The organism is Kiloniella majae (assembly GCF_002118315.1).
GTDB classification, from domain to species: Bacteria; Pseudomonadota; Alphaproteobacteria; order Kiloniellales; family Kiloniellaceae; genus Kiloniella; species Kiloniella majae.
Genome location: NZ_MTSZ01000007.1, coordinates 57,672 through 173,014, shown reverse-complemented (window position 1 = coordinate 173,014; position 115,343 = coordinate 57,672). Strand labels below are relative to the sequence as shown.

Sequence of the window (115,343 nt, the reverse complement as noted above, 5' to 3'; positions counted from 1 at the left end):
AAAACAAGTTTATACAAAAGATCTGACACAGAATAATAACGAACGAAACACTTTGTTTTTAAATGAAGAATTATAAATCTACTTAAATTTTGTCGAAAACATGACGCCTGCTCTCAAATTACTTTTCCAGGTGACTCTTTACCGCAGCTCATAGTTCGTTTAATATCGAAGCATGAAAGAAGGTCCAGATATCACTCTTATTGGCTCCCTTATTGGAGACCCCGCCCGTGCAAACATGCTCTCTGCCTTGATCAGCGGAAAAGCACTCACGGCGAGTGAGCTTGCCAACGAAGCAGGCATCACCCTACAGACAACCAGCGCTCATTTGAAAAAGCTTGAACTTGGCGGTCTGATACGCCAGCGCAAGCAGGGGCGTCATCGATATTTCAACCTCGCCGATGAAGACGTGGCTACGCTACTTGAAACCATGATGGGCCTTGCTGCAAAAAAAGGACATATCCGAACACGCACAGGCCCTAAGGCCCCTGAGATGAGGAAAGCCAGAGTCTGTTATAATCATCTCGCTGGTGAATTTGGTGTTCAGATGTACGACAGTCTGGTGGGGAGAGGATTTCTACAGGAAGATCAGGATGAAATCGCAATTACAGATTCAGGTCGTGATTTCATAAAAGGTCTGGGCATAGATCTTGATCCACTACAAAAAGCCAAACGCCCCCTGTGCAAGTCATGCCTGGACTGGAGTGCGCGCAGAAGTCATCTGGCAGGATCACTTGGTACGGCCCTTTTGAATCACATCTATGAAAAAGGCTGGGCCAAACGCCTTGAAGATGTAAGAATTGTTGAGTTTTCACGTCGAGGCGAAGCAGCTTTCCATGATCAATTTCCACTGCTCGCAGACTAAAAACAGCCACCTCTACAAAACTTTCATAGCCTAATCTAGATCGCCATTACAGGACAACAATCCCTTGAGCATTTCACGTTTTCAAGTTCTTTTTTATCTTTCAAATCAAGACATAAGTGTTGTTGAAATCAAACGCCTGGATCTTCCAGAGACGGTTGAAAAATCAGATCGTTTTCACTGGCTCCTTGTCGATAAAAATCACTCAATTCAAAAGCTTACCTTTGTTTCCATGAACCAAGAAAGCGGATTTCAAGTACGAGAATTCAAAGAAGGGAAGCTTCGCTTCAATAAAGATCTCGGCTTCTACGGCACAGAGGCCTCTTGCCCCCTGAAATGTCATCAGCCTGACGATTTACCCGATACCTTGGCATCACTGCTGGATGACTACCTAACCTAGCATTGGGTTATACAATCGCCACAACAAACAAGGAGCTGCAATAAATACAGCCCCTTGATTTACAGGTATTTTCAAAGACCCTAAGCTGATTTAAGTTCAGCAGAGTCTGTGACAGGATGCTCAAGCAAAGAAAGCATTTCTTTTGGAACAACTTGCCAAAAATCGCTCTTGATCTGCGCCCAGTCGTTTAACAGGCGCTCGGTATAAACCGATTTTGTCTCCGCATGATGTTCCTTCACCAGATCCAGTAATACCTGCTCCCAATAGTCAGTTTCAATCTGTTGATATATGACACTTTCATCATTGATACGGCTTGGCAGAATACGGCTAGGGTCATAAACAAATGCCATACCGCCTGACATCCCGGCCGCAAAGTTCATTCCAATGTCGCCAAGAATAACTGCCGTACCACCCGTCATATATTCACAGCCGTTTGAGCCACAGCCTTCGACCACAACCTGAGCGCCGGAATTTCGTACAGCAAAACGTTCACCAGCTTGCCCCGCAGCAAACAACTTACCTGCTGTTGCACCGTAGAGAACCGTATTTCCGATAATGGTGTTGTGCTGGGTCGCCAGTTTGCTCGAAGCCAAAGGCCGCACAACGATCTCACCACCGGAAAGACCCTTGCCAACATAGTCATTGGCATCACCAAAGACTTCCAGCTTCATACCCTGAACAGCAAAAGCCCCCAACGATTGCCCGGCAGATCCACGCAACCGAACAGTAATATGTCCCGGTTGCAGTTCTTTCATACCAAAGCGCGTTGTAATTTTTGATGCCAGACGCGTACCAACGGCACGGTGCGTATTGCGTACATTGTATTGTAGCTGCATTTTTTCCCCGACTTCAAAGAAGGGGTTAGCGTCTTTGATAATCTGCGCATCAAGCGTATCAGGAACAGAATTACGCCCCTCAAGCGTGCAATAGCGTTCTGAAGTTCCGCTATCAGCCAAAGCGAGCAAGGGGTTGAGATCCAGATCATCAAGGTGTGGTGCCCCGCGGCTAACCTGTTTTAGCAAATCAGTACGACCAATAATTTCATTCAGTGTTTTGTAGCCGAGAGAGGCAAGGATCTCGCGCACTTCTTCTGCGATGAAGCTAAAGAGGTTCACGACCTTTTCCGGTGTGCCATCAAACTTTGCCCGTAAATCATCATCTTGAGTACAAACCCCGACAGGGCAGGTATTGGAATGGCACTGACGCACCATAATACAGCCCATCGCAACCAGAGATGCTGTTCCAACACCATATTCTTCGGCCCCCAAGAGAGCCGCAATAACGATATCTCGCCCGGTTTTCAAACCACCATCTGTTCGAAGCGTCACATTATTCCGCAAGCCATTAAGGGTGAGAACCTGCTGAACTTCACTAAGGCCAATTTCCCAAGGCACGCCAGCAAACTTAACAGACGTTTGCGGCGATGCACCCGTTCCGCCAACATTGCCGGAAATCAAAATAATATCGGCTTTCGCCTTGGCCACACCCGCAGCAACCGTTCCGATACCAGATCGGGCAACAAGCTTCACACAAACTTTGGCCTTTGGATTGATTTGCTTCAGATCATAAATAAGCTGCGCCAAATCCTCGATAGAGTAAATATCGTGATGCGGCGGCGGAGAAATCAATGTCACCCCAGGTGTAGAATGACGCAAACGCGCAATCAGCTTTGTCACCTTAAAGCCCGGAAGTTGACCACCTTCACCCGGTTTCGCCCCTTGGGCAACCTTGATTTCGATTTCACGGCATTTGTTCAGGTATTCTGCTGTTACCCCAAAGCGGCCCGATGCAACCTGCTTAATTGCAGAGTTCTCGTTGTCACCATTAGGATGTGGCACATAGCGTTCAGGCACTTCACCGCCTTCTCCCGAATCAGACTTTGCACCGATCCGGTTCATGGCGATATTAAGAGTTCCGTGCGCTTCCGGGCTCAACGCCCCCAAAGACATGGCAGGCGTAATAAAACGCTTCCGTAGAGAAGTAATCGATTCTGTGTCTTCAACATCAAGACCACCATCTGTCGCCCGCTTGAAATCCAGAAGATCTCTCAAGTTAATAGGTCGACGGCTTTCCAGCCCTTTGGTGTATTTCTTAAAGAGCGAATAAGACCCTTTGGTGACAGCCGTTTGCATAGTATGGATCAACTGACCTTCCCATGCATGCTCTTCACCCCCAGCGCGATAGCGATAAAAGCCACCAATTGGCAGGGCCGTAGAATCAGATTCCCATGCCTTTTCATGAAGTTCGAGAGCCTTTTCTTCCAGCCCTGTCATTCCTATCCCGGAAATACGGCTTGGCATACCCGGAAAGAACTCATCAACCAATGTACGAGACAGCCCTAGCGCTTCAAAGTTATAACCGCCACGATAAGAGGAGATAACAGAAATACCCATCTTGCCCATGATTTTGAGCAAGCCATCATCCACAGCTTTTGTATAGCGCTCCATACAGTCATCGAACGACAAGTCGCCAAACAAACCACGGCGATGCCGATCGGCAATAGCTTCTTCCGTTAGATAGGCGTTCACCGTTGTGGCACCAACACCGATCAGAACCGCAAAATAATGAACATCCAGGCATTCAGCACTACGTACGTTGATAGAACAGAATGACCGGAGCTTATGCTCAACCAGATGCGTATGAACGGCACCTGTCGCCAGGATCATTGGAATGGAAACCCGTTCAGCAGACTGCGCCTCATCTGTCAGCACAACATGCTCGAAACCTTCGCGAACCAACTCTTCAGCTTCACGGCGGATACGATGCAAAGCATGACGGAGCGCACCGGGCTTACCGTTGGCTTCAAAAGTACAGTCAACGACACCAACTGTGCGGCCCATATGCTTGGAAAGAGCAACAAATTCTGAATTTGTCAGAACAGGCGAATCAAGTTGAAGGATTGTAACCTGACCTTCTTCTTCATCGAGAACATTACCCAGATTACCAATACGGGTGATCAAGGACATAACTTGCTTTTCGCGCAGACTATCAATCGGCGGGTTGGTCACCTGGCTAAAATTCTGGCGGAAGAAGTGGTGCATTGGGCGCACGTTATCGGACAAAACAGCCAGGGGCGTATCATCCCCCATTGACCCCATAGCCTCTTTAGCTGTCTCGACCATTGGGTGCAGGATCAGTTCCATATCCTCAATGGTCAATCCAAAGTCCAACTGGCGACGACGCAAATCATCTTTAGAGAGAGGCTTGCGGCTATATTTATGTTTCTTAACCAGATCATCGATCACAAGGATATTTTTCAACCAATCCCCGTAAGGCTGTTGCGCAGCCAGACGATCTTTAATTTCTTTGTCTTTATAGATCTTGCCTTCTTCAAAATTGACAGCAATCATCTGACCGGGGCCAAGTCGCCCTTTCTCAATGACACGCTCAACATCGATATGAACCATACCGGTTTCTGACCCGGCAAAAAGCAGGCCGTCACGGGTGATGGCATAACGCATCGGACGCAAACCATTCCGGTCAGTTCCCGCCAATGCCCACGGCCCTGAAAATCCGCACACTGCAGCAGGTCCATCCCAAGGCTCCATCACCGCGTTACAATAGGCATAAAGCTCTTTGTGATGCTGTGGAACAGCGTCGTTTTTACTCCAGGATTCAGGCACAAGAAGCGTCTTCGCCATAGGAAGACTTCGATCAGATCTGATCATCAACTCAAAGACAGCATCCAACGCCGCAGAATCAGAGCTTCCCGGCAAAATAACTGGCTTCAGATCTTCAACATGGGATCCAAATTTCGGGTGATCAATGCGACACTCGTGGGATTTCATCCAATTGACATTCCCCCTAAGCGTGTTGATTTCACCATTGTGTGCAATAACGCGGAAAGGCTGGGCCAAATGCCACGTTGGGAAGGTGTTTGTTGAGAACCGCTGATGGAAAATTGCAAAACTTGAGACAAAACGCTCGTCCAGCAGATCCGGATAAAAATCAGCCAAATTTTCAGCCAGAACCATTCCCTTATAAATTATAGAACGACAACTCAGAGAACAGATATAGAAGTCCTTGATTGAATCCCGCTCTACCGCGGCTTCGATCCGACGACGGATAATATAAAGGTCTGTCTCAAAGCGCTCAGCATCAACCCCTTTGCTGTTTGCAATCATGATCTGTTCGATTTCAGGGCGATTGAGGCTCGCTTTCTCACCGCAAATCGCCGTATTAACCGGAACCTGTCTCCAGCCATAAATTGAATAGCCAAAGTTCAGAATTTCACGTTCAACAATAACACGACAGCGCTCTTGAGACCCAAAGTCTGTCCGGGGCAAGAAGACCATACCAATGGCAAGGTCATCATTCTTCAGAGTATGCCCAAGGTGTTCGATCTGCTCCTGAAAGAAGCCCTTTGGAATCTCGACGTGGATACCACAACCATCACCCGTCTTACCATCTGCATCGACAGCACCGCGGTGCCACACAGCCTTGAGCGCCTCGATACCTGCCTCTACAACGGAACGGCGTGGTTTTCCGTCGATAGCAGCAACCAAGCCAACACCACAGGACGAATGTTCGTCTTCAGGATTGTACAGGCCATATTTTTGAAAATGCGCCGCCTTTTGCTCCCATTGAGCAATCGGGTCCAGAGTTATCTTTTTATGTTCCATATGCCCTCTCCTCAGGCGGCTGCAGTTTTTCTGCGCTCAATATATGTATGTATTTGATCAGCGGCATCACGAGCATCCTTGATCGCCCAAACCACCAAGGACGCACCACGAACAATATCACCAGCGGCAAAGACGCCATCCAATGCTGTCATCATCGTCGTGTTATCGACCCTTAGTGTGCCGTAACTACTGACCTCTAACCCTTGTTCATTAAACAACTTAGGCAAGTTCTCTGGCGAGAACCCAAGAGCCTTGATAACCAGATCAGCAGGGATAGCTTCGCGAGAGTCAGGCACAATCTGCGGAACCTGTCGGCCAGAGGAATCTGGCATCCCGAGATGCACTTTAGATACGAGCACTTCACGAACGTTTTCTTCTCCGACAAAAGCATCCGGCGATGATAACCATACAAATTCGACGCCTTCTTCTTCGGCATTTTTCACTTCACGCTCTGAACCCGGCATATTTTCTTTGTCGCGCCGATAAAGACATTTAACTGATTTTGCTCCCTGGCGAACAGCTGTCCGAACACAATCCATCGCCGTATCACCGCCACCAATAACAACAACATCTTTGTCCTTGGCATTCAGACCATCACTCATATGATCAGACTTCATGCCTAGATCGTTGCGGTTTGCTTCTGTGAGATAATAAAGTGCCGGTAGAATGTTCCCAAGTTCGCTACCGGGGAGGCGAAGATCCCGGGCTTGATAAACCCCCGTGGCGATCAAAAGGGCATCATACTGCTCTCTTATTTCGGCAAAGGTCGTTGTTCCACCGATATCAACACCAAGATGAAATACGATCCCTGCGTCTTCCAGTAGCTTTATGCGACGATCGACAACGTATTTTTCCAGCTTAAATCCGGGTATACCATAAGATAAAAGTCCACCGGCACGATCATAGCGATCATAGACATGGACATCATATCCTTTGCGTCGCAACTGTTCCGCAGCAGCTAACCCACCAGGGCCAGCGCCGATGATACCAACGCTTTCGGCACGTTCTCCCACAGGTACAACAGGCTGAACCCAGCCGTTATCCCAAGCCGTATCTGTTATGTATTTCTCTACAGCACCAATCGTAACGGTTTCATGCCCCGACTGTTGAATAACGCAAGAACCTTCACACAACCTGTCCTGAGGGCAAATACGCCCGCAGATTTCCGGAAAATTATTTGTCGCCTGAGAAACTTCATAGGCTTCTTCCAAACGACCATTGGCTGTGAGCATCAGCCAATCTGGAATATTATTAGAGACAGGACAATGTATCTGGCAAAAGGGAACACCGCACTGGGAACAGCGGCTTGCCTGAATTTGCGCAGCAGCATCTGAAAAAGAATCGTATATCTCGCGAAAATCCTCATTCCGCTGATCTGCAGATCTTTTTTCAGGCATCTCTCTGCCTTGCTGAACAAATTTCAGCATCTTTTCGGACATTATCTCTCTCCTAATCGGGCAACTATTTTCTTTTTATTTACAGAAGCTTGCTGGCTACTTCATTGGACTTTGGGCCGCACCCGTAAATCATAACAATGATCAATAGACAATATAGGTAACTATATTTGACCTATTTGTCAAATTTCACAACAAAACACTACCAAAAACACAACGAAAACTTCATCAAAAGAAAAATATAGTTCCGATTTGGGACTAAATAACAATCACCTCTCTGAATACGCCCTTAAATAGGTCGGCAATACAATTTCCACATCAACCGGAGAGATCCTCAACTCACCAAAACCAAGAGCAGAGTCAGCAACCACATTGTCCTTTTTGAGCATCTTCAATTGATCTCGCGTCAAAGGCGGTTGGGGCATGAGTTCCATAAAAATAGCCTGTAAATAAGCGACAGGAAACGGCAAGGTAAGGTAAGGGCGAGAACGCCCGGTATATTCTTGCAAAAGATCCAAACAATCCCGGAAAGACAGAACCCGAGGACCTCCAAGCTCATATACTTTTCCCCCATATTCATCAGGTCGCTGGACGCACTTCAAGACAGCCTCAGCCACATCCCCAACATAAACGGGCTGAAACCTTGCTTGACCACCACCCACCAAAGGCAAAAAGGGACTAACAGCGGACATCCGGGCAAAACGATTAAAAAAATCATCCTCCGGCCCAAAGACAATGCTCGGCCTCAAAAGACTCGCAGTCGGAAACGCCTCCCAAACCGAGGCCTCTCCCTCCCCTTTACTGCGCCCATAAGCAGAAGGAGATGAAACATCTGCACCGATAGCAGAAACCTGAACAAATGCAGAGACATCATTCGATTGCGCAACATCAGCAATCATGCCCGGCAATTTACTATGCAAATAATCGAAACGCTGCTTCCCGCCCTCAAATAAAATGCCTATCAAATTAACAACCGCGGAAGAACCACAAATTACGCGCTCAACCGAAGCCCTATCCCCCACATTGACAAGAACAGGCGTCACACTTCCCACATCACCGCAGCACGTCAGGAACGATGATTGCACACGATCACGCACGGCGATCCGCACATGCCAACCGGCTTTCGCAAACCTGGAAACGACATAACGCCCCAAAAAACCGGAACCACCAAAAATAGTCACCACCTTTGAAGCATTCATTTTCGCCACCTCTCTTCGCACTTGATTATTAGATTGCCAAACAACACGATGCCTGAATAAACAACATCAACCAACCACAGAAATTATCAATCGTCCTTGACAGAAACAGCTTTGCGGCGAGAATGCCGAGATTAACACAAAGTCGACGTTTTATTATTAGACTATCCGTCTTACTGTCAGACTATTCATCTTATTACCAAACCACCCGCCAGAGGTTTCAGGTTTGGAGAGCACAGATAAATCAGGAGCCACATTGTGAGCGACGTAAAAATTCACCTTCACCAGACAGACTTGCCAGACGGTATCGATTTCGGCACGTCCGTGGCTGTTGATTCAGAAACCATGGGCCTTAATCTTTTCAGGGATCGCCTATGCCTCATCCAGCTTTCTGCAGGCGATGGCGTTTGCCATTTAGTTCAGTTTAAAGACGGTAACTTTGATGCTCCAAACCTGAGAGCACTGTTCACAAATCAAGATGTAACTAAAATTTTCCACTTTGCCCGTTTTGACCTTGCAGCGATCGAACGCTATCTCGGCGTGACTTGTAATCCTGTGTACTGCACAAAGATCGCATCGAAACTAATCCGAACCTACACTGATCGTCACGGCCTCAAAGAATTGTGCAGAGAGCTTTTGAGCGTTGATATCTCAAAACAGCAGCAGTCCTCAGATTGGGGATCCCCGGATCTAAGCGAAGATCAACTTCGTTACGCTGCTTCCGATGTGCTCTACCTGCATCGCATGGTAAAGATTTTGGATGAACGACTTGCTAGAGAAGGTCGCAGCGAAATGGCAAAGGCCTGCTTTGACTTCCTCCCCTGGAGAGCAAAGCTGGATATCGCCGGATGGGATGAAACGGACATTTTCGCGCATTCATAAACACGCGCCATCTTCACGCCATTTTTAAACTACATTTTCATTATGAGTTTTGCTGTAAATTTTACGGCACTTTTTTTAAAGTGCCGGTTTTACTTCCTAGCAAATAACGTGTACCAATTGAGTATGACATGCACCATTAGTGCCAGTTTGTATTTTACCCGGAACATAGATCCGGGAAATGGGATAAAAATCTAAAAAATGGCGAACGCAGTTCATAATTCTGAGCCGGAAATGACAACAACACCAGCCAATGCGACACAAGCAATAGAAACAGCTCGACGAGTTCTTGATTTAGAAGCAAAAGGCCTTCAACAACTAAGTGCTGAACTGAACGGTAGCTTTGTCGATGCTCTAAACATCCTGACATGTGTAACTGGTCGCGTCATTATATCTGGCATGGGAAAAAGCGGTCATATCGCCAAAAAGATCGCAGCTAGCATGGCGTCCACAGGAACGCCAGCCTATTGCGTTCACCCGGGAGAAGCCAGTCACGGCGACCTCGGTATGATCACTCGTAGCGACGCCGTCTTGGCCATGTCGAATTCCGGGAATACTTCAGAACTCAGCGACCTTATTACCTACACAAGACGCTTTGGCATCCCTCTCATCGCCATGACCAGCAAGAAAAATTCCGCTCTGGCTGAAGCTGCAGATGTCGCGCTTATCCTACCATCGCTTCCGGAAGCCTGCCCTCATGGCCTGGCCCCGACAACATCAACAACAATGTCTCTCGCACTAGGTGATGCTCTCGCAGTTGCACTAATGGAACAAAAAAATTTCCAGCCACATGATTTTAAAGTATTTCACCCTGGCGGCGCACTTGGTAACCAGCTCTTAAAAGTATCCGACATCATGCACAATGAAGAGCTCCCTTTGTGTGCCGGAAGTACGTCTATGACAGAAACCATTCTAATCATGACACAGCGTTCATTTGGATGCATTGGCGTTACAAATAAGAATGGCAAACTCGCAGGCATTGTTACAGATGGCGATCTGAGACGGCACATGGACACGGACCTGTTATCCATGAGCGCAGAGAGCGTTATGACTCCAGCCCCCCGCACCATCCGCCCCTCGGCTCTCGCTGCGGAAGCATTGGGGCAGATGAACGAACGCTCCATCACTAGTTTATTTGTCACCGAAGACGATGTGCCCGTTGGCATCATCCACATTCACGACTGCCTCCGCGCAGGGATAGCCTGAGGCTGCGAAACAGCATGAACTCCCCCGCCAGATCCGACAAAGAGAACAGCGCAGCCCCCCAAAGCCAACCCGAGTTGGCAACACCAGTAAAACCACCTCGGTTTTCTGGCGGTAACGCTTACAGTGTTTTTGTCAGCATCGCGAAAGTAACACTTCCCTTTTTTGCCGTCGTCTTGATCCTGCTGGTTATTGTCTGGCCTCAACTTGAAGAGCAAGTGATTACCGAAGGTACTGCCATTGGTAACAGCATCTTGGAATCAAGCACTCCTGATAAATTAAGCGCCCTGAATCCCAAGTACCTGGGTCTTGACGAGAAAAATCAGCCCTACACTATTATTGCTGATCTCGCAGAACAGTCCAGTGAACGTGAAAACGAAATATTTCTAACACTCCCCAAAGCAGATATCACACTGGAAGATGGCACCTGGCTTGCCCTTTCTGCAAAATCAGGTGTGTATGACAGAGATGCGAAATACCTCAATCTAAATGGCAACGTGAATATTTTTCAGGATCAAGGTTTTGAAATCGTGACAGAAGAAGCCATGTTTGACGCTAGGGCCGGGTCTGCTTACGGACAAATGTCTGTACAGGGCCATGGACCAGCCGGAACAATAAATTCAGAAGGCTTTGTCATTACAGATCGCGGAAAACGTATAACCTTTACCGGTAAAAGTAAGCTGATCATCCTTCCTGGGGCTCAGGAGGCCCTGAAACAATGAACCGTCTAGTAGCAACGTTGGTCTTGATCTTCAGCATGGCAATGGCACAGGGCAAACTCGCTTTAAGCCAAGGCGTGACAGAAGGTTTAGGTGACAGCAATGTCCCCCTCGAAATTAATGCCGACGAAGGCATTGAATGGCGAAGGGATCTGAAACAATACGTTGCGAGTGGTAATGCCCGCGCCGCACAAGGCGAGCTGGAAGTCTTTGGCGATCAACTCATTGCTCACTACCGAGAAGGTGTTGAAGGCGGCACAGAGATTTACCGTGTTGACGCAGTTGGTAATGTCAAAATTGTCTCACCCGGTGAAACAGCCTATGGCGACAACGGTGTCTACGATATCGACAAACAAGTTATGGTCCTAACAGGTCAGAACCTTCGGATGGTTAGTGGCGCAGATACAATTACCGCCCGCGATAGCCTTGAATACTGGGAAACCAAGCAACTCGCTGTAGCGCGGGGAAATGCAATCGCCATTCGTGAAGACAAGCGCGTACATGGTAACGTTTTGACGGCCCATTTTGTTCGTGATGCAGAGAACAAATTGGAAATAGAGCGCATTGACGCGCATGGTGATGTTCGGGTTGCCACAAAAACAGAGTATGCTACCGGAGACAAAGGTATCTATTTTGTTAAACGAGAGTTAGCCAATCTTATTGGGAACGTAAAAATAACTCAGGGTGAAAACCAAATGAATGGGGACGAAGCACAGTTCAATCTGGCAACTGGCGTTAGTAAACTGGTCAGCAAAAGCGGCAAACCTGTTCAAGGTCTCATCCTGCCATCAAGCAAAAAGAAAAAACCATGACCGACAAGCAACAATCTGCGAACCAGGAAAGCAGCACAAAACCATCACTTGTTGCCGACAATCAGGGTCTAATGGCAACAAACATCGGGAAAAGCTTTAAAAAGCGCCCCGTTCTGCGCGCCGTTACAATGCGCGTTCAACGTGGGGAAGTTGTTGGATTGCTCGGCCCCAATGGCGCGGGGAAAACGACCAGTTTTTATATTATTACAGGCCTGCTCTCTCCTGATTCCGGTTGGGTTACTCTGGATAATCAAGATATTACAGATCTTCCCATGTATCGCAGATCGCGTATGGGTATTGGTTACCTCCCACAGGAAGCCTCTATCTTCAGAGGCTTAACGGTTGAACAAAACATTCGCGGTGTTCTGGAAGTTGTTGAATCAGTTCGCAGCAAAAGAGAAGCAAAGCTGGATAGCCTGCTTGCGGAATTCTCAATCACGCATCTACGAAACACCCCCGCCATTGCCTTGTCAGGCGGAGAAAGAAGACGTGTAGAGATTGCTCGCGCACTTGCATCTGATCCAAGTTTTATTTTATTGGATGAACCCTTAGCTGGCATCGACCCTATCGCCGTTGGTGATATTCGCGACCTCGTCATGCACCTGAAAGACCGTGGGATTGGCGTACTGATTACCGACCACAACGTTCGTGAAACACTTGATATCGTTGATAGAGCATACATTATTCACGATGGCATGGTGCTTATGGAAGGTACACCTGGCGAAATCGTAAACAATGATGATGTTCGTCGCGTTTACTTAGGAGAAAGGTTTAGCCTTTAAGGGTTATACCTATGGCAATTTCGCAAAGACTAGAGCTGAGGCAGAGTCAAAGCCTCGTTATGACCCCGCAATTGCAACAGGCAATCAAACTGCTGCAATTGTCAAACTTAGAGCTCGCAGACTACGTCCAGCAAGAGGTCGAACAGAACCCTCTTCTAGATAAGGATGACGGCACCCAAAATACAGCTCTCGCCGACACCGATTCCAGTGACATCCATTCCGCCGCAGCATCCCCCTCTGATAACGAAAACCAGCAACCAGACTCTCTGGAATTATCTAACGCCGACACTCTACCTGATAATAACCAGGCCCCACTGGACAATGATTTTGATAACTATTATGACAGCAGCCCGGATAACCAGTGGAATGATCAGGACACAGCATTTTCCAGCTGGGGTGCAGGTGGGAATACGCGCTTTGACGACGCAGAATATTCACTGGAAAATAGATTACGAGACACAATTACACTTCGCGATCATCTTCGCGAACAGTTGCAAATGGAAGTCGATGAGCCAACTGAACGATTAATCGGTGTTCACCTTATTGATCACGTTGATGAAGCTGGCTATATGAAAGCTCCGCTTGATGAACTTGCGGATCAACTAGGGTGTCCCTTGGACCTAGTTGAGGCTGTCCTAAAAACACTGCAATCCTTTGACCCCGTCGGCATCTGTGCTCGCGATCTAGGCGAATGCCTTGCAATACAACTCGCTGAACAGAACCGTCTGGATCCGGCGATACAAGCGCTCCTTGATAATCTTGAACTTCTTGCCAAGCGTGACTTGAAAAGCTTGAAACAAGTTTGCGGAGTCGATGAAGAAGACATAACGGACATGATCGCGGAAATTCGCGCTCTTAATCCGCGCCCTGCAGCGACCTTTGACACCAGTGATGTCGAAACCGTAATCCCAGAGGTCATTATTAAATCGGACAATGCTGGGGGATGGCGCATAGAACTCAACAACGATGCCCTTCCCAAAGTTCTGATTAACAACAAGTATCATGGAACCGTTTCAGATCTGGCCCGCACAAAAGAGGATAAATCCTATATATCCGAACAACTACAATCGGCAAACTGGCTGATCAAGGCTCTTCATCAACGGGCAACGACAGTCCTCAAGGTCGCAACAGAAATTGTACGTCAACAAGATGGTTTTCTGCAAAAGGGTGTACAGGCTTTGAAACCTCTGACACTCAAGGACATTGCCGAAGTCATTGAAATGCATGAGTCAACGGTCAGTCGTGTTACCTCTAACAAGTATATGGTCACTCCACGCGGCACCTTTGAAATGAAATACTTTTTCACCTCTTCCATTAGCGGAGGAGATGGGGACGCGCATTCATCTGAAGCTGTAAGAGACCGTATTAAAAACCTTATTGATCAGGAAGATCCCAAGAAAATCCTGTCTGACGATGCCTTGGTCACCAAACTTAAAGCCGAAGGAATCGATATTGCGCGACGTACTGTCGCAAAATATCGTGAAGCCTTGGGAATCCCTTCTTCGGTGCAAAGAAGACGTGAAAAAAAGTTCTCTTTTTAATTTTTTTCACGTAACAAAATCGACTTATTCCAAAAGACTATGTATACTGCTTATGTCGTGTATCACTACGGGAGGAAAACATGGTTCGACCTACTATCCTTGACTCCGATAAACGACGTCACTATGGTGCCGCCCCAGATAGCGGGGCTTGACTGGCACATATGGCCATTACGCTAACCCCCTTAACAATTCAGAGAATTTGTTCACATGCAGCTTTCCGTTAAAGGCAAGCAGCTCGACGTTGGCGACGCGCTGCGCACTCATATAGAAAATAACCTTTCCGCTACTTTGGATAAATATTTTGGTGACGCCATTGATGTAAATGTCACTATGTCCAAAAACGCCTACCTTTACCGCGCCACTGTGGTTGCACATGTCGGTAAAAACATTCGCCTGGAAGCAAATGGCGAGGCAGGAGAACCTTATCCTGCATTTGATCTGGCTGCTGAACGTTTATCAAAACGTCTGCGCCGCCATAAACGCAAACTTCGTGATGATCACGCTGAAGGTGGCAAAGAAGCCACTCATGCTCAGCATTACATCCTGTCAGGCGAAGAAGAAAAAGATGATCATAAAGAGGAAGTCGAAGACAGCCCCTTGATTGTCGCTGAGATGGCAACTGAAATTCCAACATTAACAGCCGGTTTGGCTGTGATGCGTATGGATCTGGAAGACCTTCCAGCCATGATGTTCCGTAACAGCAAACACGGTGGTCTGAATATGATCTACCGTCGAGCGGATGGAAACATCGGGTGGGTTGACCCATCAAAGAGCTAAGACGTAAATAACCAAAGACTACATGTAATGGAATTAACCGACCTTATCGGCCCAGATGCCGTTGCTGCTGATATGAAAGTCAACAGTAAAAAGCAATTCCTTCAGGAAGTTGCAAAACGTGCATCTGAGATCACCGGAACAGAAGAACGAGATATTTTCGAAGTTCTCATCGAAAGAGAGAAACTCGGCACAACAGGTATTGGTCAGGGCATTGCTATCCCGCATGGCAAGCTCCCAAACCTAGATAGACTCTACGGATTCTTCGTTAAACTGGAGCGTCCAATCGATTTCGATTCGATTGACGAGCAGCCCGTAGATCTTATCTGCCTTCTTCTGGCTCCGGAAACTGCTGGTGCTGACCACCTCAAAGCCCTTGCACGCGTATCGCGCTTTCTACGGAATGCCTCTACCTGTGAAAAGCTTCGGGGAACAGAAAGCAATGATGGCATATACGCACTCTTAAGTGCGACAGCCACGAGTCATGCGGCCTGAAAGGGATAAACGTTCCAACCAAAATAAAAAAGGCTCCGAAATTCGGAGCCTTTTTTGCGTCATTGTGTCTGGTTAATCAGTGAACGCTTAACGGCTCAAGATCCTGTTGGCGTACTGCAGCAAAAGCTACATCACGGTCACTGACAACTGTTATTTCTGTTCCGTCTGCTGCGTAAATACCAAAGCAAGCATCACCATCTACGTCCACAGGCTTCACATAGGCCACAATTTCCAAGCCTAATGCGGTCATGTCCTGATCTGTCATCAATTCTGATATAACTTGCTTAATCATCATCACTCTTTTCCAGCTTCAACAGCTACAGTCCATTTAGGTGAACTGTAAAATTTATAGTTAGTATAGTTCCCTATTCTTAAGGAACCATCAATCAGTAATATTTCTTACGGCCTTATTATTTTCTGGAATCAGCTTTGTTTGTCTTCAATCACAGTTGCCGAAGACTTTTCATTACTTGTTTGAATCTCAATACTACGAATAGCTATATTTTGCAGCGGCTGTTCCAAATCCACATGCAAAAGGCCGTTTTCAAGCTTTGCATCTAAAACTTCGATCCCTTCGGCCAGAACAAACGCGCGCCTGAACTGTCGGGCAGCGATACCACGGTGAAGGTATTCTTTATCATCATCTGACTTAGCCTTACCCTTGATAACAAGCTGATTGTTTTCGATCTGAACCTGCATGTCTTCTTGCGAAAAACCTGCCACAGCGAGCGTAATACGTATTTTGTTCTCGCTCACTTTTTCAACATTGTACGGGGGATAGCCATCTGACGCTGTTTTAGAAATCATATCAACAGCTTGCTCAAATTGTTCGAAGCCAAGCATAAGCGGGCTATTAAATAAAGATAATCTCGACAATTATACCTCCTCGAAAAAGCAAGGCTCATTCATAAGTTTGGTCCCAAATGGCGACCGATAAGTTAACCACGTGACCCACCTCAAGCAGCACCACAGTGACACATATTTGGGGGCTATACCCGCACAGGTCAAGGTCAACGCCCCCTAATCCAGATATTTTATACTCACCGCACGTACAATAACATCCACAGATTTTTATTCACAACCGTTCAGCTACCCAAGATTTAATTTCTTTCCAAATCACTGTAAATTGTGTATAGCTATACATGCTCAACACCACATCTTGTGGAAAACTCTGTGGATAACATGATGAAAAGCTCGTTGTCAGTTGCCTCAAGTCCCTATTTAGCCAAGCCTTTACGTTCGATTGCTCAAGCTAAAGCTGAGCAAAATGAAAAAAGAAGGTTGGAAGAAGCAAAACGCCACAAACGGCAAAGCAAAATGTCTCGTAGACAAGACACAAAAGAACATTAAGGCTAGCTGTTATTCTTCACAACCAAGTCAGACGGAAATCTGAGAGTTATCGCTGTTCCTAACCCGGGCTCACTAGTAATTGAGAAGTCCCCGCCCAAGGCTTCAATTGAGCGCTTGGAAACGGGCAGTCCAAGCCCTGTCCCTCTAATGTGCGTATGTGTTTGAGCATCCAGAACCTGCCCATAAGGCGATAAAGCCAAAGCAAGCTCTTCTGATGACATACCGATGCCATTGTCCCGTATTACCATCAAAACAGCGCCGTTTTCTGTATCGTACTGCCCCTCGACACTGACACGCCCCCCTCTGCGGGTAAACTTGAGCGCATTTGAGACCAGATTGGTCAACACTTGCTTAAAGCGACGCTCGTCTGTTTTGAGATCAGGAAACTCATCAGGAATATTTGCCGAGAGCTCAATCCCGGATTCCTCCGCGAGCAAAGCCATCAAACGCAATGTTTCATTCACTGCATCACGTGCAGACACTTCTGTTATGACCAAGTTCTCTTCGCTTGATTCAGTTTTGGCCAGATCCAGAACATCATTCACAATACCCAATAAATGCCTGCTGGCGTTATGAATATCATCAGCATAACCAAGATACTTTTCATGTCCAAGAGACCCAAATCGTTCCTGCTTCATGATTTCAGAAAAACCTAGAATTGCATTCAACGGCGTACGTAACTCATGGCTCATATCAGCGATAATATTGTTATTCTCTTTTGTCTCGTCTGGAAGCTCTGGATTTTGTTGTAAGATTTTTCGCTCAGCCTGCTTCAACAAAACAAGCGCAAGATCAGCCTTCTGCGTCTTTTTCGCAAGCTCAGCTTCCAGCCTTGCCCTGTCTTTAGAAATACTTAGTAATGTTTTACAGGTCAGTCCGAGACGATCAATATCCCGCGGAAACACAATAAAGTCATCAAATAACGAAATTGTCTCTTGCTCAAAAGCCACTTGATCATCACTGGCAATACACATAAACGGGCATCGCTGTGCCCAAGACAAAGCCTTAAACTGATCAAGCTTTTGAGCCAGGGCTTGATTCAATACCTTTGATGAGAATAGCAAAAGATCTGGTTTGTTTTTGGCCTCAAGATCAAATATTTCAGTCACGACAACCTTCGAGAAACCAGCATCGTTAAGCGCAATGCTAACATCTTTGCAAAAAGCTTCGTCATCACCAACGATGACAATTCGCGACTGTTTAATATCTTGATGTAACAACAAGGTCTTCCTGAACCACAAAACGACTTGTTATCCGAATCCTACGGACAACAAGCTAATTAACCTAGGAAAACAACAATAGGGACTTAGAGTTATAAAACCATTAAAAATCAGTGCTTTTTTTAAAAACATACAATTTTGCTGTTCACGCTAGAATTTAAAACGTCTCAAACAACTATCTATAGGCAATTGTTGTTTCAAAATTATTTTAAAGAGAAATACCAAGTCCACACATTGGCAACACTATTCACAGATTTTGGATAATTGCCAAAGAGTTTACAAGATAGACAAAGCACTACCCATACGAACAAAACTCCCTATCTTATAAAAGAAAGTGTATCCTTTCTAAAAAATGGAGATCGGCATGACAGTAAAAATTGAAGCTTTCTTTCACGACGCAAGCAATACAATTTCCTATCTTGTCTGGGATATAAAAACCAAGAAATGTGCCGTGATAGATTCTGCTCTTGATTTTGATGCCAGCTCAGGACGAACCTCTACAGAAAGCGCGCAGAAGATCATTGATCTCCTCAGTGAACAAGACCTTACTTGCCAGTGGATTCTTGAAACCCATGTACACGCTGATCACTTAAGCGCCGCCCCGTTTATTAAAAAAAGTGTGGGCGGGAAAACAGCTGTAGGTAATCACATCCCTGAAATTCAAAAAACATTTAAAACAATCTATAACGCCGAATCAAATTTCAATACCGACGGCCAACAGTTTGACCACCTATTTGAAGATAGTGAAGAATTTTTGCTTGGCGAAACGGTTTGTAAAGTCATTCACACCCCCGGACACACGCCGGCCTGTGTTACCTACCTGATAGATGGGAATGCCTTTGTAGGGGATACACTTTTCATGCCTGACTTTGGCACCGCCCGAACGGATTTTCCGGGGGGAGACGCTGGACAGCTATATGATTCAATCGAAAAGATTTTATCTCTCGACGAAAATACAAAACTTTATACCTGTCACGATTATGCCCCCAATGGCCGTCAAATTGCCTGGGAGAGCACCGTCAAAGAACAACGTGATAACAACCTGCATGCGCACAAAGGTGTCACGAGAGACGACTTTATCAAGATGCGTACCGATCGGGACAAACAGCTCGCCATGCCAGCGCTTTTAATCCCTTCGATCCAAGTAAACATGCGTGCTGGTGATCTCCCTCCAAAAGAAGAAGACGGAGACAGGTATTTAAAAATTCCCCTAAACAAACTTTAACCGGCATGAATTCTGCTCAGCTCAAACGTAAGATCAGATCCGTAATAAAAAAGCAGCCATTTGGCTGCTTTTTTATTACCAGTTTAAAATCAAAATTATTAAATTGGATCAGGCTTTTCATGCTGTCCAACCGTTGCGATGCGAAGATTATTTGTTGCACCTGGCGTACCAAAAGGAACCCCCGCAGTTACGACAACTTTGTCACCGTTTTCGCAGAAACCTTCTCTGCGAGCGATACGAGTTGATTTACCAACCATCTCACCAAAACTGCTCACATCACGTGTATTCACAGAATGGACACCCCAGACCAAGGCCATCTTTCTTGCTACCCGCAAATCAGGTGTCAAACCAAGCAACGGTGTATTAGGGCGTCCACGCGCAGCCCGGAACGCTGTACTACCAGTTGTCGTAAAGGTGACAATTGCTTTTGCGTCAACCAAATCTGCCACATGGCGCGCTGCATCACTAATCGCGTCAGCTTCTGTTGGTTTAGGTAAAACTTCATCCGCATGCACCAGCTTGAGGTAGAGCGGATCCTGTTCGATGGTTTCGATAATACGGTTCATCATCGTCACAGCTTCAAAAGGATAGGCACCACTAGCTGATTCAGCAGACAACATCACAGCATCAGCACCGTCATAAACAGCTGTGGCAACATCAGATGCTTCTGCTCGCGTCGGCGTTGGAGCGGAAACCATTGTTTCCAGCATCTGTGTCGCCACAATCACAGGCTTCCCATGCTCGCGGCAGGTTCCAATAATGCGTTTTTGTAAAACAGGCACGTTTTCCGGTGGTAATTCTACACCCAGATCACCACGCGCAACCATAACCGCATCTGTCAGTTCGACAATAGCTTCAAGCTGCTCAATAGCCGATGGCTTCTCCAATTTGGCCATAACACCAGCACGCCCGTTAACAAGCTTTCGCGCTTCCATCACGTCTTCAGGACGCTGAACAAATGACAAAGCACACCAGTCACAGCCGAGTTCGAGACCGAACTCCATATCCAACAAATCTTTTTCCGTAAGCGCTGACAGTGGCAGAACAACACCAGGGACATTTACGCCCTTGTTGTTTGACAACACACCACCAACCACAACTTCAGTTGTGGCTTCTGTTCCGCTTATACCCGTCACACGTAGTCGTATCCGCCCGTCATCCAGCAATAGATCAGTTCCGACCTCAAGCGCATCAAAAATTTCTTTGTGTGGTAGAGTTGCCCGGGTTGCATCCCCAAGCTCATCTTTCATATCCAGCTTGAATGTAGTTCCATTTACCAATTCAGCAGAATCATTAACAAAGCGTCCCACACGTAATTTTGGTCCTTGCAGATCCATCAAAACCGCAATTGGACGCCCTGCTTCTTTTTCAACTTCACGGATCAGGTCATAACGCTCTTTATGATCTTCGTGGGTTCCATGGCTGAAATTAAGACGGAAAGTATCAACACCAGCTTCGAACAGCGCCGTAATAGTCTCCTTATCCGAACTGGCCGGGCCAAGTGTCGCTACAATCTTACAAAGACGCTTACGTTTCATTTCAGGAACCTTTTCAGTATGTTTATTTCAGGATTATATCCTGTTTTATCTGTCTTATCAGTTTTCTATTACAAAAGCTTGGCTCAACGACGACAGTTTTGTCTCGATCAACGAAACTATTGCACTGTACCCTCAAATCCGAGCTCAGGACCAGAATACAGAAAACGGCACGTGAATTCGTGCCGACTTTTTTCTTTTTATGTTTCTCTACAAAACACTGGTTTTATTGCCACCAACAAAATCAGGACAAAAAAAGATCAGGAGAGAGCCCTCTACTCTCTCCTGATCAAGTAGACCTAGAGGCTAAGCCCCAGGGCGACAGCAGTGTCAACCATACGGTTGGAGAACCCCCACTCGTTATCATACCAGCTCAAGACACGAACCAGACGATCACCAACAAGTTGGGTTTGCGTCAGATCAAAGGTCGAGCTGGCAGGAGAGTGGTTAAAATCTATTGAAACGAGAGGCTCATCATTTGTGTCCAAAACACCTTTGAGAGCACCTTCGGAAGCAGCGATCATTGCTGCATTAATTTCTTCGGCAGTTGTCTTTCTGCCCGCCGTGAACACGAGGTCGATCATGGAAACATTGGCTGTTGGGACACGAACAGCCGTTCCATCTAACTTGCCATCAAGTTCTGGCAGAACAAGACCAACAGCACGGGCCGCACCCGTAGATGTAGGGATCATGGAAAGAGCAGCAGCTCTGGCACGACGGAGGTCAGAGTGCATTGTATCAACAGTGTTCTGGTCACCGGTATAGGCGTGGACCGTAGTTACAAAGCCTTCTTCCAAGCCAACCAACTGATTGAGAACATGAGCAACAGGTGCCAGACAATTTGTCGTACAGGATGCATTGGAAACAATGGTATGTTCAGGCGCAATCTTATCGTGGTTCACACCATAAACTACCGTTAGATCAGCGTTTTTGCCCGGCGCAGAAATCAATACTTTCTTTGCGCCAGCTTCCAAATGAAGAGAGGCCTTTTCGCGATCAGTAAAGAGTCCGGTACACTCAAGAGCAACATCAACACCCAGCTCGCCCCAAGGCAAATCAGCAGGATTACGTTCTGACAAAGCAGCAATCCGCTTGCCTTCAATGATCAGAGCCTTATCGTCAGCTTTAATATCTTTACGAAGCGTACCATGAACCGAATCATATTTGAGAAGATGCGCATTGGCCTGAGCTGATGCCAAATCGTTGATTGCAACAACTTCAATATCATCACGACCAGATTCAATAATGGCCCTCATCACAAGCCGGCCAATACGACCAAAACCATTAATTGCTACGCGAACCGCCATAATCTGCTCCTCAGGGACTTAGTTATTTATAACTCTTGATGACAAAATGTTCATTTTTGAACATAAACACAAGTTATATTTTTCTAAAGTGAATATTTTATGACATGGTTTTTGGGCGCAAAGAATAGCGAGTTTAATTAAACCGAAACAAAACAACAAAAATAATCATTTAAAATCAATATATTAATAGAAAATTCAAGCAACATCAGAGTCGATTTTTTCAGCGCAAAACGAAATGATCACCGCAAACTCACCAGTGATTATGAATGTTCAGTTACAAAAGCTCTACAGAATCCAGTTTTAGCAGAGAACTTCGAGATCCAGTGACTTGATAATGGAAGACAAGGGTTCAGTCGGCATACTATCCGTAACCAATGTATTGATCTGAGACAGATGCCCCAAACGAACCAAAGCGTTTCGTCCGTATTTACTACTATCAGCAACCAGTAGTGTGTGCCGCGCGTTTTCTATAATCGTTTGAGAAACCCGGACACCGCCATAGTCATAATCCAAAAGACTACCGTCTTCATCAATACCTCCAACGGCGATCACACCATAGTCGGCACGGAACTGACGAAAGAAATCAATCGTCGCCTCACCAATAATGCTTCGATCAACATTCCGGACAACACCGCCTGCAACAATGATTTCAAAGCTGGGGTTGGGGCTCATAATATGCGCGACACTCAGGCTATTTGTAATGACACGCAAACCTGTATGCCCCATCAAAGCCTGGGCAACGCTTTCATTCGTTGTTCCCATGTTGATAAACAACGACGCATTATTCGGAATTTCACGCGCCACAAACTGAGCAATACCTTCTTTTTCCTGCGCGTTAATACCTTGGCGTTGTGTATAGTCGAGATTGAGAACAGAGGAACTGAAACTTGCCCCACCATGAAAGCGGTTGAGCAACTTGGCATCGCAGAGTTCATTTATATCCCGACGAATTGTTTGTGTGGTAACAGAGAAGTCCTGTGCCATTGAATCAATAGATACGAAGCCATTATCCTTCGCCAACTCAAGAATCTGCCTTTGACGACGACTAAGTTTTTCCAGATTCATCTGCATTCCTCACTAACAAATTCGCGCTTTTTATCAGCACTTGGCCCCTTTTACTCAATTTCCAACAAAAAAGGAACCGATGTTCACTTTACTTTCATAAACGAACATACGAAAGTAAAGATCAAAATCCAAGGGGAGTCAAAAGGGAAGCCGGAATGAGCGAAAACCAACACATTCTTTCAATTGATCAGGGCACAACAAGCAGCCGGGCAATTATCTTTGATGTCAAAGGCAACAACCTTGCAACATCGCAACAGGAGTTTCCTCAACTATTCCCTAACGACGGATGGGTCGAGCATGATCCTGAAGCCATCTGGTCTTCGACACTTGAAGTTTCTCGTAAGGCCCTGAAAGCAGCACAAGCCAAAGGCGCAAACGTCGTCACCATCGGCATTACCAATCAGCGGGAAACAACCGTTATCTGGGACAGGTCAACCGGACTACCGATCTACAATGCAATTGTCTGGCAGGATCGACGTACAGCGGAACTATGTTCAAAACTGAAAGAGCAAAATCATGAAGACAAAGTAACCGCCAAAACGGGCCTGTTACTTGATCCTTATTTTTCAGCAACAAAAGTTGCCTGGATTTTGGATAATGTCAAAGGTGCACGTGAAAAAGCAAACCGTGGTGAACTCGCCTTTGGTACCATTGACAGCTTCCTGCTTTGGCGCTTAACCGACGGTAAAGTACACGCCACAGATGTTACCAATGCGTCCAGAACGATGCTCTATAACATTCACGATCTCAAATGGGATAATGACCTTCTGGAGCTGTTTAATATTCCAGCCTCTCTTTTACCTGAAGTAAAAGACTCTGCCGCTGACTTTGGCACCACAAGTGCAGATATATTTGGGTCTCCCATTCCGGTTCAGGGTATTGCAGGTGACCAACAGGCAGCAAGCTTTGGGCAGACTTGCTATGACGCAGGCGACATCAAAAGTACCTATGGCACAGGCTGTTTTGTCCTATTGAATACAGGTGAAAAACCTCTGGCATCAAAAAATCGACTGCTCACCACTATTGGCTATCGGATTAATGGCAAGACATCCTACGCGCTGGAAGGTGCAATTTTTATGTCCGGCGCAGCAGTTCAATGGCTTCGCGACGGCCTTAAGATAATCAAATCAGCAACAGAGACCGAAGCGATAGCCAAAAGCCTTCCGGATAATAAAGGCGTTTACCTTGTCCCCGCCTTCACTGGCTTGGGGGCACCTTACTGGGATCCCCATGCACGCGGCTCGATCTATGGACTGACGAGAGACAGCGGACCAGAAGAAATCGTCCGCGCAACACTGGAAGCGGTTTGTTACCAGACCAGAGATCTTTTTGAAGCGATGGCAGATGATGGTATTGAGCCAAAAGCTTTGAAGGTTGACGGCGGAATGGTGGCCAATAACTGGGTCATGCAATTCCTTTCCGATACGCTAAATCTGGAAGTAGACAGACCTGCTGTCGCAGAGACTACCGCACTGGGAGCAGCCTATCTCGCGGGCCTTCAGCACGGGATTTATAAATCACTCGACGACATTAAAGAAAACTGGAAGCTGGATCGCAGCTTCACGCCAGAAATGAATGACGCAACCAGAAAACAGAACCTTGAAGGTTGGGATCTCGCGATCAAGAAAACCAGATATCAATAATTAAACGTGCTGTTTGGATACGAACCACAGCTCATCTCAGCATACGGCAACTATTTACGAAACCACAAAAGCCGGAACGATTTACGTTCCGGCTTTTGCTGCGACTTATTTAATGCAGGTCTAGCATTCATAAAAAAACTAACCGCCCCAAAGGCATTATTTCTTACGACGCTTTTTACCTATACTCTTTTTGAGGGCCTTCCCCCGCCCGGATAAGCTGGGATTCGTCATAAAGAAATTGTGTGCACTAAAGCCTACGCCAACAGGTTCTATGCGTTTAAAGGTCGTATCTTCTTGCATAATCCAACTCTGTGCTTCGTCCTGTAGATTAGCAAACATCACCTGATCCAACACCTGTCGCTTTACCGTATCATTTTCAATCGGCACCATTACTTCAACCCGACGGTCAAGATTCCGTGGCATTAAATCCGCTGATGAAATGTACACCTTTGCATCTGGGGACGGCAGCTCATGGCCATTACCGAAACAGAAAATACGGCTATGTTCCAAAAAGCGCCCGACAACACTCCGCACTTGTATGTTTTCCGACAAGCCAGCTATGCCCGCTTTCAGACAACAAATCCCCCGCGCCACAATTTCAATCTGCACTCCGGCATTACTGGCCTCATATAGCGCATCAATAATATCAGCATCAACCAGACTATTGACCTTAATCCAAATCGCGGCTGGCTTCCCTGCATTCGCATGTTTGATCTCAGATTCAATCTCTTTTTTGATCCGCTGGCGCAAGGTATTTGGTGCATATTCCAGCTTCTCCATCCCCTTTGGCGCCGCTGACCCTGTCGTAAAGTTAAACAGACAGGCCGCATCCCGCGCCAACTCTTCATTACAGGTAAAGAAGCTAAGATCGGTATAGATCTTTGCATTAATCGGGTGGTAATTACCTGTTCCGAAATGAACATAGGTTTTCATTCCATCACCATCGCGTCGTACCACCATCGACAACTTGGAATGAGTTTTCAGATCAACAAAACCATAAACAACCTGAACACCCGCGCGCTCCAGATCACGTGCCCAACGAATATTCGCCGCCTCGTCAAACCTCGCTTTCAACTCAACCAGCGCCGTCACCGACTTTCCCGCTTCAGCAGCATCAATCAAGGCCCGTACAATAGGTGACTGGTTTGATGTGCGATAAAGAGTCTGTTTAATGGCAACAACTTTCGGGTCGCGAGCCGCCTGCTTCACAAACTGAACAACAACATCAAAGCTTTCATAGGGATGATGAACAATAAAGTCCTTCGCCCGAATAGCAGCAAAACAATCCCCGCCAAAGTCCTTGATCCGTTCGGGGAAACGGGGCGTATAGCTTTCAAACAGAAGTTCGTGCCGCGAAGACACAATCATCTGGGACACATCTGAAATACCCAACATGCCAGCCAAGACAAAAACATCGTTCTCATTGACCAGATGGTGTTTTGTAACAAATGCACGCAGACTTTCCGGCATAGAAGCATCAATCTGAAGCCTGATAACGGAGCCACGACGCCGACGACGTAACATGGTTTCAAACGTTCGAACCAGGTCTTCCGCTTCTTCATCGACCTCTACATCCGAATCTCGCAGAATACGGAAAAGGCCATCACCCAAGAGCTCAAACCCCGGGAACAATGTATCCATAAACATACGAATAACATTCTCCAAGGCGATAAAGCGGTCTTGATTGCCCGGTAATTTCACAAAACGTTTGATATTATGAGGAATAGGAACAAGGCCATTAATTTGACGATTATCCTGATTTCGAGAAAGTTCCAGCGCCAGAACCAATCCTTTATTCGGAATAAAAGGGAATGGGTGAGCAGGATCAACCGCCAGCGGTGTCAGCGCCGGAAAAACCTGTGTCTGAAACCATGACGTTAGCCATTCTTTTTCGTCTGGATTAAGTTCATCCGGGCTTAAAAGGAAAACGTTTTTGGCCCGAAGTTTGGCAAACACATCCTGTAGAGCAACCTGCTGCTGTTGCATCAGGCGACCAGCTTGTATTGAAATTTCCTGTAGCTGTTCTGCTGGTGTTAAACCATCCTGACTGAGCTTCGTCACACCTGCGGCAACCTGCCCCATCAAGCCCGCCACACGAACCATATAAAATTCATCGAGATTACTCGCAGAGATCGATGCAAAGCGCAGACGCTCTAACAAGGGGTGCTGTGGATTACTGGCCTCTTCCAACACCCTGAAATTAAACGCTAACCAGGACAGTTCCCGATTAATGAAGCGCTTGGGCGATTTGATAGCCAGCCAATCACAATCAGGATGATCCGTTTTCTTTTCATAATCGTCAGTCCCTTCATCCGGAAGGTCAACAGCCAGATCATCCATCGTAAATTCCTAACCTCATACACAATCAGATTGATTGCATTAACAAGGTCAGGTTTCACTTTCATGTCAGATTAACCAAAGGAATTTGACAATTAGCGCGCAAAGAAAAAGCCCCGTCATTTAACGGGGCTTTTAAACTTAACTTTAAACCTTAGATTAGCTTTCTAATAAGATTAGTTTTATTTCTGAACCCAAGAACCATCCTCGGCCTGGAACCAGGTGCCGCTTGGTGCTTTACTCATAATCTGTTTGGCGTAAACCATACCAACCTGTTTAACACTTACGCCCTCTTTATTGGCCCGCTCCTGATAAATTTGTGTACGTTGCGCATTTGTCGAAGATACAAAATCAGATGCGGAGCTATCACGTGCAACGGCAAGGCCGTCGTAGCGTTCTCCAACGACACCAGAGCTACGCAAGCTATCAAGATCAGCTGCCCAGGCGGTTGGAATGACGGATGCAAACGCAAAAGCCAAGAACAGAACTCTCAACATTTTCATGTTTTTAAAAATCATTGTTTCAGTTTCCTCCACCAACAATCTAGAAGAGATCTGGGTTGTTATTGATGTCATTTTTCGCCTGATCTTCCAGACGAACACGTACTTCAGCATCCAACTTGATATTAAGGTTAATTGTAATTGGCTCTTTCGGGGCCTCAACCTTAACCGTTGGTGTACAAGCCTGAAGCCCCATAACAACCGCGGTAACAAGAACAAGCTGCTTGTTTATATTTTCATTCAGAAGGCCACCCAAGGCGTTATCCTCTGCCATTAATCATTAAATCCTCTGAAGAATAGTCATCGAAATAAGGCAAGGGAAAGGCATTTTTCCCCTACAGACGATTTCGATACCATTTCAAACATTGTCATTGTTTATTTATTCAACAGCCCGGAGACCAGTCCTCTTGAAATTTTTTGTCCCTGTAAAAGAACCTCAAGCAAAGGCTCTACCTTAGTTTCAAGATTAATGTTCAAGCGGAAAGGGTGCCCGTCGAGAACATCTTTATTAGCCCCGCTAATCCCCAAACTTACCTGAGCTGCAGAATTGATGGGCTTATCAATATCCAGTGTAAGTTCCGTATATTCAAAATTGTGCAAAGCTTTTACCAAGAGCTCAACCTGCTCACCGCCCGCCGCCAAAGCATCCGCGATCAGTTGCGAACGAATTTGTAAAACACCCGGCCCTTCTGTTGCCAAGGCTCCCTTTTCGATAATAATTTGTTCGCCTTCAAACCTAATCGGAATTTCACCTGTTAACTGCCCTGTACCACTTAGATCTTCACGCCCAATCAACGTGAAAAGTTCTTTGAGATCCAATTTATCAACTCTCAACCGTACCGATTTTTGATCCGCTAGAACGGGAATTTTTTGAGGCACAAAACCAAGATTTCCCCCGGCGATCATCAACTCGGCAGTACGCAAATCAACAATAAAATCATCCGCTTCCGGCACAACACCAAAAACCAGTTGAATATCCGAAATCGGAACGCCCGAGTCAAAAAAAGCAATCTCAAGCTTCTGTCCCGGCGGCAAAACGGGTTCTGTTATGCCCTGAAAGAAAAAACGTCCAACCAGCCCTTTAAAAGGAAGTTCATTAATCTCTGCATCGGATATATCCACATTCAGATACCCATGCCCGTCAGGAATGCCCTTATCCAGTTTCATCTCAGCGCGCCCGGAAACCGAGCCATCGAGAATTTTCAGATCAGATAGGTGAGGAGTAAGTATCTTCGGCTGCATGCCGTTTTCGTTAAACGAAACCGGAGGGATAATCGCCTCAATATCTCCGTTAAGAGAGATTAAATTCATATCCCCTTCAAGATTTAATAACTGCGTTCCTTCGAAGAGCTCGATATCAGCAGACAAAGCCGTCTTTTCCAGGGAGCCTGATGTCTCGTTCTTAAAAATAAATGTGGGCAATCCAAGTTCAGGATCTTCTTGTTTGATGTTTGCTTCCGATCGGCTATCAAGAATAAGTGCCTTAACATCAAAGTCATTCGCAGGTTGGAAAAAAGGCGTAGAGATATCATTACGAACAGAGCTGATCTTTAGCTTTTGATCCGGCAATTCGATTTCAGATACTGTTGTCCCGATATGCCACTTGTCTCCCTCGCGTCCCCGAAGATTACTCAGAAGATCTGAAACGATGATATCTTTGTTTTCTTTGATCAAATTGAGCTTCATCGCTTTAACATGGAAGTCACCGGAAACACTTCTGAGTTCAACAGCATTATCTGCCGCATCCGGAAGACGTTCAAATTCACTCTCAATATTTTTAAAGGAAAGAAGCCCTTTGGCCTGAGTTCGAATAACGTCCGGAACTTCGAATTTATCAAGCTCTACTTGCCCCTCACCCCTTGAAAAGATCAACTTATCCTTATCTAGGGAAAAGCTTCCTCCTGCAGTGCCTTGTGTAACCTTTAGCAGATAATCGGCCTGTTCTTTTGACTGAGTATTATCAACACCCTCTGCTTCGATTTTCCAGTCACCGCGCCAACTCTCTGACGCACCTTTTGATACAGTGGCGGTTAATGCTCCGTCAGATATTTTATACCCCGCAAGCTCCAGTGCTTTTCCTCTAATATCAAGAGCCGCATTTTCCAGTTCTACTTGATCATACCCTTGACTGACGCTTCCCGTTACCTGCGACAGAGACGTGATCTCAACAGGTGTTTCTCCGCGAATTTTAACACCAATCTTACCTGCAACAGGGCGCTCATCATTCAAAGTAAAAGCGGCCGTAGTTTCGGCAGGATCGATTTGTCCCGATAGGGAGGCACCGAACATTTGATTTATGACAGGGGGAATAACTTCATCGGCAGACAAATTCGTTACATTAAACTGCCCGACATCTCCAAGACTGACTTTCGTCTCCGGGCCTTTTTGTGCAAGCTTTAAGGGTACCTGCCCATCAAAGCGAGTCCCTGAAGCCAACTGACCTTCAGCCTCAAGATTTGCCGTCAAATTCACTGTCGCTTGCCCCAAATGAAGCATTAGGGGATTAACTGCTTCACGCCACTTCGACGGCTGACTTTCTCCGACATCAATCTGTCCGACACCATCCAGATTTACCTTCATTCGGGTACGTTCTATATCGAGCGGCAAGAAGGCCTTTGGTATGTTCCCCGTTATATCACCAAAAATATTCCAATTCAGACCGGGATCATCCAGAAAAAACGATGCCGCACCTTCGCCAGAAAGGCCAATTTTCTGCCACTTGATATCCCAGTCAATTTGCAGATCAGAACTCGAAAAAATTGCGCCGAGATAAAATTCTTCCGGCTCATAGTCAGCTAAGTGCCCACCTTCAAAACTTACCCATCCCTGTACATCATCTTCCGAATGCCCCCGAACCTCGACAGCAAAAGGCAACTCTGCTGCCCCCAGGTCGGTCTTGATTTGAAGGCTACTATCATTGATTTTAAGCGCGGGTCTAAAGGGGAGTATAGGTAAGGATGATTGTGTTTCTGTTTGCCCGTCAGATACAAACAAACGGTCTAAAGACCCTAGAACAGGCCCCTGTCCAGTCACATCAAGCCACAGTGACAAACGGTCCAGATCAACGGCCAGCTCACCACCTTGCCACAAATTCATCAGATCGTAGGATAAAACAAGACGATCAAGGGTAACCTCGCTCTCAATCCCGACAACTACCTTCTGAATAACTATTTCACGATGAGAGACTTCAGAAACCTCGGCAGAGAAGCCGGGTAATGCCAGATTGTCTGCAACCTGATCCAAGAGATACTGGGCAAGAGGGAGACGATAATAGATTGCGGAACCAATGATCAAAAGCATCACCGCCCCAAACCACAAGAGCCTGCGCCCCCACTTTCTCAAGCTATTTTTCCCTGCAATCATATTTTCAGATTAACACAGGAGACGTGGGAAGAAAGTGTCTATTGATTTGATACTCAAGAATAATGAGATGGAAATTGAATAGAGAAACAAACACTTAATCGAGAACACTTTGTGGTCAAGCAATATCACATATTGTAGTTTGTTACATAAAAGCACACCTATAAAAGCAAATAGACAATATTTCAGGAGCAAATGAGGCCATGGCAGAGAGGATCAAGGTTCTTATTCATGCAATCAAGGATCAAGCCCTCAATATCAAGACCTATGAACTCGTCAGCCCTGATGGCGAGCCTCTTCCTCTCTTTACTCCCGGCGCACATATTGATTTTTTCCTGCCCGACAATTTGATCAGGCAATACTCCTTATCGAACTCAGCCGATGAGAGAAATCGATACGTCGTTGGTATTCAAAAAGAAGAACAAGGGCGTGGTGGGTCTTGTCTCATCCACGATCAATTCAAGATCGGCGATGAAATCGAAATTTCTGCTCCTAGAAACAACTTCAAGCTGGATGAGACAGCCCAACGCTATAAGCTTATTGCTGGTGGAATTGGCATTACCCCGATCATGTCCATGGCCCGCCGATTGAAATCCATCGGCAAACCTTTTCAGCTATATTACGCATGCCGCAATGAACAACGTGCAGCTTTTATCGAAGAGTTGAGATCCACAGAACTATCGAAACATGTGGTACTTTCCTACGATGATGTTCACGGCCCTCTCAACACATTGGCTTTGTTCGGGCGACCAGAACCAAATGTGCAAATATATTGCTGCGGCCCAACCGGCCTGATGGATGCCGTAAAATCGGCGACCAACCCCTGGTCTGAGGGCAGTGTTAGATTTGAACATTTCTCCGTGAGTGAAGACATTGGCCCAAAAGACGATGATGGCAGCTTCGAAGTCATTATCCAAAGCACAGGGCGGGTGTTAAAAATTCCCAAGGACAAAAGCATTCTGAGTGTTCTGGAAGAGAACGGAATATTTATAGATCATGCCTGTTGCGAAGGTATCTGCGGCACTTGCGAAACAGGTCTTATTGATGGCGAAGCAGATCATCGTGACATGATACTAACCGAAGCAGAGAAACAGGAAAATAAGCAAATCATGGTGTGCTGTTCCAGGGCAAAGACATCAACCCTGACACTCGATCTCTAATCGCCCCTCGCCAATACAATGCTGTAAAAGAAGATGTTTTCCTCTTAAGTAAAATCACGAGGTAGCATCAAACGTTTTTCTGACCTATCATGCTTGCAGTTTAATCCTTTAACCACTTTTACCTATTCCGGGGGAATTTATGTCCTATTTTAAACTTGTCCTTGCTGCTCTTTTCATTACAGGCCTGAGCGCCTGCTCACCTGAAGTTGGCAGCACAGAATGGTGTGATGCGTTGAAAGAAAAGCCAAAAGGCGATTGGTCTGCGAATGAAGCCGCTGATTTCGCAAAACACTGTATTCTGTAATACACATTAATTCTACAAAGGTGCGCCTATGGGTGAGGGGTTGGATAAAGAACTTCAGGAATTTGTCTCTGTATCAGAAAGCTTTTCCACACCAGGAACAAGTGACCTGAAAGATATCAGGGCCAGTTACAATCTGATGTGTCAGCACTACAATACCCCTCACCCTGAGGGCCTTAAGGTTCTCGAAGGCGCAGTCGAGGGCCCGGAAGGCGACATTCCTATCCGGGTTTATCGCCCCACCGAAACAATACCCGCCAAAACGATTGGTGAGACGGCCCCAAATGCGGCTAAAAAACATCCAACTCTCTTATATTTTCATGGGGGTGGTTGGGTTCTTGGCGATCTGGATAGTCACGATGCCATTACGGCTGATCTTGCCAACCAGGCTAGGGTACAGGTTATCGCCGTCGATTACCGTCTGGCCCCTGAGCATGTTTATCCAGCCGCTTTAGATGATTGCTGGGCCGTCTATCAGGCCATAACAGAAAGCCCGGAAATCTTCGGAGCAGATAGTGACCGCTTAATCATCGGCGGTGATTCAGCTGGTGCATCGCTGGCTGCAAGCGTTGCACTTATCGCAAGGGACATAAACCTCCTCGGTTTTAATGCACCGTCTCTCAAAGGTCAGCTGCTGATATATCCAGCTCTGACAAGCGAAAATCTTCCTTCACGCACCACACAGGCACAAGCACCGCTGTTCAGTACGCCCGACTTGGATAACTTCATTGACTATTATCTCGGGCACAAAGCCACCGAAGAAGATAAACAGGATTTCAAAATTTTCCCGGCACAAGCTGGCGACTTTTCAAAACTTCCAACTGCCTTCATCAGTGCAGCAGAGCTTGACCCCTTGGCCGACGATGGCCCTGATTATGCAGACAAGTTAAAAGCCACTGGCGTTCAGGTAAAATCCCTTGTCGAACCGGGCCTGATGCATGGTTGGCTGCGGGCCCGCCACAGTAGCCCAAGGGCTGCCAAGGCCTTTGCCAGAATTGTGCAGGCCCTTAGAAACCTATCCGCATAAAACGTCCACTCCTGATTTCTGCATATAGCCTGACGTTTTTTCTCAGCGCTTGGTGTCTTTTTTACGCACAAGTGTCATGCCATCCGAAAAGGGAAGTGTCACCATTTCTACCCGTTCGTCTTTGACAACAATTTCATTCAACTGGCGAATAGCGTCTGTAATCGGCTCTTTCACAGCAGTCTTGGCGACGTTTCCATACCAAAGCACATTATCAATCACCAGCAAGCCATCCGGCTTCAAAATCTTGAGACAAGCCTCGTAATATTCAGGATATCGCTCTTTATCCGCATCAAGAAAAATCAAATCGAATTCAAGCCCTTTATCCTGCAGTCTCGCAACTTCTGCCAAAGCATCACACAAACGGAGTTCAATCTTGTCTTCGACACCGGCTTCGAGCCAAAAAGCCTCGGCAATGTCAGTGAACTTCTTTTGATTATCCAGCCCAAGCAATACACCATCATCGGGTAATGCCTTGGCCATGCACAAACTGCTGTAGCCGGTGAAAACACCAATTTCCAAAACAGATCGGGCTTTTAACATCCTCACAAGAAAGAACAGGAACTGCCCTTGTTCCGGACACACCTGCATATGGCCGAATCTCATTTGCAATGTTTCAGCTCTCAAGCGGGCGAGTAACGCATCTTCGCGCCCCCCAAAGCTTATGAGATACTCCTGCAACTCATCCGTAATAGAAACATGGCGAGAATTCATAAAAAAATTCCATTGTTTTCAAACATTCACGACACCTTTTACCATAGCAACGACCTATTTCGACAAGCATAAATTACAGTGTCGCAAACGTCGATCTGCCTGTCGTTTTTCAAGGCGACCACGAGACATGGTTTCATAAAATCAGCTTTAGTAATGAATTTAAAAATGACAACTCCTCCAGGTGTTTCATGAGATTAAAATCTTGATTTCATGAAAATAATTGGGAAGTCGGTCCGCGCAACTTTACGTCCCACAGCGCAAATCCGACGCTGCCCCCGCAACGGTAGGAGAGGAATAGAGACCACAGGATATCCACTGGATCAAACTCTGGGAAGGATGTGATCTCCGCCATAAAGTATGGCCCTCTCGAGCCCGGAAACCAGCCTGAGGCAAGTCTAGAAGTCGCGGTGGGCGATTGGAACGACCTGTTGATCTCTAAGCAGCATAAAAGCGTGCCAGAGACAACGCTGTTCCCTTCCCCGTCGCTCGTCAGAATTTACTGCTCAAAAATGATATTTGAGTGGTGCGCTTGTTGCTGGATAGGACCGAGAGATGACTGTATCAGCCCACGACATGATGTTTGATCTGCTTCGCAGTAAAAAACAGAACTATAGCCTACCGCGAGAGTTCTATAACGATCCGGATTTTTTCAAACTTGATATGGAACACGTATTCGGTAAGTCATGGATTTTTGCTGGTCTGGTTTGCGACATCCCCAAACCCGGAAACTTCTTTACCCTATCAATCGGTGACAATCCTCTGGTTATTGTCAGAGACGATAACAGCGAAATCCATGCGATCTATAACACCTGTCGCCACCGTGGATCCAAAGTCTGTCTGGAAGAAAAAGGCCACACCGCAAAACTGGTTTGCCCCTATCATCAATGGACATATAATCTTGACGGTAATTTACTATTTGCCGGGAACATGGGCGAAGGCTTTAACCCCGCAGATTTCCCCTTACGGAAAGCCAATATCGGCATTGCAGGCGGCATGATCTTTGTCTGCCTTGACGAAAATCCCCCCGCATTTGATCATTTTAAAGAAGCTGTGGAACCATTTTTGAAGCCGCACGCGCTGGACAAAGCCAAAGTCGCCCGCGAAATCACCATCAGCGAAAAAGCAAACTGGAAGCTGGTAATCGAGAACAATCGCGAATGTTATCATTGCAATGGCTCACACCCGGAACTTCTGAATTCACTTCTCGAATTTGACAATACCGACGATCCCCGCGCAACCCCTGAATTCAAGGCACTGGTCGCCAAAAAATCCAGTGACTGGGATGCTTTGGGCATCGCTCATGAAAGCACCCCGCACAATCTGGAATACCGTGCTGTCCGTATGCCATTGGCAGAGGGCATTCACTCCATGACCATGGATGGTTCAGTCGCCTGTCAGAAGCTCATGGGGGATTTAACCGATCCGGATATGGGCTCGATGCGCCTGCTGCACTTGCCAAATACCTGGAACCACTTCATGGGTGATCATTCCATTGTCTTCCGCGTGATGCCTGTTGGGCCACAAGAAACATTGGTAACCACCAAATGGATTGTCCACGAAGATGCCGAAGAAGGTGTGGATTACGATCTGGAGAAAATGGTCAAAGTCTGGAATGCGACCAACCATCAGGACAGAGAATTGGCCGAAAACAATCAACTCGGCATCAATTCCAAAGCTTACCAACCCGGTCCCTATGCTGAAGGTGCCGAGTTTGGGGTTATCAACTTCATCAACTGGTATAGCGCGCACATGCTCGGCAAGTTGTTTGATCCTGCCAAACTCCAACTCGCTGCCAGCGAATAAACACAATATCTAAAACTGTATCGGTACGAGGGCGCAAGGACTGCGCCCTCTAGAATCAATAAAGTCCATAAGGGCAACTATAATTGGGGAATCTAAAATGGCTGACATGGCTGTTAAGCAGGCTATCAGAGATTTAAACACAACAACGCCGTGGGATAGCCACTCTCAAATGCTAGAGTGCGTGATGATTCTTCAGGACACACATGATGTTAAAACTTTTTGCTTTCAAACCACGGATAACAGTTGGTTTCGTTACCTGCCCGGGCAGTTCATCACCATTGAACTTGAAATTGATGGCAAACCCGTTCTCCGCACTTACACCCTGTCTTCCAGCCCATCACGTCCCTTGTCAATTTCCATTACGGTCAAAGCAAACAAAGACGGTTTTGCATCTCGCTGGCTGCATGAGAACCTGAAGGAAGGCGATAAGATCAAAGCCCATGGCCCAGCTGGTCTCTTTACTTTGCATAACCATTTAGCTGATAGATATCTGTTTATTTCCGGCGGTGCTGGCATTACCCCAACGCTATCCATGACACGTTGGCTTTTTGATCAGGGCACCCATACAGACGTGCATTTCATTCACTGTGCTCGAACGCCTTCGGATATCATTGCACGTCGTGAGCTGGAAAGTATGAGCGCACGCGTCAGCGACATCAAAGTCGCCTATGCTTGTGAAGAGCCTGATCCCTACGGTGCCTGGACCGGATATACAGGACGCCTCAATCAATTGATGCTAGAGCTGATTTCTCCGGATTATCAGGAGCGGGAGATTTTTTGCTGCGGACCAGCTCCTTTTATGCAGGCCGTTCGTGATATTCTCAATGCAGCAGGCTTCAACATGGACCAATACCATGAAGAAAGTTTTGATGCGCCGATCATCGAAGAAGAAGACCGTCCTGATCATGATGACGTTATCATTGACGATGATGCAAAATCATCCGTTAGCTTCATAAAGTCCAAAAAAGATACGCGGGTTCAAGAGTCCGATACCATCCTGAGCGCGGCCAAGAAAACCGGCCTTCATATTCCGAGTGCCTGTCAGTTTGGTGTTTGCGGAACCTGTAAGGTTAAGAAGGTCTCCGGCGAAGTTCACATGGTTCACAACGGCGGAATTACCCAGGAACAGATTGATGACGGCTATGTTCTTGCCTGTTGTTCCAACCCGCTAGGGGACGTTGTTATCGACTTCTAAGCTCTCGTTTGTAACAGAGATGGCCTCGGGTGAGGTCACCTCTGTTACAACAGCAAATGCCCTCGTGCAAATATCCAGGCCTCTTTCGTGACCGACAGTCACAGGTGTTTTCCTATCCCTTTGAGAATTTTCTATCGTCTCTTCAATTTTCTGACGCTATTGTACTCGTAAAGGCATAAAACAGGGAATTGAGACCATGAAATTACTGCGTTACGGCTCCGTTGATCAGGAAAAACCCGGATTATTGGACCAGCAGGGAAAAATCCGTGATCTTTCCGGGATCATTGATGATCTAGATGGTAGAAACCTGAGCTCTCAAACCCTTTCAAAAATACAAAAACTGGATAGCAACTCCCTGCCCTTGGTAGAGGGCACGCCAAGAATAGGCCCTTGTGTTGCCAACGTGGGCAAAGTCATTTGCATTGGCCTGAACTATCATGACCATGCCAAGGAAGTCGGCGCGAAACCAACGCCGGAACCACGCATTTTCATGAAAGCGACGTCCTCAATTTCCGGTCCCTATGACAATGTTGAAATACCGAGGGGCGCAGAAAAGACGGACTGGGAAGTCGAACTTGGTGTCATCATCGGCAAAAAAGCAAAATACATCGAAGTTGATCAGGCGATGAATCATATCGCAGGGTACTGTCTGGCGAACGATGTGTCAGAGCGCGATTTCCAAATGCATCGATCCGGACAATGGGTAAAGGGTAAAAGCCATGACACCTTTTGCCCCCTTGGTCCATGGTTGGTCACTCCTGATGAAATTGATGATCCACACCAACTCCCGATTTGGTTGGAAGTTGATGGCACTCGTTATCAAAATAGCTCAACAAGCAACCTTGTCCATCGTATCCCGGAAACAATTGCTCATCTTAGTCATTTGATGACGCTTTTACCCGGCGATGTTATTTTGACAGGAACGCCATCTGGTGTAGGTATGGGGATAAAACCAGATCCGCTTTTCCTCAAACCAGGCATGACAATGGAACTTGGGATTGACGGCCTCGGCATACAAAAACAAACCGCCATTTCCGCATAGAAACTTTGCAAAGATCACTATTCGGGCTTTCTATTGAAGAATTTTAAACGCATCAAAAAGATGTGATCAGGAAGTTTGTGCTTCCGTTTTGCTCTAAATCATATAAATACTGGCATCCAATTGAATATAAGACCTAATTGAATATAAAAATGAATAGGCATAAGGCTCGCTAGGCAATCGAGCCCATAAAATTGGATCCAGTGTTGATAACGACCTTGAAAAAACTCCACAGCTATTGGAGTGAGAAAAAAGAGCATCGGCTCTTTCCTGCCCGAAAGGATCTTGATCCTCTCGATTTTCACTATGCTCTTGGTAATGTCTCTCTAATTGACGTTGAGCGAGACGAGAATACGCACAATCCAATCTACAGAGTTCGTTTACTCGGTAGTAATATTCAAGAACGCATTGGCAGTTCTTTCATCAATCGCAATCTGGATGATTTTCCAGAACAAGATTCCCTATACAAAATGCGTCTTGCCTATAAAAAGGTGCTCGATACTAAAGAGCCCTTGGCTTATCCCAGTTTCTTTAAGTACGGCGAAAAAGAACAACCCTTTGTGTGCTGTATCTGGCCACTTTCTAGTGATGGGGAAAAGGTTGATATGCTGCTTTGCTGTCGTGAGCAAATTTTTGACAAAGCGTTGGTTCCAAATCAGGACCACCTCACGAGAGAGCCAGAGATTTGGCCCTATCAACAGTGGGGTAACACGCCTCTATTTTCTGCTTTAATGCACTAAAAACCATTTGCTAGAATGATCGCAAAACAAAAAGGCTCTGAACTATCTGTTCAGAGCCTTTTTTAGTTCAGGATAACAATCGAACGTTACACTTGAACGCTCTCTATTCCCTATTCAACAATCAAATTCTGATCGTCCAGCAACGTCTTGATTGCATCATCGGACGACCCGCCATTCAAGAGATTGACATTATCCAAACGGATTGTCGTGGTAACATCACTGCCGCCAACACCATCATGATCTATTGTCAGGACGGTATCCCCACTCTCTTCCGAGAGAGACAGGTAATCTTTCAGCGCAATTGCCGTAGAAGCATTATTATTCCCAACGGTAAAGCCGCTAAGAAGAGCACTCAGATCAATGACGTCCCCTTCAGACGCGTCGAAATCAGTAATGGTATCATTGCCCCCAACACTATCAGCTTTGAAAACAAAGACGTCCGCAGCATCGCCACCTGTCAAGGTATCGTCACCAGCACCACCAGACATCCTGTCTTCATAAATACCACCGATAATGATGTCATCACCTTCCCCGCCATCAATAAGACCTAGAACTTGTCCACTGGTATTACCGTTCGTAAGCTCAATAGTATCATCCCCGCTATGCGCATAGATACTACCTTCAATTGTTGCATCACCAGACAGCTTGATCGTGTCACCACCTTGCGAAGAAACAACGTCGCCTTTAACCCTTGTATTATTGATAGAATAAGAAGACATGCCATGAGATGAATAATCATATGTATGAAGTGTTGACACATCTCCACCATGAACGTTGCCGTCTTTTCCAATATTGGCTGGAACAAAATCTCCGTCCCAACTCCCGCCGACAACATGCATTCCAACAGGTCCGGGAACAGGATCGACATCTGTCTTTCCATGAATATCGATGACGAGTTCAGCGGCACTCTTATCCCCATCCCGATCTTCCACGGTATAGGTAAAGGTTTCTTTTAGAAGATCGCCATCGTTAAGATCATTGACGACCGCCTTGGTATTATCCAGTTCATAGCTATAGCTGCCATCAGCTTTGACTGTCAGTGTTCCATAGAGACCTTGGACAACCATGTTGTCTGCATTCGCCCAGACAATGGACCTGAAGCCATCTGCACCCAACTTGTCTGCATTACCATCGGTACTATTGCTATCACCTGAAGCTTCGTCATATCCGGTAACAACATTTCCTGTCGCCACCAAACCGTTGTCTTCGGTGACACTGTCAACATCATCAACGGCTTCTGGTGCGCTGTCTTTGACATTGATTTTGATATCAGCCGTTGCTGTATCGCCATCACCGTCAATTAGCTTGACCTCAAACGTTACAGGCAGTGTGTCACCGTTTGGATCATTATGATTCAGGGCTTTATACTGACTGTAAACGTACTTGCCGGATGTCGTGTTAAAGACCAGCTTGTAAACCAAATCTCCTGTTGGTTGACCGTTAACCAATTCACGACCCTCAATGGTAATATAAGGCCTGGACACAATTGGATCAGCAGCGACAACATCCACACCGTTGGCCTTAAGAGTTGACGGACCTTCAATTTCAAATTTGTGACCGTCAACATCCGCACCTATATCAAAGGTCATTTGCCCCGTTACCGCACCACCAACAGGTCCGTTACCAGCATTGGCACCATCAACATCAATTTTCAGGTTAAGATCGCCATAATCCGCATCAGAATAAGGGAAGCGCAAATCTTCCCAGTTATAGTTACCATCGTGATCATTATCATAAACATGCGCAGTACCGTCGCTGTTCAATCTTGGGTCTGAGAAGTAGGCTGGCTCTCCAGCACCTTTCACTTCGTCATTACCAATGAATGCTGTCCATTTACCATTGACATTTTTGAAGGTTACAGAAGCTCCATCCTTGAAGTATGCGCCATTGTGATCCACACCGTCAGGTACAGTGAAGAAACCAAACGTTACGCCATCTGGATAGTCTGCCTTGTTAATAATGGCACTGACATCATCGCCAACATTAAAAGTATTTGAGTGTGCATCAGCCAGAATGATCTGTCCGCCAATCGGATTACCGTTTACATCAGCAACGAAGAAACCAATGCTGCTATGGTGTCCAGCATAGGATGTTTCAGCAGACTCAATGTTAATTGTCACAGTATCTTCTGCGTTGTCGAGATCATAGACACCTTGAACAAAGTTATCCTCATCCAAATCCGTAGTTGCGTTCTCAATAACCGGACCAGAATCAGCCACTTCAACAATTAGCTGGCCTTTGTCTGTGTCCCCATCACCATCAGTGACCTCATACTCGAACACAAGTTTCAGGGCTGCATCCAGTTTCGCACCTTTGTGATCCAGCGCACCAAATTGACGATAAGCGTAATCCCCCGTTTCTTTGTTCAGATACACGTCAAAAACAGCTTTACCATCAGCATACCCAACCAAGACCAGATCATCACCGTTCTCTGTCAACCAAACAGTAACCGGGTTACCACCTGAAGACAGATCAGCAAGGTTGATCGGATCGCCATTGCTATCAGTTACAGCATCCAAAGTAATTGCCGTAAATTCACCGCCATCAGTACCGAAATCAACATCGATCTCGCCCTTGGCAATAGCAGTTGCCCCCGGCAAGCTACCTTCGTCTACAGACGTATTAACTTGCTCTTCAACAACAGGTAAACTGTCCTTGATGTTAACAACGATATCAGCTGTCGCGGTATCTCCGTCACCGTCGGTTAACTTGACGCCAAATTTAACAGGCAGAACTTCGTCATTCGGATCATTGTGATCCAAAGCTCTGTACTGGCTATAAACGTATTTTCCGGACTTGGTATCGAAAGTCAGTTTATAGACCAGATCTCCATCCGCAGTCTTTCCTTCAACAATGAGCAGAGAACCTGAAACGATTGGTGTCCCTGCTGTAACTGTCTCACCATCTGAAATCAGATCGGACGGGCCTGTAATTTCGAACTTATGGCCGACAACATCTGTACCAACATCAAAGCTCAGTTTACCGGAAACAGCACCCCCAACAGGGGCATCCGCATTTTTGGCTCCATCGACCTTAATCTGTACATTGAGATCACTGTAATCTGCATCAGCATAAGGGAAGCGCAAATCTTCCCAGTTATAGTTACCACCATGCTCATTGTCGTAAACATGGGCCGTACCATCGCCGTTTAACGTAGGGTTTGAATAGTATGCAGGTTCGCCAGAACTTTTAACAGGAACACCGTTAATATGCGGCACAAGCTTACCATTCACATCTACAAATGTAACATCGGCACCGTCTGAATAGTCACCGCCAAGATGCCCGTTTTTATTGCCGCCATTCGGCACGATAAAGAAGCCAAATGTGGCCCCATCCGGGTAATCAGCCTTGTTGAAATTAACAGAAACATCTGATCCGACAGCAAATTGACTGGAATGACCGTCAGCAACAATAATCTGCCCCCCGATCAAGTTCCCACTGGCATCAGCAACATAAAACCCGATACTGTTATGGAAACCTGCCCGCGATACATCTGCTGATGTCACAGTAATGGTGACCGGGTCAGTCGCGTTTACAAGATCGTATTCGCCCTGAACAAACTTGCCTTCGTCCAAAGATGACGTTGAGCCTGTTATGCTTGGCCCATCGTCCTTGAGGTCAATCTTGGCTTCAGCATAGGGGCTAGCGTCCCCCTCGTCATCGACAGCACGATACTTCAAAACCAGCTGTTGAACGTCATTATGGTCTGATGAGCTACTACCATCGACATCATGATTAATCTGACCATACTGAACAAAAGTCATTTTCACAGATCCAGAAGACGCCGTTCCTGGTTGCCCAAGATGTACCGCAAAAACGGCGTTTCCGCTTGGATCAAGTCCCCAAACAATATTTGGATTTACATCGTCTGTATGAAGAGTAATTGCAACAGGTGCATCATCGCCACCTGTGTATAGGCCACTTGGCGCCCCATTATAGTCTTCAAACTCCAATGTTTCTGGGTCAACATCAACCGCATCCGTTGGTGTACCAGAACCATCCGTTTTAAAGTCAAAAGCGACGTCACCTTGCGCTTGCCCGATCACCGCGACATGTTCACCAATGGAACTATTGACAAGGGCAGCAGCAATGGTTGCGCTTAATGAAGCCTGATCGCCCGTACCAACGTCAACACCGTCAGTCTCGTCATAACTAAAGCTTACCTCTTCTACCGTGGGGGTATCTTCAATAACTTTAACAGTGTGAGTTGTTTCACTCTCAGAGCGGTTGTTATCTGTTGTTAGCTCTTCGTCTGTTGTATTTGTTTCTTCGGCAATTGCTTTAATTTTGATGACGGCATCACCACCACTCTGTGGCTCCCCATCGCTCCAACGTGATGAAGACCAGTCCTGTGGATTGAATTCAAAGTTAAGATCAACATTTTCACCAAGAGACGTCACATCAATCGTGATGGAATAGGTAGTATTAAGACCAACTGTGCCTGGTGCTTTCCCACCAAGACCACTGACCGTGTACTGTAAATCACCTAACTCAGGAATCCAATCTGATGGGATATTGCTCAGAATGATTGTATGGGTTTCTGACCCGTCATTATCGGTAAAGGTAACATCCACAGGCACGTCAACAATCGCCTGTTCATCAAAAATATTATCGCCATTATCAGACGGTCCGGAAATGCCTTTAAGAAGGTTAGCCAGCAAGTTTGAGCTATCGGAAGATAGATCCAATACTTTCCCACGGCCCAAGAAATCTATTAGGTCTTTATATGTATCTTTAACATCAGAAGTCACCATAAAGACAGGAACGACACCTGACGCCTCAAGCGCGGCTTTCAACTGAGCAAGTTCTGGATAGTCTTCGTCCAGGTCATTTGTCAGATCGCCGTCGCCGTCGTTTTTTCCGAGACGTAGTGCATCACCTGCTTTGTGAAAATCTGCATCCGTTGTAAGAACAACATATTTTGTTGCCCCTTCGCGGAACCCGAGATCTGCTGCATTTTTGGCAAGATTAAACAAAGCCTCAATTTGAGCTTCAGGGCCATCACCACCAGAACCAAGAGTGAAGGCATCAACTGCTGCTTTTACGGCGTCTAAATCAGCAGAAACATCCTGCGCATTTTTATAAACATAATCCCCGTGGCTTCCAAGACGATCAATAGCTTTATCAATAAAGCTACCTGCGCCCAGATGAACATCGGCTGAAAAATCACCATTCTTGATTTTACCAATTAAGTCGGCAACCGCCTGCTGTACATTAGGTACATCATCACTAAAAGAACCGGAAAGATCTTGAAGCAAATACAAATCGACAAGGCCATCACCGCCCAAACCACCCTCGTTGCCAAAGATCGGTTTGTCAGCAACGGCATCAATAACTGCAACGACCTCAACCGGGATTGAAGCACTTTCACCGGAATCCGGGTCTGAAATATTAGCCGTAACATTCAGTGTAAGATCAACATCAGAGTTTGTGTCCGGCTTGATAAATACCTGATCAAAGTCACCCGGCGTTATCGTTACAGGGAAAGGCCCACTATAGATATTCGCGGCATCAGAGCCCCCGATATAAAGCACTGCATTTTCAGGAAGTGCCTCAATAACAATAGAATCAAGTGTCTCGTTATCGGCTGGTGTAAAATTGAATTCCACCTGCATCGGCGCAGGTCCTTCATTACCAATATGTTGGTTAGGTCCCCAATCTTCGAAACCGCCCTCATAATCACGCGCCTCTATACCACCTTTTAGTTCACCAACGGCTGTCCCGGTTGTGATAAAGCTGACATCAAAAGTACCTTCGGCTGGATCAGTGATATCATCACCATTTGCGAATAATCCGAACTCAAGTTCCGTTTCACCAAGCGTTCCCAAAGCAGACAAGCCATCAATGACATCCCCCAGATTATCATTGTACTGACTTCCCCCGCCACCGGTTGGTCCGGCGTCAGCCCCCGCAGCAGTCTCTAGCGTTTCTCCTTCACCAAGGGCTTGCGCCTGACCAATCAAAAGACCCGCAGAAAGCTCTACACCCCCAATGACAAGAACAGGTGCATCTGCGCCTTGAGACTCTTCTACCAAGTTTTGGAAAACAATTCGACTGTCGGCGCTGCCATCGCCATTGGTGTCAAAGGTCAGAACAAAATCATTTCCTTCGATCAATGGCGTTGCAGTTGTTGCATCAAAGTTCAGAGTTGCTGTCTGCCCTTTACCAAGAGAAATATTCTTGGTTGCACCACTTTCCGGCGCCGTGATTTCCTGAATTTCAGCCCCCTGACCAACAAGAACATCACGACCTTCGTCACCTGAAAGATCCCCACCTGTGCGCTGCACGAGCTCAACAGCCATTATACACTCCAGTTCTGATTTATATGAGTGCTGCCCGACCCCCTGCCAGACAACCTAAATAGATTAGTTTCAACGGGGACGAGAATAGCCAAACCAAAAAGGAACTACAAATGACAAACCGATTAATACGACACACATATGTATGATTTTAATGATTTGTGTGGATTTTTTTCAATAAATAATTGGTTATATTTGGGAAATAAGTCTTATTTGTACGCTTTTGTTGAAATTAAATTCTACCCTTTGGATATATTCTTGCTGCTCTAAGGTTAACCCAGAATGAATCCACACCATTCCACAAACTTCTACCCCATCCATTACACCGAACAATTTCAACGACAGCAGATACAAAAAGAAAACCCATAAAAATAAATCCGTAAATCTTCTATAGGGGCTGCCCCATATATAAAAAAAGCATGGCTTCTATGAAGCCATGCCAAGAACAATAATTATGTAGCGTTACTATCACCCACGTCCACGATAAGGGGGAACACCCTGATCAGGGATCCAGATACCTTCTGGTGCCGGGCCAGATTGATAGAAGACATCAATGGGAATACCGCCACGTGGATACCAGTAACCACCGATACGCAACCATTTTGGCTTCAAAAGCTCTTCGATACGTTTACCGATGGAGACAGTACAATCTTCATGGAAAGCACCGTGGTTCCGGAAAGATCCTAGGAAAAGCTTAAGCGATTTACTTTCCACTAACCAGTCACCTGGCACATAGTCGATCATAAGGTGGGCAAAGTCCGGTTGTCCTGTAATAGGACAAAGGGATGTAAATTCCGGCGCTGTAAAACGTACAACATAACCAGATCCCTTTTGCGGATTGGCAACACGTTCCATCACGGCGTCTTCCGGGCTATCCGGCAATTTACTGTCTCCGCCCAGCTGGGTCAGATTTGAATAGATGCTTTCTTCTGTCATTTCTTTTCAAGCTCCAATGTTCAAGAGCGCCATCTTTTTTGTCTAGATGGCAAAATTATTAGTCGTGGAAGCAAGACGCAAAGAACCTATACGCCGCGTTCATTGCCCCATATCAAAACATGTAGTTGCGGCAAGACTGTCGCGTCATACCACGCGTCTTCAACCACTTTATCAATGAGCCACCGCATCCGATCCATAACACCAGACATATCAATTGTCGGTTCCGTCTCTTCTACTGTACCCGGCGTATGATTTCCGGGCTGAAGATACATCCGTAACCGTGGGAAACGCCGATGCACTTCTTTGGCATAGGCATAGTCTCGATCATCAAAAACAACCACCTTCATGATGGTTTCAGTATCAGAACCAGCCGCAGCCACACAGTTTGCCAACAAATCCCAATCAGTTTCCATTTCTGATGAAGGCGGTTTGGGGCTCAGCGTTAGGTTATCCAGCTTGGAAAACCAATCTTTGACCACACTCCCCTGTGTTTCCAGGGCAAAGCGATAGCCTTGCTCGTGTCCCAAATCAACCAAAGCCCCAAGGGGTTGAATAGCCGGGTTGCCCCCTGATAACGACACAAGAAGCGGCTTGCCACCAGAAAGTGAGGCAACTTCTGACATAATCGCAGCCGGAGACATTGGCTTCCACTGATCGCGAAAGCTTGAATCCACGGCATAAAGCGTATCGCACCAACTACAGCGGTAATCACAGCCCCCCATGCGGACAAAAACGGTTGGTAGACCCGTTAAAGCACCTTCGCCCTGTATGGTCGGGCCAAAAATCTCACTTACCTTTATTGTACGCGCGTTCGGCGGCGCATCGGCAAACACTTTCATGCCCGACGTGTTGTCGTTTGATGTGCCGGTAATCATGGTTTGTACTCGGCCCAGGTCTTGGGCGTTTCACTCACACGCAGGGCCGTAACTTCTGGCCAGCGTTCAAACGACCAATCAAAAAGATGCTTGGCCAAACGTTCGGCGGTGACATTATCATCCCCCAGCACCTCATTCAGATGACGGTGATCAAGGACATCATCAATATATTGTTTCAGATCACTTAACTCGAGGTAGTCGCGAACAAAACCAGCAGAGTTCAAGGTCTCGCCAGAGAGTTCGATCTCAACAATATAGTTATGCCCGTGTAACCGGGAACAGGGATGCCCTTCGGGAACCCCCATCAGCTGATGCGATGCTGAAAAGGCAAACTGCTTTGATATTCTATACATGCATCAAACTCCCTTGGCTTTTGCAACAGCTTCAAGCCAGTAATCAGGATCTTGATAGGTTGTCGGATCGTCCACCTTGGCAACATGAAAGGCTTCGCGGCGTTCCACACAGGTGCCACAGCGACCACAATGATGCTCATAGCCTTTATAGCAGGACCATGTTTCTTCAAAAGGAACCTTCAAACGGTGACCTTCTGCGGCAATGTCACTTTTGGGAAGATGTACAAAGGGTGTATAAAGCTTGACCGCCGCATAACCATCCAACGCATGACGCTGCATTTCTTCAAAAGAATCAATAAAGGTTGGACGGCAATCGGGATAGATAAAATGATCGCCCCCATGTACTGCAGCGGCAACAGCATCTGCATTCTCGGCAGCTGCAGCACCAAAGGCAATTGCCAACATAATAGCATTGCGGTTCGGCACAACCGTAACCTTCATACTTTCTTCTTCATAGTGCCCGTCCGGCACATCAACATCATCCGTAAGGGCAGAGCCAGACAGCAAGGCACCTACATTGGCAATATCAATAACATTGTGCGGAACACCAAGGCGTTCTGCACAACGGCGGGCATAATCGAGTTCTTTCTTGTGACGTTGACCGTAGTCGAAAGAAATCAGGCGCGTTAACTCAGCCTCCGCAGCAACCTTGTGCGCAAGCGTAACCGAGTCCAAGCCACCTGAACAGATGACGAGTGTTTTCATTCGTTCCAATCCTTGTTTTTCTACCGGGTAGGCTGCGACCGGGGAGCCTGACATTGCGCGGATGGCTCCAGTTTCGATTTAAATCGCGCCCCCCGATATACCCCAGAAGAAGAAAAAAGCAAAGGGCAAGAGCAATTCCTTAATCGAAGACCACCTATGCGAACGTCATAGGAGCAACAATGTTTTTTTAAGATAGAGCTGAGAAACAGATAGAAAAACAAATGAACATGGCTCATAAACGGGACCTACTTCCTTCATAATACCCAAAGTCAATATCACCATCTGTGGTCCTAAATAAAATTTCATACTGGGCCGTTGTCCTCTTGCAATACCTATGGTTATGATACTTTTTTGCTTATCTATCCTCCCCTTAAATCCTCGAGGCCATTATGGAACTTAAAGACCCCTCTTTGTTACGTGATAAATGCTACATCAATGGTGCATGGGCTGATGCTGACAGTGGCGAAACCTTTGCCGTTACCAACCCGGCAAACGGTGATGTTCTGGCTTCCGTTCCCAAAATGGGAGAGACAGAAACACTTCGAGCCATTCAAGCCGCAGAGGAAGCCTTTGGCCCTTGGAAAGACAAGACCGCCAAAGAACGTGCGCAAATTATGCGTAAATGGTTCGAGTTGATTATGGAAAACCAAAGCGATCTTGCTCTACTGATGACCCTTGAACAGGGAAAGCCGCTGACCGAGGCGATGGGGGAAGTGGCCTATGGTGCAAGTTTTGTTGAGTGGTTTGCCGAAGAATGCAAACGCATCTATGGCGACACTATTCCAGAACACTTACCCGGCCGACGGCTCGTGGTGACGAAAGAGCCAATCGGTGTTGTCGCCGCCATTACCCCGTGGAACTTCCCGATCGCTATGATTACCCGTAAATGTGCCCCGGCGATTGCTGCGGGCTGTACCGTTGTCATCAAACCCGCCGAAGACACACCTTTAAGCGCTTTTGCGCTGGCCGAGCTCGCTGAACGTGCTGGCATCCCCAAAGGGGTTATGAATATTGTTTCCGGCATTCCACAGCAAATCGGCAAAGCATTGACCGAAAGTAAGGCCGTCAGAAAGCTTACCTTTACCGGTTCCACACCTGTTGGCAAACTCCTCATGAAACAATGTGCCGACACCGTTAAAAAGACATCTATGGAACTCGGTGGTAATGCCCCCTTTATTGTTTTCGATGATGCAGATCTGGATGCTGCGGTCGAAGGCGCAATGATGAGCAAATTCCGCAATGCAGGGCAAACATGTGTCTGTTCGAACCGGATACTTGTTCAAGAAGGTGTTTATGAAGCCTTCGCAGAGAAGCTTGTTGAAAAAACGGCGGCTCTGAAAGTTGCCCCTGGGACTGAAGACGGCGCACAACAAGGCCCGCTTATTAATGCTGCGGCGTCGAGCAAAGTCAGCGAACTTATTGAAGATGCCCTCAGCAAAGGTGCAAAAACCGAAATCGGCGGAAACCCCCATGATCTCGGCGGAACCTTTTTTGAACCAACCGTGATCACCGGTGTTACCGATGACATGCGCATTTTTAGTGAAGAAATCTTTGGCCCAGTCGCCCCTCTCTATAAATTCAAGACCGAAGATGAAGCCGTTCAAATGGCAAATGATACGCCTTTCGGTCTTGCAGCTTACTTCTACAGCCGGGATATCGGACGTGTATGGCGCGTCTCTCGCGCCTTAGAGTACGGTATCGTTGGCATTAACGAAGGCATCATTTCCAACGAAGTTGCTCCCTTTGGCGGCGTCAAGGAAAGCGGTGTGGGTCGCGAAGGCTCCAAATATGGCATGGAAGACTTCCTGGAGATCAAATATCTCTGTATGGGTGGCATTTAAATATTCCACCAACTGCCCAAAAAGCAAGCAAGGAGCTAGATGGTTCCTTGCTTGCTTTAGATCTATAAGCTATTCCCCAAAAAAAACTCAAGCACGTGAGAAACGCCGCTTGATATAACCTAAAATACCAACAAAAGGAATAAGTATCAGGAACCAAAATTTCTTAAAAAATACTAATGCCATGGCTATCAACCCGGCTTTTCCAAACTTAACTCCAAATGCCCCCGCCAGAAGCCCCGCAGCTCCTATCGCCGCAACTTTGTCACCATCTTTAAAATCACTGTAGGTAGCATTTTCTCCAAACTCAAAAGAGTTGGCAAGGATCAGAGCTGTTTTTTCAGCTTCTTCAGGCATAACTGGATCAGCGGCATAAGTAATTTCTTCATATCCATAACGCCCCAGCTTATAAACAACCATGTTCATAATAGGATCTTCATCGCCAAAACGGGCTTTGACCGCATAGTAAGCAACTGCCTTGTCTTTGGAAAGGCTCGGTGAAACTCCCCAGCCAAGAACTTCTATTTTCTCACCTATCAGTTCTGATTGCTCTTTTGCCCCTCTTACGTAGGCTTCCATAAGAGCATCGGCATCCATATCACCCCAATCATCCATGCTGACGAAGCCATCTTTATATGGAACGTAGTAAATCCCTCCCTTCTCAGAAACCCAGATGCCTTCAACAGTCGGGTCAGGTTCGCCGGACACTTCGGTCAACGTCGTATCAAGTCCTTGTTGATCTGTGATAATCTCTGCATCAGCTGGCGCGACAATACTACCACCACTTCGCACCGGATACCTGTCAGCAATGGCAGAGAAAGAGATCCCTCCCCAAAAAAGACAAGATATCAATAGAACTGTATACTTCATGTCGCCCCCAACAGGTTAGATTAACGCAGATGCTTCTGCGCTGAGATCAAATAAGTTGAGATTGAACCTAGATGCTTTGACGTAAAACCACATACCTCAAACAAGGTACCTTTAACTAATGAATGTCCGGAGTTGGACATGTTGTATTAAAATCGTTGATTGATGTTCATAACTGCCAATAGTTTGTTATCTTATGCCTCCAAGTGATGCCTTTTCCAACATAAGAACAACCATATAAACGGCCATTGCAGCTGCCAGATGCTTTAAACTATGGCCACTTATGGCATTACCCAATAAGCTATAAATTTCAACATCAAAATACTCCAAAGCCTTTGCCAATGCATACCAAACATACATCCAGGCAAGATACTTTCCGGATGTATGTTTTGAGAGAGGATACAACCAGCATACCAGCGGAAGCGCGATCAAGGGGTAGAACTGAACCAAGATATAGGGCCTAAGATCTCCACTTCCGATGCTTTCCGTTTGTTGCCAATAAATCAAGGATGCAAGCCCAAGGAAGATGAGTAATGCAATGAGTTTTCCCGCTAGTTTTCGAGCCAAAAATACCTCTATCCGATCGATTAAAATTGCCCCGAATAGAGATGTAAAAGCCACCGTCATCGGTAATCGGTCCCAAAAGAGACGATCATTATCAGGGTTTGCGTGATAATAAGCAGAGCCTGGTGCAACAAAAGCAACTGATAGAAAAAAGATTATATAGGGCGAGATTTCTCCGATGCTCTGAAATCTTCCCATGAAATACAGTTTCTTTAACTTACCTAAACCGAGAACACCTACAATTAAAAAACCAAGGTTTGAAATGACATCGCCAAAATTTGCAATACCCAGACAGCTACGTGTATCAGCAAACAGATGGTAGAGTTGATCCTGAGGTAATTTTGGCACAAAAAACGTGCCCAAAAGGGAAAAAATAAAACTTAGACCTAGAATAAGGTCTCTTCTTTCCATCTTTTTACACCTCAAACTCGTGACCAATAGACAAGCACCCTGATTTAAAATAATTAAGTGCAGCTGCCACTACCGTATCTCTGTTACACAATGAAGAGTGTAATCCAGGCAAGACAAGCACCTGATCGCATCCAAGCAATCGGGCCTCGGCAACAGAAACCACCCCGTCATCATCCCCCGGAAGAAAGGGGTTATAGCCCTCCCCATCTGATTTCCCGCCGGCGATTATAACAGTCTCACATTCAGGCATGGGTATTTTCTGCACAAAATCAGGCACCAGTTCCTGCCCGGATTTCCCGTAAATGAGTTTATACAAAGCCAATTGCTTGACCCACTCTGCAACGGCCGACCCCTGATTGGGCGGGGCAACCATCAGCAACCGCCCAATATTGATCTGTGCTTTCCATGAAGTCAGGTTTGCCAAAAGTTGCCTGACAACCAAGCCCCCCATTGAATGAGTAATAAACGAGACCTCTTTAATATCATTCCGTCGCGATAAAATTCGCGCCAGTTGATCGGCATGCTCATGGATAAAAGCTCTGGTAGAGGGATAGGTAATGGCAGCGACTTCATACCCATCATCCGCAAAGGCGCGTTTCATCTTCTGGAAGGTGTCTCCGGAACGCGTGATACCGTGGACCATCACCAGCAAATGTATGCCATCCGTTTTTGGATGAGATGGCGGCACAATTTGTTTCTGAACTTTATAATGCTCAAAAACGGAGAAGCAGTCTTCAAAGCTGCCCCACGCCTGACGTTTATCATCCGGGTCTAGTAACCGAAAATGCCCGCTGTACAAGTTGAACTGGATACGCCAACTGGCATAAATAAATTCGTCACGCCAGAACTGCTTCCCACCCAAAGTTGGCATTTGAATATTAAGGGGAGCACCGCTACTTGTTCGCAAATTTTCTGTCGCGAATTCCATCCCTTGGCGTAGGTATTTTTCGATGTTGTCAATCATTTGGCAGTACCGCGAAAGTTTTTATGACCTTTAAGCCCATTAAGAAATGTTGTGATCAACAGACTGCAAACCTCGTATGAAGATTGATTGATAACCACATTCAGCTTCTTTTTATCGGCAAGAGAAATAATCCCGTGCAAACTCGCCCAAAGCGTTACAGAAAGACGCCGTAACTCTTTTGAATCAATTCCCGAAAAAAGAGGCCGCAAGGCTTGGTCAATAACGCTCAGCAACATTGAAACACGTTGATCATACCACTCGGGTAAATCTTCTTCATTGGCAGGCATATGATCAAAGAGCAAACGCCACAGACTTCTGTTCCCGTCAATAAAATTTAAATAACCAATCAGCAACTTTTCCAGGTTTCTGTTAACAGCACCAAATTCTCTTACATCATCCAATCGGGTTTTGGAGAGATGATCATGTAACCGTTCCAGCGTCCTGCCATTCAATGTGAGAATAAGGGCATCAATATTGGCATATAGGTTATAAATCGTCCCAGGGGCGTAGCCGATTTTTTGTGCCACCTTTCGGGCAGAAAGTTCTGACACCCCGCCAGCCACGACCAACTCTTCTGCTGAATCAAGAATCATCGCTTTCAATTCATCTGGACTATGATCAACGCGACGCGCCATTAACTAAAGCCTTACGTATCAGTTTTAAACGATAATTATCAAAATAATGAACACCGTTCAAAATTCAAGAAAAAAATAACGCCACATACCAACTAAGGCATGTGGCGCTAGATTTATTCTATGGAACTGATCAGTTTAACGCGCTCAAATCCTTCGCAATATTTGCCGCCAGCACCGCATTGTTTTTTACAAGCGCTATGTTGGATTCCAAACTCCGCCCTTCGGTCAATTCAACGATCTTGCCAAGCAGATAAGGGGTAATTGCCTTGCCAAAAACCCCATCTTTAGTCGCACTGTTCAACGCAGATGCAATAACATTATCCATCTCGGCTTTATCCATGGCATGACTTTCAGGGATTGGATTGGCGACAACAGCCCCGCCCTGATACCCAAGATCCTGTTGCACCGCCAGCATACCGGCAATTTCAGATACAGACTGAGCTGTCAAAGGCGCATCCAAACCGGAATCACGGCAATAAAATGCTGGAAACTGCTTTGTTTGATAGCCAACAACAGGAACACCTCTGGTTTCCAGAAATTCAAGTGTTTTTGGCAAATCCAAAATCGATTTCGCACCAGCACAAACAACTGCCACAGGTGTCTTCGCCAACTCTTCCAAATCGGCCGAGATATCAAAATCGTTTTCTGCCCCCTTGTGAACACCACCGATACCCCCGGTCGCAAAAACGGAAATGCCGGCCATTGCCGCACAAATCATCGTTGCCGCAACAGTTGTTGCCCCGTTGCCTTTTTGCGCAACAATCAATGGCAGATCCCGACGGGATAGTTTCGCAACATTTTCGGCCTTGCCCAGCTTTTCCAACGCTGCCTCGTCCAGGCCGATACGGATAACACCGTCAAGCACAGCAATTGTTGCCGGTACCGCGCCTTGCGCCCGAATCAGGTCTTCTACCTCGCGGGCCGTTTCCACATTTTTGGGATAAGGCATACCATGCGCAATAATAGTTGATTCCAATGCAACAACAGCTTTTCCCTCGGCAAGGGCCTTCGCAACTTCAGGTGCAATATTCAGGTGTTTTTCCAATTTCGGATTCATGCTTATACCAATAGTTTATTTTAATAATTCAAAAGCCAATAGCGCCCTGAGAAAGATCTCGCAAGTTCTCAGATGTCGCGCCCTGATCTTTTACGGTGATACTTGCTGCATTAATACCCCGCTTCAGAGCGACATCCGGCTTATATCCCTCGGCTATGCCACTAAGTGTACCGGCAATCAGCGAATCACCAGCCCCCGTCACATCCGTGATTTCGACCTCAATCGCAGGGAAATGCTTAAAGCTGTCGCCTTCAAAAATATAGGCACCTTTCATCCCCGCAGAAATCACAACTGATTTTGCTCCCTTGACGCCAAGTGCAAATCCGGCTTTGACAATATCTTCTTCCGTTGCGATCGCCAATCCAACCAGCTCGCTTGCTTCATCCACGTTACAGAACAGAACATCCAGATGCCCTATAATGCTGTTAAGCTTTGTTGCTTTAGCTACAGAAACGGCATCTGCAACAAGTAATTGTTTAGAACTCCTTCGTTCCGCCAAGGTCTCCAGCACAGCAACAGGCATATTTGTGTCGATAAACCAGATCGGATAGGCAGCCAAACGATCCATCATACCAACAAACATCGCCGGACTGACATGGTCATAGATTTCCATATCAGCCAACCCAAAAGCCAGCTCTCCCCCAGGCTGCAAAACCGCCGTATAGGTTGCCGTTGAAAAGGTCTCTGATCTGGGAAGAGTTACAACATCGAGTCCTTGGGCAATAAATTGCTGTTCCAAAGCATCACCAGCCACATCCCGCCCCCAATAACTCAGTAATCCGGCCTCAATACCCAACCTGTTAAGATTCATCGCCACATTATGGGCAACCCCGCCAGGGTAACGGGAAACAGTCACCGGGTTTGATGTCCCCTGTCGAACAGTTGTGTGGCATTGAGAGCGAACATCCCAATGGGCTGCACCAATGCAAAGCACTGACTTGGTTTTCTTTTCCAAAAAATTAACTCGCTAAATAAGCTTACGAACAGTTACGGTAATCGTTTTACCCGGAAACACACCCTTAATGCCAGAAGATGTTCCCTCATTTGATCAATATCAATGTTTGTCACTTAACATTGTTTAATACTACAGATGAAAATGGCTTTTGATCGATCCAGTTATCTTTACGTCGTCATTTTCTGTACCTGTCACGTAAGCATCAACCAAAGAGTATCGCGTGAAAAGAAACGTAAAAAGAGCGACAGCAAAAAAGAGCGGATTCTCACCCCGCTTCTTGTCTCGTCGCGCATTTTTTGCGTTCACTGCTATTGTATCTCTATGCTTACAGATTCTTATTCCGCTGGAACAGAGTTGGGCAAACCCACCACAAAACCTAGACATAAACACAGAAGATGTGTTTGTGATCTGTACACCTAGTGGGCTCAGAGTTCTTTCATTTAACTCTGGAGATGATGGCCAACCAATCGAAAGTACGCTGGACATTTCCTGTCCAGCTTGCTCATTGGCATCGGTGACCCTTGCTCCTCTACCTGTCAATGATCCCGTTCTATACCAAACAAGTTTTGCTATAGCGGATAATTGGGGCGAGCTATCAGAAATATCCCATGATCGACCAGCGCCGCCACCTCCTGCCAGGGCGCCGCCTCTTTTGTTGATATCGAAAAAACATACTGAAGTCCTAATAAGATCAAAGACTGTGTAAACATATCGTTTCACAGTCTTTGTTTTTTTAAGAGCCTCAGAACCATGTCTTCTATCAACACAATGTTAATTCTGATCCCTTATCTTGGTAACAATCAACACGAAACGTCTGATACAACCATTTTGAAGCACAAGACGTTCAAACCGAAACAATGTTCCCGGATAACGATTTGGGACAACGATTTGGGACAACGATTTGGGGCAAGAAAAAACAGTCAGCGACAAAGCTGCCCAGCAATCAACACAGGCTCACTTCTACGTAAGTTGGAGAGAGAGTCTACAATTCAAAATAACCGTTTGTTTTGCTGCTGTTTCGCTTGCAATGATTATTGCTGTGATTTCCACCTTTCAGGTCCTTGTCAAACCAACCCTCATCGAAAAAAACCGGCAGATTACCGAAGAAACAGGGGCCAGATTGGTTACTGAGCTGGGTAAACACCTTGAAAAGGTCGAGACACTGACACAGTCAATTTCCGACCTTGCTGAAGTCCTCCCCCCTGATGAAGATAATTATCGTCTTCTTTTTCCACAACTACTCGGGAATGATAATCCAGACTCTGTGATTGCTGGCGGCGGTGTTTGGCCGGAACCCTATTCCTTTAACCCTTCGATTGAACGTCGCAGCTTCTTTTGGGGCAGAAACACGGCAGGTCGGCTTGAGTATTATGACGATTACAACGACCCGACTGGCAACGGCTATCATCATGAAGAATGGTACGTACCATCGCGCTACGCTAGTGAAAACCAGTGTTTTTGGTCAAAGTCCTATGTTGATCCCTATTCATTTGAACCAATGGTAACCTGTAGCGTCGCAGTCCGGAAAAAGAAAGAACATGTCAGCGTCGTTACAATTGATTTACAACTTGCGGGGCTCAGAGAATTCCTTAACAAAGCATCAGAAGAAATAAATGGCTATGTATTTGCTGTTGATAGGAACAATAAATTCTTGTCTTTTCCCGATCTTTCTCTCGTCAAAAAAGAAATAGAATCACCAAACGGAGATCTTCTCGAAGATTTCATTATGGCCAGTGACCTTGGAAGAGCTGAAGAGCATTTTTCCCCTATAAGTCTAGCCTTAACAAATTTGAACAAAAAACTTATATCAAACTTCAGGAGCACAGCGTCCTACAACCCGCTCAAGTCCATCGAAATTGCGCGTAATAGCTATCAAATTGATCGTCCAGAGGCTGAACTGATCATGGCCATGCTTGCGGATACACGGTGGGATGCACCCATAACGCCCGCGACACCAACCCGCCAGGAACTGCGCAATGATATTCTTCTTAACGAACCAGTATATGTTTCAACATTTTTGATTCCCAAAACTTACTGGAAAATTGTTGTTGTCACCCCTCAATCCATCGCCACTCATGATGCAGCTTCCTTCCTGAGACAGGCCATCATATGGTTGCTTGGGATACTACTGGTCGCCGCGACAGCTTGCTTTTTATTGCTTCGCTTCACGCTTGTTAATCCCCTGATCAAAATGAATAGAACACTCAACACGATACAGGCGGCGACACCAGCCAGCATCCCCGTCTTGCCTGTAAAAACACGGGACGAGCTCGGAAGCCTCGCAAACTCAATCAACAAAAGAACCGAAGAAATACAACGCATAAACAATGTCTTGGAGGAAGAGATATCTGAAAGGCGTCGTATTCAACACGATCTCGAAATGGCCAAAGAAAACGCAGAAATTGCCAACAGGTCAAAAACACAATTTCTCGCCAATATGAGCCATGAATTAAGAACACCGCTAAACGCCATCATTGGCTTCTCGGAATTAATCTCTAACGGGAAGGAAAACAATCTGACCCTGGACAGATCTATCGAATATGCAACGGACATTCAAAATTCAGGGGAACATTTGTTAGAACTTATCAATGATATTCTCGATGTCGCACGCGTAGAAGTCGGGCAAATGGAAATGCGCGAAGAGCCCGTTGATATCAAAGCCATTTTTGCTTCCTGTATCAGGATGATGCAAAGCCAGGCCGTGAAAGGTGGCCTTACGCTAGATAGCGACACACCAGAGAACATACCCTATCTTTTTGGTGATAGAAGGCAACTCAAACAAATCCTGATAAACCTGCTAGCCAACGCCGTTAAATTCACACCCGAAGGCGGCACCGTAAATCTCTATGCAAATCACACCGAGACCAATGGCATAACACTCAGTGTATCAGATACAGGGATTGGGATACCCGAAAAAGATCTGGCACGGGTTCAGGAACCTTTTGCTCAAATAGAGAACACCTTAGCCAAAAAACACAATGGAACAGGCTTGGGCCTTACCATAAGCAAAGCCTTGGCAGAGTGCCATGGTGGATATCTGGATATTCAGAGTTCTCTCGATGTTGGCACAACAATCACAGTGCGCTTCCCCAAAGAACGTGTCATTGAACCCAAGACAGCCAAGATCAATTGATTGTTTTGTTAAACCCTGACTAAAACCTCCATCCAACCACAAGGTAAACAAGTAGGCTCAGGCGTAAGCTTGGCTCATAATCGACCAATAAAGCTTGCGACATCCCGGATAAATTGGTGTTTCTAAAGAAGGGTCGCTCTTTTCGGTTATAGATGAAGGTCGGAGCATCGCTGGTGGATTGGCAATCAAGCTAAACCCCAAATCAGGTAATCGGCTGTGCAGCGCACTTTGTTCTTCAGGAATATCAATACGCAGCTCTTTACCCGAACGCTCAGCTACATATCTTATCATCGCCAATGCAGTTTCACCATCTGGCGAAATCATTGGTCCCAAGTGATGTTGTCCCCGTTGAGGACTGGCAAGAACAAACCCGATGACTTCCCCCTGTTTATCCTCGGCAACGACAGCGTGATCTGCTTGAAGAAATCTCTGTTCCAATAATTCGCACCTTTTCGCCCCCAAAGCTTTTGCATCCAACCGGATAGCATCCTCCAGATCACTCCTGCGCATTGCTCTAAGAATCACGTCAGCAAAGGAATATTCAGAAGTCTTGCTTAAAAATTCTTTTGGCGAGCCAAAGAACTTTCTGATACGTTCAACAACCTCATAACCACATTTTCGGTAAAGCGGTTCACCTTCCTCTGTCGCGATCAAACACAATGTCCGCCCTTGTGCCACATCATGATCATGCAAGGCTTCCATCACAGCACAGCCATACCCTTGCCGTTGATGTTCGGGGCTCACCATGATCATCCCGATTGATGCCAAGTCTGTTCCATAGGGGAAAAAGGCACCTGTCGCGACGACACGACCAGCGGCATCACGGGCGCCCAAAAAAACGCCAACCTGGAGCATAATCTCCAGGTCTTTAATGACGTGTGTCCAACCGAGATCTTCAATCAGCGCATAAATTGCAGACACATCATCAGGTGTTAAGTCTTCAAAAGAAGACGCCTCAGGTCTATCCGTTAACATCGACAACAATGCGTCCCTGTATAGCTCCCTTCAAAATGGCAGATCCAAGATCTGGCAAATCATTGAGGGTTGCATGTTGTACCATCTTTTCAAGCTTATCTAATGGCAAATCAGAAACAACACGCTGCCAAGCTCTTTGGCGATTTTCAAAGGGCTGCATGACTGAATCAATGCCCAAAAGATTCACACCACGCAGCAAAAAAGGAATAACCGTCGCAGGTAACGCTGCCCCGCCAGCAAGGCCGACAGCAGAGACCGAAGCACCATATTTCATCTGTCCAAGAACGCGTGCCAACATGGCCCCGCCAACAGCATCAACACATCCCGCCCATATTTCGCTTTCAAGCGGTCGCTTTACTGTCTCGCTCAGTTCTTCCCGAGCAACGATCCGACTTGCACCAAGCTCTTTGAGGTAATTCGCAGTCTCTGGACGCCCGGTAACTCCGGCAACGCTGTAGCCAAGCTTCGCCAAGATAGAGGTAGCGACGGAACCAACGCCCCCCGCAGCGCCCGTGACCAAGACATCTCCCTGATCAGGCCTCATTCCATGATCTTCAAGCGCCATAACAGCCAACATTGCCGTAAAACCTGCCGTTCCTACTGCCATTGCCTGTTTTGTACTCAGGCCATCAGGTAAGGGAACCAACCAGTCAGCCTTCACACGTGCTTTTTGTGCATATCCGCCCCACCAGGCTTCGCCAACACGCCACCCTGTCAGAACAACTTTGTCACCAGCTTTATAGCGCGCATCGTCAGACTCTTCGACCGTTCCGGCAAAATCAATCCCGGGAACATGAGGATAGTTACGTACCAGACCACCGTTCCCCGTTATACAAAGTCCGTCTTTATAGTTCACAGTGGAATACTCCACCGCCACGGTCACATTGCCATCAACCGGAAGGCTGCTATTTTCCAACTCTTGAATCTCAGAACTAACAACGCCTTCTTCGGATTTATCAACGACGAGAGCTTTAAACATGATCATTCCTTAACAATCTAATGTGGTCGGTATGTATATATTAATGTCTTCTTGCGTGCTTATTGACGGGTTGCCTTAAGACAAAATAAATTGGAATGCCAAAAGAGTACTTCGCCCTGTTTACAACGGAAAGAAAGAATTTTGCACAAAGACTATGAGCAAGGATTACAGGCTCACTATTCCATCGGGAAAGAAGCAATCCGAGCTTCACGAGCACCATAAGGAGTCTGTACGAGAACAGTTTCATTATTTAGCCAATATTCCTTGGCAATCGTAGCAATGGCCAGAAAAGCATCATGCCGGATCGAATCACACCCCGATGTCAGCTTTCCAATCTGTCGTTCTGCCTTATCAAAAACCGTCCAATTTTCAAAAACACCCGTATAGAGCTTTTCAGAAAACAGTAAATGACAAACCTTCAGCTGTTGGCCCTGATCTTGTTCCGCCTGCAAGGCATCTCTGGCGACAAAATCGATGTCAGCATCAAGGTTTACATATTTTTCCAACCCACATTCAAAGGGGGAAGTTCCCATCGTCATATCATTTCCGTATGATAATAAACTACCTTCTACACGCTCTATCGCATTTGGGCAGCCCGCACGAATATCAAATGCTTGCCCGGCGGCCCAGATTTGATCCCAAAGTCTAAGCGCCAAATCCTTTCGATCCAGATAGATCTCAAACCCGCCCTGTTTTGACCAACCCGAACGCGCGACAACCATCTCATGCTCCTCAAAAGGTAGCATTTCAAAACGAAAAAACCTTATATCCCGAACCTGCCCTCCAAAAACTGCTGCCATCACCTCTTCAGCTTTTGGACCCTGAACAGCCAATGGATATACATCGGGTTCAAATACCTTCACATCAAGGTTATATCCTCGTGCAAGTCCCTTCGCCCAAAGCATCACATCACTATCTGCAATCGACAGCCAAAATCTGTCTTCTGCCAATTTTAAAATAATCGGATCATTTACCATTCCCCCATCCTCATCGACGAGGGGGGCGTAAAAACACTGGCCATATTTTGCTTTTGACAAGTCTCTACAAGTCATTAACTGCGTCAGACGAGCGGCGTCTGGGCCTTTGATTTCGACTTGACGTTCACAACTCACATCCCAGATCTGCACAGCATTGCAAAGATGTCTGTAATCTTCTTCCACGCTTCGAAAAACGGTTGCTAACAGCATGTGATTATAAACGGTATAGGCCGAGACCCCACACGCTTCAACGCGATCAGAATAAGGTGTTCGCCGCACACGTGTTGTCGGAGAAAGCGCAGGTATAGGGGAAAGCGCAGGTACAGAGGTCATATGTTCTTATTCCTTATACAAAACTCCAAAAGCCACAAAACGCTTAAGGACCTTTTCTTTTCCCGAAAAGAAAACAGATGCATAAGAACCTGTGAAGGCTTATAAGATTCATATCATCATCAATTATTTCGATAATAAAATGCGTGACCTTCCTCCCCTTAAAGCCTTGAGAGCTTTTGAAGCTTGCTACCGTCTTCGAAGCTACACACGAGCAGCCGAAACACTCAACGTGGGTCAACCTGCCATCAGTCACCAAATTCGAATGCTCGAACAAGATCTTGGCATAAAACTGTTTATCAAAAAGGGATCATTGATTTCAGCGACCAAAGAAGCCGATGATTATTATCAGGAGATATCTCAAGCTTTGGGTCGAATTGCAGATATCAGCCGTGATTTGCGCGACAGGGGAAATACCAAAACCCTTAATCTTGTGACCTATCCCGGCATCGCAGCCTATTGGGTTCTCCCCCATCTGTACGATTGTCGACAGCAAACAAAAAACCTGTCTATCAAAGTAACAACGACAGACCGCGACCATGATATCAATTGGGATCAGACCAATTGCGCTATTCTTTTCGGAACGGGAAATTGGCCCGGATATGAATGCCACAAATTGATTTCAGAAGATGTGCTCCCCGTGACAGCCCCCTTTTTGGCAGAACAGATTGCACCATGCTCTCCAGATAAAATACTGACGACGGCTCCTCTGATCCATTTGGAAGACAATGAAAGAAGGTGGTTTGATTGGTCAGACTGGCAAAAAGAATTTGCACCTGATGTAAAGCTACCAACGGATAGCATCTCTGTTACGAATCACGGATTGGCGATACATCAGGCCCTTCAGGGACAAGGCGTTGTTCTTGGCTGGACACAAATTATTCAGGATTTAATTGACGGCGGCGCCCTTGTTCCTCTCCATAATCAATCTTTAACATCAGAGCGGGGGTATTGGCTTGTCGCCCCCAAAAGCTTCTTTACCAGCGAGGCAGGCAAGATCATAAAAAACACCCTGGTTACCAATGAAACAAGATAAAATAACCATCTCCACTCACGCCCACATAGTCACCAACAAAAAAAGGAGGGATAAAAAATAGACGACAATGTAATAACAAACACGAACAACTTACATTTTACTTAATTTATTAGGAAATTATTCCTCTTTTAATTACAAAATTTTATCACTTTTTTTATACATTCAAGAAATAATAAGTTCGGGTCATCAAACAAAGATCAATAAAACAATTGATCAAAAGGAGACTGGAACTATGTCCTTTAACATCGGAAGTCGAATTTTAACAGCAGCAGCCTTAATTGTTGTTGTTACCTTTTCTGCTTTTATTCTCTATTTTGATATTCATCAAAGTAATGAAATCCGCACTTCGTTGAAATCGAAAGTCATTGAGACGGGACACTTGGCAACTGCCGGGATTTCCAACTGGATCGGCGGGCGAGAATTACTTGTCGAGACAGTGGCACAAAACATCCAGTCTGATCCAGCGCCTGAGGCCGTTCGGAAAACAATCGACAAACAAGTCTTCGCAGACTCTTTTCTCTTTACCTATTTCGGCAGTAATCAGGGTGTTATGATAATGTCTCCTGATGAACCCCTACCCGCAGATTATGACCCCAGAAAAAGACCTTGGTATACAAGCACATCTGAAACTAAAACCAGCCTATTAACAGAACCTTACGAAGATGCATCAACAGGAAACCTCATCGTAACTATGGCTGCACCCGTCCTAGAAAATGGTAAAGTTCTTGGAGTTGCTGGCGGTGATATCGAGATAACCGTTCTGGGCGATTTAATTCGAAGCGTTGATCTCGGCGGTATTGGATACGCTTTCCTAGTTAATGACCAAGGCACAGTTTTAATACACCCGGATAAACAATGGACATTAAAGCCAGTTGGAGAAGTTTACCCAGAAGAAACCCCCGAACTTTCCACAGATATGCAAAATTTTGCAGAAGGCTCTTCAAACCAGATCTTCGCCTTCTTTAAAGTAGAGGGTCTTCCCAGTGTAAATTGGTATCTTGGACTGGCAATCGATAGAGATGCGGCCTTTGAAAACCTTTCAAACTTTCGAGTAACCTCGATCATCACAGCAGTGATCGCTGTTATGGCGATTATTGGCTTACTTGGTGTTTTGGTCAGATTGTGGGTATCAAAGCCTGTTATTGCAATGACAGATTCCATGACAAATTTGGCAAGCGGGAATCTTGATGTTGATATTCCTGGACAAGAACGAACAGATGAAATCGGTTCTATGGCCGCTGCTGTCAATGTCTTTAAAACCAACGCCATAAAAATGGAAACATTGGCAAAAGAAAACGAAGAAGCAACCGAACGACATGCACGTGACCGTCGAGAAACGTTGAATAAAATGGCGGATTCATTTGAACAGTCGGTCCTGTCTATTGTTGAAGCCGTTGTTCAGGCATCAAGCAACACGCAAGATGTCGCCAGTCAATTAACAGCAAGTGCAGAAGAGTCCAACACAAGGACACAGGCCGTTTCAAACGCCGCTATTGAAACCAGCCAAAACGTACAAACCGTGGCTGCCGCAACAGAAGAACTTTCCGCTGCTATCCGCGAAATTGGCGTCCAGGTCACACAATCAATTAAAGTTACCGGGGAAGCCGTTGATGGTGTTAATAGAACCAACGGAACAGTAACCGAACTTGCCGGCGCCGCTCAACGTATTGGTGAAGTCGTGAAGCTGATTTCAGATGTTGCTGGCCAAACAAATCTCTTGGCACTGAACGCCACGATTGAAGCCGCAAGAGCAGGTGATGCCGGTAAAGGTTTTGCCGTTGTTGCTTCCGAAGTGAAAACCCTTGCAAACCAGACTGATCAGGCGACCGGAGATATCCAGACACAAGTTGACGGTATTCAAGGAGCCAGTACTCAGTCGGTTCAGGAAATCACCAACATCAGCACAACAATTGAGCGCATGAACGAATTTGCCAACGCAATTGCGGCTGCAATTGAAGAACAAGGGGCCGCAACACAGGAGATTTCTAACTCGGTGCAAAAAGCAGCTGCCGGTACGCAAGAGGTATCAAGCAACGTTGAAGTCGTGACAAAAGCGTCCTCGCAGGTCAGCGCCGAAGCAAACAACCTTTTGCAATCATCTCGTGAAATGCAGTCCATGGCCGAGAACCTTCGTACTGAGGTACAGAGCTTCTTATCCACGGTGCGTGAGAACTAATTTAAGTATTTAACTTATTCGGTTATTTAACTTTTCTGGGCGAAAGCTCATATCAAACAGGCTCCCTTCAAAAAACGGAGCCTGTTTTTGTATTCAACTTTGAATAAAAAATGAGACACTTAAGATCAGAAAAAGCTACTTCTGAGGAAACTCATCAAAGATCAGAGAAAAATCCAAAATTATTTTTACCCTTCTTCTTGATTGCATACATAGACTGATCTGCACAATTCAAGAGCTGTTCAGCAGTCGTTCCGTCATCAAGTGAGAAGGCAATTCCAACCGAGGCACCAACTCTGGCTTCATCGCCATCCAGCACAAAAGGAACGTTGAGTTGCTCAATCAAGGTCTCGGCAAGCTCTTTGACACCATCCCGGCTGGTCACTTCTTTTAACAGAATAATAAACTCGTCACCGCCAATACGCGCCGCCATATCTTCAGGTGTCAACAGCGCGCGAATACGGTCTGCAACCCCGACCAAAATGGCATCCCCCGCTTCATGCCCCAAGGTATCATTAATTGCTTTGAAACCATCAAGGTCAATAAAAAAGACGGCCGTCTTCTCACTTGTGTCTCTGTCTTCAGCTAAGAGGTCCTTAAGGTATTTCAAACAAAGGCGACGGCTGGGCAATAGTGTCAGAGCATCGTGATTAGCCAGGAACTTCATCTTCTGCTCGGCGGCCTGTAAATCCTCGGCAAGCCAAACCATCTCCTGAGCCTGAGCGGCCATGCGTTCCTCACTATCAATCAGCTCAGAAACCTGAATTTGTAGTCGCTCTTCAGACAAGCGTAATGCTTTCTCAGCCTCTATCCTCTTTTGAATGTTCAGCTGCTGCTCTTCAGCAATAATCGCCAATTCTTCCGCCTGTGCCTCCAGGCGTTCGCCAATATCACGGAAATTATGGCGTTCAATATCAAAGCGCTCCTCAGCCAGGATCAAAGCATCGTTCACTTTTTGCTTTGTTTGCTTTTCCTGACGCTTCTCAATCTCCTCAACAGAGGCCAAAGCCCTTGCAAGCAGGTCGTCTATCTCTTTGGCGGAAGGTTTGGTATCCCACCAGATCACATCGGAAATCCGGATTTCATCATCACTGGAAAAAACGGTGGCAACAAAGCGTGGCGCAAGCGTACGCAAGACATAGCTTTGATCACCAGCCCCCCGACCGAGAACAAATTCTTCAACTTCAAGCTCTACCCCAAGCTCCTCTTCGGGGTTACCGAACGCCAACATTACCGAAACTACCCCCACTGCCCTTTTGCACCAATGGATCCGACAGATCTGTTAATCTATGGTGGAGTGCTATTTCTTATGAAACCATGATTTCAATCATATGTAATTATAGTGTTATTTTTCTTATAGCACCCTGTCGTAACACATTTTGGTTAAAAAAGCATGTCCCTGCTTAAAAACATCAACTTAATGATCAGGGATACAGAATTCCAACACGTCATCTTCCTGGCTTTAGGCTGACTTGCTTCTTTTCATTCAGCTAGCTCTTGACCAAAAGATTTCCTGCGTTAAGTAATGAGCCCAGCAACTAATGCGTAAACGATAACTGCGTAACAACAGATAAGCATGATATCAGTATGACGATCGACCCAATTATACAAAATCAGACTCAAATAGACTCTGAACCTGGTTCTGGCAGCTCTGAAACACCAAGCAAAAAGTTACATGCGTTTTTAGAAGGCAACGTGTTTACCTGGTCGATCACAGTGCTCATTCTTATCAATGCTGTCACATTAGGACTGGAAACAAGCTCCAGCCTGACACCTTTCCAGACCAAGCTTCTTTACTGGGCTGATAAAATCATTCTGGTTATTTTCTCTTTGGAACTTGCCTTAAAGTTTTACGCCTATCGTCTGGGGTTCTTTAAGTCTGGATGGAATATTTTTGACCTCGCCATAGTAACGATCGCTTGGGTTCCGGCCAGTGGCGCCTTCGCTGTCTTGCGTGCTTTGCGTATCCTGCGCGTCCTACGGTTGATTTCGGTTGTCCCCCAGATGCGTCGGGTCATTGGGGCAATCGTTGCTTCCGTTCCCGGCATGCTTTCTGTTGTCGGCGTGCTTTCCATCGTCTTTTATGTGGCAGCAGTGCTGACAACCAAGCTCTTTGGTCAACACCCCGATCCTAACATGCAAGAATGGTTCGGCACGGTATCTTCCTCTGCCTATACCCTTTTCCAAATCATGACACTGGAAAGCTGGTCTATGGGTATTGTCCGTCCGACAATGGAAATTTTTCCCCATTCCTGGATTTTCTTTATTCCCTTTATCATCATCACCAGCTTTGCCGTGCTGAACCTCTTTATCGGTATCATCGTGGATGCCATGCAGACGTCACATGATGAAACGGATGAAAAGATAACAGAGATGGCAAACATCACCCATGAGGACCTTCGCACCCTGATCAACCGCTTTGAAAATCTGGAAAGCAAGATCGACCGACTATCTGATTCTGACAGTCAGCCATCTTCCAAAAGCTAAAAGACTAAGGAACAGTATTCTTGAAAGGCGAATTCTAGGATATCTCTTCAAAATCAGCCGTCGTATCGGTCAATGCGATTGCTGTACCGCCGCCTGAAAGTAACTCTATCTTTTCGGCCTTAAGCGCGCTCAACAGGGCCGTATTTACCCGGTACCGTTCTTGATAATAGCGTTGGCTTGGCACCCAATAGCGCAGGCCGATGACAACACCGCCATAGGTAAAATCATGCACGCCGATCTGGGCACGGGGGTCACTTGGCACCAGATCATCCCCCTCCAGAACATGCCGCAAAACATCGATAGCGCGGTCTGCATCTACGGATCCGGCAAGAGGAATACGGGTTTCCACAATCCGGTTGCTATGTGAATTGGTAATGACTTCGCCGACAATCCGCTTGTTCGGGATCGTAATGAGTTCTTTGTCCTCACCAATCAACTGGGTATAGGCCAACTTGACCTCGTGCACGACGCCGCTACCACCCTTGACGATAATGGTATCCCCGATGGTAAAGGGCCGCGTAAGAATAATAGAAAGCCCTGCGCCATAGTTGGACAAAGGTCCCTGTATCGCCAAAGTCGCGCCAAAAGCCCCTGCACCGGCCAGCGCAATAAGCGGGGCTGTACTGATCCCGAAATTGCCCAAGGTAATGATGATAACAAAGGCCACCAGAACGACTTTGACAATATTCCCGATAAACCCTGACAGCGTCTGATCAAACTCTTTGCGCAGGCAAAGCCCCGTGACCTTGCCACCGATCCAGCCCGCAATTTTCAGACCGATAATCAGGACAATGATTGCCCCAACTATCTGAAAGCCATAGGCCACCCCGAATTCAATTCCTTTATCAATCAAGGCTTCTGCTGTTTTGAGTTCTTCATCCATTGTCTAACAATCACCAAATATTATCTGACCGTTACCTATTCACGGTCTTAAATTCTTTGCCCCCCATCAAAGCGTGAAGTGAGGACAGCATCAACAGTTAATCAGCATTCCACAAAAATTGTTTGGTTTTTTGAATACATATTTAACTTCTTTCCAGCATGCTCTTGTTCGGGAATTACACTTTACCCCCGTTACCCATTGATTTGATATTTGCCCGTCACACGTTGGTTTCATATTGGAAAGTCGTTTTTAATGGCAAAACCTAAAAAGTTTTATAGCCCAAATTTGGGTGGCGGGGGTTTTGATGAAAGCTTTCAGGATCAATGTGACCCGCGCATTGCTGCATTTTATCAAATGTGGAAATCAAAGTGCAAAGATGACACCATCCCCGCCCGAAGCGATTTTGATCCTATCGAGATGGTTGAATTTTTACCCGGCATAACACTGGTCGATGTCGACACAGAGACTTTGGATCTGACCTATCGGCTGGTCGGCACAAACGAAGTTGCTGTTCGGGGAAAAGACCCCACAGGTGATCGTGTCAAAGAACATTTCCATGCAACAACCTGGGAAGATACCTGGGAAAATTACAGACATGCAATTCTGAATCAGGGCATCGTCTTCGACGATCTGGATATACCTAATGCGAACGGTATCATCGTTGGTGACGAAACAATATTTGTGCCCTTATCCCCGGATGGAGAGAAGGTGAATATGGTCATGCTGTACAGTATACAGAGAGGGCCTTCCAAGTAAGGTCTACCGTTAATATCTGGACAGAACAATGAAGCGCACGTCTATAAACCAAGACTTCTGGTCTATAAAATAATGCTTTTGGACTTTATCGCCTCGGAAAACTTGGATCGTAGACAGATCAGGTTAGAACGATAAAAATTAGGCCCCAACCAAGCCGCAAATTGCCGGCCAGTTTCATAGGCAAGCTCCGCACTTTTAAGGCTCGGGTTTGGCCCCTTACAACGTCTGGGATAATCAAACGGCAAGCCACGACGATAATCCTCATAGCCTTGTTGAAAAGCATCAGAGCGGTAGAGCTTATCGACCGATGTCGTAATAAACACCTGAGAATTACGAGAAGGTGAGTTGCTATTGGGTGAATTGCTGTAAGAATTCGAAGTATCACTCATCACTTAACTGCTGATTATTGAAGTACTGTAGTTAATTAAAATCGGCCAATCACAATTCAATATAGTATCACGCCAACCTTGTTTATAGAGGCAATATCGCCAATCTACTGAATTCGAGTGAATTTAAACATCCCCCTATAAGCATCAACAAACTTGATCAAGCCGATCATAAAGTAGAATTTGTCGGAGAACACCCGCTTTGCTATGCTCCACGCCTTTAGCGTACACGGCCTAGTTATCCCTTACTTTTAGACCTTTCGGGCCTGACCTTTAACGCCCACACCTTGGAGGAAGAACCATCTATTACGATATGCCGCTCTATCGCCCTCCGAGTGAAGGGAACAACCTGATCATACAGGCAACGCTTGGGTGCTCTGCGAATTACTGCACCTTTTGTTCCATGTACAAGACCAAAACATACCGGGCCAGACCACTGGATCAGGTCTTCGCAGATATTGATCAAGCGGCGCAGGAGTGGCCCACGGCAAATCGTATCTTCCTTGCCGATGGCGATGCCCTGACCCTGTCGATGGACAATCTGCGCGCGATTTTAATCAAGCTCCACGAAACTTTCCCCGAACTGACTCGCGTATCAGCCTATGCAACGCCGAAAAACCTGATCGACAAATCTGTTGATGAGTTACGCGAACTGCAAGCCATGAAGCTCAGCCTCGTATACATGGGCATAGAATCAGGCTCGACACAGGTCCTCAAGCGCGTGATCAAAGGTGCCTCGCACAAGACCCATGGCATGGCACTGGACAATGCCAACGCGGCTGGCTTGAAAGTATCCGCCACGGTGATCCTCGGGCTCGCAGGACAAGCAGGCTGGGAAGAGCATATTGCGAGCACAGCACAACTGATCAACGACCATCCGCCAACCTATCTCTCGACCCTGCAACTCACCCTTGATGAAGCCGCCATTGATGAATTCATGGCAGAGCAGGACGCAGGGTTTGAATTTCAGGATGATGACGCCATCCTTGTGGAACAAGAACAACTGCTCAAGCTTCTGGACCCGCCAAAGCCGGTTATTTTTCGATCCAACCATGCATCAAACTGTTTGCCACTGGCGGGCAATCTGCCCAGAGACAGGAACAAGCTATTGGACATTATTACTGCGGCAAAAGAGCAAACCCACTTGCGTCGCTCTCCCTTTATGCGCGGCCTATGATAAAAAGAAGCCGTGATAACAGGCTCATGATAAACGGATCTATGATGCAAAATCTCTATATGCGTAATTTGTGGTACTAAAGCTTTCATGAAAAATTTTCCCCGCCTCTCCTTCCTCTCCGTCAAGGGTGTCCCCACCCTGTCATGGAGTTCGCCAAAGCCATTGAATTTGCGACCTGACCTTGTCACCGTGATCTTGCTGGTTGTCGGCCTGACAATATTTGGTCTTGGCGAAGCCCTCCTGATCGCTGCGGGAACAGGTGTAAGCCCCTGGACCGTCCTTGCACAGGGTGTCAGCCAACAGGCGGGCTGGAGCATTGGTCTATCGACCTTTATCGTCAGCATAACCGTGCTGATCCTCTGGTGGCCGCTCAAACAGGTCCCCGGTATCGGCACCATCCTGAACGCCATTATTATCGCCCTCGTTCTGGAATTCGTCCTGCCCTACATACCGACACCTGACGCTTATATATCCCAGATCTTACTCACCATTCTGGGCATTCTGGTAACAGGCTTGGGCAGTGGTATTTACCTCATCGCCAATTTAGGCCCCGGCCCAAGAGACGGCCTGATGACCGGGTTGCAGCAACAAACCAACCTTCCAATCGCTTGGATCAGAAGCGGTATAGAGTTAACGGCCGTCATCGCCGGATGGTCCCTCGGCGGTGTCGTCGGCCTCGGCACCGTACTATTCGCCGTTTTGATAGGCCCTTCGGTGGCGTGTAGCCTGTTTATTCTGGATAAGGTGTTTGGTGGGGAAAGCTAAACTAATCTACGATCCGATTACACTCTCGCCAACCGAGGTAAATCGATGACTGCTTGCTCCACCACTTATATGTGAATGGAATGATGACCGCTCCAAAACCATATGAGAGTATATTCAAAGCACACCCCCTTCGTTTTGCGGCGAGTATTAGTGTCTTTTTGGCCATCACATCGCCAACACATGCGACGGTTGGCTGTAAGGTCATAGCCAATAAAGCCGAAGCAGAAAACGCCAATCTCTATCATGCCCCCAATGAGACATCAGAAATAATCCGGGAAATTCCACTGGGCGATATTGTGTTATATCCCGCCCAAGAATTGGCGCCACAGCAAACAAATAATTGGATCTGGGTACGACACGATATTACTCAAGAAGAGGTTTGGACTAGCGGAATTTACGGATGGATGAAGCCCGAAAACATCTCAGAATTCTGTGGATAGCTAAGTGCCAAGATGGCTAAGACAGCGTAGCTCAGGCCAATGGAACCGCCCTTGCTGCCCCCGTCAATACGGCTGGTGTCCTGCACAGAAGCCACTGTCAGATCACCGCCAACATCAGCATCAATTGACCCGTTGGCCTGAACTTGTGCGCCTTTGAGTGTGGTGTCATCCACGGATTCAGGGTGACATCATTCCCGGCCAAAATACGGCTATTGGTATGCGTCAGGCTATCGACATTGCGGTCCGATGCATTGGCAGAGATAGACCCATTGGCTGAAACTGTTGGGGTCCCCGTAATCCCGATACCCACAGAGGCCCCAACAGAGGCTGACTTGCTACTACTTTCGTGATCAAGTGCATAGGTACTTTGCGCGGCGGTAAGCGTAATGTCGTCCCCGGCGTCTAACGTGACATCACGACCTGCTGTGACCTGAAGCCCTTCGCCTGTAATGTCTTCACCGGCAGTGACCGTTACATCACGCCCGGCTTGTACCTGGGCAACACGGGCTGAAGCAATGGATTCAGAGGTTTTTTCTTTGGAGGAGGAAACACCCAGTGAAATCGTGCCGTTTACATAGAAAAGGGAGAATTTTCAATTATGATTTTTGTACTAACTGCTTAAATCTGGAGAGTACGTAACAATCATATATCCTTGATAAGCATTTGCGATATGCTTCATAATTAATGTTTCCATCTGAGACATTTAAATACGTAAATAATTCTAATGTTTCAGGGATGGCAGATAATCTTTGGTTCTCATATGCTTCTATAACTTTTTTTGCTAAAGGATGATGAATGAAATCTTCTTCATAATCAATTATCTGATCTGTTAAATCACACAATAAATAGATTATGGCTCCTTCACGAATGAGGCTTTGATCAATTTCTAAATCATCATCAACTTTGACATCCAAAAAGTCGTAACCATTAAACTCATCAGGGTCGATATAAACGTTCTGGTCGTTCGTAAAGCCATTTTCTATGATTAAATGGTAATAAAGCAATAACACCCAAGACATTGCTTTATTACCAATTTCACAATTATCACGGTTGATGATCATAACTCACCTTACCTTATATGTTTACAGGGTCATTCATAATAACATTAACAAGACGAGCTATTTTCTTACCCAAGATGGACTAGTAGGAAATATACTTACTGTTGTAGTTCCTTTTATGACAAACACATTCGTTGGCTGATTAAAAAAGCCGGATCCAAGGTTATTATTATAACCGGTAACCCCATTAAAGCGAACTACAGGCTGCCCCTGACTATTGCTTCCAAGAAATTCAACATTTCCATTACGAGCGGCATTTAGAACAATTTGAGCTTGGTTGATATTATCGAAATATCCTTTCTGACCTTCTTTCACCCACTCGGGGCGTCCCTTAATATGACGGTTCTGCCGTTGTGAAATTTTCGAATTCGTACCATTGAATAATTCTCGAGTTAATGCTCGCGCATCGTGTCTCGCACTAGCTACATTAATTTGATTTGGCTGAAAACTTGGATCTCGTACCATCAGTTCATTTTGCAGACGCTGAACTGATTGAACCTGCCTCAAAGTCCCTTCGACAAATCGAACTTCTTGATTTGTGTACGGCGCATGGGGGTCGCGTAAGACGGAATAACCACTTCGCCCTGTAATTGCCGTGATCTGGGTTTCTAATGAACGGATTTGAATCTGGTTAACACTACTTTGAGCTTGCTGAGCAGGTGTTAGAGCATTCCGACCTGAACGGGGCCTTCCTCCCCGACTGTTTGCAAGGATGATTTCTGCATCACCGTTATCTGTTGTCGTAATTGACGGTGCAATACCATTGGCAACGAGTTCAATTGTTTGTCCCCAAGCATCTTCAGGAGCAACGCCCATAACAAGTAGTAGTTGATAGTGTTTAAGCGCACCAATAGCTTCATCTTCAGAGATTGATCCCGCCGCAATTACAACTTGCCTCAGTGCATCTTCCCCTGACTGCGGTACAGTACCTATTTCATCTCCGGAACCCGGTTCGGGGATCGAGTTTATAAAGTCATCTTTGTTTTCAGGTAGCAAAACGTCTTTAACGGCCTGTAAACTTTCTCCAATGCTGTTGATAAGGTTTTGAGTACCCTGAAACCCGCTAACAACTTCCGCCAGGCTTTCCCCACTGACATAAACCTTTACCTTGGTTTTTTTGTCTTTGGTGATTTCCTGCGCTTTTTCGAGGGCATTGTTCAGGCCTTCGATACCTTGGCCCGGATTGGCACGGATGGTGATTGTGGCATCACCGTTCGGGGCCGCGACGGTGGCGCGGGTGATTTGTTCTTTTTCTGACGCTTCGTAAGAGCCTTCAATGGTGGGGAGGGCGGCGATCTGATCTAGCAAGTCCGGGGTACTGGTGTCCGTGCTATCATCTCCACCAATACCGATAGACCCGGAGATCGAGCCATTGACGTTTTTATAGTTGTCATAGTCCTGAATGTCGGTGTAGTCGAAAGTCTCTGTATCTAGTGCAACATCACCCTCGGTCGAGGCAATGACCGCCCCATCAAGCTGGGTATGACCGCCAACGGTGACATCAACATCGCCTTTGGCAATCAGGCCCGACTGTTCTTCGACCCACGCCTTCCGGCCTTTTTCCTTGCCGTAGGAGACTGAGCCGTTCAGGGCCGTACCTCCGGCAGATGGAGTATCACTGCTTGGATCGCCACTGCCATCAAGCCCAACACTCAGACCAATAGAACCCCCTTTGCTTTTACCATCAATCCGGCTGGTGTCCTGCACAGAAGCCACTGTCAGATCACCGCCAACATCAGCATCAATTGACCCGTTGGCCTGAACTTGTGCGCCTTTCAAAGTGGTGTCATCCCCGGATTTCAGGGTGACGTCGTTTCCGGCAAGAATACGCGTGTTCGTGTGGGTCAGACTATCGACATTGCGGTCCGATGCATTGGCAGAGACAGACGCATTGGCCGAAACTGTTGGGGTACCTGTAATCCCGATACCCACAGAAACCCCGGCAGAGGCCGACTTGCTGCTGCTCTCGTGATCCAATGCGTAGGTACTTTGCGCAGCAGTAAGGGTAATGTCGTCCCCCGCGTCTATCAACAGATTTGATGGCTTTTACGGCTTTGGCACCACCTGTGGCTCCGAGTGCAACCAGACCTCCAGTCCCTCCTGCGGTGCTGTAGATGTTGGCTTGCAATTCACCAAGGATCTCGCCGCCACTTTCGTAGTCTCCAGCTTCAAAACGCGCGTTTGCTTCTGAAACGGATTGTTTCAGGCTTTCCTTAAGCTCGCCCGGCAACTCATCCATATGGGTAACCAGATAGGCAAGCCCCTCTACACGCTTTTGATTGCGGAGTGTTGCGTCATCATCACCAACAATCTGGAGTGCTGAATCATAAAGTAATGCCCCAAGCGCCTTCGCATTGTCCGCAATAAAGCGCCCACGGGCCTTGTTCGCGCCACTCAAAGCAAGGTTATTCAAGCCACTACTGATAGAACCTGATGTGCTGTCCAGACCATCCTGCAAGATGAACAAAGAGGCAAGTTGTGCCTGAGTTTGGGTCGTTTCAGACGCGGTTAAGTTTCCAGAATCAACAAGACCTTGCAGGCGAACTTTTTCTGCCTGAATTTCCTGGCGAACCTGATAAAGACTTTCTGCAGTTTTCAGGAGTTCAAGTGTTCTGGGAATCTGTTGTTCTTCCGGTTGGTCAGGAGAAACAGATCCCAAGACACCGCCTGTGATGTAATAGTATTTTTCATTCTCTAGAACACTGGCGATCGCTAGAGTCGATCCCGGTAAAACGCCTTGAAGGTTTTCATATCCTTCTGGAGCAAAATCATTTAGAACAACGTCATAAAACGATCTGTTTTCATAGATCTTGCTTGCGTATAAAGACGGGTTATTAAACTGATTGTCTTCGCTCAGGAATTTTATTTGATTACCTAAAATATCGACAAAGCCATTCCCATGCCCCGTTATGCTTTGCAGTATTGCCAAAGCCTCTGGGTTGGCTTCCAGTTCTCTTGCCTTTTGCGCATCAACTTGACGTAAGGCTTCTTGCCCCAATATCTGACGCCACTCATCAGCTGTTTTATCGCTATTGGCAGCTAGCTCTTCTGCTTTGGTATCAAGAGCCTGTATTTCGTCCGTATGAAGCTGTCTGTTATAGGTGCTGACATGTTGAGCGCCCATCGTTTCCAATAGGCGCACGCCCACACGCCATATGCTCTACGTTCATTCTTTACACAACTGGACCGTGCTCACGCGAAGCCGAAACTTGTTTAGGATCGAACTGATCATTTTGTTGACAAAAGAGGCTTCTATAATTTTTGCAACTGAGCCAGTTGGAACAGTGATCAGCTACTCAATTTGCCGATTTAGCATATTTCTTGTGAATCTTATCGAAAGAGATTTTGCCACTTCGCAGCATCATAAAGTCTTCTTCTGCCATCTCAGCGTTGACAAATTTCGTCATAAAATGCCCACTGTCGAATTGAAAGAAATACTTGCCATCCGAGAGAAAAGCTTTGCAATGCATTCCCAAAAGTTCATCTTCATTTCCTTTTGCGTTGCAAAAATAATACTCGTCGCCCCTTAACTCCAAATGCCTATCCCTTTTCGAAGTATCAATCTTCAACGGTTTAAGTTTCATAACGATCTCCTAAAACTCAATTTCAATAATTGGAGCGTTTCTTAAATCAACTATAGCTTCAGCAGTTCCACCCGATGTAAATCCACCTGGCAACCATTGATTATTGGCTCCGCTCTCGTTTCCACTTGGAACTCTTATTCCATTAAGGTTCTGCGCAGGAACATAAAGCGCAACTGCATCTCCGTTTGAAAGTGTACCTGTGTCTAGCCCTAACCTTTGCTCGACTATTCCCATCTTTCCACCAGCCTCAGAAACGATTTGATCAAACTGGGACTTCGGCATCACAAATGCATCCCCTCCACCTGCAGTTCCATATGTTTCAAGGTTTTCTCGTGTCGTAAATCTCACTGCACCGCCGTCAAATTGCGCCAAGTGGGCATTAATATCCGCCTGAGACATGTAGGTTGACGGATCTGGTAATGTCTCGCCGTTCGCCTTTCTCGTAACCAAATCATCAATTGTACTCTGCGGCAGATTGGCCCCTATTCTATTTGTATTACTCCTACCACCTTTAGCCCAGTTATCAACAGATTTAATGGCTTTTACGGCTTTGGCACCTCCTGCGGCGCCAAGGGTGGCCAGGCCTCCGGCTCCCCCTGCGGTGCTGTAGATGTTGGCTTGCAATTCACCAAGGATCTCGCCGCCACTTTCGTAGTCTCCAGCTTCAAAACGCGCGTTTGCTTCTGAAACGGATTGTTTCAGGCTTTCCTTAAGCTCGCCCGGCAACTCATCCATATGGGTAACCAGATAGGCAAGCCCCTCTACACGCTTTTGATTGCGGAGTGTTGCGTCATCATCACCAACAATCTGGAGTGCTGAATCATAAAGTAATGCCCCAAGCGCCTTCGCATTGTCCGCAATAAAGCGCCCACGGGCCTTGTTCGCGCCACTCAAAGCAAGGTTATTCAAGCCACTACTGATAGAACCTGATGTGCTGTCCAGACCATCCTGCAAGATGAACAAAGAGGCAAGTTGTGCCTGAGTTTGGGTCGTTTCAGACGCGGTTAAGTTTCCAGAATCAACAAGACCTTGCAGGCGAACTTTTTCTGCCTGAATTTCCTGGCGAACCTGATAAAGACTTTCTGCAGTTTTCAGGAGTTCAAGTGTTCTGGGAATCTGTTGTTCTTCCGGTTGGTCAGGAGAAACAGATCCCAAGACACCGCCTGTGATGTAATAGTATTTTTCATTCTCTAGAACACTGGCGATCGCTAGAGTCGATCCCGGTAAAACGCCTTGAAGGTTTTCATATCCTTCTGGAGCAAAATCATTTAGAACAACGTCATAAAACGATCTGTTTTCATAGATCTTGCTTGCGTATAAAGACGGGTTATTAAACTGATTGTCTTCGCTCAGGAATTTTATTTGATTACCTAAAATATCGACAAAGCCATTCCCATGCCCCGTTATGCTTTGCAGTATTGCCAAAGCCTCTGGGTTGGCTTCCAGTTCTCTTGCCTTTTGCGCATCAACTTGACGTAAGGCTTCTTGCCCCAATATCTGACGCCACTCATCAGCTGTTTTATCGCTATTGGCAGCCAATTCTTCTGCCTTGGCATCAAGGGCCTGTATTTCATCTGTATGAAGTTGACGGTTATAGGTGCTGGCAAACTGGGCGATGTCATTGGCCATATTGATCGCGTCTTCATCTCCACCGACAAGTGCGGTGGCAAGCGCCCCGGCCAGGCCTGCAAGTCGAATACGAAGATTCGGATCATCTGAAAATTCATCAAGGGCACCGCCAACCAGTTCCTGCAGACCCGCGCCAATGGCACCAGCCATACAGTTCTTGCTGGCAGCCTGACCGATTGCACAGCCCGCCGTGGCGTGCAACAGAACCTTGCGAATATCGCCTTCTTCCAGATTAAGATTGTCTTTGGCAGAAATATCGCCAATTGCCTTGAAAGCAATGGAAGACGAGATGTTGACAGCAGAAGAAACCAGATTGGCTTTCAGCGCTTCGTCAAGATCCTGTCCGCCAATGGTGGATTGGGCCGCAGTCGAGACAAGTGTTCTCACGGACTGATAGGCAATCTTGTCTGTTAGCGTACTGGCCTTGCCGGCATCAATATCTAATCCACCCGCGACACCTTGGGTCAAGCCCGCGGTGACAATACTCACCGCCAATGAACGCAGGTTATCGCTCGAAATAATATCTTTAAACGCTTCCCCGATGTCACCAGATACCGCACTATTGGCAAGGGACGTTGTGGTGGTGGTCGCTAAAGACGTTATTCCGGCATTAATCGCTGAAATAAATGCGAGCTGTGCCGTAGATACTGTTCCCGAGACAACAACACCACCTGTGAGTGTTGTCGTAACCGCCCCGGCAGCTGCTGTACCAGTGACCGTTTGTAATCCCAGCATTGACGCAGCAAGGGATGAGCCAGCGCCATAGGTTGCGATAGCCGTAACAATCGCAAGGATTGCCATGGCCCCGCCACCAAGACCTGATTCTTTTCGGCTCCATTCCCTGTAAACTTCTTCAACGGCAACCCAGTTTACATCATTGCGCTCAGTCAATGCACCCAGGTATTCAAGGCCCGGCGCATTTTTTAGCTGCGCAATGTCCTTTTGAAAATCTCCTGTACTGCGGAAATCAACCACAACTCCGCCCGGAGATTCGATGACAAAGTCTCCTTTGGAATGCAGTAAAGCATGACGAACTGTTTCACGTTCGTGGCCATACTCTTTCATCGTCCATTTCAGAACACCGCCATCAAATTCCTGCACGGACAGATAATCGCGTTCTTTTTCACTCAGAAGATTAAGCTTGGCATCAGGATTGGCAAAGGGGCCAACACCGACAGATATTTTAAGATCACCACCTGCGTCGAGAGAGCTGGCTTTGATTGTTGTGTCATCACCCGATTTGGTGGTCAGATCATTCAGACTGGTTACTTCTGTTTCAAGAACAGTCGTATTTTGTTCAATTCGGGTTAAAGATGTTGATCCTCCGAGAACACCACCAAGAGGACCCGTTTTTGATTCTTCATGGTGAATGTTGTGCTTTTCGGTCACAGAAGCAATATAAAGCTCTTGCCCGGCATCAACTGTCAGGTCATTTCCTGATTTTAAATCTGAAGCGACAATTGATATGTTGCGATCAGCCTGAAGATCCAGATCATTCTTGGCGGTAATCGTGGACTGTTCAAAGGTCTGATGCTCTTCCCGATGATCCAGAGCTTTCCCAATCCCCAGAGAACCACCTGATTTTTTGCTGTATTGATGGTTATCCCGGCTGTATTCCTGCGCAGGTAAAATTGAAATATCCTGGCCTGCTTTGATTGAAGCATCATTGTCTGCACTAAGGTTAGATGCACTCACGACAACATTGTTTCCAGCATCCAGAACAAGATCATTGCCCGCGCCAACGGCAGAGGCCTGTTGCGTAATTTTCAGGCCGTTGCCTTCGCGAGAAGACGAGCCGCCAAAGGTTTTCTTTTTCAGCTTGTAGTCATAAGTACGCTGGTCCTGTGCCGAGACGATATTGATATTATCGCCCGCGCGGATGGTAAGGTCTTGCCCAGCTGCAAGAGCAGATCCTGTAACCGTGGTATCCTTGCCAGTGGTAATAACCAGATTACCATCGGTAAGGACAGTCGAGCCCACGTTGGTTGTGCTGTCGATGTTGGTATAGCCAGCCTTGTGGGTATGATGCTTTTTATCCCGCAGTTCGATAGAACCAATCTGCACATCATTTCCAGCAGTAAGGGTGGTGTCGCCAACAGCGGCGACATCTGCACCACGAACGATGATGTCGCTATCTGCAACAACATCCAGTGTTCCCCCCGCAAAAATCTCACCCCGAGCATTGCGAACAGTCTGAACATCGGTGCCATCGGTACGCAGTTCATAGGTCGCGGTTTCATTAATGACATTACCGCTTTGGGCAACCAGACGAACATTGTTGCCTGCGCGGATTGATCCACTGCTGTTGATCACGTCTTCTTCAGCGGTCAGATTCAGATCATTTTCTACATCCAGATTGCCACTATTGCGGATAGATCCTTCGCGTGAAATCAGGTTCAGGTCTGTCGAGGCAATAATCGCCCCTTTGGGCAAGAGCTTGCTACGGCTATTTTGCGCAAGATAGAGGCGCGGAACCAGAACTTCCTGTCCTTTGAAGATTTCTGTGACATACCAAACAATATCGTTGGTAAGCGCCGCAATCTGTTCTTTGGTGAGTTCGACACCAACAGAGAGTTCGAGATCGCTGCCCTCTGCGATACCGTTGTCGAGCAGAGTTTTCATTTGGGCAATGTCATCCTGCACGGCAGGATTCAAAAAGCGTTCCCCGGTTTTACGAATGATGGCGTCACGGACCAGACGGGTATCCAGAAAAGCATCGCCCAAACGACGCGGCAAGTCTTCGTAACGGGCATCACCCGGTGTTAACCCATTACCTTCGAGGAAATAGTCAGATCCAAAGAAAGTACCAAGGTCGGCAAATTCAAAGCGGGATTCAATGATCGGTCCGGGGGCGGTCGGGTCAGGGTTTTTGACAAGGAGAGGGCCGGGATCACCAAGGCTGGCAATATCAAGCAGGGGTACATCACCGCCGGGTGTAGAGGTTACACCTCCGATTTCATTGATATAGTTCTTGCGTTTGATGTTGGTAGTGTCAATGGTCGCAACAATTGTTGCGTTGTTAATTTCATCTTCGAAATCAATAGATACAGTCCCTCCCGCCATAATGCTGGAATTGACTGAAGAGATTTCATTCGTTTCAATGGTCGCCCTCCCCCCGCCATCACCAAACCAGGCGCAGACCCCTCCGTAACAACGAGTTGTATTTTTGAATTTAGCTTCGACTGTATACTCGCGAACCAGTTTGGTTCCCTCATTGGTCAGAGTTGCATCTATGTTAGGATCATCAGACGTACCTTTGAGGTTAATATTATTAACAGCCGCAATATCACTATTGTGATTAAGTAAGGTCGTCGCAGTAACAGCTAAATCTCTCCCGGACGAAATCAGACTTGCGTTTGAGTCCTGCTCAACATAAGTCTCATTTACCCAGGTTTTGAGTACACCGCCGCCACTATAATAAGAAGTAAAATTATCCTTCTCCCAGTGGGGAACCTTTGCTATATCTCTGCCTGTAAAGTAGCCACAGGCCTCTGCTGAAATTTTCGCACCGGGAACGGAATTACAGCCGGGATGACTTTGATTGCTAAAAGCATAGTCAGCAGAATAAATTCGTTTTTTACCTGTCGTGAAAACCTTCTTCCTGTTTGTCAGGTTTTCCGTCTGGATTGTGATATCGCCCTTGTTACTTTCAATCGTTCCCGACTGATTCAGGACGCTTTGGCTTTTGCCCCCTGCAGCCCCCTGTACGATAATATTATCAATGGCAAGGACAACACCTTCGTCATTGTTCAGATTTTCGGCATTCAGCGTAATATCACCGCCACTGGCGATCAGCCCCTTTTGACTATGAAGCGTGTCCGTTACGGTTGCGGTTAAGTTTCCAGATTGTGTGGTTTTGCCATCTGCAGCAAGCCCGGCAACCAATGCAGCATTGTCTTCAAGTGTCACGTTTTCTGCATTTACAGAAACTGTGTTTTGCGCCCCGGATGTTGTATTGGTCCCAAAGGTAACGGTGCCATTATCTGCACGCAGATCAAGGCCATTGCCACCATAAGCATTCCCATTCAGGGTAACGCCCCCGTTTGCCGAATTGGCCGTAAGATTATTGCTGGCCGTCGCTTTGGCGAAGCTAATGGTGCCATCGGCACTCAGGCTAAGATCACCACCGGTAGCAGCCATATCCCCGGCGGCTCTGACACCTACGCCTGCCTCGGTCCCAACAAGGGTAATCCGGTTGGCATACATGCCACCCAAAGCCGTGGAATCAATGGCAAAGGCGGGCTGTGTTGAACCATCATCAGCCTTTGCTGTGGCCGCACGGGTGGCGTAGTCATAATCATTGCGCCCGGCTGTGATGTTCAGTTCTTTGGCGTTAATCGCCGCATTTATTTCACTGGAACGGCTGACAATATCGAAATAATCAACATTGCTGGCATCAAGACCTGTCCCGCCGATGATGATCGTACCGTCATCAACAGAAAGGGATTGCAGATTACCATCAGGTGCAAACACAGGTGTTCCCGTGGTCAATGTACTGCGAGGGGTATTGATGAAGCCACAGCCGCTACAGGTAATACCGTTTGGATTGGCTAGAATATATTCTGCTGATCGACCAAAAACCTCGGTATGGCCTTCTAACAGCGACGCATTACCGCTCGTCACTTCGTTAATGATCAATCGGGCCCCTGCAGTTCCTGCCAGATTGGGGTTGCTGTTCAATGCGCCGCCAAGCTGAGAGACGCCAACCGTCGTACTGTTGTTAAGGATTACCCCCTGATTGGTGACGTTAAAATCCAAAAACTTGTTATGGGAAACCCCCGCACCGGACGGACGAGCAATATTTACAAGCGGCACACCATTGGGTGCATTAGTGACATTGGCCTGATTAGCAGCGGCTGCGGCAGGATCAACGTTAATGCCATTGGCATAAGAGGACACAACAGGCGCAAAAGCGAGGTTAAAGCTTAAAACAATTGCTGTTGTGTTTTTCAAAAACGTTTTCATCACAAAAACCTAGAAATTAACCTTGAAGTCGACATAGACTTCGTTATTGCGTTTTTCCACATAACCGGAGGATGACAAGGGCCGCGCCCAGACCAGTGATCCACTGGCAAAACCACTATTCAGGCGCAGCCCAACCGCAGCACCTTGCATGGTGCCGTGTTCAAAGATTTCACTGTTATCTGAACGAATTTTCCCTATGTCATAGGCAGCAAAGACGCTTGCGCGGCCTAAAATATGATCCGGGACTTTCAACCCTGTTTGCGGCAAATTCCAGCTTAGTTCGTTTCGCAGGTAACCACCCACATCACCTGACGCAGATCCTTCTTTAAAACCACGAACAGTCGACTGCCCGCCGATTGATATTCGTTCCGTGCTGTAAAGCGTATCCGGGCTCCATTGCGCAACTGCATTACTACTCCAACTCAATTGCTGATCAGCCAGCGTAAAGGGGCGGTAGTAATTTAGAGATGCATCAAATTTATCAAATTGGGCACGAGGATTATCACCAGCACCGGGTTCGTCCTTTAATGCTCCAAAAAGCCTTAACCCGCGTTGATACTGAACATCACCTGACAGAACCCCACCCTGAAAGCGGCGGCTATGATTAAGGCGTGACCCGAAAATAGCTAACTCACGACTGGACGCTTCAAGAAGGGCATCCTCGATAAAATTTCGTGTTTCTTTATTCTTCAAAGAAACAGACACAGAGGTCTTGCTGTCAGCATCCCGGTGGATGACGCGATCCAGCTCTGCCTTATAGCTTCGACTGTTACCACTGGTGTTAAAGGTCTGGAAACTCCCCTCGATCTCGCTTTCATACTCGAAATAGTCACCGGATAAAGACAATGTCCAGTAGCCATAGGGGATAGACAAAAATCCTGAAAGACTTTTGCTGTCAGCCCCTTGATCCGGGGCAAAAGCCTTACTGAAATCTACTGTCCAGTAATCGTTGATACCAAACAGATTATCAGCCTGCGCATTGAATTTCCCTTGTAATTCACCCGTGCTTTTTGAACCCGAGTTACTGAGGCCTGGGGAAAATCGAATACGTTTTACAGTTGTATTTTCAATAACAACAATGGTTTCGCCCACTTTCTCACCTGGTACCAACTTAAGCTTGGCATTGTTCGACGGCAGCCGGTTCATCTGATCCAAACCTTGCTCAAGATCTCGGATATTCAGCATGTCGCCTTGTAAATTTGGAAAGGCCGTAAGAAATTCGAAACGTGGAGTCCAATCGCCCCCTTCTTCTAGGCGATTAATTTTTCCATCGATAATTTCGACCGTCAAAACACCGTCAGATGTATCTTGTGCAGGGATATAGGCACGGGTTGTCACATACCCCGCTTCGACAAAAAGATTTGTGATGTTCTTGAGTAGATTGTTGATGTCTACAATAGTTAAACATTTGTTTTCGTATGATTTTATAATATCAATCACAGATGAACGCAGACTTTCACCACCTTCAACTTCTATCGTGCTTATGTCACTACAGGTCGCCTGATCTTCATTTTGCAGGCTCTCAGGCAGCGGAGTCAGCTCCAGGCCGCCGGGATTCCTCTGCAGACGCTCACGCTCCAACTCGCGCAGCTCGTTTTCACGCTGTTGCTGAATCTGTCTTTGTTTCTGCTGAATAATCTGTAAGTCAGCGGGCGTCGCCGCAAATACGTCAATTGATATAATCAGCGCAATAAAGCTGCCATATACCAATAATAGAAATCTGCCCAAGAATCACACTCTTAAAATACAACCTATGAGCAAGTTCGAGTAATGCGTTTTTTCTATTTTGACAATAGGTATAAATAACTATCGTTTCGACTTTTAGATAAATTAATATTTGTTTTTTCGTGTAGGTAATAATAAATGGTGATCCCGGCGCGATTCGAACGCGCGACCCTCAGATTAGGAATCTGATGCTCTATCCTGCTGAGCTACGGGACCACTGGGTATCTGTATAATTGAGAGTTTCTTTTCTGCCAAGGGGCCACGAAGTGACATGTATTACTTTTCAGGCATGTCTAATTACAGATCACATATTCCGGAACGCGCATAAAAAGAACCCCGGCAGCTGGAGGACTACCGGGGTCGAGAGTTAAGGCACGTTACTGACAGGGTGCCTTTGGGAGTTCTCTTATAGCTATATCACTTTGCCTTTCCTTCTCACTTCACCATTCCTTGGCGTTACTGCATTGCTCGTGTAGCCAATCTACACTTCCCGCTTTGCGTCCCAACATCAGAACAAGGGAGTGAAAGCAAATTGAAATCGCTATGTTTTTTAGATCATCACACAATCAAGTTTAGGATTAACTCTAAGCTGTCGCTGTTTCAGTGATGATGCTGTTGTTATCCAACAGATCCTGCAGGCTTTGGCCGCCAAAGTCAGCCGTTGCAACGCGGTCCCAACCGCTGTCAGCACCTGCACAGGATGGGCCGTCACCATTGTTGACCAACAGGTTGTTGCCATCAACACGCAGATAGTTTTCAAGGGCATCCCCCTCAACACCTGCTTCGTAGCCAACATCACCCAAGAGATCAGCAACATTGATCACATCGCCTTCGTCAGCATTGAAATCAAAGATATGGTCAACACCGCGGTCAGACGTCACCATAAAGGTATCCTTGCCTGCGCCACCCATCAAATAATCGGTGCCATCACCGCCGATGAGAATATCATCACCTTCACCGCCAATCAGCAAATCAAGGCCACGTCCGCCATCCAGCGTATCATTGCCTTCATCCCCAAAGAGGAAGTCACGACCTCTACCACCAGACAGATTGTCATCACCACCACGTCCCCAGAGGATATCCTGACCGCGCAGACCAGTGATGGTGTCATTGCCATCTTCACCCATCAGGTAATCATTACCACGGGTACCTGTAATCGGGTTTGGTTCTGGTGTGGGTTCCGGTGTGGGTTCTGGTGTCGGCTCAGGAGTTGGTTCCGGCGTCGGCTCGGGAGTGGGTTCTGGTGTCGGCTCAGGAGTTGGTTCCGGCGTCGGCTCGGGAGTGGGTTCTGGCGTTGGCTCAGGAGTTGGTTGCGGCGTCGGCTCGGGAGTGGGTTCTGGCGTTGGCTCAGGAGTGGGTTCCGGTGTCGGCTCAGGAGTAGGTTCTGGCGTTGGCTCGGGAGTAGGTTCCGGTGTCGGCTCAGGAGTTGGTTCCGGTGTCGGCTCAGGAGTAGGTTCCGGCGTTGGCTCAGGAGTTGGTTCCGGCGTTGGCTCGGGAGTAGGTTCCGGTGTTGGCTGAGTATTGGAAAGTTGAACGGTCTGGTCGTTGAACTTCACAGCTTCAACATTGATCAGCTTGTCCGTACCTTCTTTACCACGGAGATCGCGAATTTGGTGACCGTCTTCGATTTCCGTTATTTCGTAATCGCTGGCATTACCATCGTATACCGCGGTGTCATTACCTTCACCGCCTTTGAGCGTATCATCACCGGCCCCACCGTTCAGGGTATCTGCCCCCGCAGCCCCAGACAGCATATTATCGCCTTTGTTGCCTTGAAGAACATTATCCAGCTCGTTTCCTGTGGCATCGATGTTATCAAGACCCAACAGATTAATGCCAATCAGGTTTTCACCCGCAGTCGCGCTAACCGATGTTTGCACAACATCTTCGCCGACCAGATCAACCTTCGCATTTTCCCCCGCCAGCGCAACAGCCACAGCAACAGACTTGGACAGATCACCGCCAGAGAAGCGGACGTTATAATCCCCATCGGCAAGTTGCTTCTGATAACCACCACTTTCGTAAGTTTGAGTATTTTTAGCCTCACCACCTGCAACAGGCGTTGTGCTAACACTAATGCCGCCACGGCCTTCACCAACGGAATAGAAGCCGTCGCCATCACTGTCTTTATAGGCAACACCGGTCAGGAATTTATCACCGCCCTGATCAGAAAAATTTTGTGTGGTCATCAAAGCGTTATAAGAAACACCATTACGCGCAGTGAAATCACCTTCGCGCACACCCAGACCAACTTCAGTGAAATTATCGCTCATTAAATTGGTGCGGTGACCAGAGCTTTTGAACAGCCCTTCATGCTCGCTCAGGGTTGTTGCTGCTTTGTCGATCTCACCCGTTGATCCTTGCCATGCAATGTTCTCACCCCAATTGCGGGTACTGTACCCTGCGGCGCGCATGCGTTGCCCCGGATCACTGCCATTACTTCCTGTGTGGCTAAACGTATTGGTATTCAGCATCCAGTCAGAATGGGCACGCCCGGAATCGATCAGCTGTTCGTTAAATGCCAAGGGCTGTTTGCTATCGCCAGAAATCTGCCCCGGCGGCAATCCCTGATTAAGGTCAATGCCCAGCCTCGCCGCTTCGGCTTCGGGGTCAAGACGGGCACGGTTTATAAGTTCAAGTTGATATTGTTCGAGGTCACTCGGTTTCGCCATAGATTTGTCCTTTCGGTTTTTAAGAGTGCAAACCATGGACTGAACCGGCAAAAAAATGTTGTGAGAAAAGCTAGGTATATCTGTGACTTAAACAGGATTTAGCCGCCTTTATCTCTTCACATTTCAGCCTTTAAATTACTACTGACATCGCGAGAAACACCGCAGAGCTGCGATTCACAGGTGGCGATTTCAGCTCAAAAAGTAAAACAGGCTGTGTCTTAATCCAGACGTGCCTTTTCATCGCCACGATTGGCGCGAACGGCTTAAAGCTCGTCATGGTTACATAGTAAAAGAAATCTGCACGTACGCAGCTTGCTAGAGAACCAAAATACTCAAACCCGAGGGAAGGCCTTAATCAAGGGCGCGGAATTTATTCATGGCATCAACCAGTGCCGTGGCGATTCCCGGCTCAAAGGCAGAATGACCAGCATCATCAATAAACTTGAACTCCGCTTCGGGCCAGGCTTTGTGCAGATCATAGGCCGTTGACGCAGGACAAACGATGTCATAACGGCCATGAACAATAACCGCTGGAATATTTCTGATGCGATCAATCCCGCCCAGCAATCCATCTTCGGGTAAAAAGCATCCATTAACGAAATAATGCGCAATCAATCGACCAACCGGAAGTGCCCGCTGATCGTCCAGAGATGCTTTGACGATCTCTGGATTGGGCAAAAGCGTCACGCAACTGGCTTCGTAACTGCTCCACGATTTCGCGGCGGGCAAATGAACCGACGGATCTGGATCTGTCAGACGTTTATAATAAGACCCAAGAACATCCTTGCCCTCTTCTTCATTTAACAGAGAGATAAAATCATCATAGGCTTCCGGAAAAATCGACCCGACACCCTGTTCACTCAAATACCATTCCAGCTCTTTGGGACGGGACAGGAAGATACCGCGCACGACCAATGCATCTGTACGCTCGGGATGAGCTTGTGCATAGGCCAATGACAATGTTGATCCCCATGATCCGCCAAAAACGACCCAGCTTTCGATACCAAGCTTTTCGCGCAAAAGCTCCATATCGGCAATCAGATGAGGTGTGTCATTATTTTCAAGTGACCCCAGCGGCAGGGATTTTCCACAGCCGCGCTGATCAAACAGGACAATGCGATAGTGCGCAGGATCAAAAAACCGACGATGCGCTGCCCCGGTACCGGCACCCGGGCCACCATGAACAAACAGCACCGGTTTGCCCTCTGGATTACCAGAAACTTCCCAATAGATCTCGTGCCCATCCCCAACAGAAAGAAAGCCCATGTCATAAGATTCGATTTCAGGATACAGATCTTTTGGGTTCATAATACCGCTCTAAATACTATTAAAGGTTGAAAAATAATTACTCTCCTACTATGACGAGATTATGCCTGAATTAAAAGCTTTCATCAGTCGATTATTTTTACTTCCCCTGCTCGTTTACAGCGGGCTTTCATTCGGCGGATTGGTAGCAGCGCAAGAAACATCACTCTCTTTCGAGCCAACCTTTGACAAACGAGTTAAGGTCACAGCAATTACATCAGCTCACCACCTAAGACTTGCTGATGGCACGACCATAAAACTGGCTGGCCTGCTTTTACCAACACCACAGGACTGTGAACGATTGACGACTGTGTGCCCTGTTGTTGAGCAGCTAGCACGCTATCTGGAAACAACGCCAGGTCAACATCAGGTCTACATCGACAGTAACAGTTTGAGTCTAGACCGAAACGACCGATTATTGGCACAGGTAAAAAACAGAGAAGGCCACTGGATACAAAAAGAAATTCTGGAAAAAGGTTACGGCAGAGTTATGACGACAACTGCCACTTCAGCTGATCTCAAAGAAATGCTCCGCATCGAAAACCAAGCCCGGCAAAGCCAAAAGGGTCTATGGCGCCTGAGAGCTTTTCAGGTTTTACAGACAGATAATCTGAACACCAAAACGGATCGCTTTCAAATTATTGAAGGCACGATCCAGAAGACAGCAGAAGTCCGCGGTACGATCTATCTGAACTTTGGGCAGGACTGGCGGAAAGATTTCACCATAAAGCTTGAGAAAAACCAACGCCACTCTTTTACCAACAAAGGTAAAGACCTGCTGAAGATGATCGGTAAAAAGGTACGAATACGGGGCTGGTTGTTCTGGGAGAACGGACCTATGATATCACTCTATAAGCCAGAGCAATTAGAGTTCTTATCAACAGAGTAATTTTTGGCAGAGTAATTTTTGATAGCATCGCTTTTTAGGATCAGACGCAAATGCCCAATAACAATCCCGATACCAATGTAGCGAAAACAACATCCACAGAAGTGAGTTTGAAAAAACTTTTGGACGCGGCAAGAACAGAAATAACCGAACAAGATCCCGATGACATAAAAGCCCTGCTTTCACAGGATAATGTTATTCTGCTGGATATTAGGGATATTCGGGAACTGCAGCGCGAGGGAACCATTCCCGGTAGTTATCACTGCCCCCGTGGTATGCTCGAGTTCTGGATTGCCCCTGATAGCCCCTACTACAAGCCCGCTCTTTCACCCGATCATCAGTTTATTTTGCATTGCGCATCAGGATGGCGATCAGCACTTGCAGCAAAAACCCTGCAAGACATGGGGATACCAAAGGTCAGCCATATGAAAGGCGGCTTTGCGGCCTGGAAAGAATGTGGATTAGAAGTCGAAGAAAAGACATAATTCCTTTATAAATTCCTCATAAAGGAATTAACGGTACAATTTGAACAAACAGCGCGAACTCATGACGATGGCAACTCTTTCTCGTTTCAAGACCCCCCTTCTGGCTCTCGCCCTTATTTCCAGTGGGCCCTTGCTTTCTGGATGCTCGACTTCAGAAGCAACAGGACGCACCTTTTTTAATGGCGGATTAACCCCTGCGCAGGAGCAGAAGGTTGGAGCAACTGAGCATGTGAAAATAATCAAAGAGTTTGGCGGGACCTATGACGAAGATCCCGCGTTGACGAACTACATCAACAGCCTTGGAAACTTCCTCGCCAAGACATCTGAGACACCAAACCAAAAGTTCACCTTTACCCTTCTGGACAGCCCTGTCGTCAATGCCTTCGCCCTGCCTGGCGGGTACGTTTACACCACCCGCGGGCTTCTTGCCCTGGCCAACGACGAAGCAGAAGTGGCCGGCGTGATCGCCCATGAAATCGGCCATGTCACCGCAAAGCATTCAGCCGAACGCTATGGCTCAACCTTAACCGCAAACATTTTAGCCGCAGGTGTTGGCATTTTGACTGGTAGCGGACAGGCCGCGCAGGCCGTTGGCACGGCAGGTGCTGTTGCCGTTAAAAGCTTCTCTCGCGATCAGGAATTCGAGGCAGATCTTCTCGGCGTGCGCTATCTTTCTCGTGGGGGATTTGACCCCAATGGCATGGGTGACTTTTTAAGCCAACTACAGGCCAGTAGCCGCTTGGATGCTGAGATTGCGGGTGATCCCGGTCGCGCAGACCAGTTCAACATCATGCAAACCCACCCCAGAACAGCGGATCGTATTCAACGCGCAATTCAACAGGCTGGGACAAAGACCGTTAATAATCCAATTATTGGGCGGGATGTCTATCTCAAGAAAATTGATGGTATGCTCTACGGAGACGATCCCTCCCAAGGATATATTCGTGGACAAAGGTTCTCTCACCCGGAACTCAAACTTACCTTTACCGCCCCCAAAAACTTTCGCCTGATCAACAGCAAAACAAAAGTGGCTGCTGTCGGCCCCGAGGATTCACTAATCATTTTCGATGGCGCAAAAGGGGAAGTAAGCGGCAGTCTGAAAAGTTACCTGACAAATGTCTGGGCGAAAAAGATTAGCCTAAAAGGTGTAGAGAAAATCACAATCAATGGTATGGAAGCCGCAACAGGCAGCACACAAATCAACACCAGGAATGGCAAAAGAGACTTCAGATTAATTGCCATTCGTTATGCCGGAAACAAAGTATACCGCTTTACCTTCATCACAGATCCTGGCCAAACAAACCGCTTCTCAGAAGATTTCAGACGGACAACATACTCGTTCAAAAAGCTTTCAAACGCAGAAGCTGCCAAGCTAAAGCCCTATCGTATCAAAATCCACACCATCCGCTCAGGCGATACCCTGACCAATCTCGCCCAAAAGATGCCCTTTGCAGACTTTAAACTGGAACGGTTACTCGTTCTCAATGGCTTGACAAAAAACAGTAAGCTTGTGCGCGGGCAGAAAATCAAACTCGTAACCGAGTAATCAGGACCTTAAATTTGGTAGATATTACAAACAAACACGTTACAAATGAAATTTCTCCCGGGCCAAACGGAGTTTCTCCTAAGCCAGACGAAATCTCACCTCGAGTGGACTGCGATATAAAGAAACATTGGCGCCCCTCAATTGCCATGGCCCTATCCTTTGGCTTTGGCAGCATGACCATGATCGCCCTCGCCATCGTCATATGGCTTTCTTTTGATACTGCCCGTGACAATACCTTTGCTCTAACTCGGGAAGTCACAGAGGTGACTTTCGGCTCCATTCGTTCTCACCTGGACAACAACCTGAACGCCGCAGCAAGTCAGGTCGTCTATATGTCTGATTTGGTTGAGCAAGGGTTACTAGACCCTGATGATGAACAATCGATCACCCAAACCATCAAAGGTGCTTTGGCCGCAACCCCCCAGGTAAGCGGTATGATATTAATGAAAAAGGATGGGTCATCCGTTCGCGCAGGTTGGACGGATGAAACATCTTTTGTTAGTAGAAATGAAAAGGGGGACAACGAATATCGCTTTGCAGCTTTGTTGCAGGACATCGGCAAAACAGAAGGTGTTTATTGGGGCGGTGTTGTCTGGATTGAAGAATTTAAAGAGCCCCATATTTCTGTTTTTCACCCCGTATATCAAGGCGATCAATATATCGGTGCTATCGGGGCAATTATCTCTATCAGTTCTCTTTCAGACTACTTCAACAAATTGGATGAAGAGACCGGCAACCATACCTATCTACTTCTTGATCGAAACAAAGTCCTAGCTCATCCGTCTCTAATCGATATGAGCCGTTCGGGCCTATCTGCAGAAAACCCTCTCCCGACGCTGAATCAAGTCATCGACGGAAATCTCCGACGTATCTGGAATAAGCCTCTGTATGATTTCACAGAGATACTTGGAAATGGCGATATCAAGGGCCATGCCGTTGACTCTTTTGCTGGTGAGCTTTCATTCCTGCACACCAGCTTCTCTGGCTATGGGTTTGAAGATTTAACCCTCGGCATCTATTTTATGGAAGGTGAACTGGAAGGGTATTACGAGCGTCTCTATCTCACTGGGATCGCAGCCTTGGTTATTGCTTTGATTACAGTCGTGATCATATTTTTCTCTGGCAAGTTTATCGCCATCCCCCTCCAACGCCTTGCTGAGACCTCACAACAGGTTGGTCAACTGGATCTTGTTCATACCCAGCGACTGCCCGGAAGCATGTTCAGGGAACTTGATACGGCTGCAACCGCGTATAATTCAATGCTGGGCGGCCTAAAATGGTTCGAGAACTATGTTCCCAAAAAGCTGGTAAAACAGCTTATGGAAACCAATGGTGAAGGCATTATTTCAGAAGAGCGCGAAATTTCTGTCATGTTTACAGACATCGTCAGTTTTACGCCTTTGAGTGAATCCATGCCTGCCACAGAACTTGCCAGCCTACTCAATCACCACTTTGATTTGTTGGGTGCGATTATTGAGCAAGAAGGCGGCACAATCGACAAATACATTGGCGATTCAGTAATGGCATTCTGGGGTGCACCGACACAAATGGATGATCACGCCAAACATGCATGTAATGCAGCCTTGCGTATTGAGAAAGCTCTACAAGAAGATAATAACCGTAGAAAAGAAATGGGACTGCCCGCTATCAACATTCGAATTGGTATTCATAGCGGTCTTGCCGTTGCCGGAAACATCGGAGCCAAAGGCCGTGTTAACTACACCTTGATCGGCGACACGGTAAACACAGCGCAACGTCTGGAAAGCCTTGCAAAAGATGTTCTAACTAAAAGTTCAGAAACCGCAAAAACACTGATCTCTGCCACAACATGGAACTACATCAAAAATGATTCCAAGATGGAAACCACGCCAAAGGGATTTTTTGCTCTACGCGGGAGGGAAACTGAAACCGAAGCCTATGAATTAAAGAACCCCGAGGTTTAAGAGCTTTTCTCGTCCAGCTGCTTGAGGAAATCATCATGCGTCTTCCCTCTTTCATGAGGGAAGACCTCTTCCAGAACAAACATCTGCTCTATGCGGTCAAGGCGAAACACTCGAAAACCTTCCCGTAATTCACACCAGGCCCCCAGCATCCATATCGCACGATAAAGCTGTAATCCCAGTGGCCAGAGCGTACGCTGACTTTTATCGCCCTTGGCATCTCTATAATTAATCAGCACCTTGTTCTGGTTCCGGATAGCATGCCGCAGATCACCAACATCAATAACAATAGGCTCTGGCAAGGCATCCCCATGGGCAGCCAAACTAGGCTTAGCCAGTCTCGGGCGTAAAAGATCGGGTAAAACGCTCTCAATTTTCTGGAGAACATCTGTCGCAGCCAGCGCCAGCTTCGGATCGGCCCAAGCCTGTACCATTGCCATACCAAAGGTAAGTGCTTCAAGTTCTTCCGCATCAAACATCAAAGGTGGCAGATCGTAACCTTCATAAAGTAGATAGCCAACGCCAGCCTCTCCCTCGACAGGGACACCAGAGCCAATTAAATCTTTAATATCACGATAGACAGTACGCGTGGAGACTTCTAATTCTTCAGCAAGTTTATCCGCCGTAATCAAACGGCCGCGACGTAAAATTTGAACCAGACGAAATAAGCGGTCAGCCCGTCGCATTAGCTTTCCAGCACCTCGAGAACCTGACCATCGAGACCTATGCAAGCAGCAATCAGCTTGCCACCAAACCCACAACCGCCATCAAGAGTAACGGCGTGTTCGTCATACTTAGGTCCGGCCTGCTCAGGATCATATCCTCTAAACAGGCGCGTAAAGGGACCAAAATTCCCCTTCACCTGCTGAAAGCCTTTGTTTGCCCACCAAAAACTATCTTTTTGAGTTTCCAAAGGTCGACTGGGATTGATCCCTGCGTTCACAAAGAGTGTCGTTCCATTATCAGGATAGGCAGCACGCTTTAGCTGGCCCAGGACCTGATAGTGACCCGGTTTTTCCTGCATGGCCCGACGCACCTTGTTGGTCCAGCGCGTTAACTGCATGGCTCCTGCTGCGGCTTCCCGGAAACCTTCTTGCGGATTAAAGCCATAGGCTTGAAGTGATGCTCCAACACCCTGATCGAGCATCCACTGGAGAACACCTCTTGGATCTGTCGCAAATTGCAGCTGGAGCAGCTTTTGCCACATCTCTTCCTGAGAACCTCTTAAATAAACAATATCACGGGAGAAGTTTTGATATCTGGCAAGGAAGAAACGACGGAAAGAAATAAGCTCATCCAGGGTTTCGCTTACCTTGGCGCCATGCCCCATAAAATTGCCAAGATAAATAACGCGATCACCACGCTTTAGTCGGGGCTCAAGGGCTGCATGGATATTTCGCAACGGGTCGACCTCACCGTGAATGGCGCTAACAGCCCAAATACGGTGTGTGGCAGTCAGGATTGCAAATTTTTGCACATCGCCCATGGATAAGGACGGTACCCCTGTTACAGCTATAGCGAGAAGGAGTGCTTAAAAGAAAAGCGCCATATTCTCGCCTGATTGCCCGATAAACGGACGATTAAAGACGAAGAAGATACAAACGCGGCTCCGCGTTAACGGAACCGCGTTTTACATGTTCTCCGTAAAACTAGGCTGCTGCAAGCATTTCTTCTAGTTTTACTGCTGCCGAATCTTCATCGATATCTTCAACCGCAGCAAATTCACGGGCCAAGCGCTCCAGAGCAGCCTGATACATCTGGCGCTCACTGAAGGATTGCTCTGGTTGTTCTGGTCCACGGTGCAGGTCACGCACAACTTCTGCAATAGAAACCGGATCACCGGAATTAATCTTCGCTTCGTATTCCTGAGCACGACGGCTCCACATTGTCCGCTTTGCGCGCGAACGCCCCTTAAGAGTTGTAAGGGCGTCTTCCATGAGTTTGCGGCTGGACAATTTACGCAGGCCAGAACTTTCTGCACGTACCAAAGGCACACGCAATGTCATTCTATCTTGTTCAAAAGTCACAATAAGCAATTCAAGCGTAACGCCAGAAATCTCTTGGGTTTCGATACCCTGTACGCGTCCAACACCATGGGTTGGGTAGACCACGTAATCACCGGCACTATATTCTGCTTGTTTACCCATTAGATCTCATCTCTCCGTTTTGACAGCCTGAATTCATCCAGACCCTACATTCATATAGGTATGTTTTCAGTTTTCGCTATCCCTTGGCCTGCAAAAAATGCAGATGAAAACACACCAAAAACGCATGGACGCAATTTCCCCACTCAATTTTTTGTAAAAATTGGCAGGGGAAGAAGTTAGTTGTTTAAGTGAAACTTACTAAAGATGCAGGAAAATCCTGTCCCAACACCGTACCAGCAATCCATCCGTCACAGATATGTTATACAGGAATTACAGTAAAATTTCAATATTCGCATAGCACATGCCAGCTACGCGATTAAAGCATAGTTAGACAAGTCTGAAATTTCGAATTTAAGAGAGTTCCTGATGGCTTTACCAAGCCTAGATTTTTGAAGACCAAGTTAGCCCCAAAATTGAAATGATTGAACAATCCGTTGAGCACCCCTGTCACAGGTGCTCACGCATCCAATCAGCCAGTATCGCCTGGCTTGTCACTGAAATGATCTTGCAACTTGTTAGCCACGCCATTCCATTCGTCTGCATCAGCAGGCTTTTCACCCATACGCGTGATATTTGGCCAAATATCCGCCCACTTCTTATTGAGGTCCATTACAGCCTCTGAAGCAGGATCAGTATCAGGCAAAATCGCTTCCGCAGGACATTCAGGCTCGCAAACACCGCAATCAATACATTCATCCGGATGAATGACGAGCATGTTTTCCCCTTCGTAGAAACAATCCACGGGGCAAACTTCAACGCAGTCCATATATTTGCATTTAATGCAATTTTCCAGGACGACATATGTCATCGTCTAATCTCCACTTGGCTCCTGACCAACCACAGGCTTCTCCTGTGTTCCCATTTGGGTTTATGAAAAGGGCCTTACCCTTTCAAGCCCAAACGAGCAAGAGCTTTTTTACGAGCATCACCGTTATCGCGATCAGAAACATAGAGCAATCCGGCAATTCGCCGCATCAAATTCGCTTCGTAATGATGCAACTCTCCATCAGCATAGACAACCTCCCACATCATTTCCATGAACTCAGAACGCTCTTCCGGGCTATGGCTGTCATTGATAACCCGCGTAAAAGCAAAAAGCTGGCTGGAACTACCAGCTTCCTCTTCCGCAAGAGAGAGCAATTCTGCGCCGTCTTCAGCACTCAGGCCCAATCGGCTTTGAATAAGCTCGATAATCTTTTCCCGTTCTTCAGACCCAAAATCATCATCCATTCCCGCGGCCTCTACCATCAAAGCAGCTGCAGCAACTTTTTTATCACTGTGGCTAACCAAGGCCCCTTGTGGCTTTTGGGTAATTTCACTCAGCAATTCTTTTATACGACCAAACAATCAACTTTCCTCAAGCATTATAAAACCCGGTAAAACAACAAAATCCCGTAATGAGTTCTGCCAAAAAGGTCAAATATTAAAGATCTAAAACCTTAGCGCTTCAATATCTTGAAGACAGAAACTATTACACATATCTATAATCTAGTGTCACTTCAGCCCGTAAACAACTTTCATCGACCTCATAGCATGCCATCTCAAAAACCAGAATCATCTTCTCCTTCTCCCGATGCCAGACGTTATGCCCCGGCAACAGAGCGCAATCGACAGGCAATCTATGAAGTCTTGAAAGATAATCTGTCCGCAACAGGGCAATTGTTAGAAGTCGCCAGTGGAACCGGTGAACATGCGGCCTGGATCGGATCTCGCCTGCCAACAATAACATGGCAAACCAGCGAATATGACAGAGATCTCTTCTCTAGTATCCAAGCACATATTCAGGCGTCTGCGGCCCAGAACATTTCGCCCCCTGTTCATGTAGACGTTACGCACAAGAACTGGGGACTTGAAGAAAAAAAGCTGTCTCAACTTCACAGCAAAACTGACATCATTACCTGTGCCAATATGATTCACATCGCCCCTTGGGAAGTGGCAATTGGATTGATCCAAGGGGCATCAAAGCTTTTATCCCCAAAGGGGCTGTTATTTATTTACGGGCCTTTCTTTCAAAGTGACGTAGAAACTGCACCTTCTAATCTTGAGTTTGATAACTGGCTAAAAGAACGGAATTCATCTTGGGGCATTCGACAGCTGGATGATGTAAAGAAACTTGCCGCAGATCATGGATTAGTTCTCCACAAAATTCACCCCATGCCTGCGAATAACCTTTTCCTACAATTTAAAAAAGCTGACAAAATTTAAGGCTTAACATCTCCCAGATCACTCCAAAGCGGTGAAGACATCGCTTCACTTTTAATCCAGGACAAGAATGCCCTGTTCTTCTTCCTCTGCGCATCGCGAGAAATAACAGTATAAACTTGACCGTTGGGCACAAACCCAAACGGCGCAACCAACCTTCCAGCACGAATGTCTTCGCTAACCAGAGCCCAAGGCGCAATAGCCGCCCCCAGCCCGCCCATGGCTGCTTCTAGCATAAAGTAAATATGTTCCAGTTCAGTCCCCTTGTCAGTGTCCGGCACAGAAATATCTGTGGCCTTGGACCAGTCCTGCCAGGCTGATTTTCGGGTTAAGCTATGCAACAAAGGAACCTCTTCTCTTTCCGTAAGGCTCCCCGTCTCAAAAACAGAAAATCGCGCGTCGAGCTCTGGCGTCATGACAGGCCCCACTAACTCAGCAAACAAAGGCGTCGCATCAACATTTGACGGCCAGTTGTTTTCCCCAACAACAATCGCCAAATCACATGCCGCATTCGCAAGATTAGGCGTCACCGATGTCGTGCTTAATCGAACTTCAATTTTTGGGTAGTGCGCTGAAAAACGATGTAATCGGGGCAAGAGCCACCTCATCATAAAAGTGCCGATACAGGCAACATCCAAGACGCCCTCTTCACTATCGACCACACTTGAAATACTTGCTTCAAGTTGATCAAAAATCGCTGTCAGTTGCGGCTGTAGCTTCACCCCGGCCTCTGTAAGCTGCAATTTGTTGCGGGGCCCCTCAAACAAACGGACCCCCATAACATCTTCCAGATGACGGATCTGCTTACTGATTGCTCCATAAGTAACATTTAATTCCTGGGCCGCATCAACCATACGCCCTTTTCGCGCAGTTACTTCAAAAGCCCGGATCGCATTTAAAGGCGGTAACGATGATCTATTCATAATAGTTTTTCTCACATAGATCAGAGAAATGATCGATTTATTCTTTGTAAATCAAAAGATTTAATCAACCTTCATTTTCAATAGTGAGAAAAAATCCTCTCTGTGAACTCACAAACAACACATAGAAAGCAGCTTCCCAAATGGATACAACCATCTTTCTTGCCATAATGGCTGGCGCGTTTATGCACGCTGGATGGAATGCCGTTATCAAGATCGGATTGGATCGCTTTTCCGCTATTCTATTACTTTCACTGTTTCAAGGCGCGATCTCTTTCGCGTTGATTCCTTTCTTCCCAACCATTGCCAGCGATGCCTGGCCATGGTTGTTCGCCTCTATCTTGTTACATGTCGGGTACAAATTTTTCCTAATCAAAGCCTATGCTTTAGGGGACTTAAGTCAGATATATCCGCTCGCTCGTGGCACTGCTCCGTTAATTGTATCTGTTATTAGCGCCCTATACCTAGGTGAAGTGCTTTCGCTTACCAATGCTCTTGGCATTGTCTCTATTGGTCTGGGGATCATGGCCATGGCCTTAAGCAAAGGGCCAGACACACCTCCGCTTTCAAAAAAAGCGCTGATATTTGCTTTTTGCACCGCCTCTTTTACCGCCGCCTATACATTGGTGGATGGAATAGGGGCCCGCTTATCCTTTAATGCATCAAGCTTCACCCTATGGTTATTCGCCGGAGACAGCTTGATTATGTTACTGTCCTCGGTGGTCCTTAGAGGTAGAGGAGCCATTATAAAGACCCTCCCGGAATGGAAGAGTGGCTTTGTTGCAGGCGCTCTTTCTCTGGGATCTTACTGGATTGCCATCTGGGCAATGACAAAAGCCCCGATTGCTTTGGTCTCTGGACTGAGAGAAAGCAGTGTGCTTTTTGCCATGTTTATTGCCGTATTCCTGCTCAAAGAAAAAGCCGGGATTATCAGGTGGCTAGCAGCTTTTTCTATAGGAACAGGCATTCTCCTTACCCGGTTCTAAAAGGGTATAAGTGGAAAACCCAATTTTACCCATCACCTTGGCGAAGCTTGTCTATATCGCGACGGTCTTTTTTGGTCGGTCGCCCAGCACCCATATCCCGTATAGCGGTATCACCAACAGAATTTGTCGTACGGGATTTTTGAGTGTCTACGGGTGCAAGGTCTTCATACAATTCGCGTGCTTCGGGTGCTGGCCCTCGGCGGCTTCCCAGAGCCAGAATTTTAACGACACGGATGTTTGTACCCTGCGTAAAGGTCAGGACGTCATCCAGCTTAACCAGCTGGCTGGCTTTACCAACTGCCTTGCCACCAACACGCACCCGACCACCATTACAAACTGTACTGGCGATTGAGCGTGTTTTAAAAAAGCGGGCGTACCAAAGCCACTTATCAATGCGAAGACTTGCCTTTTCATCACCAGCCATCGCAGAACCTTTAACGCTTGAAAGACATGTCCTGAAGAACCGCAAAAGGTGAATCCGCCATTCTGGCCTTTTCTGCTTCTACCTGTTTCTTCCGGGCTTCTTTTTTCTTCGGGTCCTGTTTCTTCGGTCCGCGCAGACTAAAGGCCGTCACTCCACCCTTTAGTCTGTTTGGATGGAACCGCAAGGATTTGAGAACAAAAGCAATCTGTTGATCATCTAAACCGGAAACTTTTCTCATTTCATCATTAATGACGAAAGATCCCGCAGGAAGCTTCAGATCGTCTTCAGCTTTTTTATCCTCTTGGACTTCACCTACGACACTATCCACGGCTTTCACTTCAGGCTCAGAAACAATACCATCCGCCCCCTCCACATCGCCAACAGATGTAGCTACAGCCGTATCATCAACAACGGGCGCCTCTACAGCAGGAGTTGCAATCTCAACAACTTTCGCTTTAGCATCAGCGTCTTTTTTGTCCGATTTCTTTTCTCCGTCATCCTTGCTCAAACGAAGAAGCTTATAAGCTTCGTGCGATATCCGCTCAAGAATGTCAGCCCGGAGAACAAGCTCGCGCCCTTTACGGTTTGAAAGGTGGCGATAGCCAACAGATGCACAGAAAATATCTTTCTGCGCGTCGGACGGCGTAAAATATTTGCTCTCAAAATCAGGAAGCTCAGGCACAGAAACTTCGTTCCATGCCGCCCACAACAAAGCACGAATCCGGCTTGGTCTTGGGCGATTCAAATTCGGCAGAAATACGCTTTCACGACCAAGGCGTAAGCCAAGATCAGCCAAAGCTTTTCGATCAGCTTTGCTCAGACCATTTATCTGGTCCCGCAACAGGTAACGTGGAACCAGCCCCAAGCCCTCAATGACCTGAAAGGCAATACCGCGAGCCGTACCATCGAGCTTGGCATCAGACAGATAGAACAAAGGCTTGAGCTGTGCCCGTAGATGGCGTTCCAACCACCCCACAAGACGAAGCCTGATTTTCTCACGCATTGGACTATCAATAAACTCAGTCGAATAGACATCAACAGCAGGACTGAGTGAGCTCTCTCCTTTGATCAGTTTACCAACCGGAATACCACGCCAGGTCAACTCGCCAGTGTCATTCAACAGGAATGATCCGTCGTTATCTTCTTCCAGCACAGACACCCGCGCAGGCATTTCGCTCAACAGCGTTTTGCGTGCAGCTGTCAGGCCCGGTTTGATATCCGATCCCTGAAGGCTTTCATCCAGAACAAAAGAGAACCCAACGATACGCCCAAGGAGTTCTCCTTCGACAATAACGTCACCATTTGCTTTAACCGCCGACACTATATTTTCTCCCGCCTGGAGGCTTCGTACCAATTTTGCTGCTCGTCTATCGACAAACCTTTGAGTTAGACGCTCGTGAAGCGCGTCCGATAACCGATCTTCTATCGCACGACTGACGCCTTGCCAATGCTCATTATCTCTTATCCAGTCTGATCGATGACTAATATACGTCCAGGTCCTGATATGAGAAATGCGCGCGACCAAAGTATCAATGTCGCCGTCGATGCGATCAATCCGCTTGATTTGAGTTGCAATCCAATCTTCCGGAAGCACCCCATGGTTGCCTATCAAATAATGATATATCTGAGAAAGCAACCGAATATGTTGGTCTGTCAGAATTTTTCTAAAATCGGGAACCTGACAAACTTCCCACAGCAACTTGACTTTCGCGGAGTTTGTCGCACTGTCCTGAACTGTACTTTCCTGTGCCAATGCCATCAATGCCTGATGGTCTTCGGCATCTCGTACCCGCGATAGAATTTTGTCTTCAGCACGCCGTTCCAAAGACTTTATCAATTGTTCCGGCGACCTATAATCCAGATCATTATTCCGCCAATAGATAACACGCAAAGGGTCGTAGTCGTGATTTTCAACACGGGCGATCAAATCTTCGTCCAAAGGTCCAACATTGTTTGTCGTCCCAAAGGTTCCATCACGGGTATGACGCCCTGCGCGTCCGGCGATCTGCCCGATTTCCGATGCATAGAGATATCGGGAAATCCGCCCATCAAACTTTTCCATCCGGGAAAACGCGACATGGTTCACATCCAGATTCAACCCCATACCGATTGCGTCAGTTGCCACCAGATAGTCAACATCACCGTTTTCAAACAGTTCGACCTGTGCATTTCTTGTACGCGGGCTCAACGCCCCAAGAACCACAGCCGTTCCCCCACGATGCTGTCGGATTGTTTCAGCAAGCTGATAAACATCTGTGGCCGAAAAAGCGACCACTGCGGATCGAGGAGGCAGACGGATGATTTTCTTATTGCCGGAAAAGCTCAGGTTTGAAAAACGGGGCCGTTCAATAAACTCGATATCTCTGACAAGCTTCTTGAGGATCGGTGCAATGGTATTCGAGCCCATAAACATGGTCTCGGCCGTACCACGCGCATTTAGAAGCCTGTCAGTAAAGATATGCCCCCGCTCTTCGTCTGCTGCCAACTGTATTTCATCCACAGCAAGAAATTCGACCAGTTTGTCCACGGGCATGGATTCAACTGTGCAAAAGAAATAGCGGGCGCCTTTGGGCAGAATCTTTTCTTCACCAGTTACCAAGGCACACTTGGCAGCGCCCTTTATGGCAACGGCTTTGTCATAGTTCTCACGGGCCAATAACCGCAGGGGAAAACCAATCATGCCAGAGCTATAAGCGAGCATGCGTTCCATCGCCAGATAGGTTTTACCCGTATTTGTCGGTCCAAGAACTGCTGTAATTTTAGCCGATGCGAGAAAACTCATCTATCCCTCCTGCACAGAGGAGGCCGTGATAACCGAACACGTAAATATCCAAATCAAAAAACTTAAATTATATAGTGAGTTTATACATAGAAAATCGCGTGAAGAAAATGCAATTCAGTTAAGGTACATTTTAAATCACAGCTATTTATCAGGTAACCAGCTTTAATCATGCCTATGGGAAACAGGCATTCCGACAACTTAGTACCCTAAACAGGGCGAGGTTCTGTAGGTACATGTAATACACGCCAATAGTTTTCGAACATGTGAACAACATCAATGAAGTTGACACCCGCCTCTTCTTTGACAAAGTAACCTGCCACTTTCTTATGATAGCTTTCGACGATATCCTGATCTGACTTTGACGTCGTCAGAACAAAAACAATTGTATCGTGAAGTTCTGAATCTTCGCGTAACTTCGTCAAGAATTCCAGGCCATTCATCCTCGGCATCTGGAGATCTAGCAATATCATAAAAGGATAGGTTATTGCGCCATTCTTTAATAATTCTAACGCTTCAATCCCGTCGTGCGCCCTGACGATTGAGTTTCCGATCCGCTGTTTTAGAAAGCTACGCTCAATAGAGGCCGCATCAATGTCATCATCTTCGACCAATAGCAAAGTGACTTCTCTTGTATCTGCTTTCATGCACGAGGCTCCAACTATTCAGAGTTTATGGGTGTCCCAAACATCACGTTTATCAACATAGCATCTTATTCAAAAGGCCAGAAGATAATACAGCAGGTTCCGCGCTCCCGCCCCTTTTCAAGTTCAAATGTGCCTTTGTGATGTTCCACAATCTTTTTAACCATGGCAAGCCCCATCCCGCTGCCTTCGACCTTGTCACGCGGCTGTAGCGTCTGAAACATCTGCAATGCTTTATCGTGAAGATCATCCGGTATCCCGGGGCCATCGTCCTCAATACGAAACGAATGTCCATCAGACTGTTCCGTGTAGGTAACCTTAATAACACCGCTATCCTGGTCATGATGTTTGATCGTATTGGATATCAAGTTCCGCAACACAATATCCAGTGGCATGCGTGGAATATCTATACTCACATCCGGTGCTTCACAGATGAAATTCTGATCAGTGCCATGCAAAAACATGATATCCGTGGCCATTTTTTGTAATGAAACCGGCTCATTGGAATATTCAAAACGCCCCACCCGGGAATATTCCAGTAAATCCTTTAACAGTGTCATCATTCGCTGACATCTATTCTTGACCATATCAATGTGTTCTCGGGATTTCTCGGGCAAGATATCGTCACAATCTTCTTCAATCCAGCTGATAACCTGATTGATTGAATTCAACGGTGCTTTCAAGTCATGAGACGCGACATAAGCAAATTGTTCGAGGTCATGATTTGTCTTCATCAAGCGTTCGGATTTTTCCTTGAGAGCCAGCGTCATCTCGTCGGCATAATCCAAAGCACTTCTATTTGCTCTGGTTAGCAAAATAAACACTCCTAAAAGCAGAGCATTCATCATAAGACCACCAATCAAAATCCAGAAGGGTTGTTCGATAGATGAGTTATTACGAAAGCCTTGGCTAGTTTCGATATCAAAATGCCAAATTCGTCCGTACATTTCGACATCAACAACCTTTGTAAATAGCGGACTCATGTCGCGAATATTAAGAACACCGATTTCTTGATCATTATCATCATACAATACAGCATCTTTATCACTGATTCTGACACGTACCTGACGCTTTTCGCTCGCCAAAGTCCCCAACATAAGCTTGCTCATGATAAAGGGGGCGTAGGTAACACCAATGATATTGGCCTGCCGCGCATCGACTGTTTCCGGTTTTTTCCCATCACGATAAAAGGGAGTATAAAACAGGAAACCAGGTGTCTTTTTGGCATCCTGAACCAAAACAATCGGCCCGGTCATCTGTGCCCCACCGGTGTCTCTAGCTTTCTTGACCGCCGTGTAGCGATTTTCTTCAAAAGCCATATCAAGACCAACAGCTTTTGCATTTGGGCCGGCAGGTTCAATATAGGTTATGGGCCAGTATTCAGCTTTATCGTGCTCAGGATGTATTCTATAGTTCGGACGCGAGGCTCTTTCTCGTGCAAGATATGATTCTAGCTGATCCGGCGCGATATTGTAGATAACGCCAATTCCATTTATGCCGGGGTAAACCTGATCAATACGGAGGCTATTGGCATAAGCCAACCACTGTTCGTAATTGGTCTCCCCCCCATTTGCATCAATAAAAGCAACACCACTAGAAAGTGCATTTTCATAAAGATGCATTCTTTCTTCGACCAACCCGATCACCTGATCAACCTGACGATCAAATTTTTCCTGATTTTTTTGCACAACCTGATTCTTTGAAAAGTACCAGATACCAAGTGTCAAAAGAACAGACAAAAGCACAACAACCCAATGAACCCATCGTAGAGATCCTCTACGAACCAACTGTCCTCTTCTCTCCATCTCGATAGAGTCAGTTTGATCGACGTCGGCCATTATTTTTTCCCGGAAAATTCAACAGATAGAAATTTAAGTGGAGAGAATTATGTGACTGCTTAAATACGCAGCCACATTTGTGAGAGAAGAGCTTCAAAATCGTCAACCGGCATCGGTTTGGCAAAATAAAACCCCTGAATGCGGTCAAAAGCCAGTTTTTGGCACCATTCTTTCTGGGCTTCGGTTTCCACACCTTCAACAACGGTCAAAATACCCAGCGTTTTGGAAAAGGCATTTATTGCTTCCAAAAACAGGATATCCTGCGGATTATCTTCGATAGATTTGACAAAGGATCTGTCGATTTTCAAAATTTGGAATGGATATTTCTGTAATTGTGAAAGTGACGAATGTCCGGTTCCAAAATCATCCAATGCCAAGGGAATCCCCAGGTCAGATAAATCAAGCAAGACCTGTGCACTGGCATCTGTTCCCTTGATCAGCGTACTTTCCGTGACCTCAAACTCCAGTTGCCCGGGCCTAACATCATGTGTTTCCAGAATATTCCTGACAGTATCGACAAAACCATGCAGGCTGAGCTGTAAAGGGGACAGGTTTACTGCGATAGAAAAGTCCGCATCCAGTAAGTTGTATTTTTTGTTCCATTGCCCGAGTTGAGTACAGGCATTTTCAAGAACATGTTCACCAATTTTATCAATAAGACCAATTTCTTCCGCAATCGGAATGAATTCAAAGGGACCGATCAATCCTTTGCTTGGATGTTGCCAGCGGACCAACGCTTCTGCCGCGACAATTTTTTCACTGATACAGTCATATTGAGGCTGATAATAGACAACAAATTCATTATGCGTAACAGCACGATGGAGCTCGCGTTCAAGTCCCACTTTTCTATGGATCGCATCATGTATTTTCTTTGAATAGAAATGGGTTTGATTTTTACCCATTTCCTTCGAACGATACATTGCAACATCCGCACATTTAAAGAGCTGCGCTGCATCCGTGGCACAATCAGGGTAATTGGCTACCCCTATGCTTGTCGTAATAATCAACTCTGCATCATCAATAATAAACGGCTTGGTAAGTGCCGCTAAAATACGTCTTGTCAGATGCTCTAACAATAGAGGATTGTCGATATTATGAACCACGATTGCAAATTCATCACCACCAATTCGACATAGAATATCGCCTTCGCGGACAAGGTTTGTCAGGCGTTTGGCAGCCTCAACAAGCAACTTGTCCCCAATGGAATGCCCCAGAGTATCATTTACATTCTTAAAGTTATCCAGATCCAACATCAGAAGGGCCAGCCCACGACAGTGCCGCTTTGCATAAGGGATCGCCGCATCCAGACTGGTTTCGAAAACATAACGATTTGAGAGCCCCGTCAGCGGATCTTTTTCTGCCAAAAACTGTAACTCTTTCCGGCTTTCCCGCAGTTCTTGCTCTATTTTATAACGTTCTTTCGCATGCAAAATGGCTCGGATTAAGCGGGCCGCGGTCACTTCGTTTTTTAGAATAAAGTCTTGGGCACCAGCTTCTATACACCTAATGGCGAGCTCTTCATCTTCCATATTACTAAGCATAACCACAGCGATATTTGCCTGATTGGACTTGTTTAATGATTGCAGAAGATCAAGCCCCGTCATGGTCGGTAATTTGTAATCGAGAAGAATAATATCAAAGGTTTTATCTTTGTGATATTTTAAACCTTCTTCAGCAGAGGCCGCCTCTGTAATATTCAGGGGATACCCTGACCTGTCGAGAGCTCTGATCGAATTCTCACGGTCAATATTGTCGTCATCTATAAGAAGTAAGTCCAAGGCCCTGTAATCCTTATGCTATCTTCGCAAGCAAGTTTCAAAGGCAAGGTATTTTAATCAAATATCTCACATATCTTCTAATTAACACTAAACCAAAGGTATTAAAAAAAGTTAACACACAGCCTATAAGAGTAATGTTTTTTGATTTTTTTTGATTTTTTTTGATTCCAGTCACATCTCAAAACTGAAAATCTCCAAAAAAGGAATATATTCTTGAATTTATTGTTCCTCTTGACCTTATAGCTGCTGTAAGGATTAGGATTTCACTAAATATCCGATTCACCACACCTGATTGGCTAACTGATGCATGTTTATCTTTCGAGTACGATCAAACTTATATTTGCCCTATCTTTAATTGGGCTTTTTATCGGGCTCTTTTCTGATACAAGTATGGCACACACAAAAGTTGCACGTACAATCCCCGCCAACGAGGCCGTGCTCAAAGAATCACCGTCAGAAATAAAACTTATCTTCCCTGAAGTTCTCAAAATTACAGCTTTGAAGTTACTGGACACCCAGGGGAACGAGCTCACTCTCGAACACGATAAAAGCCTCAAACCCATCAAGGAGAAGATTGCATTCCCCCCATCTTTAGACGCTGGAACCTATCGTGTTATCTGGCGGGGAATTTCTGCGGATGGACACCCGATTAAGGGACAGATTATTTTTACTGTTTCCCCTTAAGTCTGCCAGGCTCACATGATAGAAAATACGGAATATTTACTCGCATTTCTAAAAACAACCATCTATGGCTGTAGTCTCTTTTCCGGCGGCACGTTACTTTTTCTATATATATTTCAACAAGAAACCAGAAACATTCGATCAGAGCTTTATTCCTTTATTACCAGATCAGGCCTACTTGGAATCACGCTCATCATCATCAACTTGGGAACACAGGTAATCTGGCTTTCTGCGGGAGATCTAAGTGCATTTTATGATCTAGATATGATCGCTCTGGTGTTGTCTTCTTCGACAGGATACACACAATTATTTCTTGGCCTAGGGTTAATTGGCATCCTATCGACATCGAAAATAAACCATCCCATCTATGGCCTTTTGGTCTTATTGCTAATCCCCATCACTTATGCTTTGTCAGGGCATACCGGGTTCTATTCGCCAACGTGGCTGTTGAAAGTTTTTATTATTGTGCATCTGTCTATCGCCTGCTTCTGGGTCGGCAGTTTCATTCCCCTACTCACGCTTATTAATCAGAAAAAACAAACTGCATCAGATGCCCTGGAACGATTTGGAAACATTGCTGTCTTTTTAATCCCTCTTCTGCTTGCTACAGGAATAGGGATGGCCTGGCTCATCACCGGCGGCATAAATGGCCTGACAACTGATTATGGATTGATGCTTTTAGCAAAAGCGGTTTTTGTTGCCCTACTGTTATGCTTTGCGGCCTTAAACAAATTAAGGCTGGTCCCGCAATTCAAAAGAGGTCAGGCACCAGCAGCCGAAAAACTCAACCGGTCAATAAGAACTGAAATAGCCCTCGTGTTGATTATACTGACCTTCACAGCGATCATCACAACGATAATTCCACCAGAAGATCTAGGTCACCGCCTTGACTAACCCCTATCTGAACTAATCTGTATTTAAAGTATGCGTCAACAGGGTATTTTATTGTAGCGCAGAGGGAACTGGCCCGTCCTTTTCAGGGTCCCACCCGGACGACCAGATTTCATAAGGCACTATATGCGGCTTCACACCGCTCTTCTCAAACCAGGAATCAATCGCGAAACTTTTCCCGGTAGAAACATCAACAACAGCCGCGGATGTATGAGGCCAGCCGCCAATAAAAAAACCACGCGTAACTTGAGACCTTAGCCTGTGATGTTGTATGAGCCCTAATTCCTTTAGAAAAATCAACGTTGTCGTTGTATTTACAGACTCATCCTCACAGTCCAATTGCCCCGGTTGGCCATAGCCTGTAAACGTGCCTCCAATATCATTTTCAGTACCGGCTTTTGGCGCATTCATTTGCTCCATATAGGCAACCGCATTTGCCATGGCTGCCCGTTCTTGCTGCGGCGTTTGCACCACCCCAAAAGCTTTGATCAGCCCCTGTTTATCAATATCACTCATGGTAAAGCTTAGTTGCCGCGCACATCCATACCCATGACAGTACTGATATTGAGCCAATGTTGGAACAGCAACACCCTTGCGTTCAAAAACCATGTTTGGTGAAGAATTCGGCCCTGCAGCACAACCACCAAGCACAAGAAAAACAGTCAACAATACTGATTTCGGAAACCGATTAAACATGAGGATCAAACCTTTTGTCGGAGCACACGGGGGCACACGAACCACACAATCACGTTAAATTATCTGTACGTTTTTACAGGATCATAAAATTCCTGCAACTGCTTTGAGTAAACAAGTATCGTGCCCTAAAACGAGATAACTTGAAAAACTGGTCTTATTAAGCCATATGTCTTTTGCTCTTGTTACAAGTAACCAAGAGATTAGCAATATTACTTCGACTAGTTAAAAGGTGGATTATACAATCATGTCTGAGGAACAACTTTCCTTCCAGGCCGAGGTTTCTCGCCTCTTGGACATTGTGGCCCATTCGCTTTATTCCAATAAAGAAATATTCCTGCGCGAACTCATTTCCAATGCGTCTGATGCATGCGATAAACTTCGGTACTTGGCAGTAACTGATGGCGACCTGATGAAAGACGATCCCGATTTCAGGATCGACTTGGAAATAGATTCAAATGCCAACACGCTCACCATCAGCGATAACGGCATTGGCATGAACCGCCAGGAGCTTATTGATAACCTCGGCACCATCGCACGTTCCGGCACCAGCGCCTTTATGGAACAAATGGAAAGCAGCAAGGACGGCAGTAATCTGATCGGCCAGTTCGGTGTTGGTTTCTATTCCAGTTATATGGTAGCCGACAAAGTCAGCGTTACCAGCCGTCGTGCAGGTGAAGATCAGGGCTGGCAGTGGGATTCAGACGGCAAAGGTAAATTCACTATTGCCGAAGTTGAAAAACCCGTGCGTGGAACATCCATCACGCTACATCTAAAAGAAGAGCAAAAAGAATTTAGTGAAGAGCTACGTCTTCGCACCATCATCAAAACCTATTCAGATCACATTCCAATTCCAATCCGTCTCAAAAAAGCGTCCCCGGAAAACGAACTGGCAGAAAACGAAGATGGCAGCATTGAGAATGATAGCGAATGGGAAACTCTGAACTCTGCGTCTGCAATCTGGACACGGAGCAAATCCGATGTAACAGACGAACAGTACAAAGAGTTTTATCATCACGTTGCCCATGCCTATGACGACCCGTGGTTACGCGAACACTTCCGTGTAGAAGGTGTACTGGAATATTCTGGTCTTCTTTACATTCCGGGCAGCAAACCCTTTGATCTCTTCCACCCAGATCGCAAACACGGCGTAAAGCTTTATGTCCGCCGCGTCTTTATCACGGATGATTGCCAAGAGCTTATCCCCGCCTACATGCGCTTCCTGAAAGGCGTGATTGATTCAGAAGACCTGCCGCTCAACATTAGTCGTGAGATGCTACAGGACAACCCAATGCTGCGTAAGATTCGCGGCGGCATTGTAAAACGTGTCCTTGGTATCCTCGATAAAAAAGCCGAGAACGAGCAAGAAGAATATCTGAAATTCTGGGAAAACTTTGGCTCTGTCCTCAAAGAAGGACTCTACGAAGATCTGCCACAGAAAGATGCGCTCTTAAAGCTCTGTCGTTTCAAATCCATCAAAACAGATAGCTGGATTAGCCTCGCAGATTACCTCGAGAACATGAAAGAGGGTCAAGAGCATATCTACTATATCTCTGGTGAAGATGAGCAGGCACTTCGTCGCAGCCCACAGATTGAAGGCTTCAAAGCCAAAGATGTGGATGTGCTTGTTCTTCATGACCCTGTCGATGAATTCTGGGTAACATCCATTAACGAGTACGAAGGCAAAGGCTTTAAATCTGTTACTCGTGGTGGTGCCGATTTGAACAAGATCGACAGTGCTGATGATAAAGATGACTCTTCAAAAGATAAAGAAGAAGACAAAGCAGAACTCGGTGCTCTGCTCGGCTATATGAAACTAACCCTGGAAGGGGAAGTAAAAGATATCCGCAGCTCAGAGCGACTGACTGACTCTGCTGTCTGTCTTGTCGCAGATGAAGGGGATATGGATATCCATCTGGAACGCATTCTGCGGAGCCACAAGCAAGTCGATGAAGCCAGTAAACGGGTCCTTGAAATCAATCCGAAACATGATTTGGTCAAACGTCTTTCTACCCTGATCAAAGAAGACGGCGCAGCCAAAGAGCTTGAAGACATTGCCTGGCTCTTGCTGGATCAGGCGAGAATTCTCGAAGGACAAATTCCATCCGATGCCGCGACATTTGCACAACGCATGTCCCGTGTTATGGGCAAGGGTCTTTCATAAGATTCAAGCTCTATCCGAGATAGTATCAAAAGGCGGTTGAGATTACTCAACCGCCTTTTTCATTCGCAAGGTAAAGGTAGCCAACCTAGCCTGAACAGAAATTAACCTGGGTTGCTCTCATGTAAAACAGCCCCAAGAATTGCACCGCCGATACCATCTTGTAACAACAGGGCATAACCATCTTTTGGTGACAATCCAAGTGAGGCAAAATTAAACGAAACCGAGGCATCTGTACCATTCCATTCAGCGGCACGTTCAAATCCACGAACAACGTGCTTGTTGACCATAAACAGCCCTTTGTTCTCGCCACGTTGAATTTCTGTCTCATGCTGCTCGTCAAAAACGGCCACCCACAAGGTAGCTGATCCTTCCAGCGGAAGCTCTTTGCCAAAACTCACTGTTGGTTCAGACAAAGTGTTACCTGCAATAGATAGAGATACAGCTTTGCCCGCTTTTGCAGCTTCTTCTATTCCGAGTAAAACATCGCCCCGTCGCGACCCCACCAGCTCCCTACGACCATCAATAACCAACTGTGGTGTATAAACATACCGTAATGACAAGCTTGAACCATAATCACGCTGTCGCTGGGTTGCTTCCGGGCTTGAGAAAGGATCTTTCCATCCAATGTAGTCCCAGTAATCAACATGGTACGATAGTGCAATAATTCCCGGCTGATCAGCAAGCTCGCTTAAAAGCGCATCAGCTGGTGGGCATGAGCTACAGCCCTGTGACGTAAAAAGTTCAATAACCACAGGTGCTGTTTCGGAAAGTCCCGCAACATTGGCGGCCTGAGCTACCAACTGTCCCTGAGCAAGCCGTTTTTCCACAGCCTGAACAACTTCGGCTGATGGCCCGCTTATGGCCATATATGCCCAAGCTGAAGAGAGGCCAAGTGCAACAAAAGCAAGTTTCACTAACGGGCGTTTGAATAGAGTCTTTAAATATTTCATATTCAAAGCCTATGCCTCTTTCAGCAAGAGCTCCAGTCACGTCAACTTCAAGTTTGCGCGAGCAAGAGAGACCCCGTGATCAAGCTTTCATATCTTTAGAGCTCGTCCCGGATAACTGTGACAGCCTAAGAACCCCATCGCCCATGCACTTCCGTAATCTCTTTCCCCAGGCAATGGCTTCTTCTTCACTTTGTGTTTCAATAACAGTAAAGCCAGGGATTAGCTCTTTTCCTTCAATAAAAGGCCCATCAGAAATAGAAAATTCTCCCTCCGCCAACTCGACCTGAATAACCTCTTGCGACAACTTTCCCGTTGAAACAATGATCCCAGATTCAAAAGACTCTTCCATGAACCGTCCCATTTCTGCCATACCTTCCGGGGTCGGCGGGTTCATTCTCTTTCCTTCTGTCATCGTGAAATACACAAAGAATTGCATCAGTTTATTCCTTTTAATCGTTCAATTTTTAAAACGATAGACACAGTAAACTTCCTGGCTATCAGCATATAGTCGATTGGGAAAAGGTAATAGGGACATTAGTTGTGCAGAAATCCCTGCATGGCATCAAGTTGTTGCTGCAAGTATTTTATATCTGCCGCATTGGAAGCAAGCTTTATCGCACGCTGATAAGCTTTGGATGCCTGATCATGCAGCCCTAACTGCTTTGCAAATTCTGCCTCTGTAGAATAGAGGATATGATATGAAGATAGCTTTGGGTCATTGCGTAAATTCATAAGAATTTTCAACGCCGTCCCGGGCCCGTCTTTCATACCTATTGCAATAGCGCGATTCAATTCAATCACGGGCGAATTATGGATAGACAACAGTAAGTCATAATATCCAACAATCAAATCCCATCGGGTGCTTTGCGTTGAATCAGCCACGGCATGAACAGAAGCAATCGCAGCCTGAAGGCTATATATCCCCAATCGGCCAGACATCACAGCCTGATGAATAAGCCCCCGACCTTCATCAATCATTTTTTGATCCCATAGAGACCTATCCTGATATTCCAGTGGAATGATATCACCTTGATTGGTCATTCTCGCGGCCTGACGAGATTCTTGAATCAGCACCAGTGCCAAAAGACCGTAAGTTTCAGAAGAAGGTAATAATTCGACCAGCTTTCGAGACAGATAAAGAGCCTGATACACCAAAGCTTGCCGATTTTGGTCTTTGGAATGAAGAACAGAATAAGCTTCGTTGTAAATCAGATAAATAACTTGAAGGACAGTATTCACACGTTCATCAAGATGATCTTTATCCGGAATTTCATATGGTATTTTTTCGTCTTTAATCAGGTTTTTTGCTCTGGAAATTCTCTTTTTTATATTCTCTGGCGTCGTCAAAAACCCACGAGCTATTTCTTTTGTGCTTAAGCCACATAACTCTCTCAAACTAAGAGAGATACGCGCTTCCATAGATAATCGAGGATGACAACAAAGGAAGATCAACCTTAGTTGATCGTCATGAACCAAATGTTTTTCGATATATTCAGCTTCCAGATCAATAGGTTTCCCTGCCTCGCGATGAAGATGAAGATCTTTCAGTAAAGTTTTGCCATGATCAGATCGCCGTATTGTATCAATAGCTTTAAATTTACCAGCAGATACCAACCACCCGTAAGGGTTATCAGGAATACCGTTTTGTCGCCATGTCACCAATGCGGCCGAAAAACTTTCCTGCAGAGTTTCTTCCGCCAGATCAAGATCGCGGAATATCCTCACCAGAGTAGCCAAAACACGACCAGACTCTGATTTGAATATCTTTTCTAGATCACTAACAGCAACACTTCGCATTGTCATAAAGTCAGTCGTAAGACAGAAGAAGATTGAAATTCTTTAGATCATAGACCGCGAGTCTCATACTGACCATCACTCGCCAAGAAAAAAGGCAGTCCATTTGGACTGCCTTTCTCGCACGATACATTGGCACATATGAAAACGACCTTATACAGCGTCGTTCATCAGATTACGCAGTACGTAATGAAGAATACCGCCATGGCGGAAGTATTCGACCTCATCGGCGGTATCAATGCGGCACGTTAGTTTGATATTTTCAACAGAACCATCTGGACGGCTGATACGACAATCAACATCCATTCCCGGCGTAATACCATTCTCGATACCAGAGATATCAATCGTTTCATCACCTGTAATTCCCAGCGTTTCGCGGGTTACACCATCTTTAAAGACAAGTGGTAGAACACCCATGAACACAAGGTTGGAACGGTGAATACGCTCAAAACTTTCAACAATAACAGCCTTAACACCTAATAAACGAGTACCCTTGGCGGCCCAGTC

At 46.5% G+C, this 115,343-nt stretch carries 92 protein-coding genes, 1 tRNA gene, 1 pseudogene and 1 riboswitch (1 of these 95 only partly in view); of the genes and pseudogenes, 38 read left to right on the top strand and 56 right to left on the bottom strand.

Translation table 11 applies throughout. The annotated features are described in order from the left end of the window. Nucleotides 1-172: 172 nt before the first annotated feature. Nucleotides 173-862, top strand: a complete 690-nt coding sequence (locus BKB51_RS17595) for an ArsR/SmtB family transcription factor (protein WP_085902430.1) — start codon at nucleotides 173-175, stop codon at nucleotides 860-862. 64 nt (nucleotides 863-926) lie between these two features. Beyond that, nucleotides 927-1,259, top strand: a complete 333-nt coding sequence (locus tag BKB51_RS17590) for a hypothetical protein (protein WP_085902429.1) — start codon at nucleotides 927-929, stop codon at nucleotides 1,257-1,259. A gap of 80 nt (nucleotides 1,260-1,339) precedes the next feature. Here the strand turns inward: BKB51_RS17590 and gltB are convergent, their stop codons facing one another. From gltB to BKB51_RS17575, 3 genes are all read right to left on the bottom strand, one after another. After that, the gene (gene gltB / locus BKB51_RS17585; protein ID WP_085902428.1) at nucleotides 1,340-5,881 is read right to left on the bottom strand and encodes a glutamate synthase large subunit; all 4,542 of its coding nucleotides are present in this window, start codon (nucleotides 5,879-5,881) and stop codon (nucleotides 1,340-1,342) included. Nucleotides 5,882-5,892: 11 nt separating this feature from the next. Beyond that, entirely contained in the window at nucleotides 5,893-7,320 is a 1,428-nt protein-coding gene (locus tag BKB51_RS17580; protein ID WP_085902427.1) for an NAD(P)-dependent oxidoreductase, read from the bottom strand. 224 nt (nucleotides 7,321-7,544) lie between these two features. After that, on the bottom strand, nucleotides 7,545-8,474 hold the full coding sequence (locus BKB51_RS17575; RefSeq protein ID WP_085902426.1) for a complex I NDUFA9 subunit family protein: 930 nt from the start codon (nucleotides 8,472-8,474) through the stop codon (nucleotides 7,545-7,547). A gap of 255 nt (nucleotides 8,475-8,729) precedes the next feature. On the opposite strand from BKB51_RS17575, the gene BKB51_RS17570 reads away from it, so the two are divergent. The 8 genes from BKB51_RS17570 (at nucleotide 8,730) to ptsN (ending at nucleotide 15,676) form a co-directional block, all read left to right on the top strand. Next, on the top strand, nucleotides 8,730-9,353 hold the full coding sequence (locus BKB51_RS17570) for a ribonuclease D (protein WP_085902425.1): 624 nt from the start codon (nucleotides 8,730-8,732) through the stop codon (nucleotides 9,351-9,353). Between the two features lie 198 nt (nucleotides 9,354-9,551). Then, nucleotides 9,552-10,556 carry a KpsF/GutQ family sugar-phosphate isomerase gene (locus BKB51_RS17565; protein ID WP_085902424.1) on the top strand — a complete coding sequence of 335 codons (1,005 nt, stop codon included), beginning with the start codon at nucleotides 9,552-9,554 and terminating at the stop codon, nucleotides 10,554-10,556. Nucleotides 10,557-10,570: 14 nt separating this feature from the next. Continuing rightward, nucleotides 10,571-11,275 carry an LPS export ABC transporter periplasmic protein LptC gene (lptC, locus tag BKB51_RS17560; RefSeq protein WP_085902423.1) on the top strand — a complete coding sequence of 235 codons (705 nt, stop codon included), beginning with the start codon at nucleotides 10,571-10,573 and terminating at the stop codon, nucleotides 11,273-11,275. Then, the gene (locus BKB51_RS17555; RefSeq protein WP_085902422.1) at nucleotides 11,272-12,084 is read left to right on the top strand and encodes an LptA/OstA family protein; all 813 of its coding nucleotides are present in this window, start codon (nucleotides 11,272-11,274) and stop codon (nucleotides 12,082-12,084) included. Before lptC ends, BKB51_RS17555 begins: the two co-directional genes overlap by 4 nt. After that, the gene (gene lptB, locus BKB51_RS17550) at nucleotides 12,081-12,866 is read left to right on the top strand and encodes an LPS export ABC transporter ATP-binding protein (RefSeq protein ID WP_085902421.1); all 786 of its coding nucleotides are present in this window, start codon (nucleotides 12,081-12,083) and stop codon (nucleotides 12,864-12,866) included. Before BKB51_RS17555 ends, lptB begins: the two co-directional genes overlap by 4 nt. An 11-nt stretch (nucleotides 12,867-12,877) precedes the next feature. Then, nucleotides 12,878-14,407 (top strand): RNA polymerase factor sigma-54, encoded by a 1,530-nt coding sequence (gene rpoN / locus BKB51_RS17545; protein ID WP_085902420.1) that lies wholly within the window; start codon nucleotides 12,878-12,880, stop codon nucleotides 14,405-14,407. 207 nt (nucleotides 14,408-14,614) lie between these two features. Next, nucleotides 14,615-15,184: a ribosome hibernation-promoting factor, HPF/YfiA family gene (gene hpf / locus BKB51_RS17540; protein WP_085902419.1), complete on the top strand. Its 570-nt coding sequence runs from the start codon at nucleotides 14,615-14,617 to the stop codon at nucleotides 15,182-15,184. 27 nt (nucleotides 15,185-15,211) lie between these two features. Then, nucleotides 15,212-15,676: a PTS IIA-like nitrogen regulatory protein PtsN gene (ptsN, locus tag BKB51_RS17535; RefSeq protein WP_085902418.1), complete on the top strand. Its 465-nt coding sequence runs from the start codon at nucleotides 15,212-15,214 to the stop codon at nucleotides 15,674-15,676. 76 nt (nucleotides 15,677-15,752) lie between these two features. Here ptsN and BKB51_RS17530 read toward each other — a convergent pair whose 3' ends face one another. Beyond that, the gene (locus BKB51_RS17530) at nucleotides 15,753-15,971 is read right to left on the bottom strand and encodes a DUF1150 family protein (RefSeq protein WP_085902417.1); all 219 of its coding nucleotides are present in this window, start codon (nucleotides 15,969-15,971) and stop codon (nucleotides 15,753-15,755) included. Between the two features lie 128 nt (nucleotides 15,972-16,099). Continuing rightward, on the bottom strand, nucleotides 16,100-16,552 hold the full coding sequence (locus BKB51_RS17525; protein ID WP_085902416.1) for an Hsp20 family protein: 453 nt from the start codon (nucleotides 16,550-16,552) through the stop codon (nucleotides 16,100-16,102). A 297-nt stretch (nucleotides 16,553-16,849) separates the two neighbouring features. Here BKB51_RS17525 and BKB51_RS20775 point away from each other — a divergent pair, with 297 nt between their 5' ends. Then, entirely contained in the window at nucleotides 16,850-17,026 is a 177-nt protein-coding gene (locus tag BKB51_RS20775) for a hypothetical protein (protein WP_158090272.1), read from the top strand. Nucleotides 17,027-17,028: 2 nt separating this feature from the next. On the opposite strand, the gene BKB51_RS17520 is transcribed toward BKB51_RS20775, so the two are convergent. Next, nucleotides 17,029-18,246, bottom strand: a complete 1,218-nt coding sequence (locus tag BKB51_RS17520) for a sensor histidine kinase (RefSeq protein WP_085902415.1) — start codon at nucleotides 18,244-18,246, stop codon at nucleotides 17,029-17,031. Nucleotides 18,247-18,610: 364 nt separating this feature from the next. Between BKB51_RS17520 and BKB51_RS17515 the strand changes: the two genes are divergently transcribed. After that, nucleotides 18,611-19,471, top strand: coding sequence for an MBL fold metallo-hydrolase (locus tag BKB51_RS17515; RefSeq protein WP_085902414.1), 861 nt, complete (start codon nucleotides 18,611-18,613; stop codon nucleotides 19,469-19,471). A 98-nt stretch (nucleotides 19,472-19,569) separates the two neighbouring features. On the opposite strand, the gene pyk is transcribed toward BKB51_RS17515, so the two are convergent. The 3 genes from pyk to BKB51_RS17500 all read right to left on the bottom strand — a co-directional run bounded on the left by pyk (nucleotide 19,570) and on the right by BKB51_RS17500 (nucleotide 23,378). Next, nucleotides 19,570-21,009 (bottom strand): pyruvate kinase, encoded by a 1,440-nt coding sequence (gene pyk / locus BKB51_RS17510; RefSeq protein ID WP_085902413.1) that lies wholly within the window; start codon nucleotides 21,007-21,009, stop codon nucleotides 19,570-19,572. Nucleotides 21,010-21,305: 296 nt separating this feature from the next. After that, nucleotides 21,306-22,313: a type I glyceraldehyde-3-phosphate dehydrogenase gene (gap, locus tag BKB51_RS17505; RefSeq protein WP_085902412.1), complete on the bottom strand. Its 1,008-nt coding sequence runs from the start codon at nucleotides 22,311-22,313 to the stop codon at nucleotides 21,306-21,308. A gap of 300 nt (nucleotides 22,314-22,613) precedes the next feature. Next, the gene (locus BKB51_RS17500) at nucleotides 22,614-23,378 is read right to left on the bottom strand and encodes a DeoR/GlpR family DNA-binding transcription regulator (RefSeq protein WP_125911869.1); all 765 of its coding nucleotides are present in this window, start codon (nucleotides 23,376-23,378) and stop codon (nucleotides 22,614-22,616) included. 155 nt (nucleotides 23,379-23,533) lie between these two features. Between BKB51_RS17500 and glpK the strand changes: the two genes are divergently transcribed. After that, nucleotides 23,534-25,021 (top strand): glycerol kinase GlpK, encoded by a 1,488-nt coding sequence (gene glpK, locus BKB51_RS17495; protein WP_085902411.1) that lies wholly within the window; start codon nucleotides 23,534-23,536, stop codon nucleotides 25,019-25,021. Between the two features lie 156 nt (nucleotides 25,022-25,177). On the opposite strand, the gene BKB51_RS17490 is transcribed toward glpK, so the two are convergent. From BKB51_RS17490 to BKB51_RS17475, 4 genes are all read right to left on the bottom strand, one after another. Continuing rightward, complete coding sequence (locus BKB51_RS17490) at nucleotides 25,178-27,361, bottom strand: RNA degradosome polyphosphate kinase (protein WP_085902410.1); 2,184 nt, start codon at nucleotides 27,359-27,361, stop codon at nucleotides 25,178-25,180. A gap of 179 nt (nucleotides 27,362-27,540) precedes the next feature. Next, nucleotides 27,541-27,876, bottom strand: coding sequence for a YdbL family probable chaperone protein (locus tag BKB51_RS17485; protein WP_085902409.1), 336 nt, complete (start codon nucleotides 27,874-27,876; stop codon nucleotides 27,541-27,543). 25 nt (nucleotides 27,877-27,901) lie between these two features. Continuing rightward, nucleotides 27,902-28,132, bottom strand: coding sequence for a YnbE family lipoprotein (locus BKB51_RS17480; RefSeq protein WP_085902408.1), 231 nt, complete (start codon nucleotides 28,130-28,132; stop codon nucleotides 27,902-27,904). A 101-nt stretch (nucleotides 28,133-28,233) separates the two neighbouring features. Beyond that, the gene (locus BKB51_RS17475) at nucleotides 28,234-31,200 is read right to left on the bottom strand and encodes an intermembrane phospholipid transport protein YdbH family protein (RefSeq protein ID WP_158090271.1); all 2,967 of its coding nucleotides are present in this window, start codon (nucleotides 31,198-31,200) and stop codon (nucleotides 28,234-28,236) included. Nucleotides 31,201-31,421: 221 nt separating this feature from the next. On the opposite strand from BKB51_RS17475, the gene BKB51_RS17470 reads away from it, so the two are divergent. The 3 genes from BKB51_RS17470 to BKB51_RS17460 all read left to right on the top strand — a co-directional run bounded on the left by BKB51_RS17470 (nucleotide 31,422) and on the right by BKB51_RS17460 (nucleotide 33,706). Further along, nucleotides 31,422-32,378 carry a PDR/VanB family oxidoreductase gene (locus tag BKB51_RS17470; protein ID WP_085902406.1) on the top strand — a complete coding sequence of 319 codons (957 nt, stop codon included), beginning with the start codon at nucleotides 31,422-31,424 and terminating at the stop codon, nucleotides 32,376-32,378. Nucleotides 32,379-32,517: 139 nt separating this feature from the next. Continuing rightward, a complete protein-coding gene (locus tag BKB51_RS17465; RefSeq protein ID WP_085902405.1) occupies nucleotides 32,518-32,682 on the top strand; it encodes a DUF3012 domain-containing protein in 165 nt (54 codons plus the stop codon). A gap of 28 nt (nucleotides 32,683-32,710) precedes the next feature. Continuing rightward, entirely contained in the window at nucleotides 32,711-33,706 is a 996-nt protein-coding gene (locus tag BKB51_RS17460; RefSeq protein ID WP_085902404.1) for an alpha/beta hydrolase, read from the top strand. Between the two features lie 42 nt (nucleotides 33,707-33,748). On the opposite strand, the gene BKB51_RS17455 is transcribed toward BKB51_RS17460, so the two are convergent. Next, nucleotides 33,749-34,417, bottom strand: coding sequence for an O-methyltransferase (locus tag BKB51_RS17455; protein WP_085902403.1), 669 nt, complete (start codon nucleotides 34,415-34,417; stop codon nucleotides 33,749-33,751). Between the two features lie 162 nt (nucleotides 34,418-34,579). After that, nucleotides 34,580-34,819: riboswitch (cobalamin riboswitch) on the top strand. A 150-nt stretch (nucleotides 34,820-34,969) separates the two neighbouring features. On the opposite strand from BKB51_RS17455, the gene BKB51_RS17450 reads away from it, so the two are divergent. From BKB51_RS17450 to BKB51_RS17435, 4 genes are all read left to right on the top strand, one after another. After that, entirely contained in the window at nucleotides 34,970-36,220 is a 1,251-nt protein-coding gene (locus BKB51_RS17450) for an aromatic ring-hydroxylating oxygenase subunit alpha (protein WP_085902402.1), read from the top strand. A gap of 97 nt (nucleotides 36,221-36,317) precedes the next feature. Then, complete coding sequence (locus BKB51_RS17445) at nucleotides 36,318-37,415, top strand: FAD-binding oxidoreductase (protein ID WP_276327684.1); 1,098 nt, start codon at nucleotides 36,318-36,320, stop codon at nucleotides 37,413-37,415. A gap of 196 nt (nucleotides 37,416-37,611) precedes the next feature. Beyond that, on the top strand, nucleotides 37,612-38,457 hold the full coding sequence (locus tag BKB51_RS17440; protein WP_085902401.1) for a fumarylacetoacetate hydrolase family protein: 846 nt from the start codon (nucleotides 37,612-37,614) through the stop codon (nucleotides 38,455-38,457). A 200-nt stretch (nucleotides 38,458-38,657) separates the two neighbouring features. Next, on the top strand, nucleotides 38,658-39,194 hold the full coding sequence (locus BKB51_RS17435; RefSeq protein ID WP_158090270.1) for a PAS domain-containing protein: 537 nt from the start codon (nucleotides 38,658-38,660) through the stop codon (nucleotides 39,192-39,194). A gap of 110 nt (nucleotides 39,195-39,304) precedes the next feature. On the opposite strand, the gene BKB51_RS17430 is transcribed toward BKB51_RS17435, so the two are convergent. The 5 genes from BKB51_RS17430 to queC form a co-directional block, all read right to left on the bottom strand. Next, nucleotides 39,305-45,496, bottom strand: a complete 6,192-nt coding sequence (locus BKB51_RS17430) for a DUF5801 repeats-in-toxin domain-containing protein (RefSeq protein WP_085902399.1) — start codon at nucleotides 45,494-45,496, stop codon at nucleotides 39,305-39,307. A 465-nt stretch (nucleotides 45,497-45,961) separates the two neighbouring features. Then, complete coding sequence (queF, locus tag BKB51_RS17425; RefSeq protein WP_085902398.1) at nucleotides 45,962-46,429, bottom strand: preQ(1) synthase; 468 nt, start codon at nucleotides 46,427-46,429, stop codon at nucleotides 45,962-45,964. Between the two features lie 86 nt (nucleotides 46,430-46,515). Beyond that, on the bottom strand, nucleotides 46,516-47,304 hold the full coding sequence (queE, locus tag BKB51_RS17420; RefSeq protein WP_085902397.1) for a 7-carboxy-7-deazaguanine synthase QueE: 789 nt from the start codon (nucleotides 47,302-47,304) through the stop codon (nucleotides 46,516-46,518). After that, nucleotides 47,301-47,657, bottom strand: coding sequence for a 6-carboxytetrahydropterin synthase QueD (queD, locus tag BKB51_RS17415; protein WP_085902396.1), 357 nt, complete (start codon nucleotides 47,655-47,657; stop codon nucleotides 47,301-47,303). The genes queE and queD overlap by 4 nt, the downstream gene beginning before the upstream one ends. A 3-nt stretch (nucleotides 47,658-47,660) precedes the next feature. Next, nucleotides 47,661-48,416 (bottom strand): 7-cyano-7-deazaguanine synthase QueC, encoded by a 756-nt coding sequence (gene queC, locus BKB51_RS17410; RefSeq protein WP_198946787.1) that lies wholly within the window; start codon nucleotides 48,414-48,416, stop codon nucleotides 47,661-47,663. 335 nt (nucleotides 48,417-48,751) lie between these two features. Here queC and BKB51_RS17405 point away from each other — a divergent pair, with 335 nt between their 5' ends. Beyond that, nucleotides 48,752-50,203: an NAD-dependent succinate-semialdehyde dehydrogenase gene (locus tag BKB51_RS17405; RefSeq protein ID WP_085902395.1), complete on the top strand. Its 1,452-nt coding sequence runs from the start codon at nucleotides 48,752-48,754 to the stop codon at nucleotides 50,201-50,203. Nucleotides 50,204-50,290: 87 nt separating this feature from the next. On the opposite strand, the gene BKB51_RS17400 is transcribed toward BKB51_RS17405, so the two are convergent. The 6 genes from BKB51_RS17400 to BKB51_RS17375 form a co-directional block, all read right to left on the bottom strand. Further along, nucleotides 50,291-51,070: a DUF2167 domain-containing protein gene (locus BKB51_RS17400; protein ID WP_085902394.1), complete on the bottom strand. Its 780-nt coding sequence runs from the start codon at nucleotides 51,068-51,070 to the stop codon at nucleotides 50,291-50,293. A gap of 186 nt (nucleotides 51,071-51,256) precedes the next feature. Next, nucleotides 51,257-51,979: a hypothetical protein gene (locus tag BKB51_RS17395; protein ID WP_158090269.1), complete on the bottom strand. Its 723-nt coding sequence runs from the start codon at nucleotides 51,977-51,979 to the stop codon at nucleotides 51,257-51,259. Between the two features lie 67 nt (nucleotides 51,980-52,046). Further along, entirely contained in the window at nucleotides 52,047-53,006 is a 960-nt protein-coding gene (locus tag BKB51_RS17390; protein WP_085902392.1) for an alpha/beta fold hydrolase, read from the bottom strand. Further along, nucleotides 53,003-53,641 (bottom strand): TetR/AcrR family transcriptional regulator, encoded by a 639-nt coding sequence (locus BKB51_RS17385; protein WP_085902391.1) that lies wholly within the window; start codon nucleotides 53,639-53,641, stop codon nucleotides 53,003-53,005. The genes BKB51_RS17390 and BKB51_RS17385 overlap by 4 nt, the downstream gene beginning before the upstream one ends. A gap of 130 nt (nucleotides 53,642-53,771) precedes the next feature. Next, nucleotides 53,772-54,698: a pseudouridine-5'-phosphate glycosidase gene (locus tag BKB51_RS17380; protein WP_085902390.1), complete on the bottom strand. Its 927-nt coding sequence runs from the start codon at nucleotides 54,696-54,698 to the stop codon at nucleotides 53,772-53,774. Between the two features lie 28 nt (nucleotides 54,699-54,726). After that, entirely contained in the window at nucleotides 54,727-55,653 is a 927-nt protein-coding gene (locus BKB51_RS17375) for a carbohydrate kinase family protein (RefSeq protein WP_085902389.1), read from the bottom strand. 901 nt (nucleotides 55,654-56,554) lie between these two features. Between BKB51_RS17375 and BKB51_RS17365 the strand changes: the two genes are divergently transcribed. Next, nucleotides 56,555-58,786, top strand: a complete 2,232-nt coding sequence (locus BKB51_RS17365) for a sensor histidine kinase (protein WP_085902387.1) — start codon at nucleotides 56,555-56,557, stop codon at nucleotides 58,784-58,786. 57 nt (nucleotides 58,787-58,843) lie between these two features. Here BKB51_RS17365 and BKB51_RS17360 read toward each other — a convergent pair whose 3' ends face one another. The 3 genes from BKB51_RS17360 to BKB51_RS17350 all read right to left on the bottom strand — a co-directional run bounded on the left by BKB51_RS17360 (nucleotide 58,844) and on the right by BKB51_RS17350 (nucleotide 62,050). Next, nucleotides 58,844-59,761, bottom strand: coding sequence for a GNAT family N-acetyltransferase (locus tag BKB51_RS17360; protein WP_085902386.1), 918 nt, complete (start codon nucleotides 59,759-59,761; stop codon nucleotides 58,844-58,846). Beyond that, on the bottom strand, nucleotides 59,748-60,740 hold the full coding sequence (locus BKB51_RS17355) for an MDR family oxidoreductase (protein ID WP_085902385.1): 993 nt from the start codon (nucleotides 60,738-60,740) through the stop codon (nucleotides 59,748-59,750). The genes BKB51_RS17360 and BKB51_RS17355 overlap by 14 nt, the downstream gene beginning before the upstream one ends. Nucleotides 60,741-60,916: 176 nt before the next feature. Beyond that, nucleotides 60,917-62,050 carry a dimethylsulfoniopropionate demethylase gene (locus tag BKB51_RS17350; RefSeq protein WP_198946786.1) on the bottom strand — a complete coding sequence of 378 codons (1,134 nt, stop codon included), beginning with the start codon at nucleotides 62,048-62,050 and terminating at the stop codon, nucleotides 60,917-60,919. Between the two features lie 139 nt (nucleotides 62,051-62,189). On the opposite strand from BKB51_RS17350, the gene BKB51_RS17345 reads away from it, so the two are divergent. Together BKB51_RS17345 and BKB51_RS17340 are read left to right on the top strand one after the other, a co-directional pair. Beyond that, complete coding sequence (locus BKB51_RS17345) at nucleotides 62,190-63,083, top strand: LysR family transcriptional regulator (RefSeq protein WP_085902457.1); 894 nt, start codon at nucleotides 62,190-62,192, stop codon at nucleotides 63,081-63,083. A 232-nt stretch (nucleotides 63,084-63,315) separates the two neighbouring features. After that, nucleotides 63,316-65,259 carry a methyl-accepting chemotaxis protein gene (locus tag BKB51_RS17340; RefSeq protein ID WP_085902384.1) on the top strand — a complete coding sequence of 648 codons (1,944 nt, stop codon included), beginning with the start codon at nucleotides 63,316-63,318 and terminating at the stop codon, nucleotides 65,257-65,259. A 154-nt stretch (nucleotides 65,260-65,413) separates the two neighbouring features. Here BKB51_RS17340 and BKB51_RS17335 read toward each other — a convergent pair whose 3' ends face one another. After that, a complete protein-coding gene (locus BKB51_RS17335; protein ID WP_085902383.1) occupies nucleotides 65,414-66,487 on the bottom strand; it encodes a GGDEF domain-containing protein in 1,074 nt (357 codons plus the stop codon). A 356-nt stretch (nucleotides 66,488-66,843) separates the two neighbouring features. Here BKB51_RS17335 and BKB51_RS17330 point away from each other — a divergent pair, with 356 nt between their 5' ends. After that, nucleotides 66,844-67,743: an ion transporter gene (locus BKB51_RS17330; protein ID WP_085902382.1), complete on the top strand. Its 900-nt coding sequence runs from the start codon at nucleotides 66,844-66,846 to the stop codon at nucleotides 67,741-67,743. A 34-nt stretch (nucleotides 67,744-67,777) separates the two neighbouring features. Here the strand turns inward: BKB51_RS17330 and BKB51_RS17325 are convergent, their stop codons facing one another. Beyond that, nucleotides 67,778-68,626: a mechanosensitive ion channel family protein gene (locus tag BKB51_RS17325; RefSeq protein ID WP_085902381.1), complete on the bottom strand. Its 849-nt coding sequence runs from the start codon at nucleotides 68,624-68,626 to the stop codon at nucleotides 67,778-67,780. Between the two features lie 252 nt (nucleotides 68,627-68,878). Here BKB51_RS17325 and BKB51_RS17320 point away from each other — a divergent pair, with 252 nt between their 5' ends. Next, nucleotides 68,879-69,382, top strand: coding sequence for a PAS domain-containing protein (locus BKB51_RS17320; protein WP_085902380.1), 504 nt, complete (start codon nucleotides 68,879-68,881; stop codon nucleotides 69,380-69,382). A 62-nt stretch (nucleotides 69,383-69,444) separates the two neighbouring features. Here BKB51_RS17320 and BKB51_RS17315 read toward each other — a convergent pair whose 3' ends face one another. Then, a complete protein-coding gene (locus BKB51_RS17315) occupies nucleotides 69,445-69,771 on the bottom strand; it encodes a hypothetical protein (protein WP_085902379.1) in 327 nt (108 codons plus the stop codon). 310 nt (nucleotides 69,772-70,081) lie between these two features. On the opposite strand from BKB51_RS17315, the gene BKB51_RS17310 reads away from it, so the two are divergent. The 3 genes from BKB51_RS17310 to BKB51_RS20660 all read left to right on the top strand — a co-directional run bounded on the left by BKB51_RS17310 (nucleotide 70,082) and on the right by BKB51_RS20660 (nucleotide 72,150). Beyond that, the gene (locus tag BKB51_RS17310) at nucleotides 70,082-70,945 is read left to right on the top strand and encodes a radical SAM protein (protein ID WP_085902378.1); all 864 of its coding nucleotides are present in this window, start codon (nucleotides 70,082-70,084) and stop codon (nucleotides 70,943-70,945) included. A gap of 162 nt (nucleotides 70,946-71,107) precedes the next feature. Further along, nucleotides 71,108-71,710 (top strand): membrane protein YczE, encoded by a 603-nt coding sequence (gene yczE / locus BKB51_RS17305; protein ID WP_245813295.1) that lies wholly within the window; start codon nucleotides 71,108-71,110, stop codon nucleotides 71,708-71,710. A gap of 80 nt (nucleotides 71,711-71,790) precedes the next feature. Next, complete coding sequence (locus tag BKB51_RS20660; protein ID WP_125911867.1) at nucleotides 71,791-72,150, top strand: hypothetical protein; 360 nt, start codon at nucleotides 71,791-71,793, stop codon at nucleotides 72,148-72,150. On the opposite strand, the pseudogene BKB51_RS21325 reads toward BKB51_RS20660, so the two are convergent. The 9 genes and pseudogenes from BKB51_RS21325 to pip all read right to left on the bottom strand — a co-directional run bounded on the left by BKB51_RS21325 (nucleotide 72,105) and on the right by pip (nucleotide 89,091). Next, nucleotides 72,105-72,667 (bottom strand): annotated as a pseudogene (locus BKB51_RS21325) (hemagglutinin repeat-containing protein). The gene BKB51_RS20660 and the pseudogene BKB51_RS21325 overlap by 46 nt on opposite strands. 79 nt (nucleotides 72,668-72,746) lie before the next feature. Further along, on the bottom strand, nucleotides 72,747-73,211 hold the full coding sequence (locus BKB51_RS17290) for a hypothetical protein (protein ID WP_085902374.1): 465 nt from the start codon (nucleotides 73,209-73,211) through the stop codon (nucleotides 72,747-72,749). 57 nt (nucleotides 73,212-73,268) lie between these two features. Beyond that, nucleotides 73,269-75,239, bottom strand: a complete 1,971-nt coding sequence (locus tag BKB51_RS17285) for a hemagglutinin repeat-containing protein (protein WP_158090268.1) — start codon at nucleotides 75,237-75,239, stop codon at nucleotides 73,269-73,271. Nucleotides 75,240-76,504: 1,265 nt separating this feature from the next. Further along, nucleotides 76,505-76,792 (bottom strand): hypothetical protein, encoded by a 288-nt coding sequence (locus tag BKB51_RS17280; protein WP_085902372.1) that lies wholly within the window; start codon nucleotides 76,790-76,792, stop codon nucleotides 76,505-76,507. 9 nt (nucleotides 76,793-76,801) lie between these two features. Further along, a complete protein-coding gene (locus BKB51_RS17275; protein WP_085902371.1) occupies nucleotides 76,802-83,386 on the bottom strand; it encodes a two-partner secretion domain-containing protein in 6,585 nt (2,194 codons plus the stop codon). Between the two features lie 9 nt (nucleotides 83,387-83,395). Continuing rightward, nucleotides 83,396-85,114: a ShlB/FhaC/HecB family hemolysin secretion/activation protein gene (locus tag BKB51_RS17270; protein WP_085902370.1), complete on the bottom strand. Its 1,719-nt coding sequence runs from the start codon at nucleotides 85,112-85,114 to the stop codon at nucleotides 83,396-83,398. A gap of 136 nt (nucleotides 85,115-85,250) precedes the next feature. Further along, a tRNA-Arg gene (locus BKB51_RS17265) sits at nucleotides 85,251-85,327 on the bottom strand. A 368-nt stretch (nucleotides 85,328-85,695) separates the two neighbouring features. Next, the gene (locus BKB51_RS21275; protein WP_198946785.1) at nucleotides 85,696-87,783 is read right to left on the bottom strand and encodes a CAP domain-containing protein; all 2,088 of its coding nucleotides are present in this window, start codon (nucleotides 87,781-87,783) and stop codon (nucleotides 85,696-85,698) included. Between the two features lie 351 nt (nucleotides 87,784-88,134). Beyond that, a complete protein-coding gene (gene pip / locus BKB51_RS17255) occupies nucleotides 88,135-89,091 on the bottom strand; it encodes a prolyl aminopeptidase (protein WP_085902368.1) in 957 nt (318 codons plus the stop codon). Between the two features lie 61 nt (nucleotides 89,092-89,152). Between pip and BKB51_RS17250 the strand changes: the two genes are divergently transcribed. Genes BKB51_RS17250 through BKB51_RS17235 form a run of 4 tightly spaced genes read left to right on the top strand, consistent with a single transcriptional unit; the run spans nucleotide 89,153 to nucleotide 93,948 of the window. Continuing rightward, the gene (locus tag BKB51_RS17250) at nucleotides 89,153-89,977 is read left to right on the top strand and encodes a thermonuclease family protein (protein WP_085902367.1); all 825 of its coding nucleotides are present in this window, start codon (nucleotides 89,153-89,155) and stop codon (nucleotides 89,975-89,977) included. A 50-nt stretch (nucleotides 89,978-90,027) separates the two neighbouring features. After that, on the top strand, nucleotides 90,028-90,459 hold the full coding sequence (locus BKB51_RS17245) for a rhodanese-like domain-containing protein (protein ID WP_085902366.1): 432 nt from the start codon (nucleotides 90,028-90,030) through the stop codon (nucleotides 90,457-90,459). Between the two features lie 40 nt (nucleotides 90,460-90,499). Then, nucleotides 90,500-92,005, top strand: coding sequence for a M48 family metalloprotease (locus BKB51_RS17240; RefSeq protein WP_125911866.1), 1,506 nt, complete (start codon nucleotides 90,500-90,502; stop codon nucleotides 92,003-92,005). 14 nt (nucleotides 92,006-92,019) lie between these two features. Continuing rightward, nucleotides 92,020-93,948: an adenylate/guanylate cyclase domain-containing protein gene (locus BKB51_RS17235; RefSeq protein WP_085902364.1), complete on the top strand. Its 1,929-nt coding sequence runs from the start codon at nucleotides 92,020-92,022 to the stop codon at nucleotides 93,946-93,948. On the opposite strand, the gene BKB51_RS17230 is transcribed toward BKB51_RS17235, so the two are convergent. The 5 genes from BKB51_RS17230 to BKB51_RS17210 form a co-directional block, all read right to left on the bottom strand. Then, nucleotides 93,945-94,631, bottom strand: coding sequence for a helix-turn-helix transcriptional regulator (locus tag BKB51_RS17230; protein WP_085902363.1), 687 nt, complete (start codon nucleotides 94,629-94,631; stop codon nucleotides 93,945-93,947). The genes BKB51_RS17235 and BKB51_RS17230 overlap by 4 nt on opposite strands. Continuing rightward, nucleotides 94,631-95,431: a hypothetical protein gene (locus BKB51_RS17225; RefSeq protein WP_085902362.1), complete on the bottom strand. Its 801-nt coding sequence runs from the start codon at nucleotides 95,429-95,431 to the stop codon at nucleotides 94,631-94,633. The genes BKB51_RS17230 and BKB51_RS17225 overlap by 1 nt, the downstream gene beginning before the upstream one ends. A 163-nt stretch (nucleotides 95,432-95,594) precedes the next feature. Further along, nucleotides 95,595-96,092, bottom strand: a complete 498-nt coding sequence (locus BKB51_RS17220) for a CarD family transcriptional regulator (RefSeq protein ID WP_085902361.1) — start codon at nucleotides 96,090-96,092, stop codon at nucleotides 95,595-95,597. Between the two features lie 469 nt (nucleotides 96,093-96,561). Then, complete coding sequence (fdxA, locus tag BKB51_RS17215; protein ID WP_085902360.1) at nucleotides 96,562-96,900, bottom strand: ferredoxin FdxA; 339 nt, start codon at nucleotides 96,898-96,900, stop codon at nucleotides 96,562-96,564. A 74-nt stretch (nucleotides 96,901-96,974) separates the two neighbouring features. Then, complete coding sequence (locus BKB51_RS17210) at nucleotides 96,975-97,439, bottom strand: tellurite resistance TerB family protein (RefSeq protein ID WP_125911865.1); 465 nt, start codon at nucleotides 97,437-97,439, stop codon at nucleotides 96,975-96,977. Between the two features lie 186 nt (nucleotides 97,440-97,625). On the opposite strand from BKB51_RS17210, the gene BKB51_RS17205 reads away from it, so the two are divergent. Continuing rightward, on the top strand, nucleotides 97,626-98,297 hold the full coding sequence (locus tag BKB51_RS17205; protein WP_085902359.1) for a DUF938 domain-containing protein: 672 nt from the start codon (nucleotides 97,626-97,628) through the stop codon (nucleotides 98,295-98,297). Here the strand turns inward: BKB51_RS17205 and BKB51_RS17200 are convergent. Beyond that, nucleotides 98,294-99,217 (bottom strand): LysR substrate-binding domain-containing protein, encoded by a 924-nt coding sequence (locus tag BKB51_RS17200; protein WP_085902358.1) that lies wholly within the window; start codon nucleotides 99,215-99,217, stop codon nucleotides 98,294-98,296. The two genes, BKB51_RS17205 and BKB51_RS17200, sit on opposite strands and share 4 nt — an antisense overlap. A 140-nt stretch (nucleotides 99,218-99,357) precedes the next feature. Here BKB51_RS17200 and BKB51_RS17195 point away from each other — a divergent pair, with 140 nt between their 5' ends. After that, complete coding sequence (locus BKB51_RS17195; protein WP_085902357.1) at nucleotides 99,358-100,200, top strand: EamA family transporter; 843 nt, start codon at nucleotides 99,358-99,360, stop codon at nucleotides 100,198-100,200. 25 nt (nucleotides 100,201-100,225) lie between these two features. Here the strand turns inward: BKB51_RS17195 and BKB51_RS17190 are convergent, their stop codons facing one another. The 5 genes from BKB51_RS17190 to BKB51_RS17170 form a co-directional block, all read right to left on the bottom strand. Beyond that, nucleotides 100,226-100,624 (bottom strand): RNA-binding S4 domain-containing protein, encoded by a 399-nt coding sequence (locus BKB51_RS17190; protein ID WP_085902356.1) that lies wholly within the window; start codon nucleotides 100,622-100,624, stop codon nucleotides 100,226-100,228. Between the two features lie 10 nt (nucleotides 100,625-100,634). Next, nucleotides 100,635-103,406, bottom strand: a complete 2,772-nt coding sequence (locus tag BKB51_RS17185) for a helicase-related protein (RefSeq protein WP_085902355.1) — start codon at nucleotides 103,404-103,406, stop codon at nucleotides 100,635-100,637. 206 nt (nucleotides 103,407-103,612) lie between these two features. Next, nucleotides 103,613-104,050 (bottom strand): response regulator, encoded by a 438-nt coding sequence (locus tag BKB51_RS17180; protein WP_085902354.1) that lies wholly within the window; start codon nucleotides 104,048-104,050, stop codon nucleotides 103,613-103,615. Between the two features lie 65 nt (nucleotides 104,051-104,115). Continuing rightward, nucleotides 104,116-105,885, bottom strand: coding sequence for a CHASE domain-containing sensor histidine kinase (locus BKB51_RS17175; protein WP_085902353.1), 1,770 nt, complete (start codon nucleotides 105,883-105,885; stop codon nucleotides 104,116-104,118). A gap of 59 nt (nucleotides 105,886-105,944) precedes the next feature. Next, nucleotides 105,945-107,663 carry a GGDEF domain-containing response regulator gene (locus BKB51_RS17170; RefSeq protein ID WP_085902352.1) on the bottom strand — a complete coding sequence of 573 codons (1,719 nt, stop codon included), beginning with the start codon at nucleotides 107,661-107,663 and terminating at the stop codon, nucleotides 105,945-105,947. 390 nt (nucleotides 107,664-108,053) lie between these two features. On the opposite strand from BKB51_RS17170, the gene BKB51_RS17165 reads away from it, so the two are divergent. Then, nucleotides 108,054-108,347: a copper resistance CopC family protein gene (locus tag BKB51_RS17165; RefSeq protein ID WP_158090267.1), complete on the top strand. Its 294-nt coding sequence runs from the start codon at nucleotides 108,054-108,056 to the stop codon at nucleotides 108,345-108,347. Between the two features lie 15 nt (nucleotides 108,348-108,362). Then, entirely contained in the window at nucleotides 108,363-109,238 is an 876-nt protein-coding gene (locus BKB51_RS17160; RefSeq protein WP_085902350.1) for a copper resistance D family protein, read from the top strand. Nucleotides 109,239-109,286: 48 nt separating this feature from the next. On the opposite strand, the gene BKB51_RS17155 is transcribed toward BKB51_RS17160, so the two are convergent. Then, nucleotides 109,287-109,931: a hypothetical protein gene (locus BKB51_RS17155; RefSeq protein ID WP_085902349.1), complete on the bottom strand. Its 645-nt coding sequence runs from the start codon at nucleotides 109,929-109,931 to the stop codon at nucleotides 109,287-109,289. A gap of 244 nt (nucleotides 109,932-110,175) precedes the next feature. Between BKB51_RS17155 and htpG the strand changes: the two genes are divergently transcribed. Next, nucleotides 110,176-112,092 carry a molecular chaperone HtpG gene (htpG, locus tag BKB51_RS17150; protein ID WP_085902348.1) on the top strand — a complete coding sequence of 639 codons (1,917 nt, stop codon included), beginning with the start codon at nucleotides 110,176-110,178 and terminating at the stop codon, nucleotides 112,090-112,092. Nucleotides 112,093-112,193: 101 nt separating this feature from the next. On the opposite strand, the gene BKB51_RS17145 is transcribed toward htpG, so the two are convergent. From BKB51_RS17145 to acnA, 4 genes are all read right to left on the bottom strand, one after another. Continuing rightward, nucleotides 112,194-113,042 carry a DUF1223 domain-containing protein gene (locus tag BKB51_RS17145; RefSeq protein WP_085902347.1) on the bottom strand — a complete coding sequence of 283 codons (849 nt, stop codon included), beginning with the start codon at nucleotides 113,040-113,042 and terminating at the stop codon, nucleotides 112,194-112,196. Between the two features lie 79 nt (nucleotides 113,043-113,121). Further along, complete coding sequence (locus BKB51_RS17140) at nucleotides 113,122-113,454, bottom strand: YciI family protein (protein ID WP_338066548.1); 333 nt, start codon at nucleotides 113,452-113,454, stop codon at nucleotides 113,122-113,124. A gap of 122 nt (nucleotides 113,455-113,576) precedes the next feature. Further along, on the bottom strand, nucleotides 113,577-114,845 hold the full coding sequence (locus BKB51_RS17135; protein WP_085902345.1) for an RNA polymerase sigma factor: 1,269 nt from the start codon (nucleotides 114,843-114,845) through the stop codon (nucleotides 113,577-113,579). 144 nt (nucleotides 114,846-114,989) lie between these two features. Continuing rightward, a protein-coding gene (gene acnA / locus BKB51_RS17130) for an aconitate hydratase AcnA (RefSeq protein ID WP_085902344.1) crosses the window boundary here: on the bottom strand, nucleotides 114,990-115,343 show its end. It continues 2,325 nt past the right edge of the window; only the last 354 of its 2,679 coding nucleotides appear in the window; its start codon lies beyond the right edge, outside the window; it ends in the stop codon at nucleotides 114,990-114,992.

Coding starts and splice junctions, on each gene's coding strand:
- BKB51_RS17595 (WP_085902430.1), top strand. CDS start 173: ATGAAAGAAGGTCCAGATATCACTCTTATTGGCTCCCTTATTGGAGAC.
- gltB (WP_085902428.1), bottom strand. CDS start 5,881: ATGGAACATAAAAAGATAACTCTGGACCCGATTGCTCAATGGGAGCAA.
- BKB51_RS17580 (WP_085902427.1), bottom strand. CDS start 7,320: ATGTCCGAAAAGATGCTGAAATTTGTTCAGCAAGGCAGAGAGATGCCT.
- BKB51_RS17575 (WP_085902426.1), bottom strand. CDS start 8,474: ATGAATGCTTCAAAGGTGGTGACTATTTTTGGTGGTTCCGGTTTTTTG.
- BKB51_RS17565 (WP_085902424.1), top strand. CDS start 9,552: ATGGCGAACGCAGTTCATAATTCTGAGCCGGAAATGACAACAACACCA.
- lptC (WP_085902423.1), top strand. CDS start 10,571: ATGAACTCCCCCGCCAGATCCGACAAAGAGAACAGCGCAGCCCCCCAA.
- BKB51_RS17555 (WP_085902422.1), top strand. CDS start 11,272: ATGAACCGTCTAGTAGCAACGTTGGTCTTGATCTTCAGCATGGCAATG.
- lptB (WP_085902421.1), top strand. CDS start 12,081: ATGACCGACAAGCAACAATCTGCGAACCAGGAAAGCAGCACAAAACCA.
- rpoN (WP_085902420.1), top strand. CDS start 12,878: ATGGCAATTTCGCAAAGACTAGAGCTGAGGCAGAGTCAAAGCCTCGTT.
- hpf (WP_085902419.1), top strand. CDS start 14,615: ATGCAGCTTTCCGTTAAAGGCAAGCAGCTCGACGTTGGCGACGCGCTG.
- ptsN (WP_085902418.1), top strand. CDS start 15,212: ATGGAATTAACCGACCTTATCGGCCCAGATGCCGTTGCTGCTGATATG.
- BKB51_RS17530 (WP_085902417.1), bottom strand. CDS start 15,971: ATGATGATTAAGCAAGTTATATCAGAATTGATGACAGATCAGGACATG.
- BKB51_RS17515 (WP_085902414.1), top strand. CDS start 18,611: ATGACAGTAAAAATTGAAGCTTTCTTTCACGACGCAAGCAATACAATT.
- pyk (WP_085902413.1), bottom strand. CDS start 21,009: ATGAAACGTAAGCGTCTTTGTAAGATTGTAGCGACACTTGGCCCGGCC.
- gap (WP_085902412.1), bottom strand. CDS start 22,313: ATGGCGGTTCGCGTAGCAATTAATGGTTTTGGTCGTATTGGCCGGCTT.
- BKB51_RS17500 (WP_125911869.1), bottom strand. CDS start 23,378: ATGAATCTGGAAAAACTTAGTCGTCGTCAAAGGCAGATTCTTGAGTTG.
- glpK (WP_085902411.1), top strand. CDS start 23,534: ATGAGCGAAAACCAACACATTCTTTCAATTGATCAGGGCACAACAAGC.
- BKB51_RS17490 (WP_085902410.1), bottom strand. CDS start 27,361: ATGGATGATCTGGCTGTTGACCTTCCGGATGAAGGGACTGACGATTAT.
- BKB51_RS17485 (WP_085902409.1), bottom strand. CDS start 27,876: ATGATTTTTAAAAACATGAAAATGTTGAGAGTTCTGTTCTTGGCTTTT.
- BKB51_RS17480 (WP_085902408.1), bottom strand. CDS start 28,132: ATGGCAGAGGATAACGCCTTGGGTGGCCTTCTGAATGAAAATATAAAC.
- BKB51_RS17470 (WP_085902406.1), top strand. CDS start 31,422: ATGGCAGAGAGGATCAAGGTTCTTATTCATGCAATCAAGGATCAAGCC.
- BKB51_RS17465 (WP_085902405.1), top strand. CDS start 32,518: ATGTCCTATTTTAAACTTGTCCTTGCTGCTCTTTTCATTACAGGCCTG.
- BKB51_RS17460 (WP_085902404.1), top strand. CDS start 32,711: ATGGGTGAGGGGTTGGATAAAGAACTTCAGGAATTTGTCTCTGTATCA.
- BKB51_RS17455 (WP_085902403.1), bottom strand. CDS start 34,417: ATGAATTCTCGCCATGTTTCTATTACGGATGAGTTGCAGGAGTATCTC.
- BKB51_RS17450 (WP_085902402.1), top strand. CDS start 34,970: ATGACTGTATCAGCCCACGACATGATGTTTGATCTGCTTCGCAGTAAA.
- BKB51_RS17445 (WP_276327684.1), top strand. CDS start 36,318: ATGGCTGACATGGCTGTTAAGCAGGCTATCAGAGATTTAAACACAACA.
- BKB51_RS17440 (WP_085902401.1), top strand. CDS start 37,612: ATGAAATTACTGCGTTACGGCTCCGTTGATCAGGAAAAACCCGGATTA.
- BKB51_RS17430 (WP_085902399.1), bottom strand. CDS start 45,496: ATGGCTGTTGAGCTCGTGCAGCGCACAGGTGGGGATCTTTCAGGTGAC.
- queF (WP_085902398.1), bottom strand. CDS start 46,429: ATGACAGAAGAAAGCATCTATTCAAATCTGACCCAGCTGGGCGGAGAC.
- queE (WP_085902397.1), bottom strand. CDS start 47,304: ATGATTACCGGCACATCAAACGACAACACGTCGGGCATGAAAGTGTTT.
- queD (WP_085902396.1), bottom strand. CDS start 47,657: ATGTATAGAATATCAAAGCAGTTTGCCTTTTCAGCATCGCATCAGCTG.
- queC (WP_198946787.1), bottom strand. CDS start 48,416: ATGTCAGGCTCCCCGGTCGCAGCCTACCCGGTAGAAAAACAAGGATTG.
- BKB51_RS17405 (WP_085902395.1), top strand. CDS start 48,752: ATGGAACTTAAAGACCCCTCTTTGTTACGTGATAAATGCTACATCAAT.
- BKB51_RS17400 (WP_085902394.1), bottom strand. CDS start 51,070: ATGAAGTATACAGTTCTATTGATATCTTGTCTTTTTTGGGGAGGGATC.
- BKB51_RS17390 (WP_085902392.1), bottom strand. CDS start 53,006: ATGATTGACAACATCGAAAAATACCTACGCCAAGGGATGGAATTCGCG.
- BKB51_RS17385 (WP_085902391.1), bottom strand. CDS start 53,641: ATGGCGCGTCGCGTTGATCATAGTCCAGATGAATTGAAAGCGATGATT.
- BKB51_RS17380 (WP_085902390.1), bottom strand. CDS start 54,698: ATGAATCCGAAATTGGAAAAACACCTGAATATTGCACCTGAAGTTGCG.
- BKB51_RS17360 (WP_085902386.1), bottom strand. CDS start 59,761: ATGTTAACGGATAGACCTGAGGCGTCTTCTTTTGAAGACTTAACACCT.
- BKB51_RS17355 (WP_085902385.1), bottom strand. CDS start 60,740: ATGTTTAAAGCTCTCGTCGTTGATAAATCCGAAGAAGGCGTTGTTAGT.
- BKB51_RS17350 (WP_198946786.1), bottom strand. CDS start 62,050: ATGACCTCTGTACCTGCGCTTTCCCCTATACCTGCGCTTTCTCCGACA.
- BKB51_RS17345 (WP_085902457.1), top strand. CDS start 62,190: ATGCGTGACCTTCCTCCCCTTAAAGCCTTGAGAGCTTTTGAAGCTTGC.
- BKB51_RS17340 (WP_085902384.1), top strand. CDS start 63,316: ATGTCCTTTAACATCGGAAGTCGAATTTTAACAGCAGCAGCCTTAATT.
- BKB51_RS17335 (WP_085902383.1), bottom strand. CDS start 66,487: ATGTTGGCGTTCGGTAACCCCGAAGAGGAGCTTGGGGTAGAGCTTGAA.
- BKB51_RS17330 (WP_085902382.1), top strand. CDS start 66,844: ATGACGATCGACCCAATTATACAAAATCAGACTCAAATAGACTCTGAA.
- BKB51_RS17325 (WP_085902381.1), bottom strand. CDS start 68,626: ATGGATGAAGAACTCAAAACAGCAGAAGCCTTGATTGATAAAGGAATT.
- BKB51_RS17320 (WP_085902380.1), top strand. CDS start 68,879: ATGGCAAAACCTAAAAAGTTTTATAGCCCAAATTTGGGTGGCGGGGGT.
- BKB51_RS17315 (WP_085902379.1), bottom strand. CDS start 69,771: ATGAGTGATACTTCGAATTCTTACAGCAATTCACCCAATAGCAACTCA.
- BKB51_RS17310 (WP_085902378.1), top strand. CDS start 70,082: ATGCCGCTCTATCGCCCTCCGAGTGAAGGGAACAACCTGATCATACAG.
- BKB51_RS20660 (WP_125911867.1), top strand. CDS start 71,791: ATGATGACCGCTCCAAAACCATATGAGAGTATATTCAAAGCACACCCC.
- BKB51_RS17290 (WP_085902374.1), bottom strand. CDS start 73,211: ATGATCATCAACCGTGATAATTGTGAAATTGGTAATAAAGCAATGTCT.
- BKB51_RS17280 (WP_085902372.1), bottom strand. CDS start 76,792: ATGAAACTTAAACCGTTGAAGATTGATACTTCGAAAAGGGATAGGCAT.
- BKB51_RS17275 (WP_085902371.1), bottom strand. CDS start 83,386: ATGAAAACGTTTTTGAAAAACACAACAGCAATTGTTTTAAGCTTTAAC.
- BKB51_RS21275 (WP_198946785.1), bottom strand. CDS start 87,783: ATGGCGAAACCGAGTGACCTCGAACAATATCAACTTGAACTTATAAAC.
- pip (WP_085902368.1), bottom strand. CDS start 89,091: ATGAACCCAAAAGATCTGTATCCTGAAATCGAATCTTATGACATGGGC.
- BKB51_RS17250 (WP_085902367.1), top strand. CDS start 89,153: ATGCCTGAATTAAAAGCTTTCATCAGTCGATTATTTTTACTTCCCCTG.
- BKB51_RS17245 (WP_085902366.1), top strand. CDS start 90,028: ATGCCCAATAACAATCCCGATACCAATGTAGCGAAAACAACATCCACA.
- BKB51_RS17230 (WP_085902363.1), bottom strand. CDS start 94,631: ATGCGACGGGCTGACCGCTTATTTCGTCTGGTTCAAATTTTACGTCGC.
- BKB51_RS17225 (WP_085902362.1), bottom strand. CDS start 95,431: ATGGGCGATGTGCAAAAATTTGCAATCCTGACTGCCACACACCGTATT.
- BKB51_RS17220 (WP_085902361.1), bottom strand. CDS start 96,092: ATGGGTAAACAAGCAGAATATAGTGCCGGTGATTACGTGGTCTACCCA.
- fdxA (WP_085902360.1), bottom strand. CDS start 96,900: ATGACATATGTCGTCCTGGAAAATTGCATTAAATGCAAATATATGGAC.
- BKB51_RS17205 (WP_085902359.1), top strand. CDS start 97,626: ATGCCATCTCAAAAACCAGAATCATCTTCTCCTTCTCCCGATGCCAGA.
- BKB51_RS17200 (WP_085902358.1), bottom strand. CDS start 99,217: ATGAATAGATCATCGTTACCGCCTTTAAATGCGATCCGGGCTTTTGAA.
- BKB51_RS17195 (WP_085902357.1), top strand. CDS start 99,358: ATGGATACAACCATCTTTCTTGCCATAATGGCTGGCGCGTTTATGCAC.
- BKB51_RS17190 (WP_085902356.1), bottom strand. CDS start 100,624: ATGGCTGGTGATGAAAAGGCAAGTCTTCGCATTGATAAGTGGCTTTGG.
- BKB51_RS17185 (WP_085902355.1), bottom strand. CDS start 103,406: ATGAGTTTTCTCGCATCGGCTAAAATTACAGCAGTTCTTGGACCGACA.
- BKB51_RS17180 (WP_085902354.1), bottom strand. CDS start 104,050: ATGAAAGCAGATACAAGAGAAGTCACTTTGCTATTGGTCGAAGATGAT.
- BKB51_RS17175 (WP_085902353.1), bottom strand. CDS start 105,885: ATGGCCGACGTCGATCAAACTGACTCTATCGAGATGGAGAGAAGAGGA.
- BKB51_RS17165 (WP_158090267.1), top strand. CDS start 108,054: ATGGCACACACAAAAGTTGCACGTACAATCCCCGCCAACGAGGCCGTG.
- BKB51_RS17160 (WP_085902350.1), top strand. CDS start 108,363: ATGATAGAAAATACGGAATATTTACTCGCATTTCTAAAAACAACCATC.
- BKB51_RS17155 (WP_085902349.1), bottom strand. CDS start 109,931: ATGTTTAATCGGTTTCCGAAATCAGTATTGTTGACTGTTTTTCTTGTG.
- htpG (WP_085902348.1), top strand. CDS start 110,176: ATGTCTGAGGAACAACTTTCCTTCCAGGCCGAGGTTTCTCGCCTCTTG.
- BKB51_RS17145 (WP_085902347.1), bottom strand. CDS start 113,042: ATGAAATATTTAAAGACTCTATTCAAACGCCCGTTAGTGAAACTTGCT.
- BKB51_RS17140 (WP_338066548.1), bottom strand. CDS start 113,454: ATGACAGAAGGAAAGAGAATGAACCCGCCGACCCCGGAAGGTATGGCA.
- BKB51_RS17135 (WP_085902345.1), bottom strand. CDS start 114,845: ATGACAATGCGAAGTGTTGCTGTTAGTGATCTAGAAAAGATATTCAAA.